This window comes from Arthrobacter sp. E70 (assembly GCF_058266945.1).
The window spans coordinates 1-114482 of the sequence record NZ_JBYQFR010000010.1; the positions used below are offsets into that span (position 1 = coordinate 1).

Consider the following 114482-nt stretch of genomic DNA (forward strand, 5'->3'; position numbering starts at 1 on the left):
GAATTCGCATGGACTTTCCTTGGGTAGAACGAAGAAGTGTGCCCCGCAGTCCCGGTCCGCGGAGGCACCGGGACGGCGAGGCAGCTTGGGACGTGCGGAGGGCTACGCTGCCGTGACCTTCAGCAGCAGCGCGTGCTCGGGGTTCAGGATGGGCATCGGCAGCCCCACCTCGGTGAGGAACCGGCCGTTCGCCACCGCGCCGTCGGCCAGCCAGGCCGGCGGCTGGACCTGCGTGTAGGTGTGGGCGTAGTCGGCGTCGTCCGCGGTGGGGAAGACCGCCTCCACCCGGTAGGAGCGCTCCGGCTCCAGCCCGGGGAAGCCGATCCGGCCTGGAGCCTCAGCCGCCGAAGTGCGCGTGCTGACCAGGGCGAACAGCGCCGCCGTCGTGCCCGCTTGAAGCTCAGTGCCACCCGCAGGGGATCCTCCGGCCACCACGCCGTGCAGCAGCAAAGACTCGTCGGCAACGTCGGCGTTGACCCGGCGGCCGCTGTGGATCAGGTTCCGGTGCTCCTTGTACAGGCCCACGAGGCGGCGCAGCTCCTCGCGTTCCTTGCCCTGGACGCTGCGGATGTCCCATTCCATGCCGAAGTGCCCGAACAGCGCGGTGACTGCGCGGAAGGACAGATCGTGGGTGCGGGCGGTGGTGTGCGAGGTGGTGGGGCCGATGTGGCTGCCCACCATTTCCGGGGGCACCACGGCGCCGGTCCAGCGCTGGATGGTCTGGCGTTCCAGGGCGTCGTTGCAGTCCGAGGCCCAGATCCGGTCCGTCCGCTCCAGGATGCCCAGGTCCACGCGGGCGCCGCCGGAAGAGCAGCTCTCGATTTCAACGTGGGGGTGGACCTTCTTCAGTTCGTCGAACAGGCGGTAGGCGGCCAGGGTCTGCGCGTGGACGGAGGCGCGGCCGGCGTGGCCGTGCTCCAGCAGGTCCCGGTTCTGGTCCCACTTCAGGTAGCTGATGTTGTTCTCCGCCAGGAGCGCGGAAATACGGTCGAAGATGTACTGCCAGGCCGCGGGGTTCACGAGGTCGATGACGTGCTGGTTGCGCCACTCGAGGGGCAGCCGGCCGCCGTCCTTGTGCGCCGCGGCCGAGGGTCCCACAATCCAGTCCGGGTGCGCGCGGGCAATGTCCGAATCCAGGTTGACCATCTCCGGCTCCACCCAAAGTCCGAACTCCATGCCCCGGGAGGTCACGGCGTCGATCAAGGGGGTGAGCCCGTTGGGCCACAGTGCTTCATCGACGTACCAATCGCCCAGTCCTGCATGGTCGTCACGGCGGCCGCGGAACCAGCCGTCGTCGAGCACGAACCGTTCCACGCCCAGGTCGGCGGCGGAGTCGGCCAGTTCGATCAGCGTGTCCAGGTTGTGGTCGAAGTACACAGCCTCCCAGGTGTTCAGCACCACCGGGCGGGGCTTTCCGGCCGGCAGTCCGGTGGAGGAGGCGGGCAGGACGTGGTGCGGGCGGGACCGGAACCAGCTGTAGAACGCCTCGGTGATGCCGTCCAGGCCGCGGTCCGAGTAGGCGGCAAAGAGGGCGGGCGTGGCGTAGCTGGCGCCCGGCTCCAGGACGACCTCGGCAGGGCCCAGCAGTTCCGAGCCGCCGATCATGGTCCGGCCGTCGCCGATGGTGTCAGCGAACTGCTCGTGGTTGCCGCTCCAGGCCAGGTGGGTGGCCCAGACCTTGCCGTGCCGGTTGCCGAAGTCCTTCGTTCCGGCGGCGAACAGAAGGGAGGAATCATGCCCGGTGCGGCCGTGCCGTCCGGAGCGGACCCAGGTGCCCTGTTGGATGGGGCGCCGCTGCGGGTGGCGTTCCCGGCACCACCGCCCCGTCAGGTCAAGGAGTTCGGCGGCGTCCGGCGCCACCGGGAGGACGGTGGCCAGTTCATCCACCTGGAATGGAGAGGTGCCGTCGTTGGTGACGGTGTGTTGCAGTTCCAGCAGGCCGCCGTCGTGCAGGGCCAGGGAAGTGGAGACGCTGAGCCCGGCGTCGGCGTCGGCCTGCACGATGGTGGCGGCGGCACCATCAGTGTTGGCGGCCGTGACGCGGAGGCGGGACGAGAAGTCGAAGCCGGCGCCGTCACCGGTGATCCTGTGCCCGCGCAGGGCGGGGCGGCCCCGCCAGGAGGAGGAAGCCTGGGGGAGGAGGCCGGCAGGCACGCGCGCATCCACGGAGGAATGCCCGACAGGTCCGCCCAGGATCGCCAGATCCGGCAGGCTGGTACCGAGGTCGGCGCCCCAGTGGATGACCTCAGCCTCTCCGCTGTCGAAGCTGATCAGCAGGCTGGTGCCGGCGGAACGGAGGTACAGGGGATCCATAGGGAGGTCTCTTTCAGTGTTGAGGGTTGCGTCTTCGGTTGCGCGAAAAGGGAAATCACGGGAAGGGGTGGCAGGTGCCGCCGCCGCGAGGAGGGGGACGGCGGCACCTGGCCGGGTGGCTGCGACCACATACGCAGACACGTGCGGGGCTACTTGAAGAGGGCGTTTACCTGTTCGTTGGCCTGGGTCAGGGAGCTGACAGGCGCCTTGCCGGACACCACAGCGTCCATGGCGGGCTCCATGATGCCCTTCACCTTGGCCGTGTTGTCGGTGATGGGGTACAGGAACGTGGTCTTATTCTTGACGTGCTCGGTGAAGGCGGTGACGTCCACGCCCTTGGCCTTGAACGCCTCAGCGGCCTTGTCAGAGGAAGCCTTCAGCGCCGGGAACACCACTGCCTTGGATGCCACGACATCCTGGCAGGCGGAGGAAGCCAGGTACTCCACCCACTTAATGGAAGCGTCCTTCTTCTTGGTTCCGGCCCAGATCGAGTCAGCCAGGCCATTGAACATGGAGGCGCGCTTGCCTTCAGGGCCCACGGGCGTCGGCGCGATGCCCACCTCGATGCCCTTGTAGCCGGTGTACTGGCCGATCATCCACGATCCGTGGGCGTTGATCGCGGACTTCCCGGCAGCGAAGGTGTCGGCCATGCTGGCGCCAACGGTGGTCTCCAGCTTGGGCATGTAGCCCTTGTCCGCGAGCCCGGCGAACCACTTCATGGAGTCCTGGAAGCGCGGGTCGTCATAGTTGTAGTGGGTGCCCCACGGGTTCTTGTCCGTGTGGGACCAGCCGGTGGTGTTGGTCAGGTAGCTCCACTCGGTCTGGCCGGAGGAATCGCCCCCGCCGTTCAGGCCCAGGCCGTACACGGCAACGTTGTTCTTATCGAACCCGGCCTCATCGCCGCGCTTGCCGTTCTTGTCCACGGTCAGGTGGGCGATGACCTTCTCGTAGCTGCCACCGTCCTCGGGGTTCCAGGTCAGGTCCTTCATGTGGTCCTCGGAGATGCCGGCGGCGGTGAGCATGGCCTTGTTGTAGAACAGGCCGATGGTGTCCCAGTCCTTCGGAAGGCCGTAGCGCTTGCCATCCTGGCCCACCCACAGGTCGGCGAGGCCTTCGTTGTAGGCGGACAGGTCCACCTTGTCCTTGCTGACGGCGTCGTCAATGGGAAGCAGCTGCTTGTTCTTGGCCAGTTCGCCGTAGCGTCCGAGGTGGTCGGTGAAGACGTCGGGAGCGGTTCCGCCGACGAATCCATTGGTGAGGGTGCTCCAGTAGTCGTCCCAGCCGCGCTGGGTGATCTTGACGGTGACGTCCGGGTTGGCTTTGTGAAAGTCGTCGGCGCACTGCTGGTAGGCGGGAAGCTGGTTGGCGTCCCACAGCCAGTAGCTGATCTCGCCCTTCGCCGATTCAGCCGAACCGCCGTTGCCGCAGGCGGAGAGGGCCAGGAGTGCTGCGGCGGCAGCAGCGATTGCGGTTGCTTTTTTCTTCATGACAGGTCCTTTCAGGGGTTTCCGGGCAGGCCACCATGGCCCGCGCGGAGCTAGCGGGAGGTGAAGCGGGAATTACTTGATGCCGGAGAAGCCGATGGAGTTGACGATCTTCTTGCCGAATACGGCGAAGAGGGCCAGGACGGGCAGCGCGGAGACGAGCGTCGCGGCCATCAGACCGGACCAGTCCGGCGCGCCCTGCGGCGACTGGGATTTGAAGACGCCCAGTCCCACCTGGAGCACGCGGACATCGTCTTGCGACCCGACCAGCAGTGGCCAGAAGTACTCGTTCCACTGTCCGATGAAGGTGAGCAGGGCAAGGGTGGCGATGGGGGCGGCGGCGTTGGGCAGGACAATCTGGAAGAAGATGCGCAGGTGCCTGGCGCCGTCGAGCATGGCCGCCTCCTCCACCTCGCGGGACATGTTCAGGAAGAACTGCCGGAGGAAGAAGATGGCGAACGGAGTCATGAACACATAGGGGAGGACCATCCCGAGCATGGTGTTCAGCAGGTCCAGGTTCTTGATCAGCAGAAAGTTGGGCAGCGCCGTGAAGATCGGCGGGACCAGCATGGTGCCGAGGAAGAGACTGAAGACGGCGTTGCGCCCCTTCCAGCGGAGGCGGGCGAAAGCATAGGCAGCCATCGCACTGAAGAATACGGCCCCGGCCGTGGTGATCGAGGAGAAGACCACGGAGTTGCGCAGGTAGACCCAGAAGTCGATCGCAGCGCCGGAGCCGCCTTCCGCGACGGCTTCGGCCGGGGACTGCAGCCCGAAGACGCGTTGGAAGGCGCCGAAGGTGAATTCCGCAGGCAGGAGGCTGGTGGCGCTGCCGGCCAGGGCGTTGTTGGTGGACAACGCCGTCCGCAGCACCCAGAGGAAGGGAAGGACAGAGACGGCGATGGCCAGGACCAGCAGTGCCCAGGCTGCGGCGCGGCGGGGATTGAAGGGGCGGCGCCTGGACGGACGACGCCGGGTGGCCGGCTCGGTCATGGGGGCGCGGCTTGCGGTGGTGGTCATGGAGGACTCCTTAGTCCAGGTCCGACTCGTTGCCCTTGAGGAACTTCATCTGGATGAAGGCCACCAGGGCGAGGATGAGGAAGAGAATGACGGCGATGGCGGACCCGTAGCCGAAGTCCGACTCCGTGAAGGCGCGCTGGTAGATGTAGTACTGGATGACGCGGGTGGCGTTGACCGGACCGCCGCCAGTGGTCACGGCGACGGTGTCGAACACCTGGAAGGAACCGATGACGGTGACCACCAGGACCAGCACCAGGACCGGACGCAGCAGCGGGATGGTGATCTTGCGGAAGGTTTGCCAGGCCGATGCGCCGTCCAGTTTGGCCACCTCGTAGACGTGACCGGGGATGGATTGGAGGCCGGCGAAGATCAGCAGCGCCGTGTAGCCCATGTGCCGCCATGTGTTGATCAGCGCCTGCGTGGGGATGGCCCATTCCTCACTGCCGAAGAACGCGGCGCGGGGCAGGCCTGCCCACTCGATGAACTGGTTCACCACGCCGATCTGGTAGTCCAGCATCCAGAACCACAGTAGGGCGGCGATGACGTTGGACATCAGGTAGGGCAGGAGAAGTGCGCCACGGATGATCGTGGACTTGGCCACTTGGTGCATCAGCAGGGCTAGTCCGAGGGCGAGTGCTGTCTGCAGGGCGATGTTCAGGACCACGTACTGGCCAGTGACGGCCAGTGAGTTCCAGAACAACGGATCCTTGGCGATCGCCTGGTAGTTCTCCAGGCCGATCCATTCCGGATCTCCGAGGATGTTGTACTCCGTGAAGCTGAGGTAGATGCCGCGGACCGTGGGGACCAGATAGAAGAGGATGAACCCGATCATGGCCGGTGCGATGAAGAACAGGGCGATCTTTGCATCGCTGTGTCCTGTCCGTTTCAGTCCTGTCCGTTTCAGCAGCGTCCGCGTCAGGCCGTGCTCCCGCAAGCGGGGGTTCCTGGTAAGGGTGGTCATCGTCGACCCTTTCGGCGAGTGTGATAGAGGTAACAAGCTGCGGTCAAATCTACACGAGTAGATCGGAAAGTGGCAAGGGGTGTTTTTTCTTTATTTCAGGGGATATTTGTCCATCTTTTGGAGATTGACTCGAGTAGACGCGGATGCGACACTCAGATATCCCCTTGATGAAAGGCATGACAATGACGTTCTCCATCGGCATCGTGGGCGCGGGCCAGTTCGGCTCCCAGTTCGCGCACCTCTTCAACCTGCACCCGGGCGTAAGCGCGGTCTACGTCGTGGACGAACGGCCGGAGCGGGCTGCCGAGGCCGTCGGCCGGTATCACCTCGCGGGCCGCGAGGCGGACTTTGACTCCCTGCTTGCCTCCGACGTCGACGCCGTTGCCATCTTTACCCAGCGCTGGACGCATGGACCGCTGGTGGAACGGGCGTTGCGGGCGGGCAAGCACGTCTACTCGGCGGTGCCCATGGCCGTGTCCGAAGAGGAAATCGAGCGCATCATCGACGCCGTCCGGGAGACCGGGAACGTCTACATGATGGGGGAGACCAGTTACTACAACCCCGCCACCGTCTATGCCCGCGAACAGCACGCGGCCGGCAGGTTCGGGCGGATCTTCTATTCGGAGGGCGACTACGTCCACGACATGGACCTGGGCTTCTACGAGGCTTACCAGTACAGCGGCGGCGATAACTGGAAGGAGACGGCCAGCTACCCGCCCATGCTCTATCCCACCCATGCCATCGGGGGTGTGCTCGGTGCCATTCCAGCGCACGCGGTCAGCGTCAGCTGCGTCGGAGTCAGGGACCAGCGGAATGACGGGGTGTTCGACACGGAGATCAGCATGTTCGGCAACGATTTCTCCAACGCCACAGCCCTCTTCGAACTGAACGACGGCGGGGTCATGCGCACGAATGAAATGCGCCGCGTGGGCTATCCCTCCCACATCCGCGAATCCCGCTTCCGGTTCTTCGGCACCGAAGCAAGCTTTGAACAGCTTGCCAAGGTCACGGTCTGGCAGGACAAACAGAACGTCCATGACATCTCCGAGCAAATGGAAACCCGGCCCAGCATGTCCCTGGACGATCCCTCCCTGGCCAATGTGGCGCCGGAACTCCGCGACGCTTTCGTGTCGGGACTCGCCCCCGTGCACGACGCTGAGCGGCTGCCCGAAGAGTTCCGCGGTGCTCCAAACGGGCACGAGGGGAGCCACCACTTCCTGGTGGATGACTTCGTCACCGCCGTCAACAACCGCACGCTTCCACCGGTCAACGCGTGGGTGGCCGCACGCTTTACGCTCCCCGGGATCGTGGCCCACGAGTCGGCCCGGCAGAATGGCGCACGGCTTCCGATCCGGGACTTCGGCGACGCCCCGGCCGACTCGAAGTTAGCATGGACATCATGACTTCCCCGGCCGTGCAGGCTTCCCGTGGCGGCCCCGTGACGCGCAAAGACGTGGCGCGCTATGCCGGCGTCAGCACCGCCGTCGTCAGCTACGTTGTCAATGGCGGACCCAAGAAAGTGGCGCCGGCAACCGAAGCCAAAGTCCAGGACGCCATCCGTGTCCTTGGCTACCGACCCAACGCGGCGGCGCGTGCGCTCAAGCTGGGTTCGAGCGAGACGCTGGGGCTCATCATCCCGGACAATACGAACCCCTTCTTTTCCCTTCTGGCCCACGCTGTTGAGGACGCTGCCGCGGATCTGGGATACGCCCTGGTGCTCAGCAACTCGGACGGGAACCTGTCCAAGGAGCGGCGCAACATCCGCAACCTCGCCGCCCGCCAGGTGGACGGGGTGTTGCTGGCCAGTGTTCTTTTCGAACCTGACTTGGAGGCGCTCGAGACGGCGGAAATCCCGGCCGTTCTGCTGAACCAGGAGCGTGATGCGCCCGGGTTCAACAGCATCGGGGTGGATCTGGCAGCGGGGGCCAGGATAGCGGTTAACCACCTCATCGGGCATGGCCATACCAACATCGGGCTGGCAATGGGAACCAACGTTTCCGGCAGCCTGGACGGCCGTGAGGTGGGCTGGCGCCAGGCGCTCCAGGAGGCGGGCCTGCCGGAGGGGCCCATTGTGTACAGCGGATTCACCTGGCCCGGCGGTTACTCGGCCGGCCAGCGCCTGCTGGCCTCAGTCAACAGGCCCACTGCGATCTTCGCCACCTCAGACACCCAGGCGGTGGGCCTGCTACGGGCCATTCACGAGGCAGGCTTCGCTGTGCCGGGCGAGATCGCCGTCGCGTCCTTTGACGGTTCGATTGAGTCCGAATATTCGTGGCCGCCGCTGACCACCGTGGAGCAGCCGGTGGCCGCGATGGCTGAAGCAGCGGTCCAGGCATTGGTGGAAGCCAGGCGCGGCGGGAAGCCAAAGCACAGGATATTTCCCACCAAACTTCACGTCCGGCAATCCTGCGGCTGCCCCTGAACGGTTCCGGCAGGGACCACATACCCTCACGACAAAGGTCACCACCCCGCAGCGCGGGAGTGGTGACCTTTGTCTTCAGGAATGGTGCAGTTACTCCTTGACGGGGATGGACTGCGACTTCAGGGCGTCGATGGTCTTTTGCTGGCCATTCTTGAGAGCGTCCATGAGCGTACCGTTGCCGCCGGTCGCCTTGCCGAAACCGTCAGAAACGTCGGTGTACGTCTTGGTCATGGTCGGTCCCCAGGTGAAGTTCGGGTTCACGTTGGCCGAGGCTTCGGCAAAGACGTCGTAGATCTTCTGGCCGCCGAAGTAGTCCACGCCACCGGAGAAGGCGCCCAGGTCCTTGGCCGACTTCGCCGCCGGGTAGAGGCCGCCGAGCTTGTTGGCCAGCGCAAGAGCTTCGGGATCGGTGTTCAGCCACAGGGCGAATTTGGCGGCTTCATACGGGTGCTTTGAGCCCTTGAGGACTGCAGTGGAGGAACCTCCCCAGTTGCCGGCTGCCCTGCCGCCGGCTTCCCACTGCGGCATGGGGGCAACGGCCCACTTGCCGGCAGTATCCGGTGCGCCACTGGCCAGGGTGGAGGCGCCCCATACGGCAGAGACCCAGGTCCACTGCTGGCCCTTGTTGAAGGAGGCGTTCCATTCGTCGGAGAAGGACGGAAGGGTGGATACCTGGCCCTTGTCCAGCAGTTTCTGCCAGTAGTTGGCCACCTTCCCGGACTCCTCGCCGGTCAGGTTAACTTCCCACTTGTCGTTGGCGTTGGAGAACCACTGTCCCCCGGCCTGCCAGACGTTGCCGGCGAACCAGTTGACGTCGGTGCGGGGGAAGTTGGTGATGTACGAGCCCCGGGCCTTGATCTGCTCCGCCGCCGTGGCGTATTCATCCCAGGTTGTGGGGACCTTAATGCCCGCTTCCTTGAAGAGGTCGGCCCGGTAGAACATTGCCATGGGGCCGCTGTCCTGCGGGATGGCGTAGACGGACTTGTCCTCTCCGAAAGTGACCTGGCCCCAGGTCCAGTCCACGAATTTGTCCTTGGCATCTGCAACGCCTTCACAGGCTGCAATGTTTTCCAGGCCGTCCTGCACACGGAAGTTCGGCAGGGCGTCGTACTCGATCTGGCCGAGGTCCGGCGCGTTGCCTGCCTGCAGCTGGTTGAAGAAGTTCTGGTAGGTGCCCGAGTTGCCGTTGGGCCCGGTCTGGACCTTCACCTTGATGTCCGGGTGGTCCTTGTTCCAGAGGTCGACCACTTTGTCCATGCCGGGAACCCAGGTAGTGAAGCTCAGTTCGACCGGTCCGGAGGAGGGTTTGCAGGAGGTGGTGTCCTGCGTGGCAGAAGTGCTTTCGCCGCTTGAGCAGCCCGCAAGGGACAGCGCCGAGACTATGGCAAAGGCGGCAGTGGCTTTTCCGTAACGCACGCGCATTTCTATTCCTTATTGGTGGGGTGGTGTACGGGGCGGGGCGCCCCGCTGTGGGGGAAATCAGGTAGAGGGCCTATTTGACGCTTCCGGCGCCCAGTCCGCTGCTCCAGAAGCGCTGCAGCCCGAGGAACGTCGCGATGAGCGGAAGGATCGACACCAGGGCGCCGACGATCACCAGGACCCGGAGCTCCGGAATCTGGCTGATCTGGCTGTTCCACGCATACAGTCCGAGCGTCACCGGGAACAGGGCCTGGTCCCGCAGCATGATCAGGGGAAGGAAGAAGTTGTTCCAGATGGCGACGAACTGGAACAGGAAAATGGTCACCAGCGCGGGGGCCATAAGGCGGGTGGACACCGTGAAGAATGTCCTGGCCTCGGATGAACCATCGAGGCGCGCGGCCTCCAACAGTTCCGTGGGAACACTTGCTGCCGCGTAGATACGGGCAAGATACACGCCGAAGGGGCTGACCAGGCTGGGCAGGAAGACAGCCCAGAGGGTGTTGGTCAGTTTCACCTGGCTGAAGATCAGGAACAGCGGGAGGGCGAGTGCGGTTGCCGGAACAAGCACCCCGCTGAGTACGACATTGAAGATCGCCTCCCGGCCCCGGAATTCATACTTGGCCAGGGCGTAGCCGCACATGGCGGCGATGACTGTGCCCAGCAGGGCGCCGAGTCCGGCGTAGAGCGCACTGTTCGCCAGCCACCGTCCGAACACGCCGTCGCTGTAAGTAAACAGGTTGCCAAGGTTGGCGAAAAACGTGGGGATGGAATCTGCGGTGAACCACAGCGGCGCCGTTCCCGTGACGTCCCCGCCGGTTTTGGAAGAGGAGACGAGCAGCCACCAGATGGGGGTCAGGAAGTAGAGGGTGAAGACGCCCATGATGAGCATCGCCGCGCCGCGGGACATGATGCTGTGCCGGGGTCCTCGGGGGGTGGTTGCCGCGGGGGCAGGCTTCTTTGCGGTTGTTGCCGTTGCTGCGCTCACTGGGAGACCTTCCGCTGGGTCGCCTTGAGGAAGACGAAGGAAAGAATGAATGTCGCCAACGCCAGCACCACTGAGAATGCCGCGGCGAGGCTGTAGTTCGGAACCGATGCCGTGGTGTACACGGCAAGGTTTGGTGTGAAGGTGCTGCTGATCGCCGAGCTGAAGCTGCGGAGGGTCTGGGGCTCGGCAAGGAGCTGCAGCGTTCCGATGATGGAAAACACACCGGTGAGGATGATCGCCGGGACCACGAGCGGGATCTTGATGCGCCAGGAGATCTGGAGGTTGCTGGCGCCGTCCAGCCGTGCCGCTTCATAGATTTCCGTGGGAATGGCCAGCAGTGACGAGTAGATGATTAGCATGTTGTAGCCGACGTATACCCAGGTCACAATGTTTGCCACCGCCCACAGGACCAGGTCTGCCGACAGGAAGTTCACCTGCGAAGTAACCACATCGAAGGGGGAGAGCGACGGCGAATAGAGGAAGCCCCACATGATGGCCGCGATAACGCCCGGGACGGCGTAGGGGGCGAAGAACGCCAGCCGGAAGAACTTCTTGCCCTTCAGCAGGGGCGAGTCGAGCAGCAGGGCAAAGACGAGGGCAAGGCCCAGCATGATGGGCACCTGGACTACTCCGAAAAGCAGTACCCGCCCCACGGACTCCCAGAATTCACTGTTCTGGAACACCTGCTGGTACTGGACCAATCCGCCGAAGACCTGCTGCGGAGGTCCAAAAGTGCCTTTTCGCTCAACGGTGAGGAGCGACTGGACCACGGCAAAAAGGATCGGCACCGCGTAGAAGGCCAGGAAGGGAACGGCGAACGGCGCCACGAAGAGGAGGACGGCCCGGCGTTGGGTGGCAGAGGTCCTGGTCTTCCGGCTGGTGGGTGCCCCTGCGGTTATGGCGGGAGCAGTACTGGGTCTAGTCACTTTCATCATCCTTAAAGCCGGAGCTGTGGCCAGTGGTTGGGGGTGCTGAACGGGGGAGGCGGACCACGCGAACGGTGCCCGCGGGAATGACGACGGCGGTGGAAACTTCGTCCCCCACGATGAGTTCGTAGCCGCGTGCGGGGTATTTGTGCTCTTCTTCTGTGTGGTTGATCAGGAAGGTGTAGTCGTGGTCCGCGCCTGCACGGACTACGACTTCCAGGCCTGTGGCTGCGGCGTGGACCGCGATGCCCGCCTCTGCCGCAGCCTCGGCGACAACGTCGCGAAGGGCCTGGGAATCGAGCACGGTCCCGATGTACCAGGCGTCGCCGGATCCGTACTTGTTGCGGGTTACCGCTGGAGTGCCGGCGAGGTGCCCTTCTGTGAAGGATGCTTTCGCCTCTGCACCTTCCAGGCGCAGCGCTTCTGTCCACAACGAGGCCATGGCGCCCGTGTCCAGCGCCAGCTCCCGCCCCGGCGGCAGGGGGAGGAATTCCTCTGAGCGGATGCCGAGGAGGTCCCGGAACGCGCCGGGGTAGCCGCCGGTCAGGACAGTCTCGTTTTCATCAACGATCCCGCTGAAATAGGTCACGACTGCGTGGCCACCGTTCCTGACGAAATCTTCCAAAGCTGCGGATTCGTGTTCGCGGACGAGGTAAAGGCCGGGAACGACGGCCAGTTTGTAGCCGGAAAGGTCAGCGCCGGGGGCAACGACGTCGACGGTAATGCCGTTTTGCCAGAGCGCCTTGTAGAGGGCATGCACCTGGTCCAGGTACCGCACGTCGGAAGACGGGTGGGATTCCTGGTCATAGGCCCACCAGGCTTCCCAGCTGAATACCAGTGCCGTGTCGGCCTTCACTGTGCTTCCGGCCACCTCGGCCAGCGTTTCGAGGATGCGGCCGAGCTCTTTCACTTCCCGCCAGGTCCGCGAGTCAGTGCCGGCATGGGGAAGCATTGCTGAGTGGAACTTCTCGCTGCCCTGCACGGAAGCCCGCCATTGGAAGAAGCAAAGCCCGTCCGCCCCGCGTGCCAGGTGGGCAAGGGAGTTGCGGAGCATTTCTCCCGGAGCCTTGGCAATGTTTCGTGGCTGCCAGTTCACGGCTGACGTGGAATGCTCCATGAGCAGCCAGGGCTTGCCCCCGGCAAGTCCGCGGGTGGTATCGGCAGCAAAGGCAAGCTCGATGGTGGGGTCTTCAAGCCGGTGGTCGAGGTAATGGTCGTTGGCAATGACATCCATGTGGGGTGCCCAGGACCAGTAGTCCTGGTTGCGGATGTGCGCGGCGACCATGAAATTTGTGGTGACCGGAACGCTGCTGTGGTTCCTGAGCAGGTCCGCCTCCGCCTGGTAATAGCCGAGCAGTTCGTCCGAGCTGAAGCGGTGAAAGTCGAGTAGCTGGGTGGGATTGTTTGTGGACACGGTGAGTCTCGGTGGCAGGATCTGTTCCCACGCCGAGTAGCGCTGCGACCAGAAGGCAGTGCCCCAGGCGCTGTTGAGCGCATCCAACGTGCGGTACCGCGCCATCAGCCAGCTGCGGAAGGCTGCGGCGGAGACGTCGCAGTAGCAGAGCGCGTTATGGCACCCCAGTTCATTTGAAACATGCCACAGCCGTACGGCCGGGTGGGAACCATAGCGCCGCACTACCTCGTCCACGAGGCGGAGGGCATGCTCGCGGTAACGCGGCGAACTGGGGCACCAGGCTTGCCGACCGCCGGGCCACGCCCGGATTCCGGCTGCTGACTCCGGAAGAATCTCCGGGTGCATCGTTGTCAGCCATGCAGGGGTGGACGAAGTTCCGGTGCCGAGGTTTACCCCGATGCCATTGGTGTGAAGGAGGTCCAGCACCTGGTCAAGGCGATTGAAGGAGTAGGTCCCGGGAGAGGCCTCAAGTTCGGCCCACCCGAAGATGTTGACAGCCACCAGATTGACTCCAGCCTCCTTCATGAGGCGGACGTCCTCCTGCCAGACGCTGCTGTCCCACTGCTCCGGGTTGTAATCGCAGCCGTACACAAGATGTTCGTTTCCGGACAGCTTTACTACCGGCGTTCTGATGGGGCTCAACCCTGCTCCTCCGACGTGCAGCAGACGTGCAAGGCGGGGTGACCCAGGCTCTTGGACGCTGTTGTCTCAACGATTTCTGTGAACGTTCCCAGAGGTGGCCCGAAAGGGTGATCTATGTCATCTGGGAACGTTCACAGATTACGCTGGTCTTTTCGCCCGTGTCAACGCCTGGTGGAAGACTGCAGGGCGGCGTGCTCGGCTACAGTACAAATATGTCGCTGACACGCACCCGTGCCCGCCGCGCAACGATCAACGATGTTGCCGACGCCGCCGGGCTTTCCAGGGGAACCGTTTCACGGGTGGTGAACGGGGAGAAATATGTATCCGATGAGGCCCGGCAGGCGGTCGAGGAAGCCATTGCCCGGGTGGGCTATGTCCGCAACAGCGCAGCGCGGAACCTGGTAAAGCAGGAGTCCAGGGCGATCGGGCTGATCATCCACGAGCCCCACTCCCTGCTGTTTGAGGACCCCAACATCGGCTCAATCCTGTTGGGCGCCAATGAAGTGCTCTCCAAAGCCGACTACCAGCTGGTTTCGCTGATCATCGACTCTGACCGGGACAGCCGCAGGGTGGCTGATTACCTGCGTGGAGGCCTGGTTGACGGCGCCGTCATCATCTCCGCCCGCGCTTCCGATCCCATTGCCGCCGCTATTGCTGAGATTGGCCTGCCGGCCGCCTTCGTTGGCCATCCGGATGGAACGCCGGAGCTGCCATATGCCGCCATTGATAATGAGGACGCGGCGCGCGCCATCACCAGCAGGCTTCTGGGGACCGGGCGGAAGCGCGTGGGCATGATCGCCAGCGCCCTGGACCGCGACTCCGGCAAGGACCGTCTCGCCGGATTCCGGGCGGCCATGGGCAAGCAGTTCGATCCTGGGCTGGTTGTCGAATACCCCTTGTACACCTATGCGGCAGGTTTCGATGGGATGCTGGAACTGCTTCGGCGGGCCCCGGATATCGACGGCGTGTTTGCTGCTTCCGACGCAGTGGCTGCAGGTGCGATGACAGCGCTGCAGGAGGCCGGCCGCAGGGTGCCGGAAGACGTGGGAGTGGTGGGTTTCGATGACAGCAGCTGGGCCCTGCGATGCCGGCCGCAGCTGTCCACGGTACGCCAGCCTGCGGACCTCCTGGGAAGCGCTGCTGCCGAGCTTGTCCTGGCTCAGCTCAATGGGCTTCCGGGCACGCCCCGCGTCCTGGAGACGCAGATCCAGTGGCGTGGTTCCGCCTGAGTGCTTGATTCCGGAGTGGGCTGGCGGCCCACTCCAGGTAAAGCCCTGAAGGAGCCTTAGGCCGGGACGATACGCAGCTTGGCGCGCTCGCCAAGGACGCGTTGGGCCTCGGCGCTGAGCCCGGCATCGCTGATGACCTCGTCCACCTCATCGAGGGCGGCAATGGAGCTGATGCCCAGCATGCCCCACTTGGTGTGGTCGGCGAGCACCACGGTTTTCCGCGCGGCCGCCACGAAGGCGCGGTCGGTTTCCGCTTCCAGCAGGTTGGGCGTGGTGAAACCTGCGTTGGCGTCCATTCCATGGACGCCCAGGAACAGGACATCCAGATGAAGCTGCCTGAGTGCTCCTGTGGCGATGGGGCCCACCAGGGCGTCCGACGGCGTGCGCTCGCCGCCCACAAGGATCACCGTCGAAGCGTGGCGGGTCGAGCCGGAGGGGGCTGCATGGTGGAAGAGGTCCGCAATCCTGACCGAGTTGGTGACCACCGTAATCCGGGGACCTCCGACCAGTTCCTTGGCCAGCGCCCACGTGGTGGTGCCTGCGCCCAACCCCACCGCCATGCCCTCGTGGACCAGGGCCGCCGCTTCCACCGCGATGGCGCGCTTCTCCGCGGTCAACTGCGTGGACTTCAGCTCGAACCCGGGTTCATGCGTGCTGGCGTCACCGGGCAGCTTGGCGCCCCCGTGGATGCGCTCGAGCCTGCCTCCCTCTTCCAGCACTTCGATGTCCCGCCGCACGGTCATCAGGGAGACACCGAGTTGCTGGGCAAGGTCCGAAACCCGTACGACCCGCTCCCGGTCAAGGGCATCCAAAATTGCCTGGTGTCGTGCGACGGCGAGCATCTGGAAGTTCCTTCGGGGCAGGGGACAAGTCTGTTCCCAGCATACGGCGACGGCGCCGCCCAGGCTGGGCAGCGCCGTCGTCATCTGCTGTCAGTTAGCCGCGGAGTGATGCGGCGATCTGCTGCATGATCGTGGGGTCCGAGAGGGTGGTGGCGTCTCCCGGATCGCGGCCTTCGGCGACATCCTTGAGGAGCCGGCGCATGATCTTGCCGGACCGGGTCTTGGGCAGTTCGGGCACCACCAGGATGTTCTTGGGCTTGGCGATGGGCCCGATTTCCTTGCCCACGTGGTTGCGCAGTTCCTGCACCGTGGCATCACCGTTGTTCGCGGCGTCGCCCCGCAGGATGACGAACGCGACGACGGCCTGGCCGGTGGTTTCGTCCGTGGCACCCACGACGGCGGCCTCCGCGACGGCGGGGTGGCTGACCAGGGCGGATTCGATCTCGGTGGTGGAGAGCCGGTGGCCGGAGACGTTCATGACGTCGTCAACCCGGCCCAGGAGCCAGATGTCGCCGTCCTCGTCCTTCTTGGCGCCGTCCCCGGCAAAGTACATGTTCTCGAACCGGGACCAGTAGGTGTCCTTGAAGCGTTCCGGGTCGCCCCAGATGCCGCGGAGCATGGAAGGCCACGGTTCACGGATCACCAGGAAGCCGCCGTGCCCGTTGGGGACCGTCTCGCCCATTTCGTCAACGACGTCCACCGCGATGCCGGGCAGCGGCACCTGCGCGGAGCCGGGCTTGGTGGCGGTCACGCCGGGCAGGGGGGCGATCATCTGGGCGCCCGTTTCGGTCTGCCACCAGGTGTCCACGATGGGGGCCTTGTCGCCGCCGATGACCTTGCGGTACCACATCCAGGCCTCGGGGTTGATCGGTTCACCCACCGAGCCCAGGACCCGCAGCGACGAGAGGTCGTACTTCGCCGGGATCTCCGAACCCCACTTCATGAAGGTGCGGATGGCGGTGGGGGCGGTGTACAGGATGGAGACCTTGTACTTTTCCACGATCTCCCACCAGCGGCCCTGGTGCGGGGAGTCCGGGGTGCCCTCGTACATGACCTGGGTGGCGCCGTTGATGAGCGGCGCATAGGCGACGTAGGAGTGTCCGGTGACCCAGCCGACGTCGGCCGTGCACCAGTACACGTCTGTCTCCGGGTGCAGGTCGAAGACTGCCTTGTGGGTGTAGGCGGTCTGGGTGAGGTACCCGCCGGTGGTGTGCAGGATTCCCTTGGGCTTTCCTGTGGTGCCGGAGGTGTAGAGGATGTAGAGCGGGTGTTCCGAGTCATGCCCGACGGCGGTGTGCTCGGCGGACGCGGCGCCGACGGCATCGTCCCACCAGTGGTCCCGGCCTTCGGTCCAGTCCACGTCCTGGCCGTTACGCTTCACTACCACCACGTTCTGCACGGTGTGGCCATCATGGGCCAGTGCATCGTCAACGGCCGGCTTCAGCGGGCTGGGCTTGCCGCGCCGGTAGGTGCCGTCGGCAGTGACCACGAGCTTGGCCTCGGCGTCGTCGATGCGTGAGCGGAGCGCCTCGGAGGAGAACCCGCCGAACACGACGGAGTGGACGGCGCCGATCCGGGCGCAGGCCAGCATGGTAATGACGGCCTCGGGAATCATGGGGAGGTACACGGCCACCCGGTCGCCCTTGGCAACGCCGAGGGACTCGAACGCATTGGCAGCCTTCTTGACCTCCTCAGTCAGCTGCGCGTACGTGTAGCTGCGGGTATCGCCCGGCTCGCCCTCGAAGTAGATGGCAACCCGGTCGCCCTTGCCTGCCTCGACGTGCCGGTCCAGCGCGTTGTACGCGGCGTTGACCTCACCCCCGACGAACCATTTGGCGAATGGCGGGTTGGACCAGTCCAGTGCCTCTGTAAAATCCTTGCTCCAGGTCAGCAGCTCCCTGGCCTGCTTCGCCCAGAACGCCGGCCGGTCGGCGTTCGCCTCATCGTATTCGGCAGCGGTGACAACGGCGTCTGCCGCGAATTCCGGGCTGGGCGGGAAGGCGCGGGTCTCATGCAGGAGGTTTTCGAGGGCATCGCCCTGGTGGGAGCCTTGCTGGCCTTCCTGCTGCGCGGAAGCGGCCGGAACGGTGGCGGTGGAGCTGGGAGTGTCCTGGGACATGTGAACCTCATCATTCATCGATCTTTGCCGCGCGGGACGCCGTCCGGCGCAGGGCCCTCCGCCTGCACGGCGACGGGCTCCAGCCGGGACGGGCATACCGCAAAGAGCTGTTCCGCAACCAAGCCTAGTGCTTGCCGCCCACCCATTGTGCCCTCCGTCACAGATGCGCCAGTGAGCGGCATTTTTTAAGCGGTGAATGGTGATTTCCGCTGCCGCGGGCCGCGCCCGCGGACCTGCCCCAGCTAGTGATCAGCCTGGCTGTTGACTAGGCTGAGATGGAATTGTGACTTCACTTCGGACCGCTCCGCCCGGCGGCAATGCTGGCTGGGAGGGCCGGGACGCATGTCAAGACGGCACAGTTTTCGGGCCCGCACCGGGCCCGGTGCCGCCACGCTAAGGAGAGCAGAATGAACCAGCAAAGCTTCGGCCAGCGAACCGGCCCCGACGCGGAGCCGGGTGCCCGCGCTGCAGGTGCTGCCGGCGGGGCAAGCCGGCCGGCCGCGTCCGCAGGCAAGGCGGCGCCATCCCGCTTTTCCAAGGACGGGAACCAGACGGTGCTGGGTCCGTTCACGGTGCGGGACCTGACCGTGTTCGCTGCGACGCTCATCCTCTTCATCGCTTCCCTGCTGCCCATCTTCGGCGCACGCTACAACTTGTGGAACCTGAGCAACCTGTTCTTCCTCGGCCTGGGCATCGTCCTGCCCCTTATTGTGAGCGCCCTGTTCGCTGCGCGCAGGCTGGCGCCCGCCACCAAGATCCGGGTCGGGTCCCTGTCCATCGACCAATTCGCATCGGTGGTGGCGTCCTTTGCTGTCGCCTTCTTCTTCCTGACGGTCGCCGTCGCCTACGTTCATGTCCTGCTCGTGGCGCTGGTGGGTTCGGTCATTCTTTTTGCAGCCACCGTGCTGGGGCGGTTCCTTCCCTATTTGTCCGGCGACTTCCAGGGCCGGGCTGAAACGCCGGCGCACCTGGTGGCCCGGGACGCTGCCGTTCCGGTCCCGGCACCCCGGGCACCGAAGCAGCCCAAGCCGGAGTCCACGTCCCACCAGCCGAAGAATGGCGGAAAGGGCGTTGGTATGTTTGGCGGAGCAGGCGCCGGCTCCTCGGCAGTTCAGCCTGGTGCTTCCACCCAGGAGCCTGCCCGTTCCACCCCTGAGCCTGTCCGTTCCACCCAGCCGCCGGCTACTGCCGCCGTTCCCACCACCGGCGCGGGCGCCGGCAGCGCGGCTGCCGCTCCGGTCTCAACCGCACCGGAAGTAATGGACCGTACCCCCGACGGTGACGCGGGCCCGCCGACCCAGGCTGCCGACGTCGTACGCCCTGCCCAGGCGCCTGTTGCCGGCACTGCTGATGCCGCGACCTCCCCTTCCGCGGCACCGGAGGCCGCTGAAGCCACCCCCGCTGCTGCTGCCGCTCCCCGCGCTACCTGGGAACCGCCGGCTGCCACCGCCGTGCAGCAGCAAATCCGCTCCGAAGAGCCCATCGGAGCCACGGTCGACCCCGCCAGCCGTCACGGCGAAGCGGACGAACTCCCCATCCACGAGGCCTTCTGGTTCGCCGTTGCGCAGCACCGCACCGCGTTCGACCCCCGCACCGGGGCGCCCGCGTTCGTCATTGAGCCCGGCGGCTGGGTGCTCGCCCTTGAGGACCGGGGCCACGAATTCCTGGTCCAGCACACCGACGGGCGGCTGGGTGTCCTGCGGGACCTCAGCAACATCGAGCGCGGCTAAGACCCATGGCCGGGCTGCGGACAGCCAAATCCGGCGGGAAGGCGCCCGCCGGGCAGGGCATCCACCACGGCCAGACCATCGGCATGCCGGTGGTCTCCTCCGAGTCGCTGCTGGCACTGAAACGGCGGGCCCGGCGCATCAACAGGGCCCTTGCCGAGAAATACCCCTACGCGCACGCGGAGCTCGACTTCACCAACCCGTTTGAACTGCTGGTGGCCACGGTCCTGTCCGCGCAGACCACGGACGTCACCGTCAACCAGGTCACCCCGCTGCTCTTCGCGCGCTACCCGGATGCCCGGGCCATGGCGGAGGCGGAGCCGGCTGCCGTGGAAGAAATCATCAAACCCACGGGTTTCTTCCGGGCAAAGACCCGCAGCCTCATCGCCCTGGCAACCCGGCTGGTGGATGACTACGACGGGGTGGTGCCAGGACGGCTGGAAGACCTTGTGACCCTGCCAGGCGTGGGCCGGAAGACCGCCAACGTGGTCCTGGGGAACGCATTCGGCATCCCGGGCATCACCGTGGACACACACTTCGGCCGGCTGGCCCGCAGGTTCGGCTGGACCCAGTCGGAGGACCCGGTGCAGATCGAACACGACGTCGCGGAACTGTTCGAACCCAAGGACTGGACCATGCTTTCGCACCGGGTGGTCTTCCACGGCCGGCGCGTCTGCCACTCCCGCAAGCCCGCCTGCGGCGCCTGCCCGGTGGCAAACTGGTGCCCCAGCTATGGACTGGGCGAGACTGACGCGGCAAAGGCCGCAAAGCTCCTGAAGTACGAACTCGCGCCCGGCAGCGAGGCCCTGCTGGAACAGCTCCTGGCGGAAACCCACCGTGCGGCCGAGATCAGGATGGCGTCCCAAAAGAGGGCGCCGTGAGTGCACGCGAAGATCTCGCCAACCTGGCCCGGCGGGCTGAGGCGGGAACCTCCGGGCCCCCGGACCCCCGATGGGCTGCCCTGACGGTTGATGCTGCACGGGCCCGCAGGGCCGCCGTCCTGATGCTTTTCGGGGTGCTCGACGACGTCCCGGCAGAATCCGGCAAGCCCCTGGCGCCCGCGGACCTGGACGTCCTGCTCCTTGAGCGTGCCCACACGCTGGGTTCGCATCCGGGGCAGGTCGCTTTTCCCGGTGGCCGCATCGACCGCGGAGAGACACCCGTGGTGGCCGCGCTTCGCGAAGCGGAGGAGGAGACTGGCCTGGACTCAAGCGGGGTTGAAGTCCTGGGCACCCTCCAGGACCTGGGCCTCGCCCACACCAACTTCCTGGTGACGCCCGTCCTGGGCTGGTGGCAGTCACCATCGCCCGTCCGCGTGGTGGACTACGGCGAATCCGCCCAGGTCTTCCGCATCCCCGTCCGGGACCTGCTGGACCCGGACAACCGGGTCATGGCCACGGTGCACCGTGCAGGGCGCAGCTTCGACAGCCCTGCCTTCACCGTCAACGGGGTGCTGGTGTGGGGGTTTACCGGCATCGTGCTGAGCGGCCTCTTCGACCAACTCGGCTGGGCCGTACCCTGGGACCAGGACCGGCTGCACCCGATCGGCGCCTAGGGGCTTTGCAGGTTCAGGCCTGTTGCTGGCGCAGGTCCACCACGATCCCCGTGGCCGCGTTTTCCCGCATGGCCTTGATTCCGTCCCGGAGCAGGCTGAGGGACCTGAAGGTGGGTGACACGGCGACGGTGTTGCCGTCCCCGTCGGTCAGCCGCAGCCGGTACGCCTCATCGCTTACACGGTGTATTTCGAATCTGCCCGCCATGGACGAATCTGCCTCCTGGTATGCGTCATTGCATCAGCTTGTGACCGGTCTGCTTCAGTCGCGACTTGAACTGTAACCTGCGTCACCCTGCCCGTCGAACTACTCCCGGGTAGGTTACTTTCCGGTGCCGGGACGGCCTCCGCGTTCCTATTTCGCCTTGTCATAGGAGTCCACCACCGCCACGCTGACCGGGAATTCCACCGGGATCCTGCCGAACAACAACTCCTTCGCCGCGCTGGCAGCCTCCTCGATGGCGCAGATGACGGCGTCGACAGCCCCGACCGGCGCGTGGACCATAACCTCGTCGTGGAGGAAGAAGACCAGCTCCGCCCGGACGGCGCCACCCGTCCCGGCGGTGCCGTTCGGGCGCAACGCACGCAGCCGGCGTCGTAATTCTGCGAGCCAGCACGCCGCCCAGTCCGCCGCCGAGCCCTGCACCACAAAGTTCCGGGTGAAGCGCCCCCGCGACCGGGCAATCGACTCCGCGCGCCGCTGCTCGTCCGCCGTGGCCGAGCGCTGGCTCTGGAACCACAGCTCCGACGGCGGAGGCGTGCTCCGGCCCAACCTGGTGGTCACCGTCGTGCCGGACTCGCCCGCCCGCGCCGCCCGCTCCACGAAGTCCACGGCACGGGGATAAGTCCGGGCCAGCTGGGGCATGAGGCGGCCCGCTTCGCCGGACGTGGCCCCGTACATCGCACCGAGGAGGGCCGTCTTGGCCTTGGCGCGGTCGCCGCCAAACCCCTTGGCGGCGATGCCGGCGTAAAGGTCCTGGTCGCGGGCGGCCTCCGCCATCGAGGAATCCCGGGCGAGTGCCACCAGGACCCGCGGTTCCAGCTGGGAGGCGTCGGCGACGATCAGTTTATGGCCGGGATCAGCGTGCACCGCGCCGCGGACCAGGCGGGGGATCTGCAGCGCGCCTCCGCCGCGGGAGGCCCAGCGCCCGGAAACCACGCCGCCCACCACATATTCGGGCCGGAACCTGCCGCCGTGCACCCAGGCGTCCAACCAGGCCCAGCCATTGGCCGTATGCAGCCGCGACAGCTTCTTGTACTCCAGCAGGGGCTCGATGACGGGGTGGCTGGACTCCCGCAGTTCCCATTTCCGGGTGCTCTTCACCTCGATGCCATTGCGGTGCAGGGCACGCATCAGTTCCTGCGGGGAATCAGGGTTCAGCGCGGGGGAGTTGAGCAGGGCACGGAGCTCACGTGCCAGTGCTTCCAAACGGGCGGGCCGTTGACCGGGATGTGGCCGGGGGCCAAGGCAATCCGCGAGCATCTGCTCGTGCAGGTCCTCGCGCCACGGAACGCCGGCGTGTTGCATCTCGGCGGCCACCATGGCGGCAGCGGACTCGGCGGCGAGCAGGAGCTGCAGCCGTCCCCTGCGGTTCTCCTCCACGTCGACGGCGGCAAGCGCGCCCTGCTGGGCTGCGTATTCGGCCCGCACCTCTGCCAGGCCCCAGCGCGTTTCCGGGCCAGCCCCACCAACATCATCAAACAGCGCGTCCTGGTCCGCCGGCGGGGGCGGCGGCTGCAGGGTCCTCGGCGGAAGCAGCGGATCCTCGGCCGGGACCCGGTCCGTGTTCCGCGCATACTCGGTGTGGGCGGTGAACTGCGAGAACGCCAGGATGCTGCCGCAAAGGCTGACGTCATAGCAGCGTTCCACCTCGACGCCGGCCGCCAGCAGTGCCGGATACCAGTCCTGCGTACGGTGCCAGATCCAGCGTGGCGGCTGTCCGTTGGGCCGCGCGGCTTCCAGTTTACGGACGACGGCGGGCAGGTCGCCGTGGGGGACCACGCGCGGTTCCGAGGCGGCAGGCTGGGCGTGTCCGGCCTGGTTGAGTTCCTGGAGTGCGGCGCCGCCTGGATGGGCGGCGAGCAGCAGGTACATGGTCCAATTGTGCCCTGTTTTGGTCCTGGGCTTTTCCGCAGCCTTTCTTCGGCCTTTCCCGAGGCGCCGGTTATCCACATACGGCTGCTGCGGCCTTACCCTTGGTTCGCCGCCCCGGCAGAGTGGCCCTATGAGCAGGCACCAACTGAATGCCCCGCACACCGCGCCCCACGCTGACACCGGCGTGCTGTCCAGCGGAGCGGAACCGCCTCCCGTCGGTGGCGGCTGGGCGGACCAGGCGGCGGGGGACGGGTCCGCCTGGCTCCCGGACGGCAGCGAAGTGCTGCTGATAACGTCGTCCGCCGTTCTCCGTAGCGAAGTGGAGCGGATCGTGGCCGCTGCCGGCGGACACCTGCGCGTGGCAGCCGACACGGTCGAGGGTGGGCGGCACTGGGACGCGGTGTCTGCAGTCCTTGTAGGCAGCGATGTGCGGGAACTGCCGCCAAGGCGCCGCAGGCCCGCCGTCCTGGTGGGACTCGACGGCGAAGGTGACAGCCTCTGGCACCTCGCGGCCGCCCTCGGGGCCGAACGGGTTGCCGTGCTGCCGGACGCCGCCGCATGGCTGGCTGACCACCTCAGCAGGTCCCGGTCCCCGGGCCCCGGCGGCGTGGTGCTTGGTGTTACCGGCGGCTGCGGTGGGGCAGGCGCCACCACGGCCGCCATCTGGATAGCCCAGGCGGCTGCCGGGTTGGGCATCCGGGTCCTCCTGGTCGACGGTGACCCCTGGGGAGGCGGGCTGGAGCTGGCGCTCGCGGCCGAGGAGAACCCCGGGCTGCGCTGGCCGGACCTCGCAGGGGCCAGGGGCAGCATTGACCCCCTGCAGCTGGCGGACTCCCTGCCGGTGGCGGGTGGCTTCGCATTCCTGTCCTGGCCGGCAGCCCGGGAACAACCTCTCCCCGTCGCCGCTGCCACCACGGCGGGCGTGCTCGATGCTGCCCGCCGTGGTTATGAGCTGGTGGTGGTGGACGTGGGCCGGGGCGCCGAACCGCTCCGGACGGTTGCGTGGGACTGTGACCGCATCATGATGGTGGTTCCCGCTCAGCTGAAGGCAGCGGTGGCTGCCGTGCGCGTATTGCAGGAGCTTCCGCCCGTGGAGGCCGCCCTCCTGGTCCGCGGGCGTCCCGGGACCGCACTGGACAGTTTCCTGATCGCGGATGCCATCGGGCTGCCGGTCCAGGGGCGGGTGCCTGAACTGCGGGCCGTTCCTGGGGCCGTGGAAGCGGGCCGACTCCTGGACCTTGGGAAGCGGCGGAACGTCCGGCACTTCGCGGCATCGGTACTCGACTGGCTGGGGGATGACCTGCCGGCAGGGGAACTGGCATGAGCCGGCCCCGTCCCGCAGGAGGAGAGATGGGTGCCCGGCGCAGTGCCCGGCTGCTCGAGGCATACCAAACGAGCCAAGCGAACCCTGTGAACCAGGCAGGCCGGCAGGCACGGCGGCGGGAGGCGGCCGGTGACCGTACGGCGGTCGACGATGGACTCCTGGAATCCGTCCGCGAGTCCATGATGGCTGACGCGGGTGCCGTGACACCGTCCCGCGTTGCCGCCGCGGTCCAAGCTACGGGGAAATTATTGGGGACTGCCGGTTCCCTCGCCGCTGTGGAGCGGATCAGTGCCGAGTTGAACGGGCTGGGACCGCTGCAGGAGCTCGCCCGGGATCCCGCCGTCACCGACATCTTCGTCAACGCTCCCGACTCGGTGTGGGTGGACCGGGGTCGCGGCATCGAGCCTGCCCCCGTCATGTTCGAGGGTGAAGGCCCGTTGCGGGCACTGGCCTGCAGGTTGGTGGCTGCCGGTGGCCGCCGACTGGACGACGGCTCACCCTGTGTCGATGTCAGGCTGGCCGGCGGCTACCGTGTCCACGCCGTGTTGCCGCCGGTTTCCACGTCAGGAACGCTGCTGAGCGTCCGCATCCGCCGTGAGCGGGTCTTCACCATGGCCGAAATGCGCTCCGGGGGAATGTTCGGTCCGCTGGTGCAGACTGTGCTTGAGAGGGTGGTGGAGCGAAGACTGAGCTTCCTGGTCAGCGGCGCCACGGGCTCGGGGAAGACCACCCTGCTGTCCACCCTGCTCGGCCTGTGTCCGGCGGAGGAACGCCTGGTCCTGATCGAGGACGCGTCTGAGCTGAACCCCGTGCACCCGCACGTCGTGGCCCTTGAGTCGCGCCACGGGAACCTCGAAGGGGGCGGCGCCGTGGACTTGGGGGAACTGGTCCGGCAGGCGTTGCGGATGCGGCCGGACAGGCTGGTGGTGGGCGAGTGCCGGGGTGCCGAGGTGCGGGAGCTTCTGACCGCCATGAACACCGGGCACAGCGGCGGAGGGGGCACCATCCACGCCAACACCGCAGCAGCGGTCCCGGCCCGGCTGACGGCCCTTGGCGCGCTCGCCGGGATGGGCCCTGATGCGGTGCGGCTCCAGGCTGCGAGCGCCCTCGATGTCGTGGTCCATGTCGGCAGGACGCCCCGGGGCCGGGAAGTGCTGTGCGTGGGGGTCTTCAGTGATGGTCCGGACGGCCTTGCCGTCGTGCCGGCACTCGTTGACGGAGGCTCGCCCGGCCCGGCGTGGCCTGCATTGGCGGCCCGGCTGGACATAGCGCCGGGGGAGGACCCGTGATGGTTATCGTGGCCGTGCTTCTGTGCGCGGCGGTGGTGGTGCTGCTTAAGCCGCCGGTGGGTGCGGCTGCCAGGCTCCGTGCTGCAGCCGGTAAGGCGCGTGGCGCTCCAGCGCGGGCAGATCCTGGTTTTGCCCGGTGCTGGCCCATCCGCAGGGCCAAGGTGGCCGGTGGAACAGGGAAGGCGCACGGCGGGCCGGGGCTGATCCTGTTGGTGCAGCAGCTGGCTGCGCTGCTCAGGGGCGGCCGGACACCCGGGCGGCTCTGGGAGGAACTGTGGATTTTGTACGGCGAGGCCGGGCAGGAGGTGCAGCTGCGTCCCGCTGGTCGTCCGGCGACGGCCGTTCTGTCGGACGGATCCGTAGCCGTCCTGGCGTCAGCGCGTGCTGCCGCAGCGACGGGAGCACCGGTTTCGGACGCGATCCGGCGTTCCCTGCCCGCGGCATTCCCGGGCAGGGAAAGAGCCAGGGAGGCAAAGACCTGGTCCGACCTGGCAGCATGCTGCGATATTGCGGAAGCCAGCGGATGTCCGCTCGCCGACGTGCTGACCAGGTTCGCGGCCCAGCTCGAGGCAGAGGAGGACGCCGACGCTGCCCGGCAGACGACCTTGGCCGGCCCCAAGGCAACGGTCCGGCTCCTGACTTGGCTTCCGCTGATGGGACTGGGACTGGGGGCGGCACTGGGAGTGGACCCGCTGGCAACACTGCTTGGCACGCCCTTGGGGCTGGCCGCACTCGCTGGCGGGGGTGTCCTGACTGTCGCCGGAAGGGTGTGGTCCGCCCGCCTCGTCTCCATGGCGGCTGGGGCCGGGACACCATGACCGGAGCATGGGCTCCGGTACCGGTACCGGTACTGTTCCTGTTGCTCGCGGCCGGTGTGTGGCTCGCCTGCCCGGGGCAGGGCGGGCCGAGGAGACGGCTCCTGCGGGCGTGCCGGCAGCGTCTGCCGGAGCTGGAATCGGCGGGATCCACAGCGGGCCAGGCCGCTGGAGGTTTGACCGACACCGCGATGATGCTCGAACTCGTGGCGGCGACGCTGGACGCCGGTGCTGGAATCGGCCGTTCCCTGGCGTTGGTGGCCGGTTCAGCCTCACCCCGTTACAGCGACGCGCTGCGGCCGGTGGTTTCTGCGCTGGCCATTGGTGCTGACTGGGAGACGGCGTGGCGCAGCTCTGCGGTCCGCCTCCCCGAAGTCCTGGAGCTGCGCGACGCCCTGGGCTTTGCGGCGCTGACGGGCGCTCCTTCGTCGGCGATCCTGTACGCCCAGGCCGCGAGGCTTCGGCGGGAAAGGTTCCGCGCAGCCGAGAAGCGTGCCGCTTCGCTGGGCGTAAAGCTGGTGGTTCCGCTGGGCCTGTGTTCCTTGCCAGCCTTCATCTGCCTGGGAGTCGTCCCGGTACTGCTGGCCCTGGTTCCGGCCGGTTCCTAGCAGCGGAACCTGCCCCCGCGCGTCCTGGCTCTTGGATGCACCCTTCCTCCACAGCAGTGCAAGAGCCCCGCTTATCCACTTAGCCAGCCTCGTCCCTTACCCGCTCCGGCTGCTCCGGGAAGAGTCAGGACTGCCGGTAATCCGCCGGTCCATCATGAAAGGAACCCAGATGTCCATCCACCACCCCAACTTCACCCACGGCACTGGCTGCAGCAACGGAACTGGCCTCATGGACGGGACTGCCTCCACGGATGGCAGCGGGGCCCTCGCGGCTTCCCCGCAGGGCACCCCGGGAACGGGAGGCAGTCTGCACGATGGCGGTGTGGGGCACCAGCCTGGGCCGGTGCAGGATAACGTCGTTGAGCTGTATCCCGGCTACCGTCGGCGGCGGACACGGCAAGGCATCAGGCTGCGGGGGTCGGAAGCCGGAATGGCCACCGCCGAGTACGCCATCGCCACTCTGGCTGCCGTGGGCTTCGCCGGACTGCTCGTGTTCATCCTCCGCAGTGACGAGGTGCGCGGATTCCTGCTGACCCTGATCCGTACCGCCCTGGCGTTGCCGTGATCCGCGTGCCGGCAGGGCTGCGGTGGCCAGGTTCCCGCCCGGCCGGCTGCGCCCTGAACGCGGGTGCCGCAGGTGCAGGCGGGCGAACGGCCGGTGGGCCGGACTGCCGCGGGACGGTAACGGCGGAGTTTGCCGTGGCCCTGCCGGCGGTCGTGGCCCTGCTGGCCATGCTGCTCGCGGCTGCGGCCGCAGGCATGACGCAACTGCGGATCGAAGAGGGAGCCCGTGCCGGGGCAAGGGCTTTGGCCCGGGGTGACAGTCCGGCAGCCGTGGAAGGAACGGTCAGGACCCTTGCCGGCGGATCTGCCTCCACTTCCGTGGCTGCCGACGGCGAGTGGCTGAGTATCACTGTCTCGGACCGGGTTCCCGGTCCACTCGGCTCCGCCATCCCGTGGACCCTCACAGCCCGGGCATCGGCACGCAGCGAGACGCCAGGCAGCGAGACGGCAGACAGCAGGAGTGCCGGCGGGTCAGCGGCCGGAGGCAGTTCTTGACGGGGGCCCGGCGGAACCCGGCGCCCCGGGAGACGCAGGACGGCGGGGACAGCGGTGGGACCGGGAAACCGCAACACCCGTGGAATGCACGGGAGCGGGGCTCCGGGACCATCCTGGCCGCGGGGCTTGCACTCGTGGTCATGGCGGCCATGGCCGTCGTGCTGCTGCTGGCACAGTCGGCCGTGCTGGCAAGCCGTGCCGCTGCGGCAGCAGACCTCGCGGCGCTGGCGGGAGCGGATGCGCTGCGGGGCATCACCCCAGGGGAGCCATGCACCATCGCCGCGGAGGTGGCAGGCCGGCACGCGGCGGCCTTGCTCAGTTGCGTCGAGGGTTCCGGCCAGACCCTTGAAGTCCGCACAGAGCTGGACGAAAGGTCAGTGCTGGGGCCGGCAACCGGGCGGGCGCGCGCCGGGCCGCCGCCCTAGGCGACTTGGCCCTGGGCGGAAGGAGATCCATTTACTGGTTGGCTTCCACCGGCACGGGGGGAGCTTCGGCGGCGTCCCTGAGCAGGACGTCCAGTAAGGTCACCGCCGCGGCCTTGTCCAACGGGTTGTTCTTGTTGCCGCACTTGGGGGACTGGACGCAGGACGGGCATCCGGAATCACACTCGCAGGCCTTGATCGCATCCCGGGTGGCCGTCAGCCAGACCTTGGCCTTATCGAAGCCCCGCTCGGCGAAGCCCGCGCCGCCCGGGTGCCCGTCATACACGAAGATGGTGGGCACTCCGGTGTCGGCGTGCAGTGCCGTGGACACTCCGCCGATGTCCCACCGGTCACTGGAAGCCACCAGCGGCAGGAGCCCGATCGAGGCATGTTCGGCCGCATGCAGTGCGCCCGGGAACTGGGCTTCGATGAGTCCCGCCGCCGTCAGCGTCCTGTTGTCGACGACGAACCATACGGCTTTGGTGAACAGGTCACGTGCTCCCAGCTCCAGCGGTTCCTCGCCGAGCACCTCGTTGGAAATGAGGGCCTTGCGCTGGAAGGAGACAACCTGGGTGGTCACCTTCACGTCACCGAAGTGGACTGTCACGTCCCCCCACTGCATGCTCCGCTGCGTATCCAGCACTTCGATCTGGGTCACGTCCCGTGCGGTGGTGTAGTAGTCGGGATTCGCGCGGCGCACCATGACGCAGTGATCGTCTTCGTTCAGGTCCTCCACCACGTAGGTGTCGCCCTGGTGGACGTAGACGGCCCCGGTGTGGGCCTGGTAGTGGGTCTGCGGCGAGTCCATCGTGCCCAGGAGGGACCCCGTCTCGGCATCGACGATGCTCACCGGGCCCCCGCCGTCACCCCGCAGGCTGACCATGCCCGCGGCACTTTGGGAATGCGTCCAGAACCAGCCCGCGGGCCGCCTCCGGAGATAGCCCTGCGCCACCAGCCGGTCCAGGAGCATTTCCGCGGTGCTGCCGAAGAGGTCGAGCTCAGCCGGACCCAGCGGCAGCTCGGCCGCCGCCGCGCACAGGTGGGGGCCCAGCACATAGGGATTGGAGGGGTCGAAGACTGTCGCCTCGACCGACACATCGAAGATGGCCTCGGGATGGTTTACGAGGAACGTGTCCAGCGGGTCGTCGCTGGCCACGAATGCAGCGATCGCGTCCTGCCCGGCGCGCCCTGCCCTGCCGATCTGCTGGAACAGGGATGCGCGGGTTCCCGGCCACCCGGCCACCAGGACTGCGTCGAGGCCGGAGATGTCGATTCCCAGTTCCAGGGCCGAGGTGCTGGAGACCCCCAGCAGCTTGCCCGAACGCAGGGACTTCTCAACCTCACGCCGTTCCTCCGGCAGGTACCCGGAGCGGTAGGCTGCCACCCGCTGTGGCAGGCTGGGATCCACCTCGTCGAGCAGCCGCTTGGTGATGGAGGAGATGGTTTCGGCGCCGCGCCGGGACTTAATGAAGGCGATGGTGCGGACCTGGGCGGATACCAGGTTGGCCAGCAGGTCCGAGGTTTCCGCTACCGCCGTCCGCCGTTCCCTGGCGCCGTTTTCGCCCTTGATGTCAGTCAGCGCCGGTTCCCAGAAAGCCACGGTGGTGGCTCCGTGCGGTGAGCAGTCGCCGGACACGGCCTTCACCGGGGCGCCGATGAGGCGGGAGAACGAGGCGTCAGGCTCTGAAGCTGTTGCCGACGCAGCGATGAACACCGGTTCGGGAAATGAGGTTCCCGCGCCGTAGTAGGCACAGATGCGGCGCAGCCGCCGCAGAAGGTTGGCAACGTGCGACCCGAACACGCCACGGTAGCTGTGGGCCTCGTCCACGATGATGTAGCGCAGCCGGCGGAAGAACCCGGCCCACCAGGCGTGGTTGGGGAGGATGCCAAAATGCAGCATATCGGGGTTGGCCAGGATGAAGTTGGCGTGGTCCCGGATCCACCGGCGAGAGGCGGGATCCGTGTCGCCGTCATACGTTTCCGCCCGGACCGTGGGCAGCTTCAGGGCGCGGATGGCATTCAGCTGGTCGGCGGCCAGCGCCTTGGTGGGGGAGAGGTAGAGCGTCACCGCGCCATCGCCGTGGATCTTTCCCGGATCTGCAAGGACCCGCAGCTCCGAGCGGTGGATGGCGTCCAGCGCGGGCAATTGGTAGGCCAGTGACTTCCCGGAAGCGGTACCCGTGGCGATCACCACGTGCTCCCCGGAGTGGGCGATATCGGCAGCTTCCACCTGGTGCCTGAACGGCTCGCGGATGCCGAGCGAGCTGTAGGCCATGACCAGGTCCGGGTGCACCCACTTCGGCCAGGGTTCGTGGATGGCGGCCCGGGCAGGTATGGTCCGGACATGACGCAGCTGTTCCGGGTCCGGGCCACGGCCCAGCAGGGGGAGCAGGGAGTCATGGGGATTCACCCCACCATTGTTTCATCCGGCAACGGCCGCGCAGGCACGGTTCGCTGCGGAAAACAGCCCGCCGGCGGAACTCAGCTGAGCGAGAGGTCCTCTCCCTCATGCGATGCCGAGAGCATCAGGACCCGGGCGATGGCGCTCCAGCCCAGGTGCGAGTACAGCTTCTGGCCGTCGGCGGACGCCAACAGCAGCCCGGTCTGCACGTCGTGCCCGAAGGCCTGGGCGGCCAGCGCCCGCATGATGAAACTGCCCAGGCCCCTGCGCTGGAAGGCCGGCTGCGTGATGATCTTGTCGAATACCGCGGTGTCGCCAACAACGAACACCCGTCCGCTGGCCGCGACGGTGTCCCCGGAGCGGACCTCGGCATAGTGAACGCCGTCCTCCTCGAAGGTGTGCAGGCGGAATTCGTCGTCGGAAAGCCACGGATCCTCGGCGTCCTGGGTCTCCATGTCGACGATCATCATCGTCTGCGAATCGGAGGTCACGTTGAGCCCGTGCTGGGCCGCCAGCGACGTGTACCGGGCGGGGTTGTTGGTCAGGACCGTCAGCACCCGCGCGGGTGACTGGGCCGTCCTGGCAGCCAGGAATGCGAACTCGGCATCCGTGGGTTCGGACGCGAAAACTTCCCATTCACCACTCGTGTCCGCCCGGAACGCAGTGGGGAAGCGGCCCTCGGTGGAGGTCCGATAGCCTCGGCAGCCCGCCCAGCCGGCAACCCAGACTTCAAGCAGGCCAGTGATGTCTTCAACGATGGTTTCCGGGCTCATGGCATGAGACTATGCCAGCGCGATCGCCAGCAACAGGGGGCAGGAAAGAGCTTATGCAATCGTGATACGCACCGGGTGTGGGTGGCCCTGCGGGCATGATCTGGGATCCCGCCCGCCAGCCACCGTGTACCAGCCGGTACCCTTAAATACGTGGCTTTGAACCGAATTGTCCTCTTTTACGGCTTTACCCCCATCGCAGATCCTGACGCGGTGCGGCTCTGGCAGCGTGCCCTCTGCGAGAAACTGGGACTGACGGGCCGTATCCTCCTTTCCAAGGACGGCATCAACGCCACGGTCGGCGGGGAAATCGGCGCCGTTAAGCAGTACGTCAAAACCACGCGCGAATACCCCGGCTTCCGCGGCATCGACGTCAAATGGTCCGACGGCGGCGCGGAGGACTTCCCCCGGCTCAGCGTCAAGGTGCGGGATGAGATCGTCTCCTTCGGCGCTCCTGGAGAGCTCAAGGTGGACGGGAACGGCGTGGTTGGCGGCGGGAAGCACCTCAAGCCGGAGGAACTTCATGAGCTCGTGGAGGCCAAGAAGCAGGAGGGCGGGGACGTCGTCTTCTTCGACGGCCGGAACGCCTTCGAAGCGCAGATCGGCCGCTTCAAGGACGCCGTGGTCCCTGACGTGGCCACTACCCATGACTTCATCAAGGAGCTCGAGTCCGGCAAGTACGACGACCTCAAGGACAAGCCGGTGGTCACCTATTGCACGGGCGGCATCCGATGCGAGGTCCTGTCCAGCCTGATGGTGAACCGCGGCTTCAAAGAGGTCTACCAGCTGGACGGCGGCATCGTCCGCTACGGCGAGGCCTTCAAGGACCAGGGGCTCTGGGAGGGCTCCCTCTACGTCTTCGACAAGCGCATGCACCTGGAGTTCAGCGACCAGGCCAAGACCATCGGGCAGTGCGCCCGCTGCTCAGCGCCCACCAGCAAGTTCGAGAACTGCTCCAACCCCAGCTGCCGCACCCTGACGCTGTACTGCGCCGGGTGCGCGTCCAGCCCCGGGACGCTCCGCTGTCCCGAGGGCTGCGCGGCTGCCTGACCAGTACAGCACTTAGAGCCGGCGCAGGCGCAAAGCGAAATTGGCCGCGCTGTGGGCCTCCAGCCTCACGGTCAGTGCGCTGTCCGTGGACAGGTAGATGACGTTCTCACGGTTAACGCCACAGCGGAGCCCGAGGTCCACCAAAGTGAGGGTCTCGGTGCGGACGGTGAAGGTGACCCGCCGCTGGCTGCGGCACGCGAGAGCCAGCATGTAGGTTCCAGTGTGCAGGACCGCGGAGGACAGGGTCCGGACTTCGCCGGAGGCCAGCAGCCCGGCTTCGGCATACACCACCTCTTGGGGGACGTCCGGGAATGTCCGGGACACCCACTCACCCAGCCCGGCTTCGCTGACCGGATCCTGCTGCAGCGGGTCCCGGGTGAAGGGCGCCGCGGGGACTGCGTCGCCGGTGCCCTGCACGCTGCCGGCCCGTCCGTCGTCGTACGTGTATTCACAGCCGGTCAGTGCTCCTGCCCCCAGCACGCACGCCAGCACAAGCCCAAGCGCGACGGCGGGCGCCGGCTTCACTGCCGGGGGCGCCCCCGGCGTCCTGTCAGGACGGGGCGCGGAGAATCTCCGCACACTGGGCATAGTCCGACTTTAGGCCCCTGGCTGGCGGGGGGCCAGAGCCCGCGGGGCAGTTATTGCGCTGGTGCCAGCTGGTAGGCGTATACCAGCGGTGCGTCCACGCTGGCGCCGCTGATTTCCACCCGTCCGGCCGCGGGCACGGTGATCCTGGTGGTCTCCTTGCTGCCGTTGCAGGCTGCCCCGGCTTCCGCCACCGCCTTGCCGTCCAGCGTCACGTCAAAGAACGCCTTGCCGCTGCCGTCGCACACGAGGGTGAGCGTATACCTGCCCGCAGGAACGGTGGCCGCCTGCTGCACGGTGCGGTTCCGGTTGAGGATCTTTCCCGAGTCCTGGAGCACAACGCCCGGCGCCTCCGGCAGCGCGGTGGCCCGCCACTTCGGAACATCCGCGTTCTCCACCGAAGACGTGGACGAGCACCCGGCCAGCCCGAAGACGGCGGAGAGTGCCAGTACGGCTGCGGACACGGCTGCGGGCAGCGTCGGACGCCGGACGGTTCCGGGGGCCCGGCGGGCACGCGGAAGGAGGGAGAGGCGGGAAGGCATGGCACCACCGTACCCCCGCGCGGCGGCCGGACTAAACTTGAGCGGTGCCTAGATCCCCGTACGAGTTCACCGCCGGCAACACCCCCGACGCCCCCCGCAGCGATTCACCCGAACTGCTCGCCGCGCTCGCCGCGGACCTGCGCCAGCTGGACTACACGCTCGACGGCGTCGCCCGGCTCCTGGGCCCAACTGCCTCCGCGGCACTGAACCGGGACCAGGTCATCCCCGCGATGCTCGCTGCGGAAAAGGCAGTCCGGGCGGACAACGGCGCAGCGCCGCTCGCCGCCGTCGTCCGGCTTTGGCTCCTCGCCGAACCCCAGGAACGGGACAGGCTCGACGACGCCCTGCCGGGGCTCCGCGCGGACGGTCTCCTGGCGCTGGGGCTGGTGCAGCCCGTGCCCGGCACGTCCCTGCTGACGGCCCGGGCGGACCTGCGGCCCTACGGCTGGGATGCCAACGAGGACGGCAGCGGCGGCGCAGAACTGTGGGTTGCCAGCGACCTCGCCGCCCACCAGCAGGCGGGCGTGCTGCGGCACGACCACGTCCTGGGCATCGGGCAGGCGTCCACCACGCTGGTGCAGACCACCATCCGCCGCCATACGGAGCGCGCGCTGGACCTGGGGACCGGCTGCGGCATCCAGGCCTTCCACCTGCTGCACCACTGCGAGCATGTGACCGCCACCGACATCTCCGAACGCGCCCTCGCCTACGCCCGCTTCAACATCCTGCTCAATGCCGACGCCCTGTCCGTGGACCCGGAGCGGCTCGGCGAGCGGGTGAGCCTGCGCCTGGGCTCGCTGCTCGAGCCCGTAGCCGGGGAGGAATTCGGGCTGGTGGTGTCCAACCCGCCGTTCGTCATCACCCCGCGCACCGCCGGCGAGGACACCGCGGACCAGTTCACCTACCGCGACGGCGGCCTGCCGGGCGACGGGATTGTCTCCGCCCTGGTTGCCGACCTGCCGGGCGTCCTGGCACCGGGCGGCACGGCCCAGATGCTCGGCAACTGGGAGGTTCCCGCCGGGGCTGCATGGCAGGAGCGGCCGAGGTCATGGGTGCGGCCCGGCGTGGACGCCTGGTTCATCCAGCGCGAGCAGGTCAGCCCTGAACAATACGCCGAAACATGGCTGCAGGACGCCTCCGAGTCCCGGGACCGGAAACATTACCGGGATGCCTACGCCGCCTACCTCGCCGACTTCGAGTCGCGGAACGTGGAAGGGATCGGCTTCGGCATGGTGTGGTTGCGCCGTCCCGGGGCCGGCGCGCATGCCTCGGCGCAGGCCGCGCTCAGCCGGTTCGAGGAAATCACGTACCCCATTGAGCAACCCATCGGCCCCCACCTGGGCGCCGCCGTCGAACGCCATGACTGGCTGGCAGGGCACAGCCTTGAGGACGCGCACCTGCTGGTGGCGGACGATGTCACCGAGGAACGCCACCAGCGGCCGGGCGCCGAGCACCCGGGGGTGATCCTGCTCCGGCAGGGCGCAGGGCTGCGCCGCACCAACCTGCTGAGCACCGAACTTGCCGGCTTCGTGTCCGCGTGCGACGGCGACCTGACCGCCGGGCAGATTGCCGGTGCGCTTGAGGCGTTGCTGGGCGGTGCGGCGGGCGGCGGCGACGGGTTCGATGACGGTTCCTTCCGGCGTGCCCTCCTCACCGACGTGGCCAATCTGGTGCGCGACGGCTTCCTGGTTCCGGCCGGGGAATGAGGCCGGGGAAGCCTCCCCGGCAACCCCCCTCTTTTCCACATGGATGCGCAGAATTCTGCAAAATATGGTGAACTAGGCGAACATGGGCGCATCTGCCCGAGCAATCTTTTTCTGTAGGAGCACCGTGCCAAGCAAGGCCAAAACCGGCAAGAAACTCGTGATTGTGGAGTCTCCAGCCAAGAGCAAGACCATCGCCAAGTACCTGGGCGAGGGCTTCATCGTAGAGGCCTCCATCGGTCACATCCGCGACCTGCCGCAGCCGTCCGAGCTCCCCGCCGAGCTGAAGAAGACCTCGGTCGGCAAGTTCGCCGTCGATATCGAGCACGACTTCAAGCCCTACTACGTTGTCTCCCCGGACAAGAAGAAAAAGGTGACCGAGCTCAAGGCCGCGCTCAAGGACGCCGACGAACTCTACCTCGCAACCGATGGGGACCGCGAGGGCGAAGCCATCGCGTGGCACCTGCTGGAAGTGCTCAAGCCCAAGGTCCCCGTCTACCGGATGACGTTCGGTGAAATCACCAAGGAAGCCATCCAGCGCGCCATGGGCAACCTGCGCGACGTGGACCAGGACCTGGTGGACGCCCAGGAAACCCGCCGTATCCTGGACCGCCTCTACGGCTACGAGATTTCCCCGGTGCTGTGGCGCAAGGTGGCGCGCGGGCTGTCCGCCGGCCGCGTGCAGTCCGTGGTCACCCGCATGGTGGTGGACCGCGAACGCGAACGGATGGCCTTCAAGGCCGCCTCCTACTGGGACCTCACCGGCCAGTTCGGCGCGGACTCGGGCTCCTTCAAGGCGAAGCTCGCCGCCGTGGACGGCGCCAAGGTAGCCAGCGGCCGTGACTTCAATGACGACGGCGAACTCATCTCCAAGAACGTCGCCCACCTTAATGAGGAGCTGGCCACGTCCCTGGCCGCGGGACTGCAGGACGCCGCGTTCCGCGTCCGTGCCGTTGACACCAAGCCTTACACCCGCCGGCCGGCTGCCCCGTTCACCACCTCCACGCTGCAGCAGGAGGCCGGCCGGAAACTGCGTTTCTCGTCCAAGAGCACCATGCAGATCGCCCAGCGCCTGTATGAAAACGGCTACATCACGTATATGCGTACCGACTCCTCGGCGCTGAGCGACGAAGCCATCACGGCCGCCCGCCGGCAGGCCTCAGAACTGTACGGCCCGGAGTACGTGCCGCAGTCCCCCCGCGTGTACTCGAACAAGGCCGCCAACGCCCAGGAAGCGCACGAGGCCATCCGGCCCGCCGGTGACTCCTTCCGCACTCCCGCGCAGGTGGCCTCCCAGCTCTCCGGCGACGAGTTCAGGCTCTACGAACTCATCTGGAAGCGCACTGTCGCCTCCCAGATGGGCGATGCCAAGGGCTCGACGGCGACCATCCGCCTGGGTGCCGTGGCCAGCGACGGCCGGGACGCCGAGTTCTCCGCCTCCGGCACCGTGATCACGTTCCCCGGCTTCCTCGCCGCCTATGAGGAAGGCAAGGATGAGACCCGCGGCGACGACGATTCGGACGAAGCCCGCCGGCTGCCGAACGTGGCCAAGGGTGACTCCCTGACCGCTGCAGACATCGTGGCAGTGGGCCACGAGACCTCACCGCCGCCGCGGTACACGGAAGCGTCCCTGACCGCGGAGCTGGAGAAACGCGGCATCGGCCGCCCGTCTACGTATGCCTCCACTATTTCCACCATCCAGGACCGCGGCTATGTGCGGAAACAGGGCTCGGCGCTGGTGCCCAGCTGGATTGCCTTCTCGGTGATCCGGCTGCTGGAGCAGCACTTCAGCGACTACGTCGATTACGAGTTCACCGCCGACATGGAAGGCGACCTGGACAAGATCGCCAACGGCCAGGAAGCCGGCGCCTCCTGGCTGCGGCACTTCTACTTCGGCGAGGATTCCGATCCCGGCCTGTTGAGCATCGTGAACAACCTGGGCGAGATCGACGCCCGGGAAATCAACTCCATCCCGATCACCGACGAGATCACCCTGCGGGTGGGCAAGTTCGGCCCGTACCTGGAGAGCTCCGCCGCCGTGGTGGACCCGAAGACGGGCGAGATCGTCGAGTCGGCGCGCGCCAATGTGCCCGAGGACCTGGCACCGGACGAACTGACCGCGGCCAAGGCCATCGAGCTGATGGAGACGGCGGCCCCGGAGGAACGCGTCCTCGGCACCGACCCGCACACCGGGCACACGGTGGTGGCAAAGAACGGCCGCTACGGCGCCTACGTCACCGAGGTCATCCCTGAGATGACCGAGGAACAGATCGCCGCACAGCCGGTGGAGTACTACAAGAACGGCAAGCCCAAGCCCCCGAAGAAGCCGGTCAAGGCCAAGCCGCGCACCGGGTCGCTCTTCAAGTCCATGACTGTCGAATCGGTCACCCTGGACGAGGCGCTGCAGCTGATGAGCCTCCCGCGCGCCCTGGGGGAGGACGCCGAAGGCAACCTCATCACGGTGCAGAACGGCAGGTTCGGCCCGTACCTGAAGAAGGGGACGGACTCCCGGTCCATCGGGTCTGAAGAGGAAATCTTTACCATCACCCTGGACCAGGCCCTGGAGATCTACTCCCAGCCCAAGCAGCGCGGTGCCCGCGCCGCAGTGCCGCCGCTGGCGGAGTTCGGCCCGGACCCGGTGTCCGAAAAGAACATCGTGGTGAAGGAGGGCCGGTTCGGGCCCTACATCACGGACGGCATCACCAACATCACCGTTCCCCGCGCCACCTCCCTGGAGGAACTGACGCGCGAACAGGCCGTGGAACTGCTGGCCGAGAAGCGCGCCAAGGGCCCGGTCAAGCGCACGGCCGCCCGCAAGGCGCCGGCCAAGAAGAAGGCAACGGCCAAGAAGTAATACGGTGGCCGGCGCGTTTGCGCCGGCCACCGTATCGTGATCGGCTAGGGGAATGACTGAACAGCCGGGAATCGACGACACCAATCCGCTCAACGACCTTGAGGAGAAGCTCGCCACCGGCGGGCAGCCAGACGCGAACCCCGTGGACGTCATCCTGTCCTTCCTGAACAGCGAGGTCTACATCATCAGCCCGGACACGGTGGAAACCGAGGACTCGCAGGTGGAACCCCTGGTTCTGGCCAACGCCGATGGCGACCCCGTCCTGGCGGTCTTCTCACACCCCAGCCGGGTGGACCAGCCGTACCTGGAGGCTGCCCCGAACGTGCTCGGTACCCAAGGCGCGGCCATCATCGCCAACATCGGCGACGAACTGGGCCTGGTGATCAATCCCGGAGCCGCGTACGGTTTCGAAATCAATCCGGAGGGCGTGGCCAACATCAGGCGCGACTTCAAGCGCGCCGACGAGGAATAATGGGTCCATGCGGCTAGGCGTCCTCGATATCGGGTCCAACACTGTCCATCTGCTCCTGGTGGACGCGCACCCCGGTGCCCAGCCGGTTCCGTTCGCGTCACATAAGCGGCCCCTGTCCCTGGTGCAATACCTCGAACCCGACGGCAGCATCAGTGACCAGGGCCAGCATGAACTGACCGAGTTCGTCCTGGAAGCCTGGGAGTTTGCCGCCCGGCACAAGGCAGAGGACCTGCTGGCTTTCTGTACCTCGGCCATCCGCGAGGCCACCAACGGACCGGCCGTCCTCGCCCGCGTCAAGCACGAAACCACCGTGACCCTCCAGGAACTGACCGGCAGCGAAGAGGCGTCCATGACCTTCTTCGCGGTCCGGCGCTGGCACGGCTGGGGTGCCGGTCCCATCCTCAACCTGGACATCGGCGGCGGTTCCTTCGAAATGGCTTTCGGCCAGGACGAGCTTCCCGAAGTGGCCACCTCGGTGCCGCTGGGCGCCAGCCGCCTCACCCGCGACTGGCTGGCGGAGGATCCGCCGTCGGCCAAGAGCGTCAAGGAACTCCGGCGCTACATCCGGGCCACGCTCAAACCCGCGGTCCGGGAATTCGACGGCCTGGGCCGCGCCAACGTCGTGGCGGGGACGTCCAAGACGTTCCGTTCCCTGGCCAGGATCGCAGGTGCCGCGCCCAGCGCCGAAGGTCCCTACGTGAAACGTGAACTGCACGCTTCGGACCTGGGCATCTGGACCCAGCGGATCTCCGCCATGAGCTCGGAGGACCGCCTGCACCTTCCTGGCGTCTCGGAAGCACGGGCCCACCAGCTGCTCGCCGGCGCCTTGGTGGCCGAGGCTGCGCTGGAAATGTTCAAGTTCAAGAAGCTGCGTATCTGCCCGTGGGCTCTGCGTGAAGGCTTGATTCTGCGCCGCCTGGACCAGCTGGTGTTTGCCGGCCCGCTCGAACCGGCGCCGCACGTGGCAGCAGCCAAGACAGTGGAAGCCGCCGTCTAGGCCGGCTGCGTTCGTTCCGACCGTTAAACGCGGAAGCACCGGGGCCGGCAACAGGAAAATGGGGGAAAACCTGTTGCCGTACCACCGGTGCCCTGGCAGGCATCCCCATGCCTGCCGCATCACTCGCACCCTCAATGAGGTAATAACTACAGTAGGAGGCCAACTTGTGCGCTTCCTGCAGTGAACATGGGAGTTGCCTGTGAATGGTGGCGAACTGCAATGATGGAGGAATGAGCAACCGAATCGCATTCCTTGGCTGTGGATCCATGAACGAAGCCATTCTTGGCGGCCTGCTGGAGGCGGGTACCGACCCCGGTGACGTCGTGGCCACTGTCCGCCGGGCTGAGAGGGCCGCCGAACTGGCCGAACGCTACCACGGCATCACCGCGATAGCCGGCGAGGAAGAGCCGGACAACAACAGGCAGGCCACCAAGGGGGCCGCCGTCGTCATTCTTGGCGTCAAGCCCGTCGGCATTGCCGACCTGGCGCGCGAAATCAGCCCCGCACTCGCACGCGGAACTGTGGTGGTCAGCGTGGCTGCGGCCGTGTCCATCGCCCAGCTCGAAGCCGCACTGCCCGCCGGTCAGCCCGTCATCCGCACCATGCCCAACACCCCCGCCCGGCTGGGCCGCGGCGTGGTGTCCGTGTCCCCGGGGACGCACTGCACCGCGGACCAGCTCCGGAAGGTCAAGGAGATCCTGCAGGGCGCCGGAACCGTCGTAGAGGTTCCGGAGGAACAAGTGGATGCCCTGTCCGCCATCAGCGGGTCGGGCCCCGCCTACGCGTTCTACCTCGCCGAGGCGATGGCCGCCGCGGGGGAGGAACTGGGGCTGGACCGCGAACTGTCCCTGCTGCTGGCCCGCGAAACCGTGGCCGGCGCAGGCCTCATGCTCGCCGAGCCGGGTGCGGATCCCTCCGCGCTGCGCAAGGCCGTCACCAGCCCCAACGGCACCACCGAACGGGCCATTGCCACGTTCGATGAGCAGGGCATCCCCGCAATCATCGCTGCCGGCGCCCGCGCCGCGGCCGACCGTGCTGCGGAGATCACCAGGCAGCTGGGCTGACTGGGCCCGCTAGGGCCGGGCGGCGAACCGCTCCAGCAGGTCCACGTGGCCGGAGACGATCAGCATGTCCCGCGAGGACACCTTGGTTTCCGGCCGGGCGTAGGTGAAGTCCTCACCCGGGGACTTCACGCCCACGATCGTCACACCGTACTTGGACCGGACCTTGGACTCGTCCAGCGTGAACCCCACCGTTTCGCGGGGCGGGTACATCTTCACGATGGCGAAGTCGTCGTCGAACTCGATGAAGTCGAGCATGCGCCCGGACACCAGGTGTGCGGCGCGGACGCCGGCGTCGGCCTCCGGGTAGATGACGTGGTTGGCGCCGATGCGCGTGAGGATCTTGCCGTGGGACGGGGTGATGGCCTTGACCCAGAGGTGTTCGATGCCCAGGTCCACCAGGTTGACGGTGATCAGCACCGAGGACTCGATGGAGGTGCCCACACCCACGACGGCGGAGCTGAACTCCTGTGCCCCCAGCTGGCGCAGTGCGTCGATGTTGGTGGCGTCAGCCTCCACGACGTGGGTGAGGAGGGGCGCCCACTTCTGGACCAGGCTCCGGTCGCGCTCGATGGCGAGCACTTCCCGGCCCTGCTTGACCAGTTGTTCGGCGGTGGATGACCCAAAGCGGCCCAGGCCGATCACCAGCACCGGGGCGTTGTGGGCGGGGCGCCGGGGGGCGTCGGTGGAACTAGCCAATGATCGGCCTTTCTTCGGGGTAGTGGTACAACTGGCTGCGCTGGCGCAGGGCGAGGGCTGCGGCGAGGGTTACCGTACCGACGCGGCCCGCGAACATCAAGGCCGTGAGCACGTAGACCCCCTCAGGCGCTATTTCCGCGCTGAGGTTGGTGCTGAGGCCCACCGTGGCAAAAGCGGAAATGGTTTCGAAGAGCACCCGGTCCAGGGACTCGCCGCTGATGTGCAGCAGCAGGAACGCGCACACCGAGACCAGGGTGGCTCCGGCGACGATCACGGAAATGGCCACCCGCATGCTGCCCTGCGGGATGGTCCTGCCATAGACCTTGACGTCGGCATCGCCGCGGGCCTCGGCAATGATGGCCAGGAACATGACGGCGATGGTGGTCACCTTGATGCCGCCCGCCGTCGAGGCGGACCCGCCGCCGGCAAACATCAGGGCGTCGGTCAGCAGCATCGTGGTGGACTCCATCTGGTTCTGGTCCACCAGGTTGAAGCCGCCCGAGCGCATCATGACGGAGGCGAAAAACGCGTGCGTGACCTTGTCGCCGAAGTTCATCGAGCCGATGGTCCGGGTGTTGTCCCATTCCATCACCGCCCACAGGATTGCCCCGGACACCAGGAGGATGAGGGACACCTGGATGGTGAGCTTGGTGTGCAGGTTCCATTTCTTCCAGTTCAGGCCGTTCTGCTGCAGCACCATCACCACCGGGAACCCGAGGCTGCCCATGAACACGCCCACCATCAAGGGGAGAAGGATCCACAGGTCCGTCTCGTAGGGGACGATGCCGTCCGAATGCGGGGTGAAGCCGGCGTTGTTGAACGAAGAGATGGCGTAGAAGATGCCGTGCCACACGGACTGCCAGAACGGCTCGCCCAGGGTGAGGAACCGCGGTACCAGCACCAGCGCCAGGATGCCTTCGATGACCACCGACGTGGTGATGACGATCCGCAGCAGCGTACCCACCTCGCCGAGGCGGCCGGCCGTGTTCATGGATTCCGCTGCAATGATCTTGCCCCGCACGCCGAGCCGCTTGCTCACCATCAGCGCAAGCAGCGAGGCGAGGGTGAGCGTGCCGAGGCCGCCGATGAAGATGCCTATGAGGATCACCAGCTGGCCGAAGAAGGACCAGTGGACCGCCGTCGAGACCACCGTAAGCCCGGTGACACAGACGGCCGAGACGGCGGTGAACAAGGCCTGGTGGATGGGGGTGGCCGTTCCGTTGGCCGAGGACACCGGCAGGGACAGCAGGAACGTGAACACCACGCACACGGCGGCGAAGGCCGTCAGGGCAAGCCTGGCAGGGGTTGCGTTGGCGATGTCGTCGATGAAGTCGCGCAACCGAGTGAAGATCCAGAGGCCGCCCTCCCGCTCCTGCCCCGGGGGGTGCCAGCTGGCCGGGGTACGGGGCCTCGACTGGCTCTGCGTCATGTGTGGCTTTTCCTCGGTCGAAACTTCTTCCCCCAGTAGTAAACCACTAATGCCGGCGTAATGGCCGGGCGGACAGCGGCCCGCGCTCGGGTAGCCTGTGATTGATGACATACCTGCCCGGTCTCGCGAAGCCCGCGCCGCCAACGATGGTGGCGTGGAGTCCCGCGATGACCGCGTACAACTTCGGCCCGGGCCACCCCATGGCGCCGGAGCGAATGGACCTGACGGCGCGTCTCGCCCGCAGCCTGGGGATCCTCGACCTTGACCACGTCGACGTGGCCGCGCCGGACGTGGCATCCGACGCCGAGCTGCAGTCCGTCCACGCACCTGACTATGTGGCAGCGGTCCGCAAGGTCAGTGCGGACCCCTCCGAGCCGGACGAATCCCGCGGTCTGGGAACCGAGGACGATCCCGCCTTTGCCGGGATGCACGAGGCCGCGGCACGCCTGGCCGGAGGCTCCCTGCTGGCAGCCAGGCATGTGCTGCAGGGTAGCGCCGTGCATGCAGTCAACTTCGGCGGCGGCATGCACCACGCCTCCCGCGACCGGGCCAGCGGGTTCTGCATCTACAACGACGCCGCCCTCGCCGTCCAGGCACTGCTCGACGGCGGAGTGGACAGAGTGGCGTATATCGACGTTGACGCCCACCACGGGGACGGAACGCAAAACATCTTCTGGGACGACCCGCGCGTCCTCACCGTCTCACTCCACGAAACCGGGCTCACCCTGTTTCCCGGAACCGGTTTTGCCAATGAGCTGGGCGGCCCGGGTGCGGAGGGCACCGCCGTGAACGTGGCGCTGCCGGCGGGAACGGCAGATGCAGGCTGGCTGCGGGCCTTTTATGCCGTGGTGCCTCAGCTGGTGGGCGCCTTCCAGCCCGGGGTGATCGTCAGCCAGCATGGCTGCGATTCGCACCGCACGGACCCCCTCACGCACCTCAACCTGAGCGTGGACGGCCAGCGCGAGGCAGCCACCGCCGTCGGAAACCTGGCGGAACGGTACTGCGGGGGGCGCTGGATCGCCACCGGCGGGGGCGGGTACAACGTCCTGGACGTGGTGCCCCGGGCCTGGAGCCATCTGGTGGCCATCGCTGCCGGGCGGCCCGTCCCGCTGCGGACCCCTGTGCCGCAGGACTGGCGCGACTACGTCCAGGAGAAGTTTGGCGCCGCTGCACCGGAGCTGATGGGTGACGACGTGGAGCTGTGGTGGCGGTCCTGGGAGGTCGGCTTCGACCCCAACGACGCCGTGGACCGCTCCGTCATGGCCACGCGCAAGGCCGTGTTCCCGCTGCACGGACTGGATCCGTGGTTCGACTAGCGGGTTCAACTAAATGTACGGATCCTTCGGGCCCTCCCGGTCAGCCGGCAGGCTTCTCCGTCTGGAACACCACACCTGCAGCGCCAATAAGCCAGCCCAGCAGCGACAGGGCGAACGCGCCGATCAGGTCAGTGGAGGCGGTTCCCTTGACGAGCCACAGCAGCAGAACCAGCAGTCCCACCGCGAGGTACACCACGATGGCTGCGACGATACGCCCCGACAGGCTGGCCACAACGTCGGAAGGATTGACCATGGGGGTGCTGCCATGCCCAGGTCCTCCTGCAGGGGCAATGTCCCCACGGCCCGGCCCGCCACGGCCCGGTTCGCCACGGCGGACCTCGGCAATGGTGAAACCCAGGGCCGAGGCCGTCAGGGAACTCAGTGACGTGGCCAGCACACCGGCTGCCGTGACCAAAGCTCCGTTAAGGGGCGGGGCAGCCGTCCTGCCGTCGGGCACCCAGAACCCCACGCGCAGCAGAACGGTGCCCCATACCGCGACAAAAAGGCCGAGAAACACAAAGGCGATGATGTTGAACAGCTGCTGCCGGAGGAAATCCATCACCACCAACCTTCACCTCATGGGGCGCCAATGTCCGCCCAATCCGCGGCAATGGTGACACTGTTGTAGCACCGCGCAGGAATCGCGGCAACGCCCCCGGTCCGGGCGAAATAGTTGATGCCTTTCGGCGTATATGTCGCTAGGGTGGGAGGCATGGTGACAGACGACGTATTTGCCGTCATTGCGGAATCGACCCGGCGTGACATCCTCGTGTCCCTCCGTTCCGGAGACAAGGCCGTGGGCGAACTGGTGGAGGAACTGGCGGCGAGCCAGCCCACCATTTCCAAGCACCTGAAGGTCCTGCGGGAAGCGCAGTTGGTGAGCATGCGCGCCCAAGGCCAGAAACGCTACTACGCCCTCAACCGCGGGCCTCTTGAGGGCATCGCGAGCTGGCTGGAAACGTTCGACGTCGGCACTGGCGCCAAAGCGGCCGCCTCGCGGACCGCCTCGGAGCAGGCAGTGTCGGAGCAGGCAGTGTCGGACCAGGCAGTGTCGGACCAGGCAGTGCCGGCCCACCTGAAGGAAGGCGTTGCCGCTGCGGCTGCTTCGCTGCCCCCTGCAGGCCGGCCGGTGCCAGCGCCGGCGGAGTCGGCACCGGCACCGGCACGAACAGAGGAAGTCCCCGCGCCCGTCCTGGTGCGCGAAGGGGCTGAGCTGAGTCCCGCCGTCGTCATCCCGGGCGGAACCGGCGCCCCGCTCAGCGACGACAGCGTTCCCCAGCAGATCGGGCGCACGGTGGGCCGGGCGGCCACCAAGGCTGCGGACCTGCTGGCCAACCTTCCCACCCTGCCCAAGTTCGGGCGCAAGAAGTAGGTCCCGGCCGCAGGCAGCGGCGGCCTACTTGCCCAGCAGCCGCACGTGGTCCGGGGTCAGCTCGGAAACCTTGCTGACGCCCAGCAGGGCCATGGTGCGGATCATGTCCTTCTCGAGGATCTGGAGGGTGCGGTCCACCCCGGAGCGGCCGCCCGCCATGAGGCCGTACAGGTAGGCGCGGCCGATCAGGGTGAAGTCGGCGCCCAGTGCCAGGGCGGCGACGATGTCCGCGCCGCTCATGATGCCGGTGTCCAGCATGATGGCGGCATCCGTGTTGTCGGCTGCGAAAGCCTGCTTGACCTCGGGGAGCAGGTGGAACGGAATCGGGGCACGGTCCAGCTGGCGGCCGCCGTGGTTGGACAGGATCACACCGTCGGCGCCGTGGTCCACCACGCGGCGGGCGTCCTCCACGGTCTGGATGCCCTTGACCACCAGCTTGCCCTTCCAGGTTTCGCGCAGCCAGTCCAGGTCCTCGAATGTGAGCGTGGGATCAAACATCGAGTTGATGAGGTCTGCCACGGTGCCCGTATAACGGGAGAGCGAGGCGAACGTGAGCGGCTCGTGGGTGAGGAAGTTGAACCACCAGGCCGGCCGGTAGGAAGCGTCCAGGACGGTCTTCAGGGTCAGCGCCGGCGGAATGGTCATGCCGTTGCGGACGTCCCGGAGCCGGGCGCCGGCCACCGCCGTGTCCACGGTGACCATGAGGGTGTCATTGCCTGCCTTGGCGGCGCGCTCGATCAGTTCCAGGGACCGGTCGCGGTCGGTCCACAGGTACAGCTGGAACCAGTTGCGGCCGTTCGGGGCGGCAGCGGCGACGTCCTCGATGGACGCGGTGCCCATGGTGGAGAGCGTGTAGGGAATGCCGGCTGCCTCGGCTGCCTGGGATCCTGCGTACTCGCCTTCGGACTGCATCATTCGGGTGAAGCCGGTGGGGGCGATGCCCACCGGAAGCCGGGACGGCTTGCCCAGGATTTCGGTGCTGAGGTCTATCGAGGAGACGTTGCGCAGGATGCCCGGGCGGAATTCGATGTCCAGGAAGGCCTGCCGGGCGCGGCGGAGGGTGATTTCCCCTTCCGCGGCGCCGTCGGTGTAGTCGAACGGTGCCTTCGGGGTGCGGCGCTTGGCGATGTCCCGCAGTTCCCACACGGTGCTGGCGCGCTTGAGCCGTGCTTCCTTGCTGAACTCCGGCTTCTTGAACTGCATCAACGGGGCGAGGTCGGAGTACTTGGGGATGCGGCGCTTCAGTGCCGGCGGCACCGCAGCGGACGACGCCGGAGCCGCGGCGGGTGCAGCGGCTGCGGGAATGTCGGTGGCGTCCGGGGCCGGGGTCGTCTCGGGATTGCTGGGCTGGATGGTGTGGGTCACATGTCCTCCTATGGTCTAACCACACTGTAGGTCATGTGGTCCAACCACATCAACTACTATTTATCCATGCGGACCCACCAACTTGTCCTGTCCTGGATCGAGAACGAGCTCTCCGCCGGCCGGCTGGCCCTGGGTGGCCGGCTGCCGGCCGAACGCAGCCTGGCCGAGCACCTCAAGGTGTCGCGGACGTCCGTGCGGGAGGCCATCCGGATCCTGGAAGCCATGGGGGTGGTGCGGGCCGGCGTGGGGTCCGGTCCGGAGGCGGGGACCGTGGTCATATCGGACCCGACGGCGGCGCTCGGCTCGGCCCTGCGGCTGCATGTTGCCACGCAGCACCTGCCGGTGGCGGACATCGTGGAGACGCGGGTCCTGCTGGAGTCATGGGCTGCCGGCAGGGCGCGGCCGGACGCGCCCGAGCTCGATGAAGCGACGGACCTGCTGCAGGCCATGGAAGCCTCGGATGACCTGGATATCGGCGGCTTCCTGGCCCTCGACGTCCGCTTCCACCTGGCCCTCGCGAACGCGGCGGGCAATGCCGTAGTCAGTGCCATGATGGGCTCGCTCCGCGAAGCCATCCAGGGCTATGCGGCCGAGCTGACGTCGGGGCTGCCGGACTGGGACGCTACGGCGTCCCGGCTGCGGGCGGAGCACCGCGAGATCCTGGCGGCGATCAGGGAGGGCGACGGCGCCCGGGCGGCCACGCTGGTGGCCGCCCATATTGAGGGGTACTACAAAGAGGCCGGGCTGGCTGCGGGCCTTTAGCCGTGGACCGTGCTCCGTGGAGCCTTGGCGGGGCCGGTGCTTGCGCGCACTTCGAGCCGCGGCTGGTACCTGCTGCCCGGAGCCTCGTTTTCCTCCTTGCGGATCAGTGCCCGGAGCTGGTGCCAGGCCTGCTCGCCCAGTTCGGTGATGGGGACGGCCGCGGTGGTGAGCGCCGGCGTCGTGTATTTGGCGAATGGAATGTCGTCGAAACCTGTCACTGAGATATCGCCCGGCACGTCCACGCCGCGCTCGTGCAGGCCGCTCATTAGGCCCATGGCCACGAGGTCGTTGAAGGCCAGGATGCCGGTGGCACCGCTCGCCAGCACCGCATCCACGGCTTCGTGGCCGGTGTCGAAATCGGAGCCGCCCTCCAGCATGGTCACGTCCACCTGCGGATGCTCCGCTTTGAAGGCCTCCAGCCCCTTGAGCCGCATCCCGTTGGACGCGCTGCGCGGCGGACCGGCCAGGAAGGCCAGGCGGGTGTGGCCCAGTTCCACCAGGTGCCCTGCGATGTCCTGCACGCCCTGCCCGTAGTCCACCACCAGGCTCGGGACGTTGGGGGCGGAGGTGGTCCGGTTGATCAGCACCAGGGGATGCAGCGACGGCGCGATCTCCTCCAGCTCCGCGTCGCTCATGCGGGGTGCGCACAGCACCAGCCCATCGCAGCGGCGCCGCGCCTCGCCCGCGAGGATGGTCTCCTCGCTGGAAACCTCGAAGGAGTCGGCGATGAGGACGCGGTAACCGTCCTGGGCCGCCGCCCGGCTCAGTCCCCGCAGGATGGCCTGGAAGGTGGGGTTGGCCAGGTCCGGCACCACGATGCCGATGGTGTCGGTCTTGCCCAGGGCGAGGCTGCGGCCCACCGGGTTGGGCTGGTACTTCAGCTCGGCCGCTGCGGCGCGGACGCGGGCAGCAATGTCGGGGTCCACGGTGAAGTTGCCGTTCATGACCCGGGAAACCGTGGCGTGCGAGACTCCGGCCTTAATGGCGACATCAGCGATGCCGATCCGGCCGCTTGCCGATTTCCTGACCATGGGGAACCCTTCGTTGAGCGCTTTGGAACACAGCATATACCGGGATGGGAAAGCGATTTCTACGCTTTTCCCTGGTTTTTCCGGCCCCACTGCCGGCCATCATGCCGGTAGAGGGACCCGCGCCCTAGAAAACGCTTTCCTCCAGTGCGGAGAATGGTTGACGGAACCACGCCGGGGTTGGTAAAACTGCTATTAGCGCGGTGAGAAAGCGCTTTCTGATGCGGCGCAGCACGTGCCGCCGCCAACACCAGTGGCCGTTCCCACGGCCGGGTAATAAGCCTTCGAAAGGGACCCCATGGTCAACACAGCCGAGACGACGTCGGCCCCAGCTGCTTCCCACTCCGGCGCGCCCGCCGGCAAGGCCCGCATTGCCCTGGTCGGCACCGGCGGCCGTTCCGAAATGTACATCCGCGCCATCTTTGGCAAGCACGCGGACACGGCGGAACTGGTGGCCTTCTCCGACGTCAATCCGGGCCGCGTCGAGTTCTACCAGAAGCTCATCCAGGAAATCGGCGCCCCCGGACCCGTCGCGTCATTCGACCCGGCGGACCTCACCGCGTTCATCCAGGCCAACAACATTGACCGCCTCATCGTCACCACGCCGGACTACACCCACGCCGACTACATTGTCGAAGGGCTCCGTGCGGGCGCTGACGTCGTGGTCGAAAAGCCCTTGACCATTGACGCCGAGAGCTGCCGCCGCATCGTCCAGGCCGTGCAAGAGACCGGCCGCAACGTGGTGGTCACCTTCAACTACCGCTACTCGCCCCGCAACAGCGCGCTCAAGGAAATCATCCAAAGCGGCGTGATCGGCAAGGTTACCTCCATAGACTTCAGCTGGGTCCTGGACACTGTCCACGGCGCAGACTACTTCCGCCGCTGGCACCGCGAGAAGAAGAACTCCGGCGGCCTGCTGATCCACAAGGCGTCCCACCACTTCGACTTGGTCAACTGGTGGATCGACGATGTCCCCGAGCGCGTCTTCGCCTCCGGCGGCCTGAAGTTCTACGGCGACAAGAACGCTGCCGAGCGCGGGCTTGGTCCCCGCCCCGAACGCGGAACGCCCGACGCCGATGCCCCCGCGGGCGAAAAGGACCCGTTTGCACTCGACCTGAGGGAGGACGAACGGCTCAAGGCCCTCTTCCTGGATAACGAGCACTACGACGGCTACCGCCGCGACCAGGACGTCTTCGCCGGCGGCATCACCATCGAAGACAACCTGGCACTGGTGGTGGAGTACCAGGGCGGCCCCCGCCTGAGCTACTCACTGAACGCGCACAGCCCCTGGGAGGGCTACCGGGTGGCGGTCAACGGCACCGAGGGCCGCGCGGAGCTCGAAGTGGTGGAACGCGCCGCCGTCCTGCACAGCACGGACCAGAAGACCGTGGTTGACCCGAGCGCCACCCCGGTCGAGGAAGAGGACGCTGTCCGCCGCAACGGTGAACGCTTGGTGGTGCAGCGCCACTGGGAGGCTGCTTACGAGGTGCCGATCGTCAACGGCGAGGGCGGCCACGGCGGCGGCGACGAGCTCCTGCTCTCTGACCTCTTCAACGGTCCGGGCGAGGATCCCCTGGGCCGTCCCTCCGGGTACCTGGACGGGCTGCGGTCAGTATCCGTGGGCATCGCCGGCAACCAGTCGCTCGAAACCTCCCTGCCCGTGCGTATTGAGGACCTGGACCTCGGCGCCGACCTGCGCCGCGGCAAGTAAGGACGAACCATGAGCAGGATATTCGTTACCGGCGGGTCCGGCCGGCTGGGCAGGAGCGTTGTGGCGGGCCTGGCCCAGGCAGGCCACGACGTGGTCTCCGTTGACCGCGACGCCGTTCCCGCGGAACTGTTGCCGGCCGGCGTCGTCCAGGAGACTGCGGACCTCCTGGCGCCGGGCGAGGCGTTGCGGCTGATCGAGGCAGCAAAGCCCGACGCCGTCATCCACCTTGCCGCGATCGCCGTCCCGTTCAGTGCGCCGGAGGACGTCATTTTCGGCACCAACACGCGGCTCGCCTTCGCCGTCATCAGTGCGGCGACGGAGCTCGGGATCCCGAAGATCATCACCGCCAGCAGCCCCACAGTCCTCGGCTACGGGTGCCCCGCGGGCTGGCTGCCGCCGTCGTTCCCGCTTGACGAACGTACGCCGCCGAAGCCCTGGAACGCCTACGCCCTGTCCAAGCTCATCGCCGAGCAGACCGTGCAGATGTTTGCAGCCGCGCAGGGGGAGAGGATCCGCTACGCGTCCTTCCGGCCGTGCTTCGTGATCTCCCCGGAGGAGTGGGAAGGCGCACCCACCCAGCAGGGCCACACCCTTGCCGAGCGCCTCGTCGATCCGGCCCTGTCCGCCCCCGCACTGTTCAACTACGTGGATGCGCGGGACGTGGCGGACTTCCTGGACCTCCTGCTCGAAAAGATGGAGTCCATTCCCAACGGGGAAACGTTCTTCGTGGGGGCGGCGGACGCCCTGGCCACGGCTCCGCTGGCGGAGCTGATGCCCCGGTTCCTGCCGGGCAGCGAGGCCATCAGCGCCTGCCTTACCGGCACCAGCCCCGCGTTCTCCATCGCCAAGGCCCAGGAACTGCTGGGCTGGCAGCCGAAGCGCACCTGGCGCACCGAACTCAAGTCCCAACCGCTCAATGACGAGACCGCCGCGCTGGTGACCGCCGGCAGCGGAACCAAGGAGACACCATGAAATTCGACGGCGTACTGTTCTTCCCCGTCACCCCCTTCACCGCCGAAGGCGCCGTGGACGTGGACCTGCTCAAGGAACACATCAGCTCCCGGCTCCCGTACGGGCCCGGGGCGGTGTTCCCCGCTTGCGGCACCGGCGAATTCCACGCCCTCAGCATTGACGAGGTCCGCACGGTGGTGGCGGCCGCCGTCGAGGTTGTTGCCCGGAAAGTGCCGGTAGTGGCGGGTGCAGGCGGGCCGCTGGGCCACGCGCTCGCCGCCGCAAAGGCTGCCGAGGAAGCCGGCGCGGACGCCCTCCTGGTGCTGCCGCCCTACCTGGTGACCGGGCCCACCGACGGCCTGGTGGCCTACATCGAGGCCGTGGCCAACGCCAGCAGCCTGCCGGTCATTGTCTACCACCGCGGCAATGCGAAGTTCACTGCAGCCTCCATGGCCAGGCTGGCCGCCAACCCCAAGGTGATCGGCTTCAAGGACGGGCTCGGCGACGTGGGCCTGGCCCAGGAAATCGTGACCGCAGTCAAGGCTGCCGGCCGGGAGGACTTCGCCTTCTTCAACGGCCTGCTCACCGCGGAGCTGACCCAGGGCGCCTACCGCGGACTGGGGATCCCGCTCTACTCCTCGGCCGCTTTTGCCATGGCACCGGAAATCGCGAAGGCCTACTACGACGCCTATGTTTCGGCAGACGAGGAGCGCCGAAACGCGCTGCTTGAGGGCTTCTACGCGCCCCTGGTCCGGCTCCGTGACCAGACCCCCGGCTTCGGCGTTTCGCTGATCAAGGCCGGGCTCCGCCTGGGCGGCCTTCCCGTCGGCTCCGTGCGCCCGCCCCTGATGGACCCCACCGAGGAACAGCTGGTGCAGCTCAAGGCCATCCTCGCCAAGGGCTACGAGTTGGCCGGCCGCTGATGGGCGCCCCGGCCGCCGAAACGGTCCGCGCCGCCCCCCGCATCACCGGGCTGTCCACCCGCCTCATCACCGTTCCGCTGCGCCGGCACTGGGGTGCGGAGGCGCCCGAGAACCACGTCATCGCCACGGAAATCATGACGGACGACGGTGGCGCGGGCCATGGTTTTTCCTGGACGCCCACTATCGGTCCGCAGGCTGTCAAAGCCCTTCTCGACTACGACATCGCCCCCTTCGTCACCGGGTTGCCGGCCCACCCCGACACCGTTTGGGATTCCCTGTGGAAACGCCTGCACGAAGCCGGAAGCGGCGGGCTGACCACCATCGCGATGGCCGGCGTCGACCTTGCCCTGTGGGACCTTAAAGCACGCCAGGCCGGAACCTCCGTCACCGGCCTGCTGGGCCAGCGGCAGGAATCCGCCGAGGTCTATGGATCCGGCGTGAACCTGCACTACACGCTGGAAGAGCTCGTGGCGCAGGCAGGGCGGTGGGTTTCCGCCGGCCACCAGGCGGTGAAGATCAAGGTGGGCAAGCCGGACATCCGCGAGGACTACGAACGCGTCCAGGCGGTGCGCTCCGTCCTGGGCCCGGACCGGAAGCTGATGATCGACGCCAACCAGCGCTGGGACCTGCCCACCACCTTCCGGGCGCTGGACGTGCTCTCAGAATTCGGGCTGGAGTGGCTGGAAGAGCCACTCAGGGCGGACGACCTGTGGGCCTACCGGCGGCTGCGCAAGCACTCGCCGGTGCCCATCGCCCTGGGCGAAAACCTGCACACCATCTACCGGTTCCGCGATTTCATTGAGGCGGAGGCGGTGGACATCATCCAGCCAAACATCATCCGGGTGGGGGGCATCACCCCGTTCCGGCGGATCGTGGAGCTGGCCCGGACCCACAGCATCAAGGTGATGCCGCACCTGCTGCCGGAACTGTCAGGGCAGCTGGCACTGACCCTTGCGGAGCCCACCCTGGTGGAGGACGTTGAGGAGGCGTCTTTCGAGCAATTGGACATCCTGGACGGGCCGTCGCCGGTGCGGTTCAGTAACAGCCGCGTGACCCTGGCGGACCAACCCGGGCTGGGCTTCCGCTTCCGGGACGCACTGTAACCCCGGGACGCACTGTAACAACGTACGTACACCCACAGAACAGGTAGCTGACGTGACAACTGCAACCCTTTCCCTGTCCGGGCTCACGGCCGCTGCAACGCAGGCCGCCCGAATTTCCGCGGCCGCATCCGACGCCGAGCGCGCCGCCTGGCTCACGGCGGTGGCTGACGCGCTGGACGCCAACGCCGCCGAGCTGGTGGGGATCGCCGATGCCGAGACCAGCCTGGGCGCCGCCCGCCTCACCGGCGAGGTGGCCCGCACCAGCGGCCAGCTTCGCCTGTTCGCCCGCGTGATCACCGAGGGCTCCTACCTCGAAGCCATCATCGATCACGCGGACCCATCCGCCACGCCGCCCAGGCCCGACCTGCGCCGCATCCTCCGGCCCATTGGCCCGGTGGCCGTGTTCTCGGCGTCGAATTTCCCGTTCGCGTTCTCGGTGGCCGGTGGCGACACCGCTTCTGCGCTGGCTGTGGGCTGCTCCGTGATTGTTAAAGCCCACTCGGGCCACCTGCGCCTCTCCGAGCGGACCGCAGAGATCGTTGCGGACGCACTCCGCGGCGCGGGGGCTCCGGACGGGCTGTTCGCGCTGGTCAGCGGCCGCGAGGTGGGAAAGGCGCTCGTCCAGGACCCTGCCATCAAGGCTGTCGGCTTCACCGGCTCCATCCCGGGGGGCCGTGCCCTGTTCGACCTGGCGGTATCGCGCCCGGAGCCCATCCCGTTCTACGGCGAACTGGGCAGCCTCAATCCCGTGGTCATTACCGCAGCGGCACTCGCTGAGCGCGGGAGCGAACTCGCGGCCGGCCTGGCAGGGTCCTTCACCCTGGGCGCCGGCCAGTTCTGCACCAAGCCAGGCCTTGTCTTCATCCCGGCCGGGACGAAGTTCGCCGCGGAACTCGCCGAGGCCAGCAAGGACAAGCCGGCACACGTCATGCTGACCAGCAGGATCGCCGAGGCCTACCCGGACGGGCTTCGCAGCTTCGCCTCCGTGGAGGGCGTGGAGGTGGTCAGCGGCAGCGTGGACCAGGACGCCGTGGCCAACGGCGCCGCTCCGGTGGTCTTTTCCACCAGTGCCGCGAGGGTTCTGGAGCGCCCGGAGCAGCTGCTCGAGGAGTGCTTCGGGCCCACCACCATCCTCATCGAATACCAGGACCAGGCCGAACTGTCCGCGGTCCTGGCCAGGGTGCCGGGCAGCCTGACCGCCACCCTGCACGCCCAGCCCGGCGAGGATACCGCAGCCCTGGTGGAGCAGCTCTCCGGGCTCGCTGGACGCGTCCTGTTCGGCGGCTGGCCCACCGGTGTGGCCGTGAACTGGGCCCAGCAGCACGGCGGTCCGTACCCGGCCACCACCTCGCTGTTCACCTCAGTGGGCGCGACGGCGGTCCGACGGTTCCAGCGTCCCGTCGCCTACCAGGACGCCCCGGAAGCGGTGCTGCATCCGGCACTGCGCGAGGACAACCCGCTGGGCATCCCGCGCCGGGTTGACGGGGAGCTGCAGCTTCCCTAATCAGCCAAGAAGACCCGGAACCTTTCGGTTCCGGGTCTTCTTCGTGCCTTGGGTCCTACAGCTGCAGCGCCACGGGCCGCTGCAGCCCGTTCACCGCGGCGGTGGGCCAGCGCGGATCCACCGTCAGCACCTGCATCCCCGACTCGGTGAGCTGCACCGTGTCCTCGATTTTGACGCCGGGACCCGACGGGTTCCACGTGAAGGTCTGGCCCTGCACCACGGTGTCCGTGACGGCGAACGTGACCCGGGGGTCGCGGCCCGCGTAACCGGCCGGGCCGCCCTGGTGGTGCTGCTCCCACTGGTCCGCCCCGAAACCGTGCCGCACATAGGACGCCTTGATCTCGGCGAAGATCCCGTCCAGCCGGGCGCCCGGGACCGTGGCGTCGAAGACGTCCGCCTCCACTGCCGCGATGCGGGCCTCGGCGTCGCGCTCTTCCGGGGTGCCGGCGTCGAACCTTACCCAGCGGGTGATGTTGGCGACCAGTCCGTCCCTGCGGGCACAGACCACGGCCATCGCCCGGCGGCCCAGGGGGGAGTGGGTGGCCAACGGGTGCCTGAATCCGCTCCGGGAGCTGCCATTGCACAGGAGGACCAGCGGCTCGGCGCCGGCGGCCACCACCCGGGCCGCCAGCGCCGAGGCCACCTCGAATTCCGTCGTGTCCGGGGTGGTGGCGGACAGGACGCCGGTCATGATGGCGGCCAGCTCCCCGCACAGCCGGGCATACCGGGCGCTTTCCGCCGGAAGCAGCTGCTGGCGGGCGGCCCGCAGTTCGGCAGCCACCTCGGCTTCGGCCAACGGAACCCCGGTGCCGTTCCCGACGGCGGCGGCCGCCTGGTGGAGGTTGCCGTGCCAGGGCACCGTGTGGAGGTTGACCCCGGGCGGGAGCTCCTCGGCCGCGATCCGGCCTGCCTCGTTGTTGAACGTCACCAGGTGGTCGCCGCCGCGGTCCACCAGCACAGCGGCGATCGGGTCGCCGGCCAGGCTGATGTGCACCCGGCTGCCGTCCAGGTACCAGGTCAGCGCGGTGTGCGTGGTGAGGAGCAGCGAGTCCCGGCCTGCCGCGTCCAGGATGTCCAGGACGCGCTGGCGCTTGACGGCCCGGTCAGCCGGCGAGGCCGGCGCCCGGCGCGCCTGGACCTGGCGGCCGGGTGCAGCTGCAGTTTGCGTCATGACGGGTCCCCCTGCTGGTTGATCAAAGCTTCGATGTCGGGGGTGGCCAGCTTCCCGTCGGCCACGAAAACGGTGATGCCCCGCTGCACCGGGCTGCCGGGCTCTGCGATGACGGGCCTGTCCCAGGCCAGCGACTGCCCCACGCCCGGGTAGCCGTCCACGCGGACGAACCATGGGTCCGTTGCGCCTTCCGGGGCCACGAAGACCAAGGTGGCCGGACCGGCGTCGAACGTTCCTGGCCCGCCGAATTTTCCTGACCATGAGAGCCAGCGCGTGGTGCTGCCGTGGGTTTCCGCCTCGCCGCTGCCGGCGGGCGTCCACACCATGGCGTCGGCGCATGCGGGCAGCCGCCAGAAGAAGCCGCCGTAGCCGCCCCCAGAGCGGCCGTTGGACCCCGGGCTGCCCAGGCTGACCGGTTTGTCGCCGGCGGGGGAGAGCGCGAAGTCCAGGGACAGGCGCCAGATGGAGGGCGCGACGCCGGACCACGCCCAGGTGCGCTCCTCCAGCAGGACGGGGGTGCCGTCCGGGCCGTTCCAGCTGAGGGACTCCTGCAGCTTTCCTTCCGGACCCCCCGGCCGGGCCTCGGTGTCCTCAACAGGGGTACCGGTGACGGCGATGCTGCCGTGGTCGGGCCGCCAGATGTACTGGCCGGCTTCTCGGGTGTAGGTGCGGCCGCCCCAGAAGTTCACTCCGTCCACGTCCTGCAGGGCCACCCCGGCTCCGAGGTGCCAGACGTGGTCCAGCGGCTGGTGGTCGGTCACCACTGTGCCGTTCAGCGTCCGGACCGGATGCAGATAGGGCCGCGGCGAGGAGACGGCCCGGATGTGGCTGCCGTCCTGGTACCCGGCCACGGGACGGCCGTCCACGGTGAAGGTGCGGGCCGGCGGAAGCTGCCGTGCCCAGGGCGTGCCGAGTTCGGCGAAGGTTGCCTGCGCCTTGATGGCACGGTCCAGCTGGTCGCTGATGCCATGCACCACCGGGTGGGCGTCGTCGCCCTCGCCTTCCCAGGAGACGTGCGCGGCGTCAATCGAAGCTGGTACGGGGGCGGTCCGGATGGCTTCCAGGACGGCGGTGAAAGCACCGGTGTCCTCCAGGGCGCAGAGCAGGGGCGCCCCCGTCGACCGGGCGTCCAGGAGGTTCTCCAGCAGGTCGGTGCGGCTGAAGTTCTCGCGGCGCTCGCCGTCGGGGGTGGTGATGACCACCTCGTCCCGCGTGTAGTAGAGGGTGATTTCGCCGAGGGTGCCGTGCACCGTGACGGAAGGGTCCAGCTGTTCGGGGCCGCAGAGCGTGAGGGCGCACAGCAGTGTTGTTCCATGCGCGGTGCGGATCCGCAGCACGGACGTGTCGTCGCTTTCGGTATCGTGCGCACGGTAAAGGTCGGTTTCGACGGACGCGACGTCAGCAAGCGTGTGGGCTCCTGCAATGTGCAGGGCGGTGGCCACGGCGTGGGCCAGCGCATTGGTGGCCACACCATCCACCACGTCCACACCGTCCAGGCTGCGCTTGCCCGCCCAGCGTGAGCGTTTGAAGTATGCCTTGCTCCGCACCCACTGGCCGGTGGCGCTGATGCCCAGGACGTCGCCGATTCCCCGCGACGCCACGAGTTCAGCGATCGCGGGCAGGGCAGCGGACCCCAGGCTTTGGAAGCCCACCTGGACCAGCCGGCCTGCATTCCGGGCAGCCGCCAGTACGTCCTCGAACTGGGCCAGGGAAGCCACCGGGGGCTTCTCCACATAGACGTCCATGCCCGCCGACAATGCCGCAATGGCCAGTGGCGCGTGCGTCTGGATGGGAGTGGCGAGGATGGCGACATCGATGTCCGGCTGTGCGGCCAGCAGCGCGGCGAGGTCGGGGAACACTGCGACCGATTCGGCGAGGGTGCCGGGCTGGGGCGGGTTGGGGTCGGCGACGGCCACCAGTTCCACCCTCCCCGCCTCCTGCAGCCGCGCCAGGTTGGCCAGGTGCTGTTCGCCGAACCCGTGGACGCCTACGAGCGCGATGGTGGGAACGGCAGTGGAAAGGGTGCCGGAACCCGGCAGGCTGCCGGGTTCCGGGGCGGAGTGCTGAGGGGTCACGGGGTTCCTAGGAGGTGTTGGTCGGGGTCTGCGGCTGAAGGTTCCAGCGTTGCGGCCAGGAAGTCGAGGGCTTCATCCTGCATGGCGGACGTGAAGACGTGGCCGCCGGGCCAGAAGCTGCCCGTGTAGCGGGAGGCTTGATGCAGGGACTCCAGCACCTGGTGGGCCCGGCGCATGCCGTCCTCCGGGAAGAGCTGGTCCGCCAGGGCATACTGCACCAAGAATGCGGCCGTGGCTGCGCGGGTGGTGAGCTCGGGCCAGTCGCCAAGCTTCCACAGCCCGGGAGTTTGCAGCAGCCAGGAGTGGGCGTCAAGGTATGCGGGCAGCAAAGACTCGAAGGTGGTCATCATGCAGGCCACCACCGACGCGCGCACCCGGGAATCGAGGGCGGCCAAGGCCAGCGAACGGCCCCCACCCCCGGAGAAGCCGATGCAGCCGAGCCGGGAGCCGTCCACACCGGGCATCGCTGCCAGGATGTCCAGGGCAGCGAGGTCGTCGTACGCCACCATGCCGGCCAGACTGGTGCCGAGCAGCCCTGCGGTCTTGGCAATGGTCTCCTCGTGGAAACCCGCAGCGGCGTTGTAGTCGTCCGCCTCGGAAGGTACGACGCCGTCCTGCCGCCATTGCGCCCGCCGCGCCTCCATCGCGGACGCCGTGCGCCACGGGGGAGTGGAGAGGTCGAATCTGCGGCTGCCCCAGGCGAAGGAATCGTGGGCAAGTACGGCGAAACCACGGCGTGCCGTCTCTGTGGCCAGCGCCCGTCCGTCATAGTGTCCTGCACGGGCGGCGGCAGCGGACGGCTGGTTTGCCGGCAGCTCCACGAGCCGGTCCGCGCCGCCGAACTTGTTCCCGCCGTGGCAGTGCAGGGCCAGGATCCCCGGCAAGGGCCCGGAGCGTCCGGCCGGGCGGACCAGCCAACCCGTAGTGCGCGGCCCGAAGCCCAACTGCCAGCTCAGCTGGGAGGTAGTGACGCCGTCGTACGTTTCTTCCCAGTGGACGGTGACCGCCGGCAGCCCGGACGAGGCAGGAACCCCAAGGGCATCCGCCAGCTCCTGCGCCTGGGGAGTGGGAGCGATGTGGCGGGGATGGTCCCGGACGTAGCCGGGCCAGTCCTCGTAGCCGGCGAGGGCGCTGGGCCGTGTTGCCTCATCCACCTGGCTGCCTCCTTTCGTCGGGCTCCGATGTTCCACATCCGTTCGCAGCGGCCGCGCGGGGGTTGTGTCTTGCCCCTCATTATGGTGTGCCCTGCGCAGGTCCGCACGTAATAATGGGAGCGGAAGAAAACGCTTTCTGAAAAACTAGCAAAGGGCTATACACGAGTCAAGAAACCGTTTACTTTGGTACGGAGCCGCTTTTCGCAGCCATCCCCGGCGGCAGCCGAAAGCCCCCCCGCAGTGCCTTAGCGGCGGAGGAGCCAGCGCCGGGAGACGACTCACCCCATCGCCCCGGCGGTGGCCAGAATTTCAGGCCACGATGACCAAAGGAGACCACATGGCCGCACAACACATTCCGAGGACGCTCCGGCTGGCAGTAACGCCAGCCGCGGGCCTGGCGCGCGGAACGGAGCAGTCCGCGTGAGCGCCATCAGCGAACTTTCCTCTTTGAGTCGGCGGAAGGGCAAGGCTACCGCTGCGGAAAAGAAGGCGAACAGCCGCGACAATAAGGCCGCCTACATCTTCCTGCTGCCTTGGTTGGTAGGCCTGGTGGCCATCACCATCGGCCCGATGCTGATGTCCCTCTACCTTTCCTTCACTGACTACAACCTGCTGCAGCCCCCGGAATGGACCGGGCTGGATAACTTTACCCGGATGCTCAGCGACGCCCGGTTGCATAATTCCCTGCGGGTCACCTTCACCTATGTGTTTGTCGGCGTTCCGCTGCAGCTGGCCGTGGCGCTCCTGATCGCACTCGTCCTGGACAAGGGGCTGCGTGGCCTCCCGTTCTACCGTTCTGTGTTCTACTTGCCGTCCCTGCTGGGCGGCTCGGTGGCCGTGGCCATCCTGTGGAAGCAGATCTTTGGCACCACCGGCCTGGTCAACCAGGTCCTGGCAATGTTCGGCATCCAGGGTCCCGGCTGGATTTCGGACCCCAGCACGGCCCTCGGTTCCATCATCCTGCTGCACGTGTGGACGTTCGGCGCCCCGATGATCATCTTCCTGGCCGGGCTGCGCCAGATCCCCAACATGTACTACGAGGCCGCCAGGGTGGATGGTGCCACCACGCTCCAGCAGTTCTGGCGGATCACGCTTCCCATGCTGAGCCCCATCATCTTCTTCAACCTGGTGCTGCAGATCATCGGTTCGTTCCAGTCATTCACGCAGGCGTTCATCGTCTCCGGCGGCAACGGCGGTCCGTCCGACTCCACCATGTTCTTCACCCTGTACCTCTACCAAAAGGGCTTCGGCCAGTTCGACATGGGCTATGCCTCGGCCATGGCATGGGTGCTGCTGCTCATCATCGGCGTGTTCACCGCCATCAACTTCATCGCTTCTAAGTATTGGGTTTTCTATGACGACTAAGCTGGAGACGCTGCCCGCCCCGGACAGGAAGTCCGCAGGCGCCGGCAAGCCTACGAACCGCAAGCCCCGGGTCCGTGAGTCCCGTGGAACGCTGGCCTTCAGCCGCGCCCAGCGGGGCAAATCGCTGATGAAGCACGGCATTCTTATCCTGGCCGGCGGCCTGATGATCTATCCGCTGCTGTGGATGGTGGTGTCCTCGCTGCGCCCCAACGAGCTGATCTTCCGGGAGCCGGGCCTGTGGCTCAACAGCCTGGAAATGAGCAACTACACCTCCGGCTGGTCCGCCCTCACGCACCCGTTCGGCCACTACATGCTCAACTCCGCGATCGTGGTGATCGGCTCGATCCTGGGAAACCTGGTCTCGTGCTCCATGGCTGCCTACGCGTTTGCCCGTCTGCAGTTCACGGGCAAGAAGCTGTTCTTCGGCATCATGCTCCTGACCATCATGCTGCCGTTCCACGTGGTCATCGTTCCGCAGTACATCCTGTTTTCCCAGATTGGATGGGTGAACACCTTCTGGCCGCTGCTGGTTCCGAAGCTGCTCGCCACGGACGCATTCTTTGTGTTCCTCATGGTGCAGTTCATCCGTGGCATTCCCCGCGAGCTGGACGAGGCGGCGAGGATCGACGGCGCCGGCCATCCGCGCATCTTCCTGCGCGTCATCCTGCCGCTGATGGTGCCGGCGCTGGCCACCACCACCATCTTCACGTTCATCTGGACCTGGAATGACTTCTTCGGAGCCTTGATTTACCTCACGGACCCTGACATGTTCACGGTTCCGGTCGCGCTGCGGGCCTTCGTGGACTCCCAGTCTGCGACGAGCTGGGGATCCCTGTTCGCCATGTCCATCGTGTCCCTGCTGCCCGTGTTCCTGGTTTTCCTCTTCGGCCAGCGGTTCCTCATCAAGGGCATCGCCACCACCGGCATCAAGTAGCAGTTCTGCTGAAGCTTGCCCTGGCGGCCCGCCCTGAAGGCGGGCCGCCAGGCCGTTCCCGAGGGAAAGATTCCCGCCGCCGAGACATCTTGTACTACAAGTACATCACTTGTAACCTTAGATGCAGAAAGCGCTTTCCAGCTTCTCGGAGCCCTCGCCGAACTCCAACCACATCCCCCGAGATCAACGAAGATCGGAGTACACAGTGCCGCTTTTTTCCAGTCCTGCGTCTGCAGCAAGGCAGCCGGCAGGAAAACCCTCATCGGGCCCCTCCCGGCGCGCCCGTACAGCAGGTGCAGTCGCCGCCGCCGTCGTAGCCGTCATGGCCCTCAGTGCCTGCGGTGGGGGAGCCTCGCCGCAGAATGCCGATGGCACCGTCGAGCTTCGCTTCTCCTGGTGGGGCGGCGACAAGCGCGCCCAGCTGACGCAGGAGGCCATCAAGCAGTTCGAGGCCGAGAACCCCAAGATCAAGATCAAGCCGGAATTCGGCGACTGGAGCGGCTACTGGGACAAGCTCGCCACCCAGGTGGCGGCCAATGATGCCCCGGACATCATCCAGATGGACGAAAAGTACATTACGGAGTATTCCAGCCGGGGCGCCCTCCTGGACCTGTCCAAGTACGACATCGACACCTCCAAGCTCGACGAGGCTGCCCTCAATGCCGGCAAGGGCGAGAAGGGGCTGACGGGAATCGCAGCCGGCATTAACGCCGCCACCATTCTGGCTAACCCGGCCGTCTTCCAGGCTGCCGGTGTCCCGCTCCCGGATGACTCGACATGGACCTGGGAGGACTTCGGGCGCATCGCAGCCGAGATCACGGCGAAATCGCCCAAGGGCACCTATGGTGCGGCGGCGTACGGAACGGACGAAGCGTCCCTGGGCGTGTGGCTCCGGCAGAACGGCAAGTCCCTCTACACGTCCGACGGCAAGCTGGGCTTCGAGCCGGGCGACATTGCCGAGTGGTGGGCCTTCCTGAAAAAGCTGAGCCAGGACAAAGCCGTGCCCTCCGCCTCCGAGGTGGTCGAAGCCGAGGCTGCGCCCCTTGACCAGAGCGGCCTGGCGACCGGTAAGAACGCCATGGCCTTCTGGTGGTCCAACCAGGCCCCGGCGCTGGAGAAGGCATCCGGCGGCGACTTGAAGATCCTGCGCTTCCCCACCAAGACCGGCTCCGCTGATGACGCAGGCCTCTGGTACAAGGCATCCCAGTTCTGGTCCGCCTCCTCGCGCACTAAGCACCCGCAGGAGACGGCGAAGTTCATCAACTTCCTCACCAACAACGTCAAGGCCGGCGAGGCCCTCCTGGCCGACCGCGGCGTTTACCCTAACTCCGACGTGCGGGCGGCAATCCAGCCCAAGCTGACCCCGGCCGACGTCAAGGTGGTCTCCTTCATCGACCAGATCAAGGACGAACTCGGCGAGGCCCCGGCGCCGCCGCCGAAGGGCGCAGGCGCCATTCAGGAAATCATCAAGCGGTACACCTCGGAGGTCCTGTTTGAGCGGCTGTCGCCCGAGGATGCAGGCAAGAAGGCGACCGACGAGATGAAGTCGGCCATCGCCGGCTAGTCTTTCCGCAGTTAGCCTTCCTGCCGTCCGACGGCGGATGGCAGCTCCACCCCGGCAGGAACCACGGTTCCTTCCGGGGTGGAGTTGTTTAATTGCCGGCTTGGATGTTGATCACGTGGGAGCCTTACGGAACGCCGGTCTTGAGGGCGGTGCCACGCTTCCGCCCACGAATGCGTGGCGGTATTACCCTCCCTACATGGACGGCATTGGGAGGCAGGGCTTGTTCAGCTGTGGATGGGCAGGCGGCGTAACGATGCTGGTCTGGCCCAGTAAGTGCTGTTCCCGGCAGTGGCGGGGCGGTTGATCGGTAGGTGCGGCCCGTTGGGGTAGTCGTGGTGACGGTGTGGCGTGGCCCGGGAACCGGCTTCGCGGTCCAGCCGGGGGTTTCTTTGGTGTGGTTGCACGCTTCGCAGAGGCCTTGGCCGTTGCCTGCGGTGGTGAGGCCGCCGTTCTGCCAGGACATGATGTGGTCGTGATGGCGGAGGGGGGCGTCGCAGTAGGGGGTGCGGCAGGTGTCGTCCCTGATCTGGAGGAAGCGCTTCAACCCGGGTGGGAAGAGCCGGGCCCTGGAGTCCACCCCCACAAGCTCCCCGGTGCCCGGCGCGGTGTAGAGCCGGCGGAGGAAGAGGTTGAGCTCATGCACGCCTGCGTCACTCTTGCCGGCGTCATTTCGGGCGGCGCCAGCTGTGGCTGCGTCAGCTGTGCCGTTTTTGCCGGTGAGGGCGAGTTCGCGGGCGGTTGCTGCGGGGATGGTGCCGTAGCCGGGGAGGCGTGCGGGTTCGGCGTCGGCTTGGAGGAGGGTGCGGTCGGTCATGACGAGCTGGATCTCCACCCCGCTGATGCCGCCGGGGGTGCCGGTGAGGCGTTCGACGAGGGTGTCGGCCATGACCTGCCCGCGGGACCGGTCATCCCCTGCCGGGCGGGCGGTGTCGGCGTCCCGGGCGAGGGCGGCGTAGGCGGCGACGCCCTGCGCGGCGGGCAGCAGCGCGGTGAGGTAGGTCATGGTGTCCGGTGCCGGGCGCAGGCTCACGCACCGCTCGCCCACGGCCCGGGCCGCACGCTTGGCAACGGACGCGGGGTCCCGCCGGTACGCGGCGGCACGGACCGCGGCGATGATGGCGCGGTCGCCGGCGCCGTGGAGGGTGCCGGTGTCGGCGGCGAGTTCCTCGTCCACCGCGGCACTGTCGCCGGCGGACAGGCAGATGGTTTCCTTCACGACCAGGGTGGTCCGCCACTCATTCAGCCGGCCGGCCCGGAAAGCGGCGAACGTGTGCGGCATCCCGGTCAGCGCGTTCGCCAGGCCCAGCAGCCGCGAACCCTTCGCCGGCGACTCCCCCCGCGCCAGCGCAATCTGCGCCGCAACCCCGGCACCCTGTTCATCGGCCGGTACCCCGGCCGCGGCGTGCTCCCTGCGTTGCCACAGGTCAAAAGCAACAGCGGCCTGAGCCTGCCAGGCGCCGGCCAGGCACTTCAGGTCCTCCAGTGCGCGGATCTGGTCGATCAAACCCGGGCCATCAGCAGCAAGCGGAGCGGAACGCAGCAAGGCCAGGACATCTGCAACGGTGCGCGGGGCAGCAACAGCCGCGACAGGGGTTGTGGACGGAAGTGTGTCAGCAGCAGACGGGGCGTGAATCAACGGCGCCACTTCCGCCTCCGCCAATTCCAAAACCGCTTCCATAACCAAAGTCTTCCACCAGGCTCTGACAAAGACCGCCACCCAAAACCCCTATGTGGAAAACGGCGGGACCGTCCGGGGCGAAACGGAAACGGCGGCACCAAGGCGGTGCCGCCGTCGTACGCGTCCAAAGCCAGCCGCGCCGGTCCTATGCCTCCGCGATCACCGCAACACTCCCCGCGGGAACCGTGCCACCAAACTCCTTCCCGGTCAGGAGGTCGGTTCCCGCGGCTGACACGGCCGCAGCCGAGCGCGTGTGGTTAATGGCGAAGAGGAAACGCTGCCCGTCGGACGAACGCCGGCGGACCAACTCCACGCCGGGGTCGGCCGCGGCGAGGGGAGCCACGCCGGATTCGGCCAGCAGCCGGTCCACGAGTGACTCGATGCCGTTGGCATCCGGGAACGTGGCCAGGTACCAGGCGGCCCCGGACCCCACTGCCCGCCGTGTCAGGGACGGTACGTCCTCGAGCGGATATTCCGTGAAGGCCTGTACCGCCTCGGCGCCGGCCAGATGCACATGCTCGCTCCAGACCGAGGACACGCTGCCGTCGCTCAGCTTGAGCGAGGAATCTGCCAGCAGCGGATGGAACTCCTCCACCCGCACGCCCAGGAACTCCCGGAACGCCCCCGGATATCCTCCCAGGCGTACATGGTCCTGCCCGTCCACAATTCCGCTGAAGTAGCTCACCAGGACTGTGGCGCCGGCGGATGCAGCGGCGGCTATGTTGGCGGCGTCGGCGTCGGACACCGAGTACAGCGTGCACACCAGCACCAGGTCGTAGCCCTCGAGGGAAGCGGAGGGATGCACCAGGTCCACCGGGATGCCGCGCAGCACCAGGGACCGGTGGAAAGCCCGCAGCAGGTCCAGGTACCGGACATCGATGCTGGGCTTCGAATCGATTTCACTCGCCCACCACGCCTCGTAGTCAAAGACGAGGGCAACGCTCGATTCCACGCGCGACCCACGCACCGGCGCCAGCCGCTTCAACGCGTCCCCCAGCTCCACCACTTCGCGCCAGACGCGGGTATCGCGCCCCGCGTGCGGGACCATGGCGGAGTGAAACTTCTCGGATCCCGCGAAGCTCTGGCGCCACTGGAAGAACATCACGGCGTCCGCGCCGCGGGCCACATGTGCCAGTGAGTTGCGGAGCATCTCCCCGGGCATCTTGGGCTGGTTGCGCGGTTGCCAGTTGACGGCCGACGTCGAGTGTTCCATCAGGATCCACGGGTCGCCGCCCGCAATGCCCCGGGTGAGGTCCGCGCTGAACGCGAGTTCCAGGTGCCGTTCCGGGTCCGCCGCCACCAGGTAGTGGTCGTTGGCGATCACGTCCAGGTCCTTGGCCCAGTCGAAGTAGTCCATCGACTTGGTGGCGCTGGAGGCCATCAGGTTGGTGGTACACGGAATATGGGGTGTCACTTCACGCAGCACCGCCACCAGGTCGCGGTAGTAGTCCATCAGCGCCCAGGAGTTGAACCGCTGGAAGTCGAGCTGCTGTCCGGGATTCAGGGTGGAAGGCGCGACGGCGGGTGGCAGGATCTCATCGAAGGAGCCGTAGTTCTGGGACCAGAATGCCGTGCCCCAGGAGGCGTTCAGGGCATCGATGCTCCCGTAGCGGCGTTCCAGCCACATGCGGAAGGCGGCGGCGTCTTCCTCCCCGTAGAACTCGGAGACGTGGCAGCCAAGTTCATTGTCCACGTGCCAGAGGGCCAAAGCGGGGTGGCCCTTGTACCGTTCGGCGATGGTGCGGGTGATGCCTTTGGCATAGCGGCGGTACACGGCCGACGACGGCGTGTAGTGCCGCCGCGAGCCCGGTCCCAGCACGGTCCCGTCAGCCGTGACCGGCAGGATTTCCGGATGCTTGCGCACCAGCCAGGCCGGGGGAGCGGCGGTGGCGGTGGCCAGTGCCACCTTCACGCCGATCCCGGCGAGATTGTCCATGACCTCGTCCAGCCAGCCGAAGTCGTACCGGCCCTCGGCGGGTTCCAGCAGCGCCCAGGAGAAGATGCCGACGCTGAGGAAGTTGACGCCCGCTTCCTGCATCAGTTCCAGGTCCTCCAGCCGTACGCTGGCCGGCCACTGCTCGGGGTTGTAATCGCCACCGAAAGCGATGCCTTCGATGTTGCTCCAGACGCTCGGTGCACTCGTGGTTTCCTGCCTGGTCATAGGACTCCTTTGTCTGCCCGCGAATGATAGGTGGCTGATGTCAGACCTTTGGAAAACGCTTGCCCAATGATCGGATAAGCGTTATTGTATCGTTTCAGAAGCCGTGTTAGCCAGCTCACTACCTCCATTCGCAGGTGGACCGGGCAAGCACACATCGAGCAAGGAGGCTCCCGTGATCAACAGAAGGCATTTCCTCACAACCGTGGCCGTGGGTACCGCATCCGCCGCAGCCCTGTCCGCTTGCGGGAACGGGTCCAGCTCTTCGGGGCAGACCGGGACCGCGGACAAGCCGGTCACCATCAACTACACCTGGTGGGGCAACGACGACCGTGCCGAGCGCACCCGCAAGGCCATCGCGCTCTTTGAATCGAAGAACCCGGACATCAAGGTCAACGGCAACTTCACCGACTTCGCCGGTTACTGGCAGAAGCGCGCCACGGAGGCCGCGGGCGGCGGCCTGCCCGACGTCATGCAGTGGGACCTGTCCTATCTGCGCGACTATGGCCAGCGCAACCAGTTGCTGGATCTGAGCACTGTCAAGATCAACACTGAAGCGTTCGAGAAGTCACTGCTGCCGTCCGGCCAAATTAAGGGCAAGACCTACGGCATCCCCACCAGCACCAACGCCTTCGCCGTCTATTACGACCCCGCCAAGCTGGCCTCGCTTGGCATTGCCGAGCCCGACGGCAGCTGGTCGTACAAGGAATTCAACGACTTCCTGAGCCAGGTGGGCAGCAAGAGCAACGGCGCCCTCTACGGTGGCACCGATTACACCGGCGTCTGGTGGATGTTCAACATCTGGCTCCGGCAGAACAACATCCAGGCCTTCACCCCTGAGGGCAAGCTGGGCTTCGGTAAGGACGACCTGAAGAAGTGGTGGAACCTCACCGCAGGCCTGCGCGGCACCGGTGCCATCATCCCCGAGGACCGTGTCACCCAGCTGGCCCCCAAGTCCCCCTTCGGCTCCAACGCCACCGCCACCGAAGTCACCTGGGACAACTTCATGGCCGGCTATTTGGGCGACAGCGGCGCCAAGGAACTCAAGCTCGTGCCCGTTCCGTCAGACAACCAGGACAACCTGGGCCTGTTCCTCAAGCCCTCCATGCTGATGGTGGCCAGCGCCAAGACCAAGTTCAAGGACGCGGCGGCCCGGTTCATCGACTTCATGGTCAACGACCCCGAGGTGGGCCAGATCTTCAAGACCTCCCGCGGCGTTCCCGCCTCCAAGACCCAGCGTGACGGCACCACCTTCGAGGGCACGGACAAGGCCGTGGTCGATTACGAGAAGTCCATCGAGAAGTACCTCAAGGACGCCCCGGAGCCGCCGATTGTCGGCTTCGGCACGCTGGAAGCCTCCTTCAAGCGCATCGCCTCGGACCTGAACTACGGCAAGCTCACCGTCGACGGTGCAACAGACGCGTGGTTCAAGGAAGCCGAAGACCTCATCAAGCAGAACGCCTGAGCAAGCATCAATGCCTGATCTAGGCTCGACTGACGGAATGAACTCGTGACTCAAAGCCCAACCCTGAGCCGGCGTTCCAAGGCGCCCGCCCCCGCACAGCTTCGCAGGTCGAAGCGGAACGGGGCGGACGCCCGTGCCGGCTACACCTTCCTGCTGCCCTGGCTGCTGGGATTCATTGCCCTCACGGTGGGGCCGATGATTTCCTCGCTGTATCTGTCCTTTACGAACTACAACCTGTTCGAACCGCCCAAGTGGATCGGCCTGGACAACTACACCACCCTCTTCCAGGACGAACGCTTCCTGCAGTCCGTGGGCGTGACCCTTGGCTATGTGGTCTTCGGAACCCCGCTGAAACTGGCCGCCGCCCTGGCGGTGGCGATGCTGCTCAACAGCAAGCGCCGCGGCCAGGGCTTCTACCGGTCAGCCTTCTACGCCCCGTCGCTGATCGGCGCGTCCGTGTCCATCGCGATCGTGTGGAAGGCGATGTTCGGCGATTCGGGCCCGGTGGACCAGGGCCTGTCCTTCTTCGGTATCAACCTCGGCGGCTGGGTGGGTAACCCCGCGATGACCATGCCGATGTTCATCCTGCTGACGGTATGGCAGTTCGGCGCCCCGATGGTGATCTTCCTGGCCGGGCTCAAGCAGATCCCGAACGAACTCTACGAAGCGGCGTCGATGGACGGCGCCGGGCCGGTACGGAAGTTCTTCAACATCACCTGGCCCATGCTGTCCCCGGTGATCTTCTTCAACCTGCTGATGGAAACCATCCACGCATTCCAGATCTTCGCGTCGGCCTACATCATTTCCAACGGTGAAGGCGGCCCCGCCGGATCCACCCTCTTCTACACCCTCTACCTGTACCTGCGGGGCTTCAGCGACTTCCGGATGGGCTACGCCTCGGCCATGGCCTGGCTGCTGGTCATCGTGGTCGGCATCATCACCCTGATCTTCTTCCGCACGTCCAGGTCCTGGGTCCACTACAGCGGTGATTCACGATGACAACGACGGCAACCCCCACCCAGTCCGCGGGCGCCCAAGCCGCGGCCTACAACCCGAAATCCGAATCCACCGGCGCGAAACGTGCCAAGAGCATCATCTTCCACGCCGCAGCCCTGATCCTCACGGCCATCGTGCTGTACCCGGGCCTGTGGATGATCGCCTCGTCGTTCAAGCCCAACTCTGAAATCGGCGGGCAAAACACCTCGCTGTGGTCCAACAACTTCAGCTTCGACAACTTCGTCACCGCGATGGACGGGATCGGCGGGGTATCCACCCTGCAGTTCTTCACCAACTCACTGATCCTTGCCCTCGGCGCCGTCGTCGGAACCATCCTGTCCGCGAGCGTGTCCGCCTACGCATTCGCCCGGATCAACTTCCCCGGCCGCAGCCTGTTCTTCGGCATGATGATCGCCACCTTGCTGCTGCCCTTCCACGTGGTGATCATCCCGCAGTACATCATCTTCCAGCAGCTGGGACTGGTGGACACTTACGTGCCGCTACTGATCGGCAAGTTCCTGGCCGCCGACGCGTTCTTCGTCTTCCTCATGGTCCAGTTCATGCGCGGCCTGCCCTCGGAGCTGGACGAGGCGGCAAGGATCGACGGCGCCGGACACGCCCGGATCTTCTTCTCCATCATGCTGCCGCTGATGAAACCGGCCCTGATCTCCACCTCGATCTTCTCCTTCATCTGGAGCTGGAACGACTTCCTGGGCCCGCTGCTCTACCTGAACACCCCCGACAAGTACCCGCTGCCGCTGGCCCTGCGCCTCTTCGTGGACCAAACCCAATCCTCCGACTACGGCGCCATGATCGCCATGTCCGTCCTGGCCCTGCTCCCCGTACTGGTCTTCTTCCTGATCTTCCAGCGATACATCGTCGAAGGCGTCTCCACCCAGGGACTCAAGGGCTAGGCACAATGAAAATGAGCGTCATGGACAGCACCACACCTGGCCCGGGCCACGAACCCATCCCGGTCAACCGGTTCGCCCTGTTCTCCGAAACCCTCCTAACAGGGGTACTGGTGCTGGTGCTGTCCATCCCGCTGGTGACCATCCCGGCCGCCTACGCGGCCGGAACCGCCCACCTGGAGCGGCACCTCGCCGGCCGGGACGACTCCGTCCGGGGCCTGTGGAACCTGTTCAAGGCTGCCCTGCCCGGCAGCTGGAAACTTGGCATCACGACGGCGGCAGCCGCCGTCGTGATTGTCCTCAACCTTCTGCTCGCATGGGTTGGGCAACTGCCAGGCAGCCAGGTTGTCCTGCCTGCCACACTGCTCCTCGCCGCGGCGGGAGCCATTCTGCTGCTGCGCACCGCCTCGGCGTGGTCCGGCGCCACAGGCTCCGGACGCGGAGCCAGGGACACCTGGCGCGCCGCACTGCAGGCAGGCCAGCAAATCTCCGTCCGCGACTGGACCGGTTCGCTGCTGCTCGCGGCCGCGCTGTTCTGCGCGGTGGTGTTCGTCTGGATGCTCGCGGCGTTGTTCGTCGTGGTGCCGGGAACCCTGATCCTCGCTGCCGCCGCAGTCAAAATCCGCTCCACCCGCCAATACTGACCGTGCCTGCCGACCGCACGCGCTCCGGCCAGTCCCTCCGCCCTCCAGAAACCCCGCCCCGCTGGTACCGCCCGCTGACCCAGCACAATTACCGGCTCTTCCTCGGCCTGCAGCTGGCCGGAAGCCTGGGCGTATGGATGCAGCGGCTGGCACAGGACTGGCTGGTGCTGCAGATCTCCGGAAGCCCCGCAGCCGTGGGGCTCGCCGTCGCCCTGCAGTTTCTTCCCATGCTCGTCGTGGGCCCGATCGCAGGGCTGGTGGTGGATGTGTTTCCCAAGCGCCGGATCATGATGGTGTGCCAGTCCGTCATTGTGCTGCTCAGTGTGGGCCTGGCTGCCTGGGCGGCCAGCGGCACCATCACCGTGGCGGTGATCTACGCCAGCTGCGTCGCACTGGGCGTCACCGCTGCCGTCGACCAGCCCACCCGGCAGGTCTTCGTGAACGAAGTGGTGGGCGACTCCGCCCTCCGTCCCGCCATCGGCCTCAACAACGCCCTGTCCCAGCTGGGGGCCATGGGCGGTCCTGCGCTGGGCGGCGTGTTGATTGCGCAGGCCGGTCCGCCAGCGGCTTTTGCCGCCAACGCGCTGATCGGCATCCTCGTCCTGGCGCTGATCGGTGCCATCCGGGCCAGCGAACTCCATCCCAGCCCGCCCGCGGAGCGGGGGCGCGGGCAGGTACTGGCCGGCTTCCGGTACGTCAGGGAAAGGCCCCGTTTGCTGCTGCTGATCCTGCTGGCCGGCCTGCTGGGCGCTTTTGGCATGAACGGCCCTGTGGTCCTGGCAGCGTTCGCGGAGCGTGTGTGGCACAACGGCGTGGAGGGCTTCGGCCTGTTCAACACCGTCAGCGCATTGGGCGCCCTGGCCGGAGCGCTCCTGGCGGCACGGCTGGGGAAGATGGGCCGGAAGGGCATCGTGGCAGCCGCTGCTCTCTTTGGGCTGTCCCAGCTGGTGGCCGCCCTGATGCCCACCCTGGTGCTGTTCGTGGCCATGCTGGCAGTGGTGGGCGTCATGACGCTCCTGTTCTTGACCAGCGCGGCCACCGCGGTGCAGCTGGAGGCCGGCCCGGTGGTCCGCGGCCGGGTCATGGCGCTGTACCTGCCGCTCCTGCTGGGCGGCCATGCGTTGGGCGGACTGCTGGCGGGCTGGCTCACGGAGCAGTTCGGCGTGCGGACCGGCCTGGTGGTCACGGGGAGCCTGGGCATGCTCTCCGCGGGCGTCGTCGGAGTGCTGCTGTGGTGGCACGGCCGGCGCCAGGAGGAAACCACCGGGGAGGCGTGAGAGGTGGCGCGCCCAGCCGTCAGGAAGCGGGTATGTCGAAGGTTTCCGGGCCGGCCGCAGCCCACGGCAGTCCCAGCTCGCTGAAGGTGGCGTGCTCCCGGCCCGCATGCTCCAAGGCCGCTTCGATACCAATGACGACGGCGTGCGCGGCCTCGCCTTCGCCTTCCCATCGGACGGCGGCGGAATCGATGGGCGTGGGCGTCGGTGCCGTGCGGATGGCTTCGAGCACCAGCATGAATGCTCCGCTGTCCATGAGCGGACTGATGAGCGGCACGCCGCCTTTCCGGTGGGCCAGCAGGTTTTCGGTGAGGTCGTCCCGGCCGTACGTCTGCTCCGAGCGGCCGGACGCCGTCTCAACTGTGAGCCGATCCTCCGTGTAGTGGAAGACGGCGGTTCCGGCGGAGCCCTGCAACGTAATGTACGGCTCCACGGACTCGGCGGCGCAGATGGTCAGGGCGCAGGTGATGGGCAGGCCGGCGGCGGTCCGGATGCGGATCACGGAGGTATCGTCCGATTCGATGTCGTTGGCCCGGTACAGCTCGGTCTCGACGGAGGCCAGGTCGGCCGTGGTGCGGGCGCCGGCGATGCGCAGGGCCGTGGCTACGGCATGTGCCAAGGGGTTCGTGGCAACGCCGTCCACTACGTCGACGCCATCGATGCTGCGCTTCCCGGCCCAGCGGGAGCGCTGGTAGTAAGCCTTGTCCCGCACCCACCGGCCCGTGGCGGAGATGCCCTGCAGGGTGCCGATGGTGCCGGCCGCGAGGAGGTCCTCGATGGCTTTCAGCGCATGGGAGCCCAGGCTCTGGAAGCCGATCTGGACGCTCAGGCCGGACGCCCCGGCCGCGTCGCACAGGCGGCGGAAGTCCGCCAGGGACGCTACGGGAGGCTTTTCGAGGTAAAGGTCGGCATCCGCGGCCAAAGCCGCCAGCGCCAGCGGCGCATGGGTCTGGATGGGTGTGGCCACGATGACCAGGTCGAGGTTGTCGGTCCCGGCAAGCAGTTCGGCAAGGTCGCCGAAAACGGCGGCCGACGCCGGGAGCGAGCCGGGTGCCGGCGGGTTGGGGTCCGCCACCGCAACGAGTTCGACGGCGGCGGCAGCCTGGAGGCGTTCAAGGTTCCGCAGGTGGTGGGCGCCGAAGCCGTGAACCCCTACCAGCACCACCCGCGCTGCCGTACTGCTTCCTGCCGTAGTGCTGGAAGCGGCGACGGCTGCGTTGCCGGTGGCTTCAGTTGCGGTTCCCATGGTCCTCCAGTCTGTCCGGCAGGTGCCGGCGCATCGCGGGTGCGCCGTCTCGGCAAGCGCTTTCCAGTTCCAAGTGTGCGGCATGAGGGGGATTGAAGTCCAGAAGTGTAACGATTCAAAAAATAGCTTGACCCACCGTCGGCCTTGCGTCTAGATTTTCGAGAAACCGATTACCAGCGTGACGCGGACCACTTTCCGCCTCGCCCCTGCAACGATGGAGAAGAGAAGGGAGCCGTGCCATGCTGTCCGGAACCTTGAGTGCCCGCGCCTACTCGTTCTTTGACACGCTGGCGTGGATCGCCCGCCTGAACCTGCTGTGGATCGCCTTCACGCTTCTGGGCCTTGGCGTCCTGGGTGCAGGCCCGGCCACCGCTGCGGCGCAGATCATGGTGCGGAAGCGTGCCTGCGGAGCGGCGGCGCCCCTGGTGCGGAGTTTCGCCGCCGGATACTTTCGGAACTTCGGCAGGGCCAACGTCCTGGCGCTGCCGGTGCTGGCCGCAGCCGGGGCACTCGTCCTGAACTGGAACTATTTCTCGCATCGCAGCGGGCCGCTTCCGCAGCTGATGGCGGCCGGAATCTTTGTATCCGGAACCTTCCTCGCGGGGGCCACCTGCTACCTGTTTCCGATGTACGCCCGGTACGAGTTGCCGCTGGCGCAGTACCTGCTGATGTCCCCGCGCTTTGCCGTGCGCCACCTCGCCGGAACCGTCATCCTCCTGTTCGTTTCCGCCGCGGTGTTGTACGCCAGCGGTGTTCTCCCGGGGCTCATCCCGTTCTTCAGTATTGGCGCCTGGCTCTTCCTCACCGGCTGGCTGTGCGACCGCTTCTTCACGGCAAATGACGAAGCCGTCGCTGCTGCCGCGGGGCTGGAGTCTGAAGTGATGGAGCGGCAACCCGCCCTCCGAGGAACCTCTACCGCCTGACCCCTGCAGTCCGTCCGGCCTGCCCGGCGGCCCGAACTGTTGTGAAACGTATCAAAAGGAGGGCCTGGGGCCCTCCTGAACCCCAACGAAGTGGAAAAGGAACAACCATGACCCGAAGGAACCTCACCCTGGCTGCCGCCGTCGTCACCGCCGCAGCCCTGTCCCTCACTGCCTGCAGCAGTGGGGAGACGCCCGCTGCCGACCTCACATCGGTGTCCATCATGGCACCGTTCCTTGAGGCTCAGCCGCCGAGCGCGGACGGTGCCGTCCAGAAGAAGCTGGAGGAGCTTACGGGCAAGCAGGTCAAGATCAACTGGGCGCCGAACGCGTCCTATGAGGACAAGACCAATATCACATTGGCGGGGTCGGACATCCCGCAGGTAATGGTGATCCAGAGCAAAACTCCGGGCTTTGTGAAGAATGCGCAGGCCGGCGCGTTCTGGGACCTGACGGACAAGCTGGATAAGTATCCCAACCTCAAGACCACGTTCCCGGACATCCAGAAGAACGCCAGCGTCAACGGCAAGGTCTACGGGGTATTCCGCGGCCGCTCTCCGATGCGTGCTGCCGTGATGTTCCGCCAGGACTGGCTGGACAAGCTGGGCCTGCAGCCGCCCAAGACCACCGAAGACCTGTACAAGGTGGCGAAGGCGTTTACCGAGCAGGATCCGGATGGCAACGGCCAGAATGACACATATGGCATCACCATTCCCAAATGGGGTTCACTGGGCACCAACAGTCCTTATGACCTGATCGAGGAATGGTACGGCGCAGGCAACCGCTGGACCGAACGTGACGGCAAACTTGTTCCGAGCTTCGAGACCGACGAATTCCTGGAGGCAGACAGGTTCATCAAGAAGATGGTGGACGAGAAGCTGATCAACCCGGACTTCGCGACCTTTGACAGCACCAAGTGGAACGAGCCGTTCCTGAACGGCAAGGGCGGCATCATTGTCGACGTCGATTCCCGGGTGAGCGTCCTGGTCAACCTGTTCAAGCAGGCAGACCCGAACAACTTCCAGAACAAGGTGGGCTTCGTGGGCAACCTCGAAGGACCCGACGGCGAACTGCACGCCCACCCCACCGACGGCTACTCCGGGTTCCTGGCCGTCCCGAAGGCCAGCGTGAAGAGTGAGGCTGAGCTGGACAAGGTCCTGGAGTTCTTGAACACGATGAACAGCAAAGAGGTTCAGATCCTGCTGAACAACGGCATCGAGGGCGTCAACTTCACGGTGGCGGACGCCAAAGCTGCCCCCATCAAGCCGGAAACCCAGGAGGGCAAGGCTGTTTCCACAGACATTAAGAGCTACCTGCAGCTCGCGACGAATGTTGCCGGAAATCAGTTCTACGTGAACAAGCAGCCCACCGAGTACGAGCAGCAGGTCTTCGATAAGCGCACCACCGTGATGGCCGAGGATCTCAAGAGTGCCGTCTACAACCCAGCTGCCCCCTATGTGTCCGAGACCTACGTTGCCAAGGGCGCACAGCTGGACAACATCGTGGCTGACGCGCGGATCAAGTACCTCGCTGGCCAGATTGACGAGCAGGGCCTCAAAGACGCCATCAAGCTCTGGAACACCAGCGGCGGCGAAAAGGTCAAGGAAGAGATCAACAAGCTGTGGCAGGACAACAAGTAGATGGCAGCCCCTGTCATTGAGGCCCGTGCCGGGGAGCAGGTTCGAAAGAACGCGCCTGCTCCCCGGAACCGGGGCAAGTTCTCCGTCCACTTCGCGCACTACAAGTGGCTGTACCTGCTGCTGTTGCCGGGCGTGGTGTACTTCGCGGTGTTCCGCTACGCCCCGATGTACGGCGTCACCATCGCCTTCAAGGACTACGTGCCGTTCCTCGGAGTGAACGGCAGCCCTTGGGTGGGCTTCCGCAACTTCCAGGACTTCTTCTCCAACCCCGACTTCCCCCGGCTGCTGGGCAACACCCTGATCCTGGCGTTCCTCAACCTGGGCATCGCCTTTCCGCTGACCATCATCCTGGCGCTGCTGCTGAACGAGGTTCGGCTGTCCATCCTCAAGCGCACTGTCCAGACGCTGGTGTACATCCCGCACTTCCTGTCCTGGACCATCGTGGCGTCGCTGAGCTTCCTGATGTTCGCCCTGGACATCGGCCCGCTGTTCCAGTTCCTCAATGGCGTGATGGGGACCCACATCGACTTCCTGTCCGACCCCGCCTGGTTCCGGCCGCTGATCGTGCTGCAGGAAATCTGGAAGAACACCGGCTGGGGGACCATCATCTTCCTCGCTGCCCTGGCCACCGTGGACCAGGACCAGTACGAGGCGGCGATCATAGACGGCGCCGGCAGGTTCCGGCGGGTCTGGCACATCACCCTGCCCGGGATCCGCTCCACCATCATTGTGATGCTGATCCTGGCCATCGGGCAGATGCTCAACACCGGATTCGAGCAGATCTACCTGATGACCAACGCCCTGAACCGCGACGTGGCCGACGTCTTCGACACCTACGTCTACTTCGTGGGGATCACCCAGGGCGCCTACAGCTACTCCACCGCGGTGGGCCTGTTCAAATCCGTGGTGGGCATCGTGCTGATCTTCGGCACGAACTGGCTGGCCAAGCGATTCAACCAGAGCGGACTGTTCTAGCCATGAAAATCCACAACACCACCGGCGGACGCATCTTCGACGCCGCCAACTACGTCTTCCTCTCGCTGCTGGGCATCGTCACCCTGCTGCCGTTCGTCTACGTCTTCGCCGGCTCCTTCGCGACCGAGGCCGAGATCACCAGCCGCGCGTTCTTCGTCTGGCCCGAACAGTTCACCCTGGGCGCCTACGAGTACATCTTTTCCACGCCGGCATTCATCCGGGCCCTGGTCACCACGGTCCTGGTCACGGTAGTGGGCACCCTGGTCCAGCTGGCCTTCACGGTGACCATGGCCTACCCGCTGGCCAAGAAAACGCTGCGCGGACGCCAGGTCATCCTGTCCCTGGTGGTCTTCGCCATGGTCTTCTCCGGCGGCATGATCCCGACGTTCCTGCTGGTCAAGGACCTGGGCCTGCTGAACTCGTACTGGGCCCTGATCCTGCCGGCGGCCATCAACCCGTTCAGCCTGATCATCATCAAGAACTTCTTCCAGGAGCTCCCTGCCGAACTGGAAGAGTCCGCCAAGATGGACGGCGCCACCGAGATCGGCATCCTGTGGCGGATCCTGCTGCCGCTGTCCAAACCTGTCCTGGCCACCTTCGCCTTGTTCTATGCCGTGGGCATCTGGAACGACTTCATGTCACCCCTGCTGTACCTGAGCGACAACTCCAAGTGGACCCTGCAGATGTACCTTCGCCAGGTCACCGCCGCCTCCGACCTGCTGGGTACCGGCAATGTGGACCCGAACTACATCCCGCCGGAACAGGGCATCAAATTCGCCGTGATCGTGGTGGCCACCCTGCCCATCCTCATCTTCTACCCGTTCCTGCAAAAGCACTTTGCCAAGGGCATGCTCATCGGCTCCGTCAAGGGCTGACCCGCACTCGAGAAAGGCGCGCATGAAAATCCTGCTGGCCGGAGATTCCACGGTGGCGGACTGCCCCACGTCCGAGTACCCCATGAGCGGCTGGGGAGCGCAGTTGGCCCCCCGCACCTACAGGTGGGGTACCGTGCACAACTTCGCCAAAGGGGGAGCGAGCACGGAATCGTTCCGCGTCGAGGGACTCTGGGCGGCCCTGCTCGGCGAAGCCGATCCCGGCGACGTGGTGCTGATCCAGTTCGGCCACAACGACCAAAAAAGGCAGCACCTCGCGGCCCGCACGGGTTACGCGGCCAACCTGCGCACCATGGTGGGCGACATGCGCTCGGCGGGCGCGGCTCCGGTGCTGTGCACCTCGGTGGAGCGCCTGCACTTCCTGGGCGCCCCGTCGTCGGGCGCTGCTGCAGGTGTTGGGGGCCTGGAGGAGAGCCTGGAGGACTACCCGGACGTGGTCCGCGAACTCGGCCTGGAGCTGGCGGTCCCGGTGATCGACCTGAATGCCTGGACGCGGGAGCTCTACCTGCGGCTGGGGAGCGAGGATTCCAAGGCATTGTTCTGCCACTTCGCGCCGGGGGAGCATGCGCACTGGCCCGGCGGGCTGGCCGACAATACGCACTTTTCACAGGAGGGCGCCGTGTTGGTGGCAGGGGAGGTGGCACGGCAACTGGGAAGGCTGGGCTACGGCCCACAGCATCAGCTGGCGGGTACGACGGCGGAGCGCGGCTAGGTGGGAAGAGTCCTGTACCGGAATGCGCTGGCAGGCCCGGCGGACGTGGCCGCCTGGGTGGCCGAGGGGCCGCTTCGCCTGGACAGCCATGCGGATGCCGTGGAACTGTCCGGCACCCTGGATGACGCGGAATTCGGCGACCATGCGCACTGGACCTTCTGGTGCCCGGAGGAGTTCCCGGACCGCATCCGCATCAGCTGGGAGTTCCTGCCCCTTGCCGAGCCCGGCCTGGCCATGCTGTTCTTCGCTGCCTCCGGGCACGGGGGACTGGACCTCTTCAGCGAGAAGCTTGCCCCGAGGACCGGCTACTACCCCCAGTACCATTCGGGCGACATCGACGCCCTGCACGTCTCCTATTTCCGGCACAAGTACCAGTCCGAGCGCGCGTTCCGGACCTGCAACCTGCGCAAGAGCGCGGGATTCGAACTGGTGGCCCAGGGTCCCGACCCGCTGCCGCCGGCAGAAGACGCGGTGGACTTCTACCGGCTGGAAATGCTGAAGGATGGTCCGCGGGTTGCCTTCGCCATCAACGGGTTGCAGCTGTTCACCTGGGATGATCCCTCCGAGCAGGTCCTGGGCGGCGGACGGATCGGCTTCCGGCAGATGGCCCCGCTGCGGGCGGCGTACCGGAACCTGGTGGTGGAGACGCTGTAGGGGAAAACGGGCGCAGAAAAGCGGGCGACCCGTCCGGGCCGCCCGCTTCGCCTTGGCGCCTCGGAAAGCTAGAGCCCCAGGAGGCGGTTGAGCAGGTTGGCCAGGCCGCTCAGGCCATTGCCGCCGTCCAGCAGTCCGGTCACGGCGCAGAGGAGGTTGCCCACCAGGTTGCCCGCGCCGGACTGGGCCACGATATCCAGCACCACCTGGTTCAGGTCGACATTGAGGCCCAGGACGTCCAGGTGCAGCGGACCGAGGACCAGGTTGACCACGTCACAGCTGCCCCCGGAGGCCATGGTGTTGGGTGCGGCGGCTGCCGTCGTGGTCACCGTCTGGCTGACCGGAGTAGCCACACCGGCGACGTCGGTGAAGGTGCCTTCGACCAGTCCCGTGACCGTCAGCTGGCCGTCCTGCACACCGAATCCGGACGGGGTGAATGAACCGACGAAGGTGCCCACGCCGTCGATGGTCTGGTTGATTGTTCCTGAAACGTCGGCAACCTGTGACGACTGGGAGGCCACGGAAGGGGCCGCGGGCGCGGCTGCGGTGGCCGGACCTGCCATGCCAAAGAGCATAGCTCCGGAAAGGGAAGCCGCTGTGACTATTGCTGAGACCTTGGTACGCATTTTTGGTTGTTCCTTTCAGCGCCGGATAGCGGCGCATGAACCCCCCGGTGCTCCGCCCCCATAGGGAACGCCGGCGGAACTTTTCCTTGCAGATGCAGCCCCTCGCGGGCCGCGACGCGCGGCGCTGGAAGGTGATCCAGGCCACTGGCACGCCGTCCAACCTAATAGTAAGCATGCTGATTAGTCAAACCGCCGGCGGTGCAGTCACCGGCCGCTGTCTGAATTCCGGACCGTGGGGCAAGATGGGAGGGCGCTCACTGTCCACTGGAGGGAGGCGGGTTTGGAACCTGTAATTGTCGACGGCGGCAAAGGGACTGTGGAGTTGCGTCCCGATGGCGTCATCCACCTGATCTGGGAGCCAAGGGTCCGGATCGAGAAGGAGGATGCGCAGGCGGCGATGGCTGCGGTGAACCGAATCGCCGGGGACGGCAACTTTCCGATGCTCGTGGACATGGCCACCACCGAAAATGTCAGCATCCAGGCCCGGTCGGTGTTCTCCATCCCGTGTGCGGCCAACCGCATTGCCCTGCTTGGAGCCAGCCCGGTGGACCGGATCCTCGCCAACTTCTTCCTCGGCGTCCATATCCCGCCCTGCCCCACCCGCTTCTTCACCTCGCGGGAGGAGTCCATGAAGTGGCTCCAGCAGACGGCGACCTGACCCCCGAGCCCTATTCGCCGCTGGCCGCCACGGCTGTACTCTGCCGGACCACCAGTTCCGGCGTGAACACCACCGCGCGGTGGGCGGGGTTCTGCGATTCCACTTCCTCGGTGAGCAGCTCGATGGCGGTGCGGCCGAGCGCTTCGGTGGGCTGCCGGATGGAGGAGAGCGGCACCACGGCCGAGACGGCAAAGTCGATGTCGTCATAGCCGATCAGCGCCACATCCTCCGGAATGCGCAGGGTGTGGGTCATGGTGAGGGACTGCATAACGCCGAGGGCCAACAGGTCGTTCGCGCAGAAGATGCCGTCCGGCAGGTCCTCCCGGCCCCGTTCCACGAGCTCGTTTCCCACGCTGCGGCCGGCAAGCACGGTCATTCCGTCGGATTCCAGCACCTCCAGCGTGGCGTCCGGTTCCTCCTTGACGGCGCGCCGGGCGCCCTGCAGGCGGTCGGCAACCTGGCGGATGGAGGTGGAGCCTCCCACGAACGCCAGCCGACGGCGGCCCGTGTCCAGCAGGTGCCGCGCCGCGAGATACCCGCCGGCGTCGTCGTCAACGGAGACGGAGCTGAACTTCGACTCGTCGGCCAGCCGGTCCACCAGTACGGTGGGCACGCCGCGCTCGCGGAGGAGGTCCAGACGCTCGGTGACGTCACCTACGGGGGAGATCAGGAGTCCCTGCACCCGCTGTTCCTGGAAGAGGTCAATGTAGTTGGCCTCCCGGCCGGCATCGTGGCCACTGTCGCCCAGCAGGACCGCGCTGCCCTGCACGGCGGCGGCATCCTCGGCTGAGCGGACCACGGAGGTGAAGAAGGGGTTTCCCACGTCCAGGACGATCAGGCCAATGGTGCGGGAGTGGCCCGCGCGCAGCTGCCGGGCAGCGTCGTTGCGGACAAAGCCGAGCTCATCGATGGCGCGCAGTACCCGTTCCTTGGTGCGCTGGGACACGCGGTCCGGGTAGTTCAGGACATTCGAGACCGTTCCCACGGCCACGCCCGCGTGGTTGGCGACGTCCTTGATACTGGCGGTGCGGTTCATGATTCTCCGAGCTGCTGGTCAGGGTGTCCCACATCGACCGGCCGGTTGCTTGAACGGTCTGGAAATGCTTGACACCTATTCACATTCAAGAGTACTTTGAATCGTAACAATGAAACGATTCAAAAAATCGCGAGTTCAGGAGTGTTCCAGATGAGGGTGTGTTTCCGCTCCTCGATCCAGCCGGCGCTGATCGACGAATACAAGCGGCGCCACGCCGCCGTCTGGCCCGAGATGCTCCGCGCACTCAAGGACGCCGGCTGGAACAACTACTCCCTGTTCCTTGCCGGCGACGGGCTCCTGGTGGGCTACGTGGAATGCGACGACTTCGACGCCGTCCGGGCACGGATGGCACTGAACGACGTCAATGCCCGCTGGCAGGCCGAGATGGCCACGCTCTTCGAGAACACCGGCCAGGCACCCGATGAAGGGTTCCAGGTCCTGGAAGAGGTCTTCAACCTCGACGACCAACTCGCCGCGGTCGATTCCCACTAACAGCAGTAACGCTCCAGCAGCGGGGCAGCAACCAAGACCATCAGACACCGGAAAGAACCATCATGAATGACGTAGCAACGGCGCTGGGCAGGCTCGAAGAGCTTGCCATCGAGGTCCCTTCGTGGGCCTATGGCAATTCAGGCACGCGGTTCAGGGTGTTTGGCACGCCTGGCACGCCGCGGACGGTCCAGGAGAAGCTGGCCGACGCCGCGAAGGTCCACGAGCTGACCGGCCTGGCGCCCAACGTGGCCCTGCACATCCCGTGGGACAAGGTGGACGACTACTCGTCTCTCAAGGACTACGCTGCCGGCCTGGGCGTGGGGCTGGGGACCATCAACTCCAACACCTTCCAGGATGTCGAGTACAAGTTCGGTTCCCTGACCTCGTCCAACGAGTCTGTCCGCCGCCGAGCGATCGACCACCATCTGGACTGCATCGACATCATGCATGCCACAGGCTCGAGGGACCTGAAGATCTGGCTGGCGGACGGCACGAACTATCCGGGCCAGGACGATCTGCGCGGCCGGCAGGACCGCCTCGCCGAGTCGCTGCAGGAGATCTACGCGGCCCTGGGCGACGAGCAGCGGCTGGTGCTGGAGTACAAGTTCTTCGAGCCGGCGTTCTACCACACGGACGTTCCGGACTGGGGTACTTCCTACGCGCAGACCCTGGCGCTGGGGGAGAAGGCGTTCGTCTGCCTGGACACCGGCCACCATGCCCCTGGCACCAATATCGAGTTCATCGTGATGCAGCTGCTGCGCCTGGGCAAGCTCGGTTCCTTTGATTTCAACTCCCGCTTCTATGCCGACGATGACCTCATTGTGGGTGCGGCGGATCCCTTCCAGCTCTTCCGCATCATGCATGAGGTGATCCGTGGCGGTGGATTCGGCAAGGACTCGGGCGTGGCGCTCATGCTGGACCAGTGCCACAACCTGGAAGAGAAGATCCCGGGCCAGATCCGGTCGGTGCTGAACGTCCAGGAAATGACGCTGCGCGCCCTGCTGGTGGACACCGCGGCCCTGAACGAGGCCCAGCGCGCCGGGGATGTCCTGGCCGCGAACGCTGTTTTCAACGACGCCTTCTACACCGACGTCCGGCCCATCCTGGCCGAGTGGCGTGAATCCCGCGGGCTGCCCGCGGACCCGATGGCCGCGTTCAAGGCCAGCGGATACCAGAAAAAGATCAACGAGGACCGCGTGGGCGGCCAGCAAGCCGGATGGGGCGCCTGATTTAGCTATGACGAATAAGACTGTTGCAGACCTGATTTCCCGTTCGAACCGACTGGGCGCGGACAAGCGGAACACCAACTACGCCGGCGGCAACACCTCCGCCAAGGGCACCGAAAAGGATCCGGTCACGGGCGAGGACGTCCAGCTGCTCTGGGTCAAGGGTTCCGGTGGGGACCTGGGCACCCTGAAGGAACAGAACCTTGCGGTGCTTCGCCTGGACCGGTTGAAGGCGTTGAGGAACGTCTACCCCGGGGTTGAGCGTGAAGACGAGATGGTGGCCGCGTTCGATTACTGCCTGCATGGCAAGGGCGGCGCAGCCCCGTCGATCGACACGGCGATGCACGGGCTGGTGGACGCGGCGCACGTGGACCACCTGCACCCGGACTCCGGCATCGCGATCGCGACGGCGGTGGACGGCGAGGCGCTGACCGCCAAGATCTTCGGTGACAAGGTGGTGTGGGTTCCGTGGCGCCGTCCCGGGTTCCAGCTGGGCCTGGACATCGCCGCGATCAAGGACGCCAACCCGCAGGCTATCGGTACGATCCTGGGCGGGCACGGCATCACCGCCTGGGGGGCCACGTCCGAGGAAGCAGAGCAGAATTCGCTGTGGATCATCGACCAGGCCGAGAAGTACATCAAGGACAACGGCAAGGCCGAACCCTTCGGATCCAGTCTGCCCGGCTATGCCGCGCTGCCGGACGCCGAGCGACGCGCGAAGGCGGCCGCTTTGGCGCCGGTGATCCGCGGCCTGGCCTCCACGGACAAGCCGCAGCTGGGGCACTTCAGCGATGACGCCGTCGTCCTTGAGTTCCTGGCAGCCGCAGAGCACCCGCGCCTGGGCGCCCTGGGCACGTCCTGCCCGGACCATTTCCTGCGCACCAAGGTCAAGCCGTTGATCCTGGACCTGCCCGCGGATGCCTCGGTCGAGGACTCGATCGCAAGGCTGCAGGAACTGCACGCGGACTACCGCGAGGATTACCAGGCCTACTATGACCGCCATGCCGACGAAGACAGCCCTGCCCTGCGCGGCGCGGACCCGGCGATCGTGCTGGTCCCGGGCGTGGGCATGTTCTCCTTCGGCAAGGACAAGCAGACCGCCCGGGTGGCCGGGGAGTTCTACCTCAACGCGATCAACGTGATGCGCGGCGCCGAGGCGATCTCCACCTACGCACCCATCGAGGAAGCCGAAAAGTTCCGGATCGAGTACTGGGCGCTGGAGGAAGCCAAGCTGGCCCGGATGCCCAAGCCCAAGTCGCACGCCACCCGCATCGCGCTGGTGACCGGTGCCGCGTCCGGGATCGGCAAGGCCATCGCCACCCGCCTCGCTGCCGAAGGCGCCTGCGTGGTGATTGCGGACCTGAACCTGGAGAATGCGCAGAAGGTCGCCGAGGAACTCGGCGGCCCCGATGTCGCCGTCGGCGTCCAGGCGGATGTGACGGACGAGGCCCAGGTCGCGGCGGCGATCGACGCCGCCGTCCTGGCGTTCGGTGGTGTGGACCTGGTGGTCAACAACGCCGGCCTGTCCATCTCCAAGCCGCTGCTGGAAACCACCGAGAAGGACTGGGACCTGCAGCACAACGTCATGGCCAAGGGCTCGTTCCTGGTGGCCAAGGCCGCGGCGAAGGTCATGATCGCCCAGGGCATGGGCGGGGACATCATCTACATTTCCTCCAAGAACTCCGTGTTCGCCGGGCCCAACAACATCGCCTACTCCGCCACCAAGGCCGACCAGGCCCACCAGGTCCGGCTCCTCGCGGCAGAACTGGGTGAGCACGGCATCCGCGTCAACGGCATCAACCCCGACGGCGTGGTCCGCGGCTCCGGGATCTTCGCCGGCGGCTGGGGCGCCAAGCGCGCCGCGGTCTACGGCGTGGACGAGGAGAAACTGGGCGAGTACTACGCCCAGCGCACCCTGCTCAAACGCGAAGTCCTGCCCGAACACGTCGCCAACGCCGCCGCCGTCCTTACCAGCAACGAACTGTCCCACACCACCGGCCTGCACATCCCCGTGGATGCCGGAGTGGCAGCAGCCTTCCTCCGGTGAGTACGTTGGCCAACGGTGACGACGGCGGCGTGCCCACCCCGGGTGTGTTCGCCGCCGTCGACATCGGCGCCTCTTCCGGGCGCGTGATGCTGGGGCGTGTTTCCCCCCAAGGTGTTTCGCTGGAGACAGTGCACCGCTTCCCCAACGGGGTGGTGGAGCACGACGGCGGCCTCCGCTGGGACTTCGACGCCCTTTTCGCGGAGGTGCTTGAGGGCCTGCGGGCGGCCGCCACCGTTGCCGCCGTGCAGGGTGAGACGATCGCGAGCATCGGCATCGACACCTGGGCCGTGGACTACGGGTTGGTGGACGGCGCGGGGAAGCTGGTGGCCCAGCCGTTCAGCTACCGCGACGAGCGCAGCAGCGCCGCCGTCGCACCCATCCACGCCAGGCTGGAGCCCGCACGCCTCTACCAGACCACGGGCCTGCAGTTCCTGCAGTTCAACACCATCTACCAGCTCGCCACGGAGCAGGACCTGGGCGGGCTGCAGGCGCTGCTCATCCCCGACCTGATCGCGTTCCTACTCACGGGCGTCCGCCGGACCGAGGCCACCAACGCCTCAACCACCGGCCTGTTCGACGCCGTGGCGGGGGAGTGGGCCGTGGAATTCTTCACGGCCCTGGGCCTGCGGAAGGACCTGTTCCCGCCGCTCATCCAGCCCGGGGAAACTTACGGAAACCTGCTGGCGGACATCGCCGCCGCCGTCGGACTGCCCCGCGCAACCACCGTGGTGGCCGTGGGTTCGCACGACACCGCCTCCGCCGTCGCCGCCGTTCCCGCCGGCGACTACGACTTCGCCTACATCTCCTCGGGCACCTGGTCCCTCGTGGGCCTGGAGCTCAAGCATCCCGTCCTCACCGAGGCCAGCCGCGAAGCGAACTTCACCAACGAACGGGGCGTGGACGGCACCATCCGCTACCTGCGCAACGTGGGCGGCCTCTGGCTGCTGAGCGAGTGCCAGCGGACCTGGGCGCAGGAAGGGTTCCGGCCCGAGCTGACCGCACTGCTCGCCGCCGCCGGGGCGCTGCCGCCTGGCGGCCCGCAGATCAACCCGGACGATCCGTACTTCATCGCCCCGGACAACATGCCGGAGCGCATCCGCGCGGCGGTCCGCCGCACCGGCGAGGTCCTGCCCAATGATCCCGCGGCCATCACCCGCTGCATCATGGACAGCCTCGCCACTGCCTACGCCAGGACCATCAGCACCGCGGAACGCCTCGCTGGCCGTTCAGCGGACGTGGTGCATGTGGTGGGCGGCGGTTCCCAGAACACCCTGCTGTGCCAGCTCACCGCGAACGCAACTGGCAAACCTGTCATCGCCGGACCCGTCGAAGCCACCGCCCTGGGCAACATCCTCATCCAGGCAAGGGCTGCCGGGGCCGCCGCCGGCGGGCTTCCGCAGCTGCGCCGGCTCATCGGTACAGGAACCAGCCCCCGCCGTTACGACCCCCTGGACCTGACCGTCTACTGAACCTGCAGTAGGCTGCAGGCAAGCGGCGGACACCCACAGAACGGACTTCCGATGCCCCTCTTCGACCTTCCCCTGGCCCAGCTGCGCAGCTACACCTCCGAGGTCACTCCGCCGGAGGACCTGGGCGCTTTCTGGGATGCCACGATCGCGGACGCGCGTTCCTTCCCGCTGGACGCGTCCTTCGAACCCGTGGAGAACTACCTCACAGTGATCGAGACGTTCGATGTCACCTTCGCCGGGTACGGCGGGGCCCCGGTCAGGGGATGGCTGCATCTTCCGGCCCACCGGGAAGCAGGGGCCAGGCTTCCCGTGGTGGTGAATTACATCGGCTACTCCGGCGGCCGCGGCGTGGTCAACCAGGACACGCGCTGGGCGCAGGCCGGGTACGCGCACTTCATCATGGACACCCGCGGGCAGGGGTACGGCTTCACCCTGGGGGAGACGCCGGATCCGCACCCTTCCGCCGGGGACGTAGCGCACGCAGGCCTGATGACCAGGGGCATCGCCAGCAGGGAGGACTACTACTACCGGCGCGTCTACGTGGACGCTTTCCGGGCGGTCGAAGCCGCGCAGGCCCATCCCGCCGTCGACGCCGCCAAGGTGGTGCTGGCCGGCGTCAGCCAGGGCGGCGGGCTGGTGGTGGCAACGGCAGGGCTCGCTGCCGGACGGCTCGACGGCGTCATCGCCGCACTGCCCGACGTTCCGTTCCTGCAGGACTTCCCCCACGCGATCGACATCACCCCGCGCGGGCCTTACCCGGAGATCGCCCAGTTCCTGGCCCGGCACCGGGAACGCTACGAGCCCGCGCTGGAGGTCCTGCGCTATTTCGACGGCGTCAACCTGGCCCGGTACGCCACGGCGCCGGCGCTGTACTCGGCGGCGCTGATGGACGACATCTGCCCGCCATCCACGGTGTTTGCCAGCTTCAACGCCTACGGGGCCGGGACGTCCGGCGCATCCGCCACGGGAGCCGCCAAGGAGATCGAGGTGTACCGGTTCAACAACCACGAGGGGGGCCAGGAGCACCACTGGATCCGGCAGCTGCAGTTCCTGCGCAAGCTTCTGGGGTAAGCGGCGGCGCCGAAATGTGACGGCACCTGATTTTGCGGCGGCGCCAACCGGGGCTATGGTCTCTTCCATGACTAACCGTTGGTATGCGTATTTTTCGTTGGCTCTGGAGGGGCCCGCGTCTAACTGACACGCATCCAACTTTCCTTCAGAGCCAACAGGGCAGAGATGATTCTCTGCCCTTCGCCGTTTCTCCGGCGGGTTCTGAAATCCGGGCCCGCTTCCCATCTGGAACAGGACCCGCACATGAGCACCGCAACAGCAGACACCACGTCAACCTCTAACCTGCGCGTCAGCGAATTCACCGCGCTGCCCACGCCTTCCGAACTTCTCGCCGACCTGCCCCTGGACGCCCGGGCCGCGGCCGTCGTCGAACGCGGACGCGACGAAGTCCGGGCCATCATGGACGGCGTGGATGACCGCCTGCTGGTCATTGTGGGGCCCTGCTCCATCCACGATCCCAAGGCCGGCCTGGAATACGCCCGCCGGCTGGTCAGCCAGGCCGAAAAGCACAAGGAAGACCTGCTGATCGTCATGCGGACCTACTTCGAGAAGCCGCGCACCACCGTCGGCTGGAAGGGCCTGATCAACGATCCGCGGCTGGACGGCAGCCACGACATGGTCACCGGCCTGCGCACCGCCCGCCACTTCCTGCAGGAGGTCACCGCCCTGGGGCTGCCCACGGCCACCGAGTTCCTGGAGCCGATCAGCCCGCAGTACATGGCCGACCTGATCTCCTGGGGCGCCATCGGCGCGCGCACCACCGAGAGCCAGATCCACCGGCAGCTCGCCTCCGGCCTCTCCATGCCCATCGGCTTCAAGAACGGGACCGACGGCGGCCTGCAGGTAGCGATCGACGCCTGCGGCGCCGCCGCGGCAGCCCAGGCCTTCCTGGGAATCGACGGCGACGGCCGGGCCGCGCTGGTGTCCACCGCCGGAAACCCCGACACCCACGTCATCCTCCGCGGCGGGCGCAAGGGACCCAACTACTCGGCTGCCGCCGTCGAAAAGGCGTCCGGCGAGCTGGCCGGCAAGGGCCTGAACCCGCGCCTGATCGTTGACGCGAGCCACGCCAACAGCGGCAAGAGCCACCACCGGCAGGCTGAAGTTGCGCTCGAAATCGGTGCCCAGCTCGAGGACGGCGGAACCTCCGCCCAGGCGATCGCCGGCGTCATGCTGGAAAGCTTCCTGGTGGGCGGCGCCCAGAACCTGGACGTTGCCGAGCACGCTGCAGGGGAATCGGAGCTGGTGTACGGCCAGAGCGTCACAGACGCGTGCATGGACTGGGACGTCTCCGCCTCGGTCCTGGAACAGCTGGCGGCCTCGGCCCGTAAGCGGCGCCAGGCGAAATAGGGTAGTTTGCTACTTTCACTTCTGCCCCATGAACATCTAGAGTATCTGGATAGGTGGTTGGTGGATGGCTCAGCATCGGAACACCGCATTGGCATGTACCTGGGGTCACTGTTGTCCATCCGTCAGCAAAGGAAAATAGGGAAATGTCGGCAGAACAGAACTTCTCCAACGCGAAGTTCCTGACCGTGGCTGAAGTAGCCGAGGTCATGCGCGTCTCCAAAATGACCGTTTACCGGCTGGTCCACTCAGGGGAAATGCCGGCAGTCCGTTTCGGCCGCTCTTACCGGGTCCCCGAAAACGCCGTGGAACAGTACCTCAAGGGCGCCGTGGTGGACGGCCACACCGAGACCGCCTGAGCCTGTCCTTAGCCGCTCCCGATAGGCGGTACCCTGTTAAGGAACGTTTTACGTCATTGTAAGAATCTGTCAGTTGTTCAGTTCGTAGCTTTGTCCGCGGACATTCCCCATCAGGCAGGTACTGCATCTAGTTTGTAAGGAACTTTCGTGGGTTCAGTTATCAAGAAGCGTCGCAAGCGTATGGCCAAGAAGAAGCACCGCAAGCTGCTTCGCAAGACTCGTCACCAGCGCCGCAACAAGAAGTAGCAATACTTCGAACAGCGTGAAAATGCCCGCCACCTTCGAAAGGTGGCGGGCATTTTTGTTGGGCCGGTGGGCTAAGCCCGGGGGCCGCGGATCCTCGCGAAGCCCTTCCACAGTCCGTAGACGGCGCCGCCGAACGTGGCCGCCTTGAGGCCGAACGTGGCAGCCCGGCGGCCGGCGCGGAAATCGTAGACCGGCCAGTTGTGGTCGCGGGCGTGGCGGCGGAGCCTGGCATCCGGGTTGATGGCCACCGGGTGGCCTACGAGCGAGAGCAGCGGGATGTCGTTGTAGGAATCGCTGTAGGCCCAGCAGCGCTTGAGGTCCAGGTCCTCCTCGTCGGCAATGGCCTGGACGGCCACGGCCTTGGCCGAGCCGTGCAGGATGTCTCCCACCAGCCGGCCCGTGTACATGCCCTCCGAGACTTCCCCCACCGTCCCGAGGGCGCCGGTCAGTCCCAGCCGGGTGGAAATGACTGTTGCAACTTCGATGGGTGTGGCCGTGACGAGCCAGACGCGCCGGCCCACCCGCAGGTGCTGTTCAGCCAGCGCCTTGGCTCCGGGCCAGATCCGGGAGGCAATCATCTCGTCGTAGACTTCTTCGCCCAGCGCCTTGATGTCGTCAACGGTGATGCCGGCGGCCAGCGTCAAGGCCGAGTCGCGGACGGCATGGACGTCGTCGATGTTTTCCCCGCGCGTGACGAACTTGAACTGCTTCCATGCGAAGCCTGCAGCCTGCGCCAGGGTGAAGGCGCCGCGCTGGTGCATCTTGCGTGCCACATGGAACAGGCTGGCGCCGCGCATGAGGGTATTGTCAACGTCGAAAAACGCCGCCTCGCCCGGCTGCGGCGCAGGTTCGGGCCGCGTGACGACGGCGACGTATTTCTCCTCGGGCATGGAGTTGAGTCTAGTCAATGCACCGCCCTGCCGCCGTCGGCGTCGCCCGCGGGCCGCCAACGGCGCTACGGTTAAGCCATGGCTACACCCCGCGTCGTCCTGGTCACCAAAGCTGACTGCCACCTTTGCGAAGAAGCGCGCGACGCCGTGGGCCGGGTCACTGCCTCGCTGGGACTTTCCTGGACCGAAGAGCAGGTGGACCACCAGCCCGAACTGCGGGAACGGTATGCCGAAGAGATCCCGGTGGTGCTGGTGGACGGGGTGCAGCGTGACTTCTGGAAAATCGACGAAGCCCGCCTGGCACGCGTCCTGCAGCGCGCCATGGCGCAGTAGGGGGAGGTGCGGGTGACGTCGCTGGGTTCAACGCCGCAGCCTGTCCCGGACCTGCCGGGCGCCACGGGCACGACCCCCAAGCAGATTCCGCCTGCTGCAGTGGCCAGGCTGACGCTCTATCTCCGTGCCTTGAACACCCTCATGGCGGACGGGGTGGAGCGCGTCTCCTCCGAATCCCTGGCCGAGGCATCAGGCGTCAGTTCCTCGACGCTGCGCAAGGACCTGTCCCATGTGGGCTCCTACGGGACCAGGGGAGTGGGTTATGAGGTCCAGTACCTCAGCCGGCACATCGCTGCCGCCTTGGGGCTGACGCACGACTGGAAAGTCGCCATTGTCGGTGCCGGAAACCTGGGCAAGGCGCTGGCGCGGTACGGTGGCTTCGAATCCCGGGGCTTCGACGTGGTCGCCATCTTCGACGCCGACCAGATGGTGGTGGGCAATGAGGTGGGATGGCTGCGGGTCAGCGACGTCGCGGACCTCGAAACCGTCCTGCACCGGACCGGCGCCAACATGGTGGTGCTGGCCCTTCCGGCCGCGGTGGCCCAGGGGGTCTGCGACCGGGTGGTGGCAGCGGGTGTGCGCAGCGTGCTGAGCTTCGCGCCCGTGATGCTCCAGGTGCCCGAAGGGGTCAACCTCCGCAAGGTGGACATGGCCACCGAGCTGCAGATCCTGGCTTACCACGCCCAGCGAGTGCAGGATCCGGCGCAGCCGGCAGAGGCGCCCGGGCAGACTGCCTAGGCAGTACACCTACCGCCGCGCTGCCACGCTTCCGCGGCGCCATCATCGGAAAAGCGACGGCCAGGGAAACCATCCCTGGCCGTCGCTTTCTTGCCGTCGCTTGTCTTGCTGTGGGACTGGCGCCTACCGTCCGTAGGGGTTGCCGAAGCCGCCCGGGTAGGGGTTGCTGAACGGCTGCTGCTTCCGGAAGTACGGAGCCGCCGCCGGAAGGTACAGCAGCACGATGGCCGCGATCCCCAGGGCGGTCCCGAGGGTGGCGAACGTGGGGACGCCGAAGAGGCCCAGTACGGACAGGGCCGCGAACACAGTCCCCAGGATGCGTGCCCAGTTCCTCCCCTTGCGGATGAAGAAGGCCACCAGGAGGTAGAGCCCGGCGCCGATGATGGCGAAGACCACCAGCGTTCCGGCGATGACGCTCTTGATGTCCTCGTAGGTGACGCCGCTGGCACCGCTGGTTTGCATCTGCTGCTCGAACGTCTGCCTGAAGGCCGGGTCATCCAGCTGGGTCAGCCCGGTCAGGACGGAGATGACAAAAATGATGCCCGACGCGATCAGGAGCCAGAACGAGATGTTGACCAGCTGCGGGACGCCGTCGGCACCTGCTGCCTGCGGCTGCTCCGACGGGTACTGGCCGTAGGGCGACTGGCCGTAAGGCTGCTGCCCGTACTGGGGAGCGTTCTGGCCGTATGGCTGCTGCCCGTACTGCGGTGCGTTCTGGCCATACTGCGGTGCGTTTTGCCCGTACTGGGGTGCGTTTTGCCCATACTGCGGAGCGTTCTGGCCGTATTGCGGAGCGCCCTGCCCGAACTGCTGGCCGTACTGGGGTGCGTTCTGCCCGTAGCGCGGTTCCTGGCCGGCGGACTCGGGGCTGCCTCCCTGGCCGTTCCCGGAGTGGGGATCATTGGGCACGGGAGGCGGGACGGGAGGAGTACTCATGGGCGTTCCTTTTGCATGTCGGGATCCAGGTAGGCTGCCGGGAATTGGTCCTGCGCCTCCCCCCGGCATGGCTTAAGTCCACCGTACCCCCGGGGGCTGTGCTTGTGCGTGATTCCGCAGAGGTATTCAGGCGCCCCTGGCCTTAACCGAAGAACCCCGGCACCGCGCCAGGAGGGCGCATCGTGCCGGGGTTGCCGGGTCGCCTGGGAATTCCAGGGGCGGGAATTATGCCGCGGGGGCGATGAAGGCCAGTTCCAGGTTGATGGCAACCTTGTCGCTGACAAGGACGCCGCCGGTCTCCAGGACTGCGTTCCAGGTGAGGCCGAAGTCCTTGCGGCTGATGGTGGTCTCGGCGGAGACGCCGGCGCGGGTGTTGCCGAACGGGTCCACGGCCACGCCGTTGAACTCGGTCTCCAGGGTCACCGGGCGGGTGACGCCCTTGATGGTGAGGTCGCCGGTGAGTTCGTAGCTGTTGCCCTTGGCCACCAGGCCGTTGGAGACGAAGGAGATTTCAGGGAACTTCTCCACGTCGAAGAAGTCCTCGCCCTTGACGTGGCCGTCGCGGTTGGCGTCGCCAGAGTCGAAGCTGGCGGTCTGGATGGTGGCGCTGATCTTGGAGTCGGCCACCTCCTCTGCCAGGTCCAGGGTGGCGGCGGCTTCGGTGAACTGGCCGCGGACCTTGCTGATGCCGGCGTGCCGAACGGTAAAGCCGATCTCGCTGTGCGAGTTGTCGAGGGTCCAGGTGCCGGTGGTGACGTCTGCGGGAAGTGCCATGATGTTGCTCCTTTTGTGCTGTGCCTGCTTATGAGTGGAATTGAAGCTTCATCTGTTGAAGCCTCAACTAACTGCTGCATCCAGTATAAACATGCATTTGCATGTTTTGTTCCCGGCTTCGGAACATTTCTTCAAAAACCTGAGTTCTACTGGACGTAGAAGATTTCGGATCGCACGCCATCTTTGAGAAACTGGTAAACATGCCCCAAGCCACTGTCCATCTGCTCCGCCACGGCGAGGTCCATAATCCCGACGGCGTTCTCTACGGACGGCTCCCCGAATTCCACCTCTCCGAGCTGGGGCAGGAGATGGCCCGCACGCTCGCGGAGCACTTCCGGCAGCGGGCCGAGCGCGGCGCCCGGATCACGTACCTGGCCGCCTCCCCGCTGGACCGCGCCCAGGAAACTGCACGGCCGACGTCGGAAGCCCTGCACCTGCAGATCCACACCGATGAGCGGATCATCGAAGCTGAAAACTACTTCGAGGGCATGAAGGTCACCAAAGCCGAACTCCGGCGCCCCAAGCACTGGCCGCGGCTGGTCAACCCGCTGCGTCCGTCCTGGGGCGAGCCGTACAAGCAGCAGGCGGCGCGCGTTGCCGCGGCGGTGCAGGACGCACGCCGCCTGGCCATTGAACTGGCCGCCGGCGACTTCGGTGCCGAGGGGCCCGAGGCCATCCTGGTCAGCCACCAGTTGCCCATCTGGGCCACCCGGCTCAGCGCCGAGGGCAGGCCTCTTTGGCATGATCCCCGCAAGCGTGAGTGCACGCTGACATCCGTCACGTCGCTGGTGTTCGATGACGCCGGTGCGCTGCTGCGCGTCGAGTACACCGAACCCGCGGCGTCCCTTCTTCCCGGTGCCGCCAGCACCCCTGGAGCCTAGCAGTGACCCACAACAACCTGACCCCGCGCCGCAGCGTGCTCGCCGCCGGCGGCCTGGCGCTCGCCGCGCTGACCATGGGCCTGTCCGGCTGCGCCCAGGAGGATGCGCTGGCCAAGCAGGCCAAGGCGGGGGACAACAAGAACTACGTGGCCGGCGACGGCTCCGTCACCGAATTCGCCGCAGCCGACCGCAAGGAACCGGTGCAGGTCAAGGGAACGCTCTTCGGCGGCACTGCGGTCACGCCCGCGGATTTCCAAGGCAAGGTGACGGTGCTGAACTTCTGGTTCGCCGCCTGCGCCCCCTGCCGGGTGGAAGCACCCATCCTCGAGGAGCTGCACCAGGAGTTCAAGGACCAGGGCGTCCAGTTCTTCGGCGTCAACCTCCGGGACGAGAAGCCTACGGCTGAGGCGTTCGAGAAAACCTTCAACCTGACCTACCCCAGCTTCGACGACAAGGACGGCGGCGTGCTGCTGTCCGTCTCCGGCCTGGTGCCCCCGGGCGCCGTGCCCACCACACTGGTCCTGGACAAACAGGGCCGTGTGGCATCCCGCGTCCTCGGCGAAATTGAAAAGGGCACCCTGAAGGCCCTCATCACCGCCGCCGTGGCCGAGTAGGGGAAGGGCCCGTGAACAGCCCCTTCGCCGAGGCGATCCTGAACGGATCCATCCTGCTTGCCATTCCCGTGGCCCTGTTGGCCGGACTGGTTTCCTTCCTGTCTCCGTGCGTCCTGCCCCTGGTCCCCGGATACCTCGGCTACGTCACAGGGCTGAGCGGCGTGGACCTGCAGAAGCAAAAGCGCGGCCGCATGCTGGCCGGCATCGGCCTGTTCGTCCTGGGTTTCTCGGTGATCTTCGTCCTGCTGGGCGGTGCGTTCGGCCAGCTGGGCACCCTGATCAGCGGCGGCCAGAATGCCTGGATCACCCAGCTCCTTGGGGTCCTGGTGATCATCATGGGCATCGTGTTCATGGGCGGCTTCAGCTGGCTGCAGCGCGACGCCAAGATCCACGCCAAGCCGCCGGCCGGGCTGTGGGGTGCGCCGCTGCTGGGCCTGACCTTCGGCCTGGGCTGGGCGCCGTGCATCGGCCCCACCTACTCCGCCGTCCAGCTGCTGAGCCTCTCCGGCGGCTCCTCCGCCGCCAAGGGCGCTTTCCTGGCGTTCGTCTACAGCCTGGGTTTGGGCATCCCCTTCCTGCTGATCGCACTGGCGCTGCGCCGAGGCATGGGCGTCATGGCGTTCTTCCGCAAGCACCGGCTGGCCATCCAGCGGACCGGGGGCGGAATCCTGGTGGTGCTCGGGATCCTGATGGCCAGCGGAGTCTGGGGAGCCTGGGTGACCGGGCTGCAGTACTGGTTCCAAACCGACGTGAAGTTGCCGATCTGATGAGCGAGCGTGTGAAGGTAAAGAAGAAGCAATCCGCCCCTGCCGCAGAAGCGAAAGCCAACGCCGCACTGCCGGCCCTCGGCGTGAAGGGCATGCTGCGCTGGGCCTGGACCCAGCTGACCAGCATGCGCACCGCGCTGTTCCTGCTGCTGCTGCTCGCCGTCGCAGCCGTCCCCGGCTCATTGTTCCCGCAGCGACCCGCCAATCCCGCAGTGGTGACCCAGTACATCAAGGACCACCCGGACTACGGCAAGCTGCTGGATTCGCTGCAGCTTTACGACGTCTATTCCTCCGCGTGGTTCTCGGCAATCTACCTGCTGCTGTTTATCTCGCTGATCGGCTGCGTGGTGCCGCGCGCCATCGCCCACTACAGGGCCATGCGCTCCCAGCCGCCCCGCACGCCCCAGCGTCTCTCCCGGCTCCCCGAATACGGCACCATGGTGATTCCGTCCGGTGCCGGGATCCCGGCGTCGGAGGCCATCAACAGTGCCGCCGGGGTGCTGCGGAAACGCGGCTACCGGGTGGAGGTCAGGGATGCCGACGGCGCCCTGCCGTCCCTGGGTGCCGAACGCGGCTTCCTCAAGGAAGTGGGCAACCTCGTGTTCCACACTTCGCTGATTGGCGTACTGGTGTCCGTGGCCGCCGGAGGCCTGTTCGGGTACAGCGGGCAGCGCATCCTGGTGGAGGGCGATACGTTCGTGAACACCCTGGTGGGTTACGACCAGTTCAACCCGGGCACCAACTTCCAGTCCAGCCAGCTGCAGCCGTACTCCCTGCAGCTGGACAAGTTCAACATCACCTTCGACCGCGAATCCAGGGGCAAGTTCGGCCAGCCCATCGACTTCGCGGCCACGGTGACCACCAAGGAAAACCCGGACGCCCCCGCCAAGCAGGAGATCCTGAAGGTCAATGATCCCGTCACGCTGGGCGGCACCAGCATCTACCTCACGGGCAACGGCTACGCTCCGGTGGTGACCATCCGCGACGGCGCAGGAAACGTTGCCATGCAGGGGCCGGTGGTGGCAAAGCTGCAGGGTGACAACTACTACTCCTCCGTGGTGATCAAGGTCCCCGACGCCAAGCCCGACCAGCTCGGCTTCGCCGGGTTCTTCCTGCCGACGGCGTTCGTCACTAATGAAGGGGTTTCCTTCAGCGGCGACCCTGAGCTGTTCAATCCCCAGCTGTCCCTGAACTCGTACTACGGCGACCTGGGCCTGGACGCCGGCGCCCCGCAGAACGTCTTCGAACTGGACGTCAAGAAGCTCACCCCGCTGAACGCACGAAACCTCCCGACGAAGGGCATCACCCTGACCCCTGGCTCCACGTACACGTTGCCGGACGGCAAGGGCACCATCAGCTTCGACGGCGTGAAGCGCTACATCGGCGTGGACATCCACCACAACCCGGGCCAGGTGTCCGCCCTGGTGTTCGCGCTCCTGGCGGTGGCCGGCCTGATCCTTTCGCTCTACGTCAACCGCCGCCGCGTCTGGGTGCGCACCGGCACCGCGGCCGACGGCCGCACGATGGTGGAATACGGACTCCTGGCCCGCGGCGAGGACCACCGCCTGGCCGGTGAGGCCGCGGCCCTGCGCAAGCTGTTCTCCGCGGAATGGCAGCTCGAGGCTGAAGACCCTGCAGCTGACCACACGCCCCAGTCCCAGCAAACTCCCAGCCCGACAGGCGATAATGGCGCCGGCTCCGCCGATAATGCTCCCGGCTCCGTCACCACCCCAGCAGGCCCCACCGGGCCCGAAAAGGACCAGTAATGCCATTTGGAATCAACGAAACCATGGGCCAGTACAGCGAACTGTTCATGCTGCTGGCGGCAGGGACCTACACGGTGGCCTTCATCGCCTTCGCCTGGGACCTGGCCAAGAGCAGCAAGGCCCTGCGTGCGGTGGACCTCAAAGCTGCGCAGTCAGTAGCCGCTGCCAAGGTGCCCGTAGCCGCCGGAGTGGCCGCGGACTCCGCCGGGTCCCGCCTCAGTGGGCCCGCGGACCGGGCTGAACGGCCGACGTCGTCCACCAACTCAGCGGGAAACGCTGCCGGCGGTGCCGCCACGGCAGACGGCGACATGAAGTACGCTGCGGAGCGCCGTGTTCCGGCCCGCGTGGCCGTGGCCCTGACCGTCCTGGGCGCCGTGATCCACGGCGCCGGAGTGGTGACGCGGGCCCTGGGCGCCGGCCGCGTGCCATGGGGCAACATGTACGAGTTCCTGACCACCGGCGCCTTCCTGGTGGCCGCCGTCTTCCTGCTCGCGCTCATCCGGCGCGACCTGCGCTTCCTGGGCACGTTCGTCGTCGGCCTCGTGATCATCATGCTGGTGGCCGCGTCCGTGGCCTTCTGGACCCCCGTGGGGCACCTGGTACCCGCGCTGCAGAGCTACTGGTTGGTCATCCACGTTTCCATTGCCGTGCTCTCATCCGCGCTGTTCACCCTGACGTTCGCGATGTCCGCCCTGCAGCTGGTGCAGTCCCACCGGCAGAAGACCGTGGCCGCCGGCGGCACGGACAAGCTCGGCTTCATGCGCCTGGTGCCGTCCGCGCTGAGCCTGGAGAACCTTTCCTACCGCATCAATGCCATCGCCTTCATCGGCTGGACCTTCACCCTGATGTTCGGCGCCATCTGGGCCGAAAAGGCCTGGGGCCGGTTCTGGGGCTGGGACACCAAGGAAGTGTGGACCTTCGTCATCTGGGTGGTCTACGCAGGCTACCTGCACGCGCGCGCCACCCGCGGCTGGACCGGAACACGCGCAGCCTGGCTGTCGATCGTGGGCTACCTTTGCGTGATCTTCAACTTCACCATCGTGAACACGTTCTTCAACGGGCTCCACTCCTACTCGGGCCTCTAAACGCGGCTCTTCCGGCACTCCAGGCGGCGTTTCCACGCCCATTTGCTGTGGACCTCCGCAGTACCGGCCGGTAGCGGCCACAAATAACCATTCGATGTAGCAACAGGGGTGTTCCCCGTACTTCGGTAATGCTACGTTGGTGGGGTTCCCCTGTGATGAAGCTTGCAGGCGAAACACCACCTTTTCCGAGGTACCCATGAGCTACGTTCTCGCCGTCGATGTCGGGACCAGTTTCACGGCGGCCGCCGTAGTGCGTTTCAACCAAGGAGCTTCGCCTGTTCCGGAGTGCCTGCCCCTGGGCCTCCGGGGTGCCTCTGTGCCTTCGGTGGTGTACTACCCGGAGGAGGGCCCCGTCCTGGTGGGCGAGGCCGCCGAACGCCGGGGGCTGGACTCCCCGGCACGAGTGGTACGCGAATTCAAGCGCCGGATCGGCGACGACGTTCCATTCTCCCTGGGCCGCCTGTCCGTGCGCCCGGAGGACGTCTTCGCCACCATGGCCCGCTGGGTCTCGGACCGTGCCGCCGAACGCGAGGGCGAACAGGCGTCGGCGATCTTCCTGACCCACCCCGCGGCGTGGGGAAGCCACCGGCTTTCGGTGATCCGGGACGCCCTCGCCGCCCACGGACTGCCGGACGTCACGCTGCTTCCCGAACCCGAGGCTGCCGCACTGCACTACGCCTCGCAGGTGCGCGTCGAGGAGGGCAGCACCATTGCCGTGTACGACCTCGGTGGGGGCACCTTCGACACCGCGGTGCTGCGGAAATCCGGCAGCAGCCGCTTCGAACTCGTGGGACGGCCCGACGGCATCGAAGACCTTGGCGGAGCAGACTTCGACGCCGCCGTCTTCCGTTACGTTGCCAGCCACACGGGCGACGTCCTGGCCCGCCTCGACCCCAAGGACCCGGCGGTGCTGCCGGCGCTGACCAGGCTGCGGCGCGAGTGCGTGGAAGCGAAGGAGGCCCTCTCTGCGGACAGTGAGGCCAGCATCCAGGTGCTGCTTCCCGGGATCCAGCAACAGGTCCGCCTGGTCCGGGCCGACTTTGAGGCGGTCATTGAGGAACCGCTCCGCGAGACGGTGGATGCGCTGGAACAATCGCTGGCCCGGCTGCAGCTGGAACCGGCAGACCTCTCCGCAGTGCTGCTGATCGGCGGGTCCTCCCGCATCCCGCTGGTGGCGCAGCTGGTGTCTGAACAGCTGGACCGGCCCATCGCCGTCGACGCGGACCCCAAATCCTCCATCTGCCGCGGGGCTGCGGTGGCCGCCCTGCTGGAGCACCAGGCCGCGGCCCATGCCCTGGCCTCTGCGACGGAACCTGAAGCTGACGGGGAAGCCGCCCGGTCCGGCATCGAAACTTCCAATCCCTCCGGAGCACCCGGTATCCCGCGGCGGCCCGGCTGGCAGCGTGGGACTGCGGTGCCAGCGGGGCTGCCCGCAGGCCTTACCGCCGTATCCGGTGCCCACAGGCAGCGGGGAGCCCACGCGCCGACGCCTACCGTCCGGCTGACGGCCGTCGCCGCCTCTGCGGCCCTCCTGACGGTCCTCACCGCCACGGCGGCACAGAGTCCCGACGGCTTCGGCAATCTCACCGCGGTGTTTGTGCCACAGGCCGGTGCCAGCACCACGGGCGGCTCTGCCGGATCCGACGGCACAGCCACCCCGGATGCCGCAGCGGCCGGCACCCTGGATGACGGCCCCGCCACCGCGTCTGCCGTCCCTGGGCCCATGCGGCTCCCGGGCATAGAGGCAAGCGCCACCACGAAAGGCGCCAATACCCAAGCCGGCATCGACGCGTCCGTCCCGGACACCGGGGCGGTGGCCGCTGGGACCGGTGCCGACGGCCCCACCGGCGGCGGTGCACCTGGCGGCCCCGGGGAAACGGGAACCGGCATCGTCCTGGACGCCGCCCCTGGGCCGGCCAACACGGACACCGGTACCCCAGGCCTTGGCACCCCAGACCCTGGGGCCACTGACCCCGCGGTCACGGATCCCGCGGCCACGGATCCCGTTGCCAGCGAGCCCGGGTCGACTGGTTCGGGCGCGCCGGAAGCAACCCCGGGCGATACGACCGGGACGCCCACGCCGGCCCCGTCCACCCCGATCAATCCGCCTGCCACGGATCCGGCTACAGCCGGTCCGGCCGCCACGGACCCAGCGACATCCACGGACCCTGCCACATCCACGGACCCGGCCCCTGAACCGATGAGCGGTCCCACGGCGACGCCCACTCCGGAGCCCTACTCCGGCTCGACATCAACCGTTACCGCCAGTGAAACGGCCGTGACCACCCTGCCGGCGGCCTGACATGGACGGCCATTTCCAGCAATCGCACCAAGCGGCATCCCCCAGGCCTGATCTGGACGGGCACCGTGAACTGGACCGCAGTAGTGAACTGGACCGCCAGGGGCAGCCGCCGCATACTGCCGAACTGATGTCCCAGCAGCTGAAGGGGGCCAACGCCGCGGTGCGGGAGTTGCTGCTCGCCCTCTCCGTCGGATTCGCCCTGCCCGGGCCCTTGCCGGCGGACCTGCAGAACAGGATCAGCAGCGGCGCCGTGGAAAGCCTGGACGAACTGGTGGAGCGCGCCGAGGCTTCCGGGCTCCTACGGCCCGACGGCACTGTGGTGGGCACCGTGCAGCATGCACTGCTCGCCGTGACCCCCACCGCCAAGAAACATGCACTCGAGCGCGAGCTTGTTACCGTGTTCGCGTCGGCCGGACAGCCACTGGGCGCCCTCGCGCGCGACCTCGCCAGGGGCGGCCTCGCCGATCCCCGCGTGGCCGCCGAGCTTGAGGAAGCGGCGGACACGGCGTTGGAGCACGACCCGGCTCTGGCAGTCCAGCTCTACGACGAGGCACTGCTGGCGGGTGCCGATCCCGTACGCACCGCAGCGCGGCGCGCCCAGGCCGCGGCCGGCGACGGTGACTTGGATGCTGCCGCCCGGATCATCGACAGCCTCCTGGTCCGGACTGATCCGCCCGACCTGCGCCGAGGCGCGGACGTGGCCGCATCGGTCTGGGCGCAGCGCGGCATGCTGGCACGTGCAGCGGATGTCTACAACTGGCTGGGCGCCGAACGGATGGGATCATCCGCACCCCTCGCCGTCGTCGCCCTCGCCGGTTCCGGCGACCGGCAAGCCGCCGAAGCGTTCTTCCGGCCCGATGCGCCGCCCCTTTCGCCCACGCTCCTGGCCGCTGCCCTGGCGCAGACAGCGCGGGGCGTCCTGGCCTCCCTGGGGAACCATCCCCAGCAGGGCATTCCGGTCCTGATCCATGCTTCGGACATGCTGAACTCAGCCGCGGTAGCGCTGCCGCTGGCCGAAACACCAGCCGCCCTGGCAGCCCTGCTCGCCATGCACAGCGGCGAGCCGCACCTGGCGGAAACCGTCTGCCGTGCGGCTGTCGCGGCGAACCAGGGAGGCAACGCAGCCCAACCCCGGCTCCTCCTGCTGCAGGGCTGGGCAGCGATGATGCAGGACAAGCTTGAGGACGCCCGGCTGGCGGCCACCGAGGCGTCCAAGGCAAACCACTGGCCACTGGTCCCCAGGGACGAAATCCTGTGTGCCGCCCTGGAAGTCGGTCTTGCCCGCAGGAACGGGGACGTCCCGGAGCTCCTCAGGTCCTGGGAGCGGGCCCGGGAGGCGATGCTGCACACGTCCGTCGACCTGTACGCCCTGCTGCCCTGGGGCGAACTGATGATCGCCGCCGCCCGGTTGCGTGAAACCCGGCGCGTGGCGCACCACATGGAAGACGCGTGGCGGCTCGTGGGCCGGCTGGGCGACCCCTTGCTATGGTCCGTCCCGCTGCACTGGGCCGGCGTCCAGGCCGCGCTCCTGGGTGAAAGCCCCGCAGAGCTCGCCCCGCATGCAGCGGCGCTGGCGAGGGCCTCTGTGCACAGCCACCTTGCCGCGGTGTTTGCCGCCGCCGGCAAGGCCTGGGTTTCCGTGCTGGCCGGACGGCTCAGGCCGGCAGACGTGGAAGCGGCAGCGCGGGGGCTCGCGGCCGTCGGCATGCCGTGGGAAGGCGCCCGGCTTGCCGGCCACGCCGCCGCCCGGGCTGACGAACGAAGGGACATGATGCGGCTGCTTTCCTGCGCCAGGGAGCTCCACCCGCAAGGCGCCCCCGCCACTGGCGGGACCCGCACGGCTACCGCCCGGGGGAGCGACGCAGGCAACGCCAGCGGCAATGGCGTGCAACAGGATGCCTCAGGATTGAGCGAACGGGAGAAGGAAGTGGCCAGGCTGGTACTTGAGGGAAAGACCTACCGGGAGATCGGTGAGGCCATCTACATCTCCCCCCGGACAGCAGAACACCACATCGCACGCATCCGCCGCCGCCTCGGTGCCGAAAACCGGTCCGACCTGCTCGCGCGGCTGCGCCTCGCCCTCGGCCCGGACCACCACCAGCAGGAATGAACCCCTAATGCCCCTATCGGCAGGAGGCTGCGCGCCCCGGAAGTGCACCAACGGGTAAGGGGGAAGGACCCGATGCCCGTGCCCGGCGGCAAACCTAGGTTTGAAGCAACCAGGTAACGACGCCGGGCGTCGCCAACGAGAAGATGTGAGGACCACGCACATGGCAACACTCGCAAACGACCTTGTCCAGTTCCTGATGCACCTCTTCGGCAACCCGCAGGCAACCAGGGAATTCCTGGAGAACCCGGAGCGGGCGCTCGCGGACCACGGCCTGGGCAGCGTCTGCTCGGCCGATGTCGACGCTGCAATGCCCGTTGTCCTCGATTACGCACCCATTACCGTCAACGCCTCCTTCGACAGGGATGACCACGCGGGCAGCAACGTCGCCGGCACGGCGCACACCGGCTGGATCGTCTCCCATGGCGCCGCGGGGAACGGCGGCGGCCACACCGGGGGTGCGGGTGGCCTTGGCGGTGGGAACCAGGAGCCTGACGACCATGCCTACGCCGTCCAGCAGTTGCACCATGTGGTGAACAGCTACTCCTACACGGCCAGCACCATCATGGTGGACGACAGGGTCACCCTCACCGACCAGTCCGTGAGCCAGAATATCTGGGCAGACGGAGACGTGGAGCAGTGGTTCGACAACGACGCCGTAGTGGCATCCGGCGACCAGGCCGTCGCCGCCGGCGGCGATGCGGACGTCCGGGACTCCTTCAACACTGACGTCGCCTTCGACGCGGACGACTCCTTCAACGACACTTCCGAACACTCTGATACCTGGGACAACTCCGACCACTCCCTCAGCACGGCGGTGGTGGACTCCTTCAACCAGGAGGACTCCTTCAACGAGGACCACTCCACCGATACGGCAGTGGACATCAGCATGGCGGACTCCTTCCAGGACAATTCAGACTCCAGCCTGGTGGAGGACAACGTGGTGGTTGCCGACAACCAGCTCGACTTCACGGAGGACAACTCCAGCCATACCGACGTGGACGTGGACCACCAGGCCGCTATCGACCATGCGGTGATTGACGACTCCACTGCGCTGTAACAGGCTTGTTCCGGGAACACGCTTGATCCCGGAACACGCTTGATCCGCAAGGAACACAGCCCGGCGGGAGAGGACAGTCTGTGGCAGAAGCAGGACCTGCAAGGCCGCCGGCTCCGGCGTTGGCGGGACAGCTGGTGCGGCTGGTGGAACAAGGCCTCCAGCTGGTGGGAACCGGTGACCGGGCTGACCTCCGCAAACGCCTGGACCAGGCCATGGCCCGGCTGCAGGATCCCAGCATCAGGGTGATCGTGGTGGGGGAGTTCAAGCAGGGCAAGAGCAAACTCATCAATGCCCTGGTCAACGCCCCTGTGTGCCCTGTGGATGACGACGTCGCCACCTCCACCCCCACGATTGTCCGCTACGGCGAGCCGGCGTCCGCCGCGATCCTGGTCCCCGCCGCCGACAACGCCGGCGGGGATGGCGACAGCCTTGAGCGCCAGCCGATCGACCTGGCAGACCTCCCCGAGTTCGTTTCCGAACACGGCAATCCGGGTAACCGCAGGAATCTGGCGGCGGCAGAGGTTTGCCTGCCCCGCAAACTGCTGACCGGCGGCCTGACCATCATCGACACACCCGGCGTGGGCGGCATGGGCTCCACGCACACCTTGACCACCCTCACGGCACTTCCCACCGCAGACGCCATGCTCCTGGTCTCTGATGCCTCGCAGGAATACACCGAGCCCGAAATGCGGTTCCTCCGCCAAGCCATGCGCATCACCCCCAGCGTTGCCGCCGTGCTCTCGAAGACGGACCTGTACCCGGACTGGCGCCAGGTGGAAGAACTGGACCGGGAGCACCTGAGAAAGGTGGCCCCGGACATCCCGCTGTTTCCGCTGTCCGCCGACCTCCGCCTCGAGGCCTCGCGGCTACAGGACGCCGAGCTCAACACCGAGTCCGGCTTTCCCGCCCTGGTAACCCACCTTCGGAACGACATCGTAGGGAACGCGCAGCGCCTCCAGCGCCGTTCCGTCAGCCAGGACCTGCTGTCCGTCACCGGCAACCTCCGGCTGTCCCTGCAGTCCGAGCTCGAGGCGCTGGAAAAGCCCGAGCAGACACCGCACATGGTGGCGGCCCTGGAACACGCCAAGGCCGAGGCCGATGACCTGAGGAAACGGTCCGCCCGGTGGCAGCTCACTCTCAGCGATGGCATCAACGACCTCATCGCCGACCTGGAATACGACCTCCGGGACCGCCTCCGCCGGATCCAGCGGGACGCCGAAGCAGCCATCGACCAGGGGGACCCCGGGCCGGTCTGGCCGCAATTTTCGCAGTGGCTGGAGGAATCCGTGGCTGCCGCCATCTCCGATACCTTTGTGTGGACCAGCGAGCGGTCCCAGTGGCTGGCCGCCCAGGTGGCCGAACACTTCGCCGCTGACGAGGTGTCGCTGCCGGTGCTGCATGTCTCCGACTCCGGCGACGCCCTGGATCCCGTGGACCAGATGCCGGAGCTTGATCCTGGCCGCGTGAACCCCGTACAGAAGGTCCTGATCGGGATGCGCGGTTCCTACGGCGGCGTCCTGATGTTCGGGCTCCTGACCGGCATCTTCGGCATGAGCCTGGTCAACCCCCTGTCCGTAGGTGCCGGGCTGCTGCTGGGCCGCAAGGCCTACCGGGAGGACAAGGAAACACGGCTGAAACGGCGCCAGGGCGAAGCCAAGGCACTGGTGCGGCGCCAGCTTGACGACGTGACGTTCCAGGTGGGGAAGCAACTGAAGGACCGGCTGCGACTGGTGCAGCGGACCATCCGTGACCACTTCACCGGGATTGCGGACGAGTACCACCGGTCGCTGGCGGACTCGGTTGCCGCAGCACAGAAGGCGGCCAACTCCTACGCCCGGGAAAAGGAGGGGCGGATCCGGGAGATCAGGGCAGAACTGCAGAAGGTCGATGCCCTCCACCGGGCGGCAGAAGCGGTGGCCTCCGGCGTTGCGGCGGGGGCGCCCTCGGCAGCGGGGGTGGCATGACAGCGTCCCCCACGGCCCGCGCCGCGGCCCTGCTCCAGGAGGCGCTTGACGCGTACCGGGATGAGCCGGGGGCGGTGGAGGAACTGGAACGGTACCAGCGGCGGCTCGCGGAACCCCTGCGCGTTGCCATCGCCGGAATGGTCAAGGCGGGCAAGTCCACGCTCTTGAACGCCATCGTTGGCGAAGAGATCGCCCCCACCGACACCGGGGAATGCACCAGGATCGTCACGTGGTACCGGCACGGACACACACCCCGCATCACCTTGTACCCAAAGTCGGGGGAGCCCAGGATCCTGCCGCTCAAGCGGGCCAACGGCCGCCTGGTCTTCGTCCTGGACGGTGCGCGGGCCGAGGACGTGGACCGGCTCGACGTTGAATGGCCGTCCCCGGCCCTGCTCGGCATGACCCTCATCGATACCCCGGGGATCGCCTCCCTGTCCCAGGATGTTTCGGCGAGGTCCACACACTTCCTGGCCCCGGAGGATGCGCCGTCCGAAGCCGACGCCGTCATCTACCTGATGCGCCACATGCACGCCGCCGATCTGCGGTTCCTGGAATCGTTCCGCGACGATGAGGCGGGCCGCCCCGGCGCGGTCAACGCCATCGCGGTGCTTTCCCGCGCCGACGAAGTGGGGGCGGGGCGCATAGATTCCCTCATCTCGGCAGCGGTCATCGCCGACAGGTACAGCCGTGACAACACCCTCCGGAAGCTGGCGCTGGGCGTGGTTCCGGTGGCCGGCCTCCTGGCCCAGAGCGCCCGGACCCTACGCCAGGCTGACTTCGAGTCCCTGCAGCTGCTCGCGGCAATGGACCGCGCCGACCGGGAGCGGATGATGCTCTCCGCCGACAGGTTCCGCCGGTCGACGGCCCCGGAGGGACTGACCGTGGAAGCCAGGACATCCCTGCTGGAGCGCTACGGGCTTTTCGGCATCCGCCTTGCAACAGTCCTGATCCGCAACGGCTTCCCGGACCCCACCCCGCTTGCACATGAGCTCGCACGCCGCAGCGGACTGGACTCTCTGCTGGAGCTGCTGGACCGCCAGTTCCAGGCAAGGGCGGAGGCCTTGAAGGCCCGCACTGCGGTGGCGGCAGTGGAGAACCTCCTGCACACGCGTCCCATGCAGGGGACCGAGGCCCTGGCTGCGGCGCTTGAACGGTTGCAGGCCAGCGCCCATGAGTTCCGCGAACTTCGGTTGCTGGCAGACCTGCGGAGCACCGGGGCGGACATTGCCCCGGAGCTGGCGGCAGAGGCTGAGCGGCTCATCGGCGGCCAGGGCACGGCAGCTTCCCTCCGGTTGGGACTTGCCCCGGAGGCCGGTGCCGCGGAACTGGCATCCGAGGCGCGCGCCTGCCTTGAGCGCTGGCGGGCGTTGGCCGGCAACCCGCTGACCGCCCGGTCGGCCTTGGAAACATGCCGGGTGGTCATCAGGAGCTGCGAGGGCATGCTCGCGGATCTGACCGGGGCGAAGGTGGCCTAAGGCTTGCTTTTGGGCGGCGCGAGCCAAGCACCGGCCGATGGCAGGAACAGGAACACCAAGCCCAGGCATGCCAGGATCAGCGCACCCACCCAAAGCAGCACCACACGGCCACCGGCCTCGCCCTCCGGCAACAGGAAGGCAGAGGCCACCAGCAGGACCAGCGCATGGCCCGCCAGCAGGGGGACCAGGGCCCAGCGGGCGCGCCTCCGGCGGCCCATCACCAGGGCCAGCGCAGCGGCCTCGAGAACGGTGAACAGCAGCAGGCCCGCAATGCTTCCCCAGAAGACCGTGTCCACGGCGGCCGCCACGGCGCCGGGGCCGCTGCCCGGGGCCATCTCCGCCACCACGCCGTGCAGCCGCTGCAGGTGGGACTCGCGGGTCAGGAAAGAGCCGGCCAGCACGGCAAGTCCGGCGACGAAGCTGGCCAGCCACAGCCTCCAGGCGGTGCGCACCGCGCGGGGCGGCGCCGGGGCCGCCGGTATGGGCGGCGGGGCCGAGTAGGAGGGTCCGGGCCGTGGCGGGGGAGCGGGCAGGCGCCGCTCTTCTCCGCCGGGGTGGGACGCCATGGGGCTTATTTCAGACCGTCGGTATCGTGTTCGTCGGTCCCGCGCTGGCCCTTGCGGTTGTTCTCCCGGGCCTTGGCGTCGAGTTCGTCCTTGAGCTTCCTCAGGCGTTCTGCCTCGGCCTGGTTGCGGCGGCGCGCTTCGAGGTTGCGCAGGAAGTCCGGGTCGTCGTCGGGAGCTGTGGGGTGCGGGTAGGCCTGCGGTTGGGGGCCGGTGCCCCGGGGCCTGCCGATCAGCAGCCACAAAATGGCGCCCAGGACGGGAAGGATAATCATCACGATGATCCAGGCCGGTTTGGAAATTCCCCGGGTGAGCCGGCCCTCGGTGCGGATCACGTCCACCAGGCCATACACAAAGATGACGAGGACTGCCACGGCCAAAGCCACACGGAAGAGCATGCCATTAAGTCTATCGTCAGGACGGGCAGGGGCCGCCGGCGGGGGCCGCTAAACTTGGATAGTGGCCTTTTTGAAATATTCCCTGATCCGGCTGGCGCTCTTCGTGCCCCTGTTCGTGCTGTTTGCGCTCCTCCAGCTTGGGGTGCTGATGTCCGTGATCTGCGCCGCGCTGATTGCCTTTGCCATCAGCTACCTGTTCTTCCAGAAGCAGCGGGACGCCGCCACGGCCGCCCTGCAGCACCGCTTTTCCGGCAAGGCCAAGCCGCTGCGTTCAGCGGGCGAGATCCAGGACGCCAACGCCGAGGACGCCCTGCTCGACGCCAACCCGGACATCGCCATCAACAACGCCAAGGGCGAGAAGAACTAGAACCCGTGGTTGAGCACCAGGCCCAGTGAGAACAGCAGGCTGTAGCCGAGGTTGATCAGGCCGGTCTGCTTCAGGACCGGGATCAGGCTCTTGCGTTTGCGGCCGTTGATCATCAGCCAGGCAGGCATCAGGCACGCCGGGATGAGCAGCAGCACGATCAGGATCCACGGCCGGCCGGGGGCCAGGACCACCACCAGCAGGATGGCGACGGCGAGCATCAGGACGTAGCTTTCGCGTGCGTGCTTGTCGCCCAGCCGCACGGCCAGGGTCTTCTTGCCGGCCTGCATGTCCGTGGGGATGTCCCGGACGTTGTTGGCCATCAGTAGCGCCGTGGCAATCAGCCCCGTGCCGATGGCGCCAATCACCGCGGACAGGTTGATCTGCCCGGCCTGAGTGTAGGTGGTGCCGAGCGTGGCCACCAGGCCGAAGAACACGAACACGAAAAGGTCGCCCAGGCCCATGTAGCCGTACGGGTTCTTACCGCCCGTGTAGCCCCAGGCCGCCATGACGCAGCCGAGCCCCACCAGGATCAGCCACCATGCCTGGGTGAGGAGCACCAGGACCAGGCCGAACACCATGGCAAGCGCGAACGTGCCGAGGGCCGCCCACTTGACGTGCTCCGGCTTGGCCGCTCCAGAGCCCACCAGCCGCAGCGGACCCACCCGGTCGTCGTCCGTGCCGCGGATGCCGTCGGAGTAGTCGTTCGCGAAATTCACGCCCACCTGGAGCAGCAGCGCCACCAGCGCCGCGAGGATGGCGTTGGGCAGAAGGAACGAGTCCATCTCGTAGGCGGCGGCAGAGCCGATCAGCACCGGCGCGATCGCTGCGGGCAGCGTCCTGAGCCGGGCGCCTTGGATCCATTGGGTGGCTGTGGCCACGGTTAGTACCTCATGTTGTTTCGGTAGGACGGCAGGATGGAACGGGCGCACCCGCCGCGGGGGTGCAGGTCCACTTTACTTTCCTTCGTGCAGGGCACTGAGTTCGGCGGTCATGGCCAGTCGGTCCGGCTTGCCGTTGGGCAACATCCGGAGGGCGGGTGCGGCGAGGACGGTTTTGGGCGCCAGGACCCCCAGCGTGCCGCGCCATTGCTGCTGGAGGACGACGGCGGTGTCCCCGGCTTTGTCCGGCCCCGCCGCATCCTGTGCAGCAGCGCCGTCCCCGGCCAGTGCGACGTATGCCGCCACCGCCTGGCCCCATTCCGCGGAAGGGACGCCTGCCACGAAAGCTGCGCTGACGGCGTCGGACTTTTCCAGCTCTTCCTGCACCTGGGCGGCGGACACCTTGACGCCGCCGGTGATGATCACGTCGTCGGCCCTGCCCAGCACGGTGAGCCGGCCGTCGTCGTCGATCCTGCCAAGGTCGCTGGTGCGGAACCAGCGCACGCCGTCCTCCTCGAAGAAGGTCCCGGTTTCCTCATCCGGCGCTTCGATGTAGCCGGCGGCGACGGTGTCCCCGCCCAGCAGGATCCTGCCGTCCCCATCCACCCGGACGGACACGCCTTCCAGCGGGTAGCCGTCGTACACGCAGCCGCCCGAGGTTTCCGCCGAACCGTACGTGGTGACCACCCGGACGCCGGCTTCGCGGGCAGCCGCCAGCAGGGATGCCGGTGCCGGGGCGCCACCCAACAGGATGGCGTTGAACCTGCGGAGCACCGCGAGGGTGTCCGGCGACGGGTCGTCGAGGAGCCGCTGCAGCTGGGTGGGCACCAGGGAGGTGAAACGGATCTTGTCCGTCAGTTCCAGGGCGGCGGCGGTGAAGGCCTCCGGCGTAAAGCCGCCGGACATGTCCATGACCCAGGGGCGGGTGCCGGCGAACAGGGACCGCACCAGCACCTGGATGCCGGCGACGAACTGCACGGGCAGCGCCAGGAGCCATTGGCCCTCGCCCTTGAGCCGCAGCGCCGTGGCCATGGAGGATGCCGCCAGCGATTCCACCGTCAACAACGTTGCCTTGGGCGTGCCGGTGGAGCCGGAGGTGCGGACCACTGCCACGGCGTCGTCGCACCCTGGGGTCTCCACGTGCCCCACGACGAGGCTGCCGTCGGGGCCAACGGACAGTTCGACGGCGGGGCCCTCGCCGTGGAGCGCGGCCGCCAGGGCTTTCAGGGCAGGCTCGATGTTGAGGGGACCGCCCGGGCCCTGGTCGGGGGAAGTTTCGCTGTTCATATGCCGTCCTGCCTTAGAAGTAGTGCGGGAAGCGTGACCAGTCGGGGTCGCGTTTTTGCAGGAAGGCCTCCTTGCCTTCCACGGCTTCGTCGGTCATGTACGCCAGGCGCGTGGCTTCGCCGGCGAAGACCTGCTGGCCGGCCAGGCCGTCGTCGGCGAGGTTGAAGGCGAACTTCAGCATGCGGATGGCCTGGGGGGACTGCCGGGCGATGTCCGCCGCGTATTCCAGAGCCACCTCTTCCAGGCGTTCGTGGTCCACGGCCTCGTTCACAGCCCCCATCCGGACCATGTCTTCAGCGGAATATTCGCGGGCCAGGAAGAAAATCTCGCGGGCGGTCTTTTGCCCCACCTGGCGGGCCAGCAGCGCGGAGCCGTAGCCGGCGTCGAAACTTCCCACGGTGGCGTCCGTCTGCTTGAACCTGCCGTGCTGCCGTGAGGCGATGGTCAAGTCCGCCACCACGTGCAGCGAGTGCCCTCCGCCGGCTGCCCAGCCGTTGACGACGGCGATGACCACCTTCGGCATGGTGCGCATGAGCCGCTGGACTTCCAGGATATGGAGCCGTCCGGCCCGCGCGGGGTCGATCGTTTCCTGGGTCTCGCCGTCGGCTGTGTTTTGTACTACGTACCGGTAGCCGTCCCGGCCCCGGATCCGTTGGTCCCCGCCCGAGCAGAACGAATGGCCGCCGTCCTTGGGGGAGGGGCCGTTGCCGGTCAGCAGGACGGTGGCGACGTCCGGCGTCATCCGGGCGTGGTCCATGGCACGGTACAGCTCATCCACCGTCCCGGGCCGGAACGCATTGCGCACCTCGGGCCGGTTGAACGCGATCCTGACCGTGGGCAGGTCACGCACCCAGCCGCCGTCGGAATCCCGCTCCACCTGCCGGTGGTACGTCATGTCCTGGAAGTCCTCGAAACCGGAGACCACCCGCCAGCGCGTGGGATCGAAGACGTCGGACACCGGGGCGGGGATCTGGTTGCTCACCGTCCAAGTCTAGTAATCGTGCTTAGCTGATGCAGAACTCGTTGCCCTCAGGGTCCGCCATCGTGTGCCAGGAATGCGGCCCCTGCTGCGCCGTCCAGAGGAACGTGGCTCCCCGGGCCTCCAGTTCGCGGCGCACCTCGTCCTTGTCCCGGCCGTCCAGCCTCACGTCCCAGTGCACCCGGTTCTTGACGGTTTTGCCCTCCGGCACCGTCTGGAACAGCATCCGGCGCCCAGGTGCCTTCGCCTCGATTTCTTCCGACGGGCGGATGGCAGCGCCGTCCTTCCACACCAGTTTTCCGCGGTGGGTCATCGTCTGGCCTTCCGTGGCATAACCCTGCTCGATCATGGACCTGATGAAGTCCGCGTCCTGCGGTTCCACTTCCCACTGCAGGGTTTCGGCCCACCAGTCGGCAAGTTCGTGCGGCTTTGCTGAATCGATGACGATCTGGATATTCAGTCCCATCCCACCACCGTAAGGCGGCGGGCGCGGGCTGCGGAAGGGGCGGGCGGCCTAGGCCTGGACGCGCTGGATCTGCTCGAAGAGTTCCGACGGGATGGCGTAGATCAGGATAACCGCCAGCAGGTTCTTGGCCGCGTGCACGAAGTAGGAGAACATCACGTTCTTGCCGGTCCACACATAGACGAACACCAGCGTTGCGCCCATGGCCAGGTAGGGCAGCAGTGCCGCCAGGGTGATCGCTTCCTGTCCCACGATGTGCAGGGCAGCGAACAGGACCACTGACAGGACGCAGCAGATCCAGATGTTCACCCGCCGGCTCATCTTCCCGATCAGCAGGTGCCGGAAGATGTACTCCTCCACGAACGGGCCCACCACCACCAGCAACGGAACCATGAGCCAGGCCGGCACCTGCTGCATCAGGGCCTGCAGCCCGGCCTGGTTGGCGGAGGTCTCCACCTGGCCGCCCACTGCCACAACCACCACGGTCAGGATCATCATCGCGACCACGGCGGCGGGCACCATGAACAACGTGAACCAGGGACGGGTTGCCAGGACTTTGAGGTCCCGCACCACTACCTTGCGGGCGGCCAGAAGCGCGAGTATTCCCACTGAGGCATAAAACAGCAGGTTCACCGCGTAGGAGGCAGCAGCGGGGGACGGAGCTATCTGTCGGAGCAGCGGGGCTACCAGGTCCCCGGCGACGGCGAAGAACGCGGCAATGGCCACATAGAGGCACAGCGTTGCGCCGTCCATCGTCGAGAACCGGTACAGCTGGGGCTGGGGGGCGGGCGGTAAACGGTGGGCTGTGGCCATGGGTTCAGCCTATCGCCGGGCAGGGCCGTGTAGCCCACGTCACGTACCACCCCCGGCGGTCTAGTAGGATAGTCGAGCCGCGTGAAGCTTCGGCTGCACGAACAATCGCGCTTACAAACAGTGGTCCTCAAGCCAAAAGGCCGAATTTTGTGAGCTGGATCATTCGTATCCCGGATGCGGCCAACCCCCCAACCCACAAGGAATCGTTGTGCCTCAAAGTACCCCCCAAGAACTGCAGAACAGCACGGCACCATCCACCGCCGTCGACCCCACCCTCAGCGCCGAGGGTTACAGCAAAACGCTGGGCCGGCGCCACGTCACCATGATCGCCATGGGCGGCGCCATCGGCGTCGGCCTCTTCATGGGCGCAGGTGGCCGGCTCGCCTCCACCGGCCCGGCCCTGATCTTCTCCTACGCCATCGCCGGCGTCATCGCCTACCTCCTGATGCGGGCACTGGGCGAGCTCATCATGTACCGCCAGACTTCCGGCTCCTTCGTCAGCTACGCGGGCGAAATGTTCGGCAAGAAGGGCGCCTACCTGTCCGGCTGGATGTACTTCATCAACTGGGGCATGACCGGCATCGCCGAACTCATCGCCATCGGCCTGTACTTCCAGTTCTTCTTCCCCAACGTCCCCGTGGAAGCCTCGGCCATCGCCGCACTGGCGCTCCTGGTGGCCGTCAACCTGCTCAGCGTCAAGGCGTTCGGCGAATTCGAGTTCTGGGCCTCCTGCCTCAAGGTGGGCGCCATCCTGATCTTCCTCGCCGTGGG

Annotated in this window: 103 protein-coding genes (1 of these 103 running past the window's edge); 64 read left to right on the plus strand and 39 right to left on the minus strand. The window is 66.9% G+C overall.

Annotated elements, in window-relative coordinates; translation table 11 throughout:
• Nucleotides 1–102 precede the first annotated feature (102 nt).
• The 4 genes from AC3IMC_RS13715 to AC3IMC_RS13730 form a co-directional block, all read right to left on the minus strand.
• The gene (locus AC3IMC_RS13715; protein ID WP_490919092.1) at nt 103–2313 is read right to left on the minus strand and encodes an alpha-galactosidase; all 2211 of its coding nucleotides are present in this window, start codon (nt 2311–2313) and stop codon (nt 103–105) included.
• 149 nt (nt 2314–2462) lie between these two features.
• Nucleotides 2463–3800 carry an ABC transporter substrate-binding protein gene (locus tag AC3IMC_RS13720; RefSeq protein WP_490919093.1) on the minus strand — a complete coding sequence of 446 codons (1338 nt, stop codon included), beginning with the start codon at nt 3798–3800 and terminating at the stop codon, nt 2463–2465.
• 72 nt (nt 3801–3872) lie between these two features.
• A complete protein-coding gene (locus tag AC3IMC_RS13725) occupies nt 3873–4814 on the minus strand; it encodes a carbohydrate ABC transporter permease (RefSeq protein WP_490919094.1) in 942 nt (313 codons plus the stop codon).
• 10 nt (nt 4815–4824) lie between these two features.
• Nucleotides 4825–5775 (minus strand): carbohydrate ABC transporter permease, encoded by a 951-nt coding sequence (locus AC3IMC_RS13730; RefSeq protein WP_490919095.1) that lies wholly within the window; start codon nt 5773–5775, stop codon nt 4825–4827.
• Nucleotides 5776–5957: 182 nt separating this feature from the next.
• On the opposite strand from AC3IMC_RS13730, the gene AC3IMC_RS13735 reads away from it, so the two are divergent.
• Nucleotides 5958–7178, plus strand: a complete 1221-nt coding sequence (locus tag AC3IMC_RS13735) for a Gfo/Idh/MocA family protein (RefSeq protein ID WP_490919096.1) — start codon at nt 5958–5960, stop codon at nt 7176–7178.
• A complete protein-coding gene (locus tag AC3IMC_RS13740) occupies nt 7175–8197 on the plus strand; it encodes a LacI family DNA-binding transcriptional regulator (protein ID WP_490919097.1) in 1023 nt (340 codons plus the stop codon). Before AC3IMC_RS13735 ends, AC3IMC_RS13740 begins: the two co-directional genes overlap by 4 nt.
• A 90-nt stretch (nt 8198–8287) precedes the next feature.
• On the opposite strand, the gene AC3IMC_RS13745 is transcribed toward AC3IMC_RS13740, so the two are convergent.
• From AC3IMC_RS13745 to AC3IMC_RS13760, 4 genes are all read right to left on the minus strand, one after another.
• On the minus strand, nt 8288–9619 hold the full coding sequence (locus tag AC3IMC_RS13745; protein ID WP_490919098.1) for an ABC transporter substrate-binding protein: 1332 nt from the start codon (nt 9617–9619) through the stop codon (nt 8288–8290).
• A gap of 70 nt (nt 9620–9689) precedes the next feature.
• A complete protein-coding gene (locus AC3IMC_RS13750; protein WP_490919235.1) occupies nt 9690–10523 on the minus strand; it encodes a carbohydrate ABC transporter permease in 834 nt (277 codons plus the stop codon).
• Between the two features lie 74 nt (nt 10524–10597).
• Entirely contained in the window at nt 10598–11533 is a 936-nt protein-coding gene (locus tag AC3IMC_RS13755; RefSeq protein ID WP_490919099.1) for a carbohydrate ABC transporter permease, read from the minus strand.
• Complete coding sequence (locus AC3IMC_RS13760) at nt 11520–13583, minus strand: beta-galactosidase (protein ID WP_490919100.1); 2064 nt, start codon at nt 13581–13583, stop codon at nt 11520–11522. Before AC3IMC_RS13760 ends, AC3IMC_RS13755 begins: the two co-directional genes overlap by 14 nt.
• Before the next feature lie 212 nt (nt 13584–13795).
• Between AC3IMC_RS13760 and AC3IMC_RS13765 the strand changes: the two genes are divergently transcribed.
• On the plus strand, nt 13796–14812 hold the full coding sequence (locus tag AC3IMC_RS13765) for a LacI family DNA-binding transcriptional regulator (protein WP_490919101.1): 1017 nt from the start codon (nt 13796–13798) through the stop codon (nt 14810–14812).
• Nucleotides 14813–14868: 56 nt separating this feature from the next.
• Here AC3IMC_RS13765 and AC3IMC_RS13770 read toward each other — a convergent pair whose 3' ends face one another.
• The gene (locus AC3IMC_RS13770; RefSeq protein WP_490919102.1) at nt 14869–15654 is read right to left on the minus strand and encodes a DeoR/GlpR family DNA-binding transcription regulator; all 786 of its coding nucleotides are present in this window, start codon (nt 15652–15654) and stop codon (nt 14869–14871) included.
• A 94-nt stretch (nt 15655–15748) separates the two neighbouring features.
• Entirely contained in the window at nt 15749–17773 is a 2025-nt protein-coding gene (gene acs, locus AC3IMC_RS13775; protein ID WP_490919236.1) for an acetate--CoA ligase, read from the minus strand.
• Between the two features lie 407 nt (nt 17774–18180).
• Between acs and AC3IMC_RS13780 the strand changes: the two genes are divergently transcribed.
• From AC3IMC_RS13780 to AC3IMC_RS13790, 3 genes are all read left to right on the plus strand, one after another.
• Nucleotides 18181–19503, plus strand: a complete 1323-nt coding sequence (locus AC3IMC_RS13780) for a hypothetical protein (RefSeq protein WP_490919103.1) — start codon at nt 18181–18183, stop codon at nt 19501–19503.
• 83 nt (nt 19504–19586) lie between these two features.
• Entirely contained in the window at nt 19587–20381 is a 795-nt protein-coding gene (nth, locus tag AC3IMC_RS13785) for an endonuclease III (RefSeq protein WP_490919237.1), read from the plus strand.
• A complete protein-coding gene (locus AC3IMC_RS13790) occupies nt 20378–21055 on the plus strand; it encodes an NUDIX hydrolase (protein ID WP_490919104.1) in 678 nt (225 codons plus the stop codon). The genes nth and AC3IMC_RS13790 overlap by 4 nt, the downstream gene beginning before the upstream one ends.
• 13 nt (nt 21056–21068) lie before the next feature.
• On the opposite strand, the gene AC3IMC_RS13795 is transcribed toward AC3IMC_RS13790, so the two are convergent.
• Both AC3IMC_RS13795 and AC3IMC_RS13800 read right to left on the minus strand, forming a co-directional pair.
• Nucleotides 21069–21260: a YegP family protein gene (locus AC3IMC_RS13795; RefSeq protein ID WP_490919105.1), complete on the minus strand. Its 192-nt coding sequence runs from the start codon at nt 21258–21260 to the stop codon at nt 21069–21071.
• A gap of 147 nt (nt 21261–21407) precedes the next feature.
• Nucleotides 21408–23147, minus strand: coding sequence for a bifunctional 3'-5' exonuclease/DNA polymerase (locus AC3IMC_RS13800; protein WP_490919106.1), 1740 nt, complete (start codon nt 23145–23147; stop codon nt 21408–21410).
• Between the two features lie 289 nt (nt 23148–23436).
• On the opposite strand from AC3IMC_RS13800, the gene ssd reads away from it, so the two are divergent.
• The 7 genes from ssd (at nt 23437) to AC3IMC_RS13835 (ending at nt 28667) form a co-directional block, all read left to right on the plus strand.
• Nucleotides 23437–24471, plus strand: coding sequence for a septum site-determining protein Ssd (gene ssd / locus AC3IMC_RS13805; RefSeq protein ID WP_490919239.1), 1035 nt, complete (start codon nt 23437–23439; stop codon nt 24469–24471).
• Nucleotides 24468–25760, plus strand: coding sequence for a TadA family conjugal transfer-associated ATPase (locus tag AC3IMC_RS13810; RefSeq protein WP_490919107.1), 1293 nt, complete (start codon nt 24468–24470; stop codon nt 25758–25760). Before ssd ends, AC3IMC_RS13810 begins: the two co-directional genes overlap by 4 nt.
• Complete coding sequence (locus AC3IMC_RS13815; protein ID WP_490919108.1) at nt 25757–26578, plus strand: type II secretion system F family protein; 822 nt, start codon at nt 25757–25759, stop codon at nt 26576–26578. Before AC3IMC_RS13810 ends, AC3IMC_RS13815 begins: the two co-directional genes overlap by 4 nt.
• Nucleotides 26575–27183: a type II secretion system F family protein gene (locus AC3IMC_RS13820; protein ID WP_490919109.1), complete on the plus strand. Its 609-nt coding sequence runs from the start codon at nt 26575–26577 to the stop codon at nt 27181–27183. The genes AC3IMC_RS13815 and AC3IMC_RS13820 overlap by 4 nt, the downstream gene beginning before the upstream one ends.
• Nucleotides 27184–27352: 169 nt before the next feature.
• Complete coding sequence (locus tag AC3IMC_RS13825; protein ID WP_490919110.1) at nt 27353–27748, plus strand: DUF4244 domain-containing protein; 396 nt, start codon at nt 27353–27355, stop codon at nt 27746–27748.
• 134 nt (nt 27749–27882) lie between these two features.
• Nucleotides 27883–28242 carry a TadE family type IV pilus minor pilin gene (locus AC3IMC_RS13830; RefSeq protein WP_490919111.1) on the plus strand — a complete coding sequence of 120 codons (360 nt, stop codon included), beginning with the start codon at nt 27883–27885 and terminating at the stop codon, nt 28240–28242.
• Nucleotides 28239–28667 carry an Rv3654c family TadE-like protein gene (locus AC3IMC_RS13835; RefSeq protein ID WP_490919112.1) on the plus strand — a complete coding sequence of 143 codons (429 nt, stop codon included), beginning with the start codon at nt 28239–28241 and terminating at the stop codon, nt 28665–28667. Before AC3IMC_RS13830 ends, AC3IMC_RS13835 begins: the two co-directional genes overlap by 4 nt.
• Nucleotides 28668–28698: 31 nt before the next feature.
• On the opposite strand, the gene AC3IMC_RS13840 is transcribed toward AC3IMC_RS13835, so the two are convergent.
• Together AC3IMC_RS13840 and AC3IMC_RS13845 are read right to left on the minus strand one after the other, a co-directional pair.
• On the minus strand, nt 28699–31074 hold the full coding sequence (locus tag AC3IMC_RS13840; RefSeq protein ID WP_490919113.1) for a DEAD/DEAH box helicase: 2376 nt from the start codon (nt 31072–31074) through the stop codon (nt 28699–28701).
• 71 nt (nt 31075–31145) lie between these two features.
• Entirely contained in the window at nt 31146–31838 is a 693-nt protein-coding gene (locus AC3IMC_RS13845; RefSeq protein ID WP_490919114.1) for a GNAT family N-acetyltransferase, read from the minus strand.
• A 150-nt stretch (nt 31839–31988) separates the two neighbouring features.
• Between AC3IMC_RS13845 and trhO the strand changes: the two genes are divergently transcribed.
• Entirely contained in the window at nt 31989–32885 is an 897-nt protein-coding gene (gene trhO / locus AC3IMC_RS13850; RefSeq protein WP_490919115.1) for an oxygen-dependent tRNA uridine(34) hydroxylase TrhO, read from the plus strand.
• 12 nt (nt 32886–32897) lie between these two features.
• On the opposite strand, the gene AC3IMC_RS13855 is transcribed toward trhO, so the two are convergent.
• Together AC3IMC_RS13855 and AC3IMC_RS13860 are read right to left on the minus strand one after the other, a co-directional pair.
• Entirely contained in the window at nt 32898–33473 is a 576-nt protein-coding gene (locus tag AC3IMC_RS13855; RefSeq protein ID WP_490919116.1) for a DUF6023 family protein, read from the minus strand.
• 50 nt (nt 33474–33523) lie between these two features.
• Nucleotides 33524–34012: a DUF6023 family protein gene (locus tag AC3IMC_RS13860; RefSeq protein ID WP_490919117.1), complete on the minus strand. Its 489-nt coding sequence runs from the start codon at nt 34010–34012 to the stop codon at nt 33524–33526.
• Nucleotides 34013–34056: 44 nt separating this feature from the next.
• Between AC3IMC_RS13860 and AC3IMC_RS13865 the strand changes: the two genes are divergently transcribed.
• From AC3IMC_RS13865 to proC, 5 genes are all read left to right on the plus strand, one after another.
• A complete protein-coding gene (locus tag AC3IMC_RS13865) occupies nt 34057–35718 on the plus strand; it encodes a DUF7059 domain-containing protein (RefSeq protein WP_490919118.1) in 1662 nt (553 codons plus the stop codon).
• Between the two features lie 124 nt (nt 35719–35842).
• The gene (topA, locus tag AC3IMC_RS13870; RefSeq protein ID WP_490919119.1) at nt 35843–38569 is read left to right on the plus strand and encodes a type I DNA topoisomerase; all 2727 of its coding nucleotides are present in this window, start codon (nt 35843–35845) and stop codon (nt 38567–38569) included.
• A 52-nt stretch (nt 38570–38621) separates the two neighbouring features.
• Nucleotides 38622–39041, plus strand: coding sequence for an SseB family protein (locus AC3IMC_RS13875; protein ID WP_490919120.1), 420 nt, complete (start codon nt 38622–38624; stop codon nt 39039–39041).
• A 7-nt stretch (nt 39042–39048) separates the two neighbouring features.
• Nucleotides 39049–40038 (plus strand): Ppx/GppA phosphatase family protein, encoded by a 990-nt coding sequence (locus AC3IMC_RS13880; protein ID WP_490919121.1) that lies wholly within the window; start codon nt 39049–39051, stop codon nt 40036–40038.
• Between the two features lie 230 nt (nt 40039–40268).
• Nucleotides 40269–41102, plus strand: coding sequence for a pyrroline-5-carboxylate reductase (proC, locus tag AC3IMC_RS13885; protein WP_490919122.1), 834 nt, complete (start codon nt 40269–40271; stop codon nt 41100–41102).
• Between the two features lie 9 nt (nt 41103–41111).
• Here proC and AC3IMC_RS13890 read toward each other — a convergent pair whose 3' ends face one another.
• Nucleotides 41112–41750 (minus strand): potassium channel family protein, encoded by a 639-nt coding sequence (locus tag AC3IMC_RS13890; protein WP_171059109.1) that lies wholly within the window; start codon nt 41748–41750, stop codon nt 41112–41114.
• A gap of 40 nt (nt 41751–41790) precedes the next feature.
• Nucleotides 41791–43227, minus strand: coding sequence for a TrkH family potassium uptake protein (locus tag AC3IMC_RS13895; RefSeq protein ID WP_490919123.1), 1437 nt, complete (start codon nt 43225–43227; stop codon nt 41791–41793).
• Between the two features lie 104 nt (nt 43228–43331).
• Between AC3IMC_RS13895 and AC3IMC_RS13900 the strand changes: the two genes are divergently transcribed.
• Nucleotides 43332–44543, plus strand: a complete 1212-nt coding sequence (locus AC3IMC_RS13900) for an acetoin utilization protein AcuC (protein ID WP_490919124.1) — start codon at nt 43332–43334, stop codon at nt 44541–44543.
• Nucleotides 44544–44583: 40 nt separating this feature from the next.
• Here AC3IMC_RS13900 and AC3IMC_RS13905 read toward each other — a convergent pair whose 3' ends face one another.
• Nucleotides 44584–45102 (minus strand): hypothetical protein, encoded by a 519-nt coding sequence (locus tag AC3IMC_RS13905; RefSeq protein ID WP_490919125.1) that lies wholly within the window; start codon nt 45100–45102, stop codon nt 44584–44586.
• 153 nt (nt 45103–45255) lie between these two features.
• Between AC3IMC_RS13905 and AC3IMC_RS13910 the strand changes: the two genes are divergently transcribed.
• Nucleotides 45256–45915, plus strand: a complete 660-nt coding sequence (locus AC3IMC_RS13910) for an ArsR/SmtB family transcription factor (RefSeq protein WP_490919126.1) — start codon at nt 45256–45258, stop codon at nt 45913–45915.
• Nucleotides 45916–45939: 24 nt separating this feature from the next.
• Here the strand turns inward: AC3IMC_RS13910 and AC3IMC_RS13915 are convergent, their stop codons facing one another.
• Entirely contained in the window at nt 45940–47280 is a 1341-nt protein-coding gene (locus tag AC3IMC_RS13915; protein WP_490919127.1) for an alpha-hydroxy acid oxidase, read from the minus strand.
• Nucleotides 47281–47313: 33 nt separating this feature from the next.
• On the opposite strand from AC3IMC_RS13915, the gene AC3IMC_RS13920 reads away from it, so the two are divergent.
• The gene (locus AC3IMC_RS13920) at nt 47314–48042 is read left to right on the plus strand and encodes a FadR/GntR family transcriptional regulator (RefSeq protein ID WP_490919128.1); all 729 of its coding nucleotides are present in this window, start codon (nt 47314–47316) and stop codon (nt 48040–48042) included.
• Here AC3IMC_RS13920 and AC3IMC_RS13925 read toward each other — a convergent pair.
• The gene (locus AC3IMC_RS13925; RefSeq protein WP_490919129.1) at nt 48039–49073 is read right to left on the minus strand and encodes a LacI family DNA-binding transcriptional regulator; all 1035 of its coding nucleotides are present in this window, start codon (nt 49071–49073) and stop codon (nt 48039–48041) included. The genes AC3IMC_RS13920 and AC3IMC_RS13925 overlap by 4 nt on opposite strands.
• A 295-nt stretch (nt 49074–49368) precedes the next feature.
• Here AC3IMC_RS13925 and AC3IMC_RS13930 point away from each other — a divergent pair, with 295 nt between their 5' ends.
• Genes AC3IMC_RS13930 through AC3IMC_RS13950 form a run of 5 tightly spaced genes read left to right on the plus strand, consistent with a single transcriptional unit; the run spans nt 49369 to nt 55262 of the window.
• On the plus strand, nt 49369–50781 hold the full coding sequence (locus AC3IMC_RS13930; RefSeq protein WP_490919130.1) for a Gfo/Idh/MocA family protein: 1413 nt from the start codon (nt 49369–49371) through the stop codon (nt 50779–50781).
• Between the two features lie 9 nt (nt 50782–50790).
• Nucleotides 50791–51753 carry an NAD-dependent epimerase/dehydratase family protein gene (locus AC3IMC_RS13935; protein ID WP_490919131.1) on the plus strand — a complete coding sequence of 321 codons (963 nt, stop codon included), beginning with the start codon at nt 50791–50793 and terminating at the stop codon, nt 51751–51753.
• Nucleotides 51750–52655: a 5-dehydro-4-deoxyglucarate dehydratase gene (locus tag AC3IMC_RS13940; protein ID WP_490919132.1), complete on the plus strand. Its 906-nt coding sequence runs from the start codon at nt 51750–51752 to the stop codon at nt 52653–52655. The genes AC3IMC_RS13935 and AC3IMC_RS13940 overlap by 4 nt, the downstream gene beginning before the upstream one ends.
• On the plus strand, nt 52655–53758 hold the full coding sequence (locus AC3IMC_RS13945; protein WP_490919133.1) for a mandelate racemase/muconate lactonizing enzyme family protein: 1104 nt from the start codon (nt 52655–52657) through the stop codon (nt 53756–53758). Before AC3IMC_RS13940 ends, AC3IMC_RS13945 begins: the two co-directional genes overlap by 1 nt.
• A 52-nt stretch (nt 53759–53810) precedes the next feature.
• Nucleotides 53811–55262, plus strand: coding sequence for an aldehyde dehydrogenase (NADP(+)) (locus AC3IMC_RS13950; RefSeq protein WP_490919134.1), 1452 nt, complete (start codon nt 53811–53813; stop codon nt 55260–55262).
• A gap of 55 nt (nt 55263–55317) precedes the next feature.
• Here the strand turns inward: AC3IMC_RS13950 and AC3IMC_RS13955 are convergent, their stop codons facing one another.
• From AC3IMC_RS13955 to AC3IMC_RS13965, 3 genes are read right to left on the minus strand one after another with little or no spacing between them, the layout of a single operon-like run.
• Entirely contained in the window at nt 55318–56433 is a 1116-nt protein-coding gene (locus AC3IMC_RS13955) for a M24 family metallopeptidase (RefSeq protein ID WP_490919135.1), read from the minus strand.
• Nucleotides 56430–58508 (minus strand): DUF6807 family protein, encoded by a 2079-nt coding sequence (locus AC3IMC_RS13960; protein WP_490919136.1) that lies wholly within the window; start codon nt 58506–58508, stop codon nt 56430–56432. Before AC3IMC_RS13960 ends, AC3IMC_RS13955 begins: the two co-directional genes overlap by 4 nt.
• The gene (locus AC3IMC_RS13965; protein WP_490919137.1) at nt 58505–59662 is read right to left on the minus strand and encodes an acetylxylan esterase; all 1158 of its coding nucleotides are present in this window, start codon (nt 59660–59662) and stop codon (nt 58505–58507) included. Before AC3IMC_RS13965 ends, AC3IMC_RS13960 begins: the two co-directional genes overlap by 4 nt.
• A 420-nt stretch (nt 59663–60082) precedes the next feature.
• Between AC3IMC_RS13965 and AC3IMC_RS13970 the strand changes: the two genes are divergently transcribed.
• The 3 genes from AC3IMC_RS13970 to AC3IMC_RS13980 all read left to right on the plus strand — a co-directional run bounded on the left by AC3IMC_RS13970 (nt 60083) and on the right by AC3IMC_RS13980 (nt 63525).
• Complete coding sequence (locus tag AC3IMC_RS13970) at nt 60083–61027, plus strand: carbohydrate ABC transporter permease (protein WP_490919138.1); 945 nt, start codon at nt 60083–60085, stop codon at nt 61025–61027.
• Entirely contained in the window at nt 61017–61961 is a 945-nt protein-coding gene (locus tag AC3IMC_RS13975; protein ID WP_490919139.1) for a carbohydrate ABC transporter permease, read from the plus strand. Before AC3IMC_RS13970 ends, AC3IMC_RS13975 begins: the two co-directional genes overlap by 11 nt.
• A gap of 205 nt (nt 61962–62166) precedes the next feature.
• Nucleotides 62167–63525, plus strand: coding sequence for an ABC transporter substrate-binding protein (locus AC3IMC_RS13980; protein ID WP_490919140.1), 1359 nt, complete (start codon nt 62167–62169; stop codon nt 63523–63525).
• A gap of 124 nt (nt 63526–63649) precedes the next feature.
• Here the strand turns inward: AC3IMC_RS13980 and AC3IMC_RS13985 are convergent, their stop codons facing one another.
• Together AC3IMC_RS13985 and AC3IMC_RS13990 are read right to left on the minus strand one after the other, a co-directional pair.
• Nucleotides 63650–65203, minus strand: a complete 1554-nt coding sequence (locus tag AC3IMC_RS13985; RefSeq protein WP_490919141.1) for an HNH endonuclease — start codon at nt 65201–65203, stop codon at nt 63650–63652.
• Between the two features lie 145 nt (nt 65204–65348).
• Nucleotides 65349–67364 carry a beta-galactosidase gene (locus AC3IMC_RS13990; RefSeq protein WP_490919142.1) on the minus strand — a complete coding sequence of 672 codons (2016 nt, stop codon included), beginning with the start codon at nt 67362–67364 and terminating at the stop codon, nt 65349–65351.
• A gap of 172 nt (nt 67365–67536) precedes the next feature.
• Between AC3IMC_RS13990 and AC3IMC_RS13995 the strand changes: the two genes are divergently transcribed.
• From AC3IMC_RS13995 to AC3IMC_RS14015, 5 genes are read left to right on the plus strand one after another with little or no spacing between them, the layout of a single operon-like run.
• Nucleotides 67537–68826, plus strand: a complete 1290-nt coding sequence (locus AC3IMC_RS13995) for an ABC transporter substrate-binding protein (RefSeq protein ID WP_490919143.1) — start codon at nt 67537–67539, stop codon at nt 68824–68826.
• A 45-nt stretch (nt 68827–68871) separates the two neighbouring features.
• Nucleotides 68872–69825: a carbohydrate ABC transporter permease gene (locus AC3IMC_RS14000; protein WP_490919144.1), complete on the plus strand. Its 954-nt coding sequence runs from the start codon at nt 68872–68874 to the stop codon at nt 69823–69825.
• Nucleotides 69822–70736: a carbohydrate ABC transporter permease gene (locus AC3IMC_RS14005; RefSeq protein ID WP_490919145.1), complete on the plus strand. Its 915-nt coding sequence runs from the start codon at nt 69822–69824 to the stop codon at nt 70734–70736. The genes AC3IMC_RS14000 and AC3IMC_RS14005 overlap by 4 nt, the downstream gene beginning before the upstream one ends.
• A gap of 11 nt (nt 70737–70747) precedes the next feature.
• The gene (locus tag AC3IMC_RS14010) at nt 70748–71377 is read left to right on the plus strand and encodes a Poxvirus protein I5 (RefSeq protein ID WP_490919146.1); all 630 of its coding nucleotides are present in this window, start codon (nt 70748–70750) and stop codon (nt 71375–71377) included.
• Nucleotides 71378–71379: 2 nt separating this feature from the next.
• Entirely contained in the window at nt 71380–72654 is a 1275-nt protein-coding gene (locus AC3IMC_RS14015) for an MFS transporter (RefSeq protein ID WP_490919147.1), read from the plus strand.
• Nucleotides 72655–72673: 19 nt separating this feature from the next.
• Here the strand turns inward: AC3IMC_RS14015 and AC3IMC_RS14020 are convergent, their stop codons facing one another.
• Nucleotides 72674–73897: a Gfo/Idh/MocA family protein gene (locus AC3IMC_RS14020; RefSeq protein ID WP_490919148.1), complete on the minus strand. Its 1224-nt coding sequence runs from the start codon at nt 73895–73897 to the stop codon at nt 72674–72676.
• A 239-nt stretch (nt 73898–74136) separates the two neighbouring features.
• Between AC3IMC_RS14020 and AC3IMC_RS14025 the strand changes: the two genes are divergently transcribed.
• From AC3IMC_RS14025 to AC3IMC_RS14050, 6 genes are all read left to right on the plus strand, one after another.
• Nucleotides 74137–74820 (plus strand): YesL family protein, encoded by a 684-nt coding sequence (locus AC3IMC_RS14025; protein WP_490919149.1) that lies wholly within the window; start codon nt 74137–74139, stop codon nt 74818–74820.
• Between the two features lie 107 nt (nt 74821–74927).
• On the plus strand, nt 74928–76457 hold the full coding sequence (locus AC3IMC_RS14030) for an extracellular solute-binding protein (protein ID WP_490919150.1): 1530 nt from the start codon (nt 74928–74930) through the stop codon (nt 76455–76457).
• Nucleotides 76458–77432 (plus strand): ABC transporter permease, encoded by a 975-nt coding sequence (locus AC3IMC_RS14035; RefSeq protein WP_490919151.1) that lies wholly within the window; start codon nt 76458–76460, stop codon nt 77430–77432. It begins immediately after the preceding gene.
• Between the two features lie 2 nt (nt 77433–77434).
• Nucleotides 77435–78307 (plus strand): carbohydrate ABC transporter permease, encoded by an 873-nt coding sequence (locus AC3IMC_RS14040; protein ID WP_490919152.1) that lies wholly within the window; start codon nt 77435–77437, stop codon nt 78305–78307.
• A gap of 22 nt (nt 78308–78329) precedes the next feature.
• Complete coding sequence (locus AC3IMC_RS14045; RefSeq protein ID WP_490919153.1) at nt 78330–79037, plus strand: rhamnogalacturonan acetylesterase; 708 nt, start codon at nt 78330–78332, stop codon at nt 79035–79037.
• Nucleotides 79038–79691 (plus strand): DUF1961 family protein, encoded by a 654-nt coding sequence (locus AC3IMC_RS14050; RefSeq protein WP_490919154.1) that lies wholly within the window; start codon nt 79038–79040, stop codon nt 79689–79691.
• 68 nt (nt 79692–79759) lie between these two features.
• Here the strand turns inward: AC3IMC_RS14050 and AC3IMC_RS14055 are convergent, their stop codons facing one another.
• Nucleotides 79760–80254, minus strand: a complete 495-nt coding sequence (locus tag AC3IMC_RS14055; RefSeq protein ID WP_490919155.1) for an ABC transporter substrate-binding protein — start codon at nt 80252–80254, stop codon at nt 79760–79762.
• A gap of 343 nt (nt 80255–80597) precedes the next feature.
• Between AC3IMC_RS14055 and AC3IMC_RS14060 the strand changes: the two genes are divergently transcribed.
• Nucleotides 80598–80975, plus strand: a complete 378-nt coding sequence (locus tag AC3IMC_RS14060; RefSeq protein ID WP_490919156.1) for a DUF7793 family protein — start codon at nt 80598–80600, stop codon at nt 80973–80975.
• A gap of 10 nt (nt 80976–80985) precedes the next feature.
• Here AC3IMC_RS14060 and AC3IMC_RS14065 read toward each other — a convergent pair whose 3' ends face one another.
• Nucleotides 80986–82011, minus strand: a complete 1026-nt coding sequence (locus AC3IMC_RS14065; protein ID WP_490919157.1) for a LacI family DNA-binding transcriptional regulator — start codon at nt 82009–82011, stop codon at nt 80986–80988.
• Nucleotides 82012–82161: 150 nt separating this feature from the next.
• On the opposite strand from AC3IMC_RS14065, the gene AC3IMC_RS14070 reads away from it, so the two are divergent.
• From AC3IMC_RS14070 to AC3IMC_RS14105, 8 genes are all read left to right on the plus strand, one after another.
• Nucleotides 82162–82503: an L-rhamnose mutarotase gene (locus AC3IMC_RS14070; RefSeq protein ID WP_490919158.1), complete on the plus strand. Its 342-nt coding sequence runs from the start codon at nt 82162–82164 to the stop codon at nt 82501–82503.
• 62 nt (nt 82504–82565) lie between these two features.
• Nucleotides 82566–83732, plus strand: a complete 1167-nt coding sequence (rhaI, locus tag AC3IMC_RS14075) for an L-rhamnose isomerase (protein ID WP_490919159.1) — start codon at nt 82566–82568, stop codon at nt 83730–83732.
• A 7-nt stretch (nt 83733–83739) separates the two neighbouring features.
• Nucleotides 83740–85776: a bifunctional aldolase/short-chain dehydrogenase gene (locus AC3IMC_RS14080; RefSeq protein WP_490919160.1), complete on the plus strand. Its 2037-nt coding sequence runs from the start codon at nt 83740–83742 to the stop codon at nt 85774–85776.
• Entirely contained in the window at nt 85773–87245 is a 1473-nt protein-coding gene (locus AC3IMC_RS14085; RefSeq protein WP_490919161.1) for a rhamnulokinase, read from the plus strand. Before AC3IMC_RS14080 ends, AC3IMC_RS14085 begins: the two co-directional genes overlap by 4 nt.
• Nucleotides 87246–87296: 51 nt before the next feature.
• Entirely contained in the window at nt 87297–88316 is a 1020-nt protein-coding gene (locus AC3IMC_RS14090; protein ID WP_490919162.1) for an acetylxylan esterase, read from the plus strand.
• Nucleotides 88317–88559: 243 nt separating this feature from the next.
• A complete protein-coding gene (locus AC3IMC_RS14095) occupies nt 88560–89666 on the plus strand; it encodes a 3-deoxy-7-phosphoheptulonate synthase (RefSeq protein ID WP_490919163.1) in 1107 nt (368 codons plus the stop codon).
• Between the two features lie 143 nt (nt 89667–89809).
• A complete protein-coding gene (locus AC3IMC_RS14100) occupies nt 89810–90022 on the plus strand; it encodes a helix-turn-helix domain-containing protein (RefSeq protein ID WP_043452394.1) in 213 nt (70 codons plus the stop codon).
• 147 nt (nt 90023–90169) lie between these two features.
• The gene (locus tag AC3IMC_RS14105) at nt 90170–90268 is read left to right on the plus strand and encodes a 30S ribosomal protein bS22 (protein ID WP_003792170.1); all 99 of its coding nucleotides are present in this window, start codon (nt 90170–90172) and stop codon (nt 90266–90268) included.
• A gap of 71 nt (nt 90269–90339) precedes the next feature.
• Here AC3IMC_RS14105 and AC3IMC_RS14110 read toward each other — a convergent pair whose 3' ends face one another.
• Nucleotides 90340–91158: an HAD family hydrolase gene (locus tag AC3IMC_RS14110; protein WP_490919164.1), complete on the minus strand. Its 819-nt coding sequence runs from the start codon at nt 91156–91158 to the stop codon at nt 90340–90342.
• Between the two features lie 78 nt (nt 91159–91236).
• Between AC3IMC_RS14110 and AC3IMC_RS14115 the strand changes: the two genes are divergently transcribed.
• Both AC3IMC_RS14115 and AC3IMC_RS14120 read left to right on the plus strand, forming a co-directional pair.
• A complete protein-coding gene (locus tag AC3IMC_RS14115) occupies nt 91237–91491 on the plus strand; it encodes a glutaredoxin family protein (RefSeq protein WP_490919165.1) in 255 nt (84 codons plus the stop codon).
• 12 nt (nt 91492–91503) lie between these two features.
• Nucleotides 91504–92229: a redox-sensing transcriptional repressor Rex gene (locus AC3IMC_RS14120; RefSeq protein WP_490919166.1), complete on the plus strand. Its 726-nt coding sequence runs from the start codon at nt 91504–91506 to the stop codon at nt 92227–92229.
• Between the two features lie 123 nt (nt 92230–92352).
• Here the strand turns inward: AC3IMC_RS14120 and AC3IMC_RS14125 are convergent, their stop codons facing one another.
• Nucleotides 92353–93165, minus strand: coding sequence for a hypothetical protein (locus AC3IMC_RS14125; protein ID WP_221386113.1), 813 nt, complete (start codon nt 93163–93165; stop codon nt 92353–92355).
• Nucleotides 93166–93390: 225 nt separating this feature from the next.
• Nucleotides 93391–93939 (minus strand): YceI family protein, encoded by a 549-nt coding sequence (locus AC3IMC_RS14130; RefSeq protein ID WP_221386114.1) that lies wholly within the window; start codon nt 93937–93939, stop codon nt 93391–93393.
• Nucleotides 93940–94139: 200 nt separating this feature from the next.
• Between AC3IMC_RS14130 and AC3IMC_RS14135 the strand changes: the two genes are divergently transcribed.
• From AC3IMC_RS14135 to AC3IMC_RS14180, 10 genes are all read left to right on the plus strand, one after another.
• Nucleotides 94140–94820: a histidine phosphatase family protein gene (locus AC3IMC_RS14135; RefSeq protein ID WP_221386115.1), complete on the plus strand. Its 681-nt coding sequence runs from the start codon at nt 94140–94142 to the stop codon at nt 94818–94820.
• A 2-nt stretch (nt 94821–94822) separates the two neighbouring features.
• Nucleotides 94823–95434, plus strand: coding sequence for a TlpA family protein disulfide reductase (locus tag AC3IMC_RS14140; protein WP_490919167.1), 612 nt, complete (start codon nt 94823–94825; stop codon nt 95432–95434).
• Between the two features lie 11 nt (nt 95435–95445).
• Nucleotides 95446–96201: a cytochrome c biogenesis CcdA family protein gene (locus AC3IMC_RS14145; RefSeq protein WP_221386116.1), complete on the plus strand. Its 756-nt coding sequence runs from the start codon at nt 95446–95448 to the stop codon at nt 96199–96201.
• Entirely contained in the window at nt 96201–97967 is a 1767-nt protein-coding gene (gene resB / locus AC3IMC_RS14150; RefSeq protein WP_490919168.1) for a cytochrome c biogenesis protein ResB, read from the plus strand. Before AC3IMC_RS14145 ends, resB begins: the two co-directional genes overlap by 1 nt.
• Nucleotides 97967–99052 (plus strand): c-type cytochrome biogenesis protein CcsB, encoded by a 1086-nt coding sequence (ccsB, locus tag AC3IMC_RS14155; RefSeq protein ID WP_490919169.1) that lies wholly within the window; start codon nt 97967–97969, stop codon nt 99050–99052. Before resB ends, ccsB begins: the two co-directional genes overlap by 1 nt.
• A gap of 196 nt (nt 99053–99248) precedes the next feature.
• The gene (locus tag AC3IMC_RS14160; RefSeq protein WP_490919170.1) at nt 99249–101354 is read left to right on the plus strand and encodes an Hsp70 family protein; all 2106 of its coding nucleotides are present in this window, start codon (nt 99249–99251) and stop codon (nt 101352–101354) included.
• Between the two features lies 1 nt (nt 101355).
• Nucleotides 101356–103464: a LuxR C-terminal-related transcriptional regulator gene (locus tag AC3IMC_RS14165; protein ID WP_490919171.1), complete on the plus strand. Its 2109-nt coding sequence runs from the start codon at nt 101356–101358 to the stop codon at nt 103462–103464.
• A gap of 160 nt (nt 103465–103624) precedes the next feature.
• Nucleotides 103625–104521, plus strand: coding sequence for an IniB N-terminal domain-containing protein (locus AC3IMC_RS14170; RefSeq protein ID WP_490919172.1), 897 nt, complete (start codon nt 103625–103627; stop codon nt 104519–104521).
• Between the two features lie 80 nt (nt 104522–104601).
• Entirely contained in the window at nt 104602–106485 is a 1884-nt protein-coding gene (locus AC3IMC_RS14175) for a dynamin family protein (protein ID WP_490919173.1), read from the plus strand.
• The gene (locus tag AC3IMC_RS14180; RefSeq protein ID WP_490919174.1) at nt 106482–107963 is read left to right on the plus strand and encodes a dynamin family protein; all 1482 of its coding nucleotides are present in this window, start codon (nt 106482–106484) and stop codon (nt 107961–107963) included. Before AC3IMC_RS14175 ends, AC3IMC_RS14180 begins: the two co-directional genes overlap by 4 nt.
• Here AC3IMC_RS14180 and AC3IMC_RS14185 read toward each other — a convergent pair.
• Nucleotides 107960–108529: a hypothetical protein gene (locus AC3IMC_RS14185; RefSeq protein ID WP_490919175.1), complete on the minus strand. Its 570-nt coding sequence runs from the start codon at nt 108527–108529 to the stop codon at nt 107960–107962. The genes AC3IMC_RS14180 and AC3IMC_RS14185 overlap by 4 nt on opposite strands.
• Before the next feature lie 5 nt (nt 108530–108534).
• A complete protein-coding gene (locus AC3IMC_RS14190; RefSeq protein WP_490919176.1) occupies nt 108535–108924 on the minus strand; it encodes a PLD nuclease N-terminal domain-containing protein in 390 nt (129 codons plus the stop codon).
• A 61-nt stretch (nt 108925–108985) separates the two neighbouring features.
• On the opposite strand from AC3IMC_RS14190, the gene AC3IMC_RS14195 reads away from it, so the two are divergent.
• A complete protein-coding gene (locus AC3IMC_RS14195; RefSeq protein WP_221386124.1) occupies nt 108986–109291 on the plus strand; it encodes a DUF4229 domain-containing protein in 306 nt (101 codons plus the stop codon).
• Here the strand turns inward: AC3IMC_RS14195 and AC3IMC_RS14200 are convergent.
• The 5 genes from AC3IMC_RS14200 to AC3IMC_RS14220 form a co-directional block, all read right to left on the minus strand.
• Nucleotides 109288–110169: a 1,4-dihydroxy-2-naphthoate polyprenyltransferase gene (locus AC3IMC_RS14200; RefSeq protein ID WP_221386125.1), complete on the minus strand. Its 882-nt coding sequence runs from the start codon at nt 110167–110169 to the stop codon at nt 109288–109290. The two genes, AC3IMC_RS14195 and AC3IMC_RS14200, sit on opposite strands and share 4 nt — an antisense overlap.
• 75 nt (nt 110170–110244) lie before the next feature.
• Entirely contained in the window at nt 110245–111456 is a 1212-nt protein-coding gene (locus AC3IMC_RS14205; RefSeq protein WP_490919177.1) for an AMP-binding protein, read from the minus strand.
• A 13-nt stretch (nt 111457–111469) separates the two neighbouring features.
• Nucleotides 111470–112438 carry a 1,4-dihydroxy-2-naphthoyl-CoA synthase gene (locus AC3IMC_RS14210; RefSeq protein ID WP_490919178.1) on the minus strand — a complete coding sequence of 323 codons (969 nt, stop codon included), beginning with the start codon at nt 112436–112438 and terminating at the stop codon, nt 111470–111472.
• Between the two features lie 22 nt (nt 112439–112460).
• On the minus strand, nt 112461–112901 hold the full coding sequence (locus AC3IMC_RS14215) for a VOC family protein (protein ID WP_490919179.1): 441 nt from the start codon (nt 112899–112901) through the stop codon (nt 112461–112463).
• 48 nt (nt 112902–112949) lie between these two features.
• Nucleotides 112950–113711, minus strand: a complete 762-nt coding sequence (locus AC3IMC_RS14220) for a CPBP family intramembrane glutamic endopeptidase (protein WP_490919180.1) — start codon at nt 113709–113711, stop codon at nt 112950–112952.
• 208 nt (nt 113712–113919) lie between these two features.
• On the opposite strand from AC3IMC_RS14220, the gene AC3IMC_RS14225 reads away from it, so the two are divergent.
• Nucleotides 113920–114482, plus strand: the 5' portion of a protein-coding gene (locus AC3IMC_RS14225; protein ID WP_490919181.1) for an amino acid permease. Its footprint extends 898 nt past the window's final position; the window shows 563 of its 1461 coding nt (coding positions 1–563); its start codon is at nt 113920–113922; its stop codon lies off the right edge, out of view.

Excerpts from the sequence above, each read along its gene's own strand:
- acs (WP_490919236.1), bottom strand. The coding sequence starts at position 17,773 with ATGTCCCAGGACACTCCCAGCTCCACCGCCACCGTTCCGGCCGCTTCC.
- AC3IMC_RS14130 (WP_221386114.1), bottom strand. The coding sequence starts at position 93,939 with ATGGCACTTCCCGCAGACGTCACCACCGGCACCTGGACCCTCGACAAC.
- AC3IMC_RS13745 (WP_490919098.1), bottom strand. The coding sequence starts at position 9,619 with ATGCGCGTGCGTTACGGAAAAGCCACTGCCGCCTTTGCCATAGTCTCG.
- AC3IMC_RS14040 (WP_490919152.1), top strand. The coding sequence starts at position 77,435 with ATGAAAATCCACAACACCACCGGCGGACGCATCTTCGACGCCGCCAAC.
- AC3IMC_RS13755 (WP_490919099.1), bottom strand. The coding sequence starts at position 11,533 with ATGAAAGTGACTAGACCCAGTACTGCTCCCGCCATAACCGCAGGGGCA.
- AC3IMC_RS14020 (WP_490919148.1), bottom strand. The coding sequence starts at position 73,897 with ATGGGAACCGCAACTGAAGCCACCGGCAACGCAGCCGTCGCCGCTTCC.
- AC3IMC_RS14100 (WP_043452394.1), top strand. The coding sequence starts at position 89,810 with ATGTCGGCAGAACAGAACTTCTCCAACGCGAAGTTCCTGACCGTGGCT.
- AC3IMC_RS14055 (WP_490919155.1), bottom strand. The coding sequence starts at position 80,254 with ATGGCAGGTCCGGCCACCGCAGCCGCGCCCGCGGCCCCTTCCGTGGCC.
- AC3IMC_RS13930 (WP_490919130.1), top strand. The coding sequence starts at position 49,369 with ATGGTCAACACAGCCGAGACGACGTCGGCCCCAGCTGCTTCCCACTCC.
- resB (WP_490919168.1), top strand. The coding sequence starts at position 96,201 with ATGAGCGAGCGTGTGAAGGTAAAGAAGAAGCAATCCGCCCCTGCCGCA.
- AC3IMC_RS14115 (WP_490919165.1), top strand. The coding sequence starts at position 91,237 with ATGGCTACACCCCGCGTCGTCCTGGTCACCAAAGCTGACTGCCACCTT.
- AC3IMC_RS14080 (WP_490919160.1), top strand. The coding sequence starts at position 83,740 with ATGACGAATAAGACTGTTGCAGACCTGATTTCCCGTTCGAACCGACTG.
- AC3IMC_RS14185 (WP_490919175.1), bottom strand. The coding sequence starts at position 108,529 with ATGGCGTCCCACCCCGGCGGAGAAGAGCGGCGCCTGCCCGCTCCCCCG.
- AC3IMC_RS13765 (WP_490919101.1), top strand. The coding sequence starts at position 13,796 with ATGTCGCTGACACGCACCCGTGCCCGCCGCGCAACGATCAACGATGTT.
- AC3IMC_RS14205 (WP_490919177.1), bottom strand. The coding sequence starts at position 111,456 with ATGAACAGCGAAACTTCCCCCGACCAGGGCCCGGGCGGTCCCCTCAAC.
- AC3IMC_RS14025 (WP_490919149.1), top strand. The coding sequence starts at position 74,137 with ATGCTGTCCGGAACCTTGAGTGCCCGCGCCTACTCGTTCTTTGACACG.
- AC3IMC_RS14010 (WP_490919146.1), top strand. The coding sequence starts at position 70,748 with ATGAGCGTCATGGACAGCACCACACCTGGCCCGGGCCACGAACCCATC.
- AC3IMC_RS13975 (WP_490919139.1), top strand. The coding sequence starts at position 61,017 with ATGACGACTAAGCTGGAGACGCTGCCCGCCCCGGACAGGAAGTCCGCA.
- AC3IMC_RS13985 (WP_490919141.1), bottom strand. The coding sequence starts at position 65,203 with ATGGAAGCGGTTTTGGAATTGGCGGAGGCGGAAGTGGCGCCGTTGATT.
- AC3IMC_RS14110 (WP_490919164.1), bottom strand. The coding sequence starts at position 91,158 with ATGCCCGAGGAGAAATACGTCGCCGTCGTCACGCGGCCCGAACCTGCG.
- AC3IMC_RS13825 (WP_490919110.1), top strand. The coding sequence starts at position 27,353 with ATGTCCATCCACCACCCCAACTTCACCCACGGCACTGGCTGCAGCAAC.
- AC3IMC_RS13810 (WP_490919107.1), top strand. The coding sequence starts at position 24,468 with ATGAGCCGGCCCCGTCCCGCAGGAGGAGAGATGGGTGCCCGGCGCAGT.
- AC3IMC_RS13720 (WP_490919093.1), bottom strand. The coding sequence starts at position 3,800 with ATGAAGAAAAAAGCAACCGCAATCGCTGCTGCCGCCGCAGCACTCCTG.
- AC3IMC_RS13855 (WP_490919116.1), bottom strand. The coding sequence starts at position 33,473 with ATGCCCAGTGTGCGGAGATTCTCCGCGCCCCGTCCTGACAGGACGCCG.
- AC3IMC_RS13880 (WP_490919121.1), top strand. The coding sequence starts at position 39,049 with ATGCGGCTAGGCGTCCTCGATATCGGGTCCAACACTGTCCATCTGCTC.
- rhaI (WP_490919159.1), top strand. The coding sequence starts at position 82,566 with ATGAATGACGTAGCAACGGCGCTGGGCAGGCTCGAAGAGCTTGCCATC.
- AC3IMC_RS14170 (WP_490919172.1), top strand. The coding sequence starts at position 103,625 with ATGGCAACACTCGCAAACGACCTTGTCCAGTTCCTGATGCACCTCTTC.
- AC3IMC_RS13735 (WP_490919096.1), top strand. The coding sequence starts at position 5,958 with ATGACGTTCTCCATCGGCATCGTGGGCGCGGGCCAGTTCGGCTCCCAG.
- AC3IMC_RS14180 (WP_490919174.1), top strand. The coding sequence starts at position 106,482 with ATGACAGCGTCCCCCACGGCCCGCGCCGCGGCCCTGCTCCAGGAGGCG.
- AC3IMC_RS14095 (WP_490919163.1), top strand. The coding sequence starts at position 88,560 with ATGAGCACCGCAACAGCAGACACCACGTCAACCTCTAACCTGCGCGTC.
- AC3IMC_RS13860 (WP_490919117.1), bottom strand. The coding sequence starts at position 34,012 with ATGCCTTCCCGCCTCTCCCTCCTTCCGCGTGCCCGCCGGGCCCCCGGA.
- AC3IMC_RS13875 (WP_490919120.1), top strand. The coding sequence starts at position 38,622 with ATGACTGAACAGCCGGGAATCGACGACACCAATCCGCTCAACGACCTT.
- AC3IMC_RS13910 (WP_490919126.1), top strand. The coding sequence starts at position 45,256 with ATGGTGACAGACGACGTATTTGCCGTCATTGCGGAATCGACCCGGCGT.
- AC3IMC_RS14160 (WP_490919170.1), top strand. The coding sequence starts at position 99,249 with ATGAGCTACGTTCTCGCCGTCGATGTCGGGACCAGTTTCACGGCGGCC.
- AC3IMC_RS13905 (WP_490919125.1), bottom strand. The coding sequence starts at position 45,102 with ATGGATTTCCTCCGGCAGCAGCTGTTCAACATCATCGCCTTTGTGTTT.
- AC3IMC_RS13770 (WP_490919102.1), bottom strand. The coding sequence starts at position 15,654 with ATGCTCGCCGTCGCACGACACCAGGCAATTTTGGATGCCCTTGACCGG.
- nth (WP_490919237.1), top strand. The coding sequence starts at position 19,587 with ATGCCGGTGGTCTCCTCCGAGTCGCTGCTGGCACTGAAACGGCGGGCC.
- AC3IMC_RS14165 (WP_490919171.1), top strand. The coding sequence starts at position 101,356 with ATGGACGGCCATTTCCAGCAATCGCACCAAGCGGCATCCCCCAGGCCT.
- proC (WP_490919122.1), top strand. The coding sequence starts at position 40,269 with ATGAGCAACCGAATCGCATTCCTTGGCTGTGGATCCATGAACGAAGCC.
- AC3IMC_RS14135 (WP_221386115.1), top strand. The coding sequence starts at position 94,140 with ATGCCCCAAGCCACTGTCCATCTGCTCCGCCACGGCGAGGTCCATAAT.
- AC3IMC_RS13725 (WP_490919094.1), bottom strand. The coding sequence starts at position 4,814 with ATGACCACCACCGCAAGCCGCGCCCCCATGACCGAGCCGGCCACCCGG.
- AC3IMC_RS13730 (WP_490919095.1), bottom strand. The coding sequence starts at position 5,775 with ATGACCACCCTTACCAGGAACCCCCGCTTGCGGGAGCACGGCCTGACG.
- AC3IMC_RS14035 (WP_490919151.1), top strand. The coding sequence starts at position 76,458 with ATGGCAGCCCCTGTCATTGAGGCCCGTGCCGGGGAGCAGGTTCGAAAG.
- AC3IMC_RS14065 (WP_490919157.1), bottom strand. The coding sequence starts at position 82,011 with ATGAACCGCACCGCCAGTATCAAGGACGTCGCCAACCACGCGGGCGTG.
- ccsB (WP_490919169.1), top strand. The coding sequence starts at position 97,967 with ATGCCATTTGGAATCAACGAAACCATGGGCCAGTACAGCGAACTGTTC.
- AC3IMC_RS13780 (WP_490919103.1), top strand. The coding sequence starts at position 18,181 with ATGAACCAGCAAAGCTTCGGCCAGCGAACCGGCCCCGACGCGGAGCCG.
- AC3IMC_RS13935 (WP_490919131.1), top strand. The coding sequence starts at position 50,791 with ATGAGCAGGATATTCGTTACCGGCGGGTCCGGCCGGCTGGGCAGGAGC.
- AC3IMC_RS14125 (WP_221386113.1), bottom strand. The coding sequence starts at position 93,165 with ATGAGTACTCCTCCCGTCCCGCCTCCCGTGCCCAATGATCCCCACTCC.
- AC3IMC_RS14030 (WP_490919150.1), top strand. The coding sequence starts at position 74,928 with ATGACCCGAAGGAACCTCACCCTGGCTGCCGCCGTCGTCACCGCCGCA.
- AC3IMC_RS14005 (WP_490919145.1), top strand. The coding sequence starts at position 69,822 with ATGACAACGACGGCAACCCCCACCCAGTCCGCGGGCGCCCAAGCCGCG.
- AC3IMC_RS13955 (WP_490919135.1), bottom strand. The coding sequence starts at position 56,433 with ATGACGCAAACTGCAGCTGCACCCGGCCGCCAGGTCCAGGCGCGCCGG.
- AC3IMC_RS14070 (WP_490919158.1), top strand. The coding sequence starts at position 82,162 with ATGAGGGTGTGTTTCCGCTCCTCGATCCAGCCGGCGCTGATCGACGAA.
- AC3IMC_RS13990 (WP_490919142.1), bottom strand. The coding sequence starts at position 67,364 with ATGACCAGGCAGGAAACCACGAGTGCACCGAGCGTCTGGAGCAACATC.
- AC3IMC_RS13715 (WP_490919092.1), bottom strand. The coding sequence starts at position 2,313 with ATGGATCCCCTGTACCTCCGTTCCGCCGGCACCAGCCTGCTGATCAGC.
- AC3IMC_RS13845 (WP_490919114.1), bottom strand. The coding sequence starts at position 31,838 with ATGAGCCCGGAAACCATCGTTGAAGACATCACTGGCCTGCTTGAAGTC.
- AC3IMC_RS13920 (WP_490919128.1), top strand. The coding sequence starts at position 47,314 with ATGTGGTCCAACCACATCAACTACTATTTATCCATGCGGACCCACCAA.
- AC3IMC_RS13895 (WP_490919123.1), bottom strand. The coding sequence starts at position 43,227 with ATGACGCAGAGCCAGTCGAGGCCCCGTACCCCGGCCAGCTGGCACCCC.
- AC3IMC_RS14215 (WP_490919179.1), bottom strand. The coding sequence starts at position 112,901 with ATGGGACTGAATATCCAGATCGTCATCGATTCAGCAAAGCCGCACGAA.
- AC3IMC_RS14045 (WP_490919153.1), top strand. The coding sequence starts at position 78,330 with ATGAAAATCCTGCTGGCCGGAGATTCCACGGTGGCGGACTGCCCCACG.
- AC3IMC_RS14190 (WP_490919176.1), bottom strand. The coding sequence starts at position 108,924 with ATGCTCTTCCGTGTGGCTTTGGCCGTGGCAGTCCTCGTCATCTTTGTG.
- AC3IMC_RS13940 (WP_490919132.1), top strand. The coding sequence starts at position 51,750 with ATGAAATTCGACGGCGTACTGTTCTTCCCCGTCACCCCCTTCACCGCC.
- AC3IMC_RS14220 (WP_490919180.1), bottom strand. The coding sequence starts at position 113,711 with ATGGCCACAGCCCACCGTTTACCGCCCGCCCCCCAGCCCCAGCTGTAC.
- AC3IMC_RS13795 (WP_490919105.1), bottom strand. The coding sequence starts at position 21,260 with ATGGCGGGCAGATTCGAAATACACCGTGTAAGCGATGAGGCGTACCGG.
- AC3IMC_RS13820 (WP_490919109.1), top strand. The coding sequence starts at position 26,575 with ATGACCGGAGCATGGGCTCCGGTACCGGTACCGGTACTGTTCCTGTTG.
- AC3IMC_RS13900 (WP_490919124.1), top strand. The coding sequence starts at position 43,332 with ATGACATACCTGCCCGGTCTCGCGAAGCCCGCGCCGCCAACGATGGTG.
- AC3IMC_RS13740 (WP_490919097.1), top strand. The coding sequence starts at position 7,175 with ATGACTTCCCCGGCCGTGCAGGCTTCCCGTGGCGGCCCCGTGACGCGC.
- AC3IMC_RS13945 (WP_490919133.1), top strand. The coding sequence starts at position 52,655 with ATGGGCGCCCCGGCCGCCGAAACGGTCCGCGCCGCCCCCCGCATCACC.
- AC3IMC_RS14090 (WP_490919162.1), top strand. The coding sequence starts at position 87,297 with ATGCCCCTCTTCGACCTTCCCCTGGCCCAGCTGCGCAGCTACACCTCC.
- AC3IMC_RS13925 (WP_490919129.1), bottom strand. The coding sequence starts at position 49,073 with ATGGTCAGGAAATCGGCAAGCGGCCGGATCGGCATCGCTGATGTCGCC.
- AC3IMC_RS13750 (WP_490919235.1), bottom strand. The coding sequence starts at position 10,523 with ATGTCCCGCGGCGCGGCGATGCTCATCATGGGCGTCTTCACCCTCTAC.
- AC3IMC_RS13800 (WP_490919106.1), bottom strand. The coding sequence starts at position 23,147 with ATGTACCTGCTGCTCGCCGCCCATCCAGGCGGCGCCGCACTCCAGGAA.